We start from the raw sequence: 112535 nt of genomic DNA, 5'->3' as shown, positions 1-112535 counted from the left end.
GTCCCGGGGAGAGATACATGCTCACCACCATCGCGTACGTGCTCGCCGGACTGATCGGCGTGGGCATCACCGTCATCGGCGCGCGCTCCTTCTGGGCACCGCAGGCCGCCGCCGGCTTCGGCATCCCCGGCACGCCGACCGACGACCCCGCCTTCCGGGCCTGGCTGTCCGTCAAGGCCGTGCGCGACATCGCCGCCGGGGCGTTCATCCTCGTCCTGCTGGTCGGAGCGACGCCCCACCTGCTGGGCTGGTTCATGCTCGCCGCCACCGGTATCCCCGCCGGCGACGCGCTGATCGTGCTGCGCAGCAACGGGCCCAGGGCGACCGCGTACGGCGTCCACGGCGCCACCGCCGTGGTGATGCTGGTGATCAGCGCGCTGCTGCTCGCCGCATAGCGCGCACGCATCCACAACGGACGTCTCACACCCCTAAGGTGGCCGACCATGCTCAGCTTCGAGATCACCCCGATCGGTACGGTCCGGAACGACCGGACGGACGTCCAGCACACCGACAACTGGGGTGCCGTCCGCAGCACGATCACCGTCGACGAGCGCTTCGGCGAGGCGTGCCTCCAGGGATTGGAGGGCTTCTCCCACGTGGAGGTGCTCTTCGTCTTCGACCGGTTCCCGGAACCCGACGACCATCGTGAACCCCGCCCCTACCGAGGCCGAGCCGATCTTCCGCCGATGGGCGTGTTCGCCGACCGGGGCCCGCGCAGGCCGAACCGGATCGGGGTGACCTGCTGCGCCATCGAGTCCGTGCAGGGGCGGGAGCTGACGGTGGTGGGGCTCGACGCGGTGTCGGGCACCCCGGTGATCGACCTGAAGCCGGCCATGGTGGAGTTCCTCCCGCGCGACGTCCGGCAGCCGGAATGGGTCAGCCGCCTGATGTCGGAGTACTTCCAGCCGTGACCGCGCCTGCCCGTGTGCCGATCCCGGCTCGGCGGGGACTCATGAGCCGCCCCGGCCGGGAGGGCGTCGGCGAAGCACCACACCGAGTGCGGTGATCGCCGCGAGTGAGATGCTGCTGATCGCCGCGATCGCTGAGGGAGCGACCTGCCCGACCACGTGCACGCTGAGCACCACGATGCCGAACAGGGCGATGATCGACAACGCGGTCACGCCGAGCAGGCCAGCAATCAGGGCGATGTCGCCGGCTGCCGGCCATCGGTTCCGGTCGCTCCGTCGGCTGCTCGGTCCGGCGATGGCCACTGGCCCGGTTCCTCCCGTGATCCGTGCTCGGTCCCTTGTCGGGTGGGCCTCCCGTTGGTCTCTGGATACGAGCCCCGGCACAGATTGAACGATGCCATTGCTGGCACGCAACTCTCGTCTAGGTTCTCTCATGCGGGTGTGCACATGAGGTTGCTTGGCTCCGAAACTGACAGAGCCTCCCGGAAGCCGGCATCGGTTGGCGGCATGGACGGTGGTGGTCAGTGAGCACCGGCGGGTGCCGGCCGGCGCCCGGCACGGCGGCGTGCTGGGCAGGCAGGGGGTCAATGGTCCGTGCCAGAATCGGCCGATGCACAAGATCCCAGGCTATGAGGACGACCCACTGGTCGATGGGGCGCACCTGGCGGACGAGCCACTGTTCTGGGCCAGCCACTTGTTGCAGTGCACCAACGGCGTCGAAGAGCCGCTGTGTGCGGGATTCGGGGTCAGCGAGGCCGACCTGTTGCGGCTCTTCGACCGGTCAGCGATGAGCGCCGGTGGCCGGTGTTGTCGGTCCCGCTCCCGGCCGGCCATCTGCTCCACGTCGTGTACCGCAACCTTCCCGGCGAGGGAGGATACGACTACCTGCTGCACCACCCTGGGTGGACTGAGACGGTCCCCTTGGCGAGGGTTGACGGCCACTTCATGGGTCCCGGTCTGTGCTGGGCGGAGTTGCTCGCCGTCGCGGGTGAGGGCGCGCGCCTCGACCCGCACACCTTCCTTCTGTTGCTGCCGATCATGAGTGACGCGGACCTTCCCTCGAACGCGGCCGATGTCCTCGCCACGATGTTGACCGCCTGCGGCGCCACCGGCGAGATCGAGGAGCTGGCCCAGGTCCTCCTGGAAAAGCAGGGCTGCTGGGGCCCGCGGCACTGGACCCTGACCCCGGCCGGGCGAATCAGCGAGAGCAGGTACGCCCTGCGCAGCCCCGGACAGATGCCGGCAGACGTGTTGGCTCTGGTCACCTCGCTGCTGGGTTCAGGAGGCAGAGCCTGACGCCACGTCGCTTCGGTGGAATCCGTGGGCCCGCGAGCGCGGCGGTGGCCGAGCGCAGCGGTGGAAAATCCGGCGACGCCGATCCGTCGTTTCGGAATGCTACGAACCATGACCATCACCCGCTCCAACCCGGAAGGCGTGCACGCCACGCCGGGGTACCACCACGTCACGGTCGTTCCGTCCGGGCGCACCGCCTACCTTGCTGGCCAGTGCCCCTTGGATGTGGACGGAGTCCTGGTGGGGCCGAACGATGTCGACGCTCAGGTCGACCAGATCGCCAGGAACGCACTGATTGCCCTCCGATCGGTTGGCGCCGGCCCGGAGCATGTCGTCCGCACGGTGATCTACGTGGTCAGCGCCGATCAGACTGTGCTCGGCCAGGTCTGGCAACGCTTGCTGGCCTCGCCACTCGCGGCCGCGTTCACCAGCGCCAGCACTCTGCTCGGCGTGGCGCAGCTGGGCTTCACCGGTCAACTGGTCGAGTTGGACGTGACTGCCGCCCTCCCCGAGGCCCTACCGGGATGACCCGCCAACCCGGACACATCAGCCATCTCGGGCCAAGACCTTCGCCCGGCAACTACAGGGTTACTCCACGACGGGAGGTTGTGAGGTGACCGAGGCCGCTCGGATAACTCTGGTGTCAGGCAGCACCCGTGACGGCTCGACGAATACGGCGTTGCTGCGCACCATGAATGCCTACGCACCCCAGGGCGTGACGGCAGAGCTGTATGGCGGACTCGCCGACCTGCCCGCGTTCATTCCCGGCGGGGACGAGCAGCGGGACCACCCTGCGGTCGCCGCCCTGCGTGAGCAGCTGGCGGAGGCTGACGCGGTCGTCTTCTGCACCCCCGAGTACGCGGGGACGTTGCCGGGCAGCTTCAAGAACCTCTTGGACCTGACGGTCGGCACCGGTGAGTTGAACAGGAAGCCGGTCGCCTGGGTCACCGTGGCGCACCCGGGCCGCGGCGACGGCGCGCAGGCGACGCTCGCCACCGTGCTGCGATATGTCGACGCGGACGTCATCACATCGGCGTGCGTGCGGCTGCCGGTGTCGCGCGACACGGTCGGGCCGGACGGAGTGGTGGTCGACCCCGCCGTCATCGATGGCATCGCCGGGATATTCCGTCAGATCCTCGATCATCTCGACGCTCGCGCGGAATGCGGCTCCACCGAGTCGCTACACCACGTCAGAGGTCAGGTCGCGCGGCCCGCGCCGGATCGGTGATCGTCCCGCCCCCAGGATCGCGTCCATGACGCTGCCCGGAGGCTCACCCGCGTTAAGGTGCCCCGTGATCGTATGGCTCAACGGCACCCACGGCGCGGGCAAGACGACGACCAGCACGCTCGTGCAACAACTGATCCCGAATTCACGGGTACTCGACGCCGAGAAGGTCGGCGAGACACTCATGGACATCACGCCGGGGCTGCCCGAGACCGACAACTTCCAGCACTGGCCGCCGTGGCGGCAGCTGGTCGTCGATACCGCCCGCCGCGTGCTCGACTACACCGGCGGCACCCTGGTGGTGCCCATGACCGTCCTGGTGGAGCAGTATTGGCGCGAAATCAGCGGAGGCCTCGCCCGACACGCCATCCCGGTGAGGCACTTCGTCCTCCACGCCGACCCGGGCACCCTCCGCGGGCGTATCGAGGGAGAACATCCCGTCCCCTCCCCCTTCCGCCTCAGATACCTCGAGCCCTACGCCGAGGCGGCCCGCACGTGGCTGCATGCCGAGGCCGAGGTCGTTGACACCACGCATCTCACGCCCGCCGAGGCGGCCCAGCAGATCGTCCTCCGGCTGCCCGGCGGTAGCTCGCAGAGCCCTACCGGACGGCCGTAGGCATCCCCAGCGGCATGTCACGTGCCGAACGGCGCGGCGAATACACGCCGCCAGGAAGGCCTGCGGCGTGGACGCAACTGTTTGCAGGCGATCGCCGCGCCCTGATCGGTGCTCTCCCACCAGATTGCCTGGATCACCCGCCCGTTGGGGAGCGTGTGGTTCGGCGACCCGTCGATCATGGTGAAGCCCGACCGGGTCAGCCAATTTCGGCTGGCGTGGTTGGTCGCCTCGCAACCCGCGGTCAGCCGCGAAATGCCGAAGTGGCGATGCGCGATGACACGCACCGTCTGGAGCATCTCGGAGCCCAGCCCCTGTCCACGATGGTTACGCCCCATGACGCCGCCGATGTCGGCCCGGTCGGCTGAGCGGTCGATGGTAACAGCGCCGACCATGACATTGGTGAGGCGATGGACTCCGGCGAAGAGCAGATACGGCGCGTCGGGTGGAATCATCGGCTGTGGGGTCCAGATCGACCCGGCGAGCATGCTGGTGCGGGTGGACGGAAGGTCTTCCGGCCGCCATCCCAACCACTGTTGTGCCTGCGGTTCGGACGATAGTTGCTGGTACCGCAGCATGTCGGTGACGCGGTTCGTGACGATCCGCAGCCGGGACGTTTCCACGACGTGGAGACCATCCCGCCGGCACGAGACGGCGGCTTGGATATCCACGCCGCCCAAAGTAGCGGACAGGTGTGCGACCCACCCCCATCAGATCGGGCCGTACGTGTCGCCGAATGACGCCGCACAGTCCGCTCATCTCAGCTGTGAGGCCCACCTGCGCCGTAACTCGACGGCCTGGTCCCGGAGAACTCCGGCGGTGGACTCCTCGCGCAGTGAGCAAGCGGGGAGAACAGCTGGTGGGCCGGAGGTACCACCAGGCGAACCACGCCGCCACGATCGCCGGTGAGCCGTTGCCGCTGCGTTTGCGAAGTTCCCGTAGGGCGTTGGAAGCCCATGACGGAGCTACGAGTCCTCGAAGACGTCGTCGAGCACGAGTCTCGCCCGGCCCGGGATCTCCTCCTCCGGGAAGATTTCCGCGCACAGAGCGAGGACCTGCTCCGCGCTGGTCAGCCCGAGGTGGTCAACCAGGAAGTGGATGTCCTCGGCGTCCCGCCGTCGTGCGGCAAGCACCTTCATGGCCAGCAGGTGTTCCGGAGACGCCGCCGCCACCCGCAGGCCGGGGTGGTCGAAGACGCGCGGAGCCGTCGCGTCGCCTCCCGGAGCGACATAGGCGCTCGCCTGCTCGTTGAGCCACCAGTGCGGCAGGCCGAGCTCATCCGCTACCGCCCGAGCCTCGTCGAGCACAATGCCATGGGGTTGGAACACCGCGTCGATGTCCCGAGTAGCCCGGCGGGCGTCGTAGGCCAACGCCATGGCCGCTCCGCCGAAGATGTAGAGGTCGGCGACCACACCTCGCCTCGACAGTCGGTCCCCGAGTCGGCGGAAGGCATCCTCGATCGCCGCGCGGTCCAACAGTGGATCATCAAGGCTCATGCGACGTTCAACTCCTGCGCCGATACGTACACGCCCCGACGACGAAATGCTGCTGGCGCGTGTACCACCGCGTCGACCCGGGCGGCACGGGTGTTGAAGGGGAACCAGAACCGCCGGAGCGACCGCGTCTCGACCCACGGCGGCGCACCCCGCCCGTCCTTGGCCGCCAAGTGCTCCGCTAATGCCGCGAGGAATACGTCCCAGTGCTCGTCGCCGGTACCCGTTGGTTCCTGGTCCAGCAGATCGGCGCGCATCTCGGCTGGTTCCCATCGATACTCCTCAAGGAACTCCGCCACCAGCCGCCACCGTCGGGTCTCGTCGGATCCAACGAGCAGAGCACCCAGGCGTGCGACCGTCAGTGGCTCATACCTCGCAGCGCGGTCCCTCACTCCCTCGACGCTAGTACATTCGGCAACGGATTCCTGGCCAGCCGCAGTCCGCGTCGAGCAGCCGCCCAGAGCGTCGCGACGCGCGCGGGCCAGCTGGTTCGCACGAAGATCAACCTGGTGGGCCGGAGGTACCACCATGCGAACCACACCGCCACGATCGCCGGTGATCCCTTACCGCTGACTTTGCCCAGCTCACGGGCATCGGGCGGTGTCCGATGACTCCGACTCGGCCGGTCGAGTCGCCGGTGCGGTTCGCCGATGCAGAGGACATCAACCCGTTCAAGCTCCTGCTTGATCTTCACGACTATGCCGTCGCTCGGACGGCGGCATCCGGTCGCGGCGATGCGCTGACGGAACTGGCATTGTCCGCCGCAGTGGTGTCCTGGTGGACTCGCTGGCAGCCCTCGATGATGCACGCCGCCTTCCGAGGCGGGGCGGACTTGGCGGACATCGCCGACGCAACCGGCCTCGACGTCAACGAGGTGCTTCGGTGTTGGCGGCGTTGGACCGATGTCCAGACGCGGCTGAACATCGATGGACGTCCAGCGGTCGACCCCGGCGAGGTCCAGGCCATCGAGCACCGGCTCGGTCCGGAGATAAACCAATGACACCGACCCGAATCGCCCGGGACGTGAGTACGGTAGCTGTGGCCGGAATCGCCGCCTGGTCGTCCTGGAGCCATATGGTCGCCGTGGCGTTGAGGTTCGGTGAGCGTCCCGAGGTGGCGTTCGTGCTGCCGTTGTCGGTCGACGGGATGCTCGTTGTCGCCTCCGCGGCGATGATGGAGGACAAACGCGGCGGCCGGAAGGTGCGCTGGTCAGCCCGAGTGGCGTTCGCGGCGGGGGTGGCGGCCAGCGTGGCGGCGAACATCGCCGCCGCTCAGCCCAGCCTCGGCGCACGAACCGTGGCAGCGTGGCCGGCGGTAGCGCTGCTGCTAGTCGTCGAGATGCTCACCAAGTCCAACCCCGCCTCGGAGTCGATGACTCACCCGGATGCTCCATCCGGCGAGGCCGGCCATGCCACTGACCAACGAGTGGTCACCGAAGTCGGCAATGCGAAACCGCCACCACCAGAGACCAGCCAGCCGGAACCGAGCGAGCCGGATCTGGCCGCTAACGAGACCGCGCCCGGCCAGGCTGCGGCAAGACCAGCACGACGCACAGCCCGCCCGTCATTGGTCCGGCGGCGACTCACCGGCGAGCGGACGGTGGACATCGTGGCCCGGCTACGCGCCGAACGCCCCGACGCGAGCCTGATCGAAGTCGCCTCCGCTGCCGGCGTGTCACCACGTCACGTACGACGCCTCATCGCCACCGAACCCACGAACACCGACACCGACACCGACGACAACCTCGGAGGAGAACCATGATCAGCGACTGGCAGGAACACCACGAACGGCAGGTCGCCGCCCGCGCATCAGTAGTTGACGCGATCGACGACCGCCTGATCGAGATCCGCTCCGCCGACCAGCTCGCGAAGCTGGATGAGCTGGCTGCCCTCCGACACCTTGATCACCGTCGCCACTGACGTTACGGCAGCGGCACGACTACCCAGCCGCCGCTGCCCGCCCAACGGACCCGGATCTCGCTCACCTCCGGCAGTTGGTCTGCGGTGACCACCCAGAATCCAACCGACTGGCCCGGACTCAACCGCGACGCCTCCGACGTCTGATGCTCAGTCAGTCGAACCAGCCCGCCGTCGCCGTCAATCTCGACCGACGCAGCCGACTCCGTGCCCACGTTACGCAGCAGGTAGCTGTTCGGCCCGCCCTTGCGGGCCACGTGCCACACCACCGGCGGGGGCGGTGGAGGCAGCGCAGCCTCCGCCGCGGCGGCCTGCCGCTCGGCGGCCTCAGCTGAGCGCTCCGAAGCGTCAGCCGACCGCCGCGCCGCTTCCGCAGATACCTTCGCGTGCCGCACGCCCCACGCCGAGACACCGAGCGCTAGCACGGAGATTCCCACCGAGACCACATTCGTCCAGTCCATGGCAGGAACGTAGTGGTCCACCACCGATAGCGTCTCGCCCGAGACGCAGAGCGCGTCTTCACTGTGGACTTGACGCTAGATGCAACGATCGGTGGCCGTGCCTACCGATGATTCAACCTGGTTCGACTGGGCCGCCCTGGTACTCGATACGACCGCCACCCTGGCGGCCATCGCGGCCCTCGGCCTCGCAGTTTTCGCCATCAACCTGACGAGGCGACAGGGCGAGCGCGCCGACAGCGCACTAATCCGCGAACGGCGGGCTGCTTTCGAGCTACAGGTACACCGGGACCTGCTGGACAGCATCGCCACCGCCACGGGCAGCGACATGCGGATGTCCAAGCTTCGCCAGATCGCGCAGGTGCGCCTCGCGATGCTTCCCCCGAGCGAGCTGCCCGTCTGGAGGGCGTACGCACACAGTCGTATGCACGGGGACGGCAAGGATCGTCTGGCCATGGAGCTGGCAAAGGTCGGCGCTGTGAACGAGACGAAGACGGGGTACGACCCGCTGTTCTGGGGACTACTCGAAGATCTGCGCCTGGCGCTCGAACGTAGGGGCCAGCCGACCGCGGCGGTCCGCTGATCCCAGTACCGCAGAAGACCAACGGTACGTCCGAGGCACGATCTGACGTCGCTCCCTAACTCAGCGAGAGTTACGAGCCCGGATACCCTCGGACCATGCAGATCGACTTGGGCGACGTCCCTGCCTGGGCGGCGCTCCTAGTCTCAGCCGGAGCCGTTTGTGTCGCTATCCGAGCCAACCGGCACGCCAGGGACGCCGCTCACCGCTGGTGATGATGAGCTCACCCAGCTCTGGGTAGCCTGGGGCGGCCAGGACGAGTTGGTGGCGGTACCAGTCCCGTGACATCGCGAGATGGCACCAGTTGGGGAACAGCGGCCGAGATCGCCGCGAAACTCCTCGATTGGATCGCGCTTCGGCTCGCCCTATGGATGACCGCCAGCGTCCTCGTAGCCCTGACCTCCGTGGGCATCATCATGGTCACCCGCGAAGGTATCGGCCGGGACGACGCCCCCGCCTGGGCTGCGATCGGCACCTCATTGGTCAGCCTAGGCGTCGCCATCCATTCTGCGGCGTCCTCCAGGACCGCCGCGCGAGCCGCTCAGACCTCGGCTCAGGCCGGTGTGCGGCAAGCCGCCGCAGCGGAAGAGCAGGTTGCCATCGCGAGGAGAGCGCTGGAGTTGACCGAGCACCAGGCACACACGACCGGCATCTCGACCGAAGTTGATCGCATCCAGGAAGCCCTCAGCCAGGAAGCACCCTACGTCGCCTGGTGGATCGATCATCGATCGAAAAGCACCTACGTCCTTCGCAACATCGGCACCGGCACCGCCCGCGACCTGACGATTGATCAGACGCGGATCGAGTGCGTTGTCAGGGGCACGACAGAGGCCGCCGAGGTAGCGCCGGAAGCCTCGATCGAGATCATCCTCATCCCAATGTGGGGCGCTCCGAAGCCGAACGAACTGTGGGTTCGCTGGGATGGTTACCCCGACTGGAAGGCTGTACGACTTCCGTAGAGGTGTCTGCGCTGCCCGCCGCGGCCTCCGCCTCGGTGCCAACGGCCACTACTCCGCCACCGCCCGCTCCTCAACCCGGCCTGGCGCACCGGTGTGAGTCGGCGGTATAACGGCCTCATGCCGTTGCAGTTCACGAGGGTGCGCCTCGATGTGATCACTCCGCCAGGCAAGGACCACCGACTACGCGGACGGGACCGTCTCATCCTGGCCAGATCGCCGCAACGCTCATGGCGCAGTCTCGAGGTGATCGAAGGTCACCAGCGCTACTGGGCTGCCGCCGACGCGGGTGCCGATCAGGTCGAGGCGCTGGTCCGCGAACTACACGACGATCTGGAACTCCGACTCAAAGAGCACTACCTGATAGGAGGCCTCACTCCGGTGGAGGAGGCCGAGGCACTCGATGTCCTGGCTCACGAGTGGAGTGGCATCAACCAACGAGACCTCGCAAAGCGGCTGGGCGCCAAGCAACCTCACATCAGTAAACGCCTACGTCTGCTCGCGTTGCCACCAGGGATAAAGTCCCTCGTGCACGAGTACCGGATCACGATCCAAGACGCGCTCGCGATGGCGCGTCAGTAGCCAACTCGTCTTCACAACGAAGTCGCGGGCCGGCGCAAACGGCACTGCAGAAAGTCTCACCTTATTCGTCCTCCCACAGGGAGTCGACCACCTCCTGGTCGTGAGCGGCCTGCGCCTTCGTGACCGATTGCTCCTCTGGGAAGAGGGCGGTCAGTGCCTCCGCCAGGGCCGTGAACTCGGCCTCCTGCTCGGTCTCGCTGTACAAGTGGCTCTGGGGCGTGATGAGGCCCTGCGCATGTCGAGAGTTGTCGTCGTGAACGTCGAAGCCGTGCCGCTTGAAGATCGCCGCGAGGCTGTCGCACCGCCGGTACAGGAAGTTGAAGAGCGCCGAATGCAGGTCCCTGCTGGTGACCGGGGAGTACTTGGATGCCTGCGGCCACTTGATCTGCCCGGCCGCGCCTCGGACCTCCGTCGCCAGCTCAGTAGCCTGACCACGCAGCTCATCCCGCAGCTTCTTCAGGCCGTCCTTCCCCAGCGCCTTGGTGACCTCAGGCTGGGCGTGGGCGGTGCTTTTGGCCAGCTTCTCCACTCGAACGGGAAGGTCGCGGGCGATGGCGTCCAGGAACTCCCGCTTCCGATCCTCTACCTGAGCGGCCACCTGCGACGCCCGCACGCGGGCCTTCTTCAGACTTCGTTCCGTCTCGTCACTCATGACGAAGACGTTACGACAGGGCACCGACAGACCGCGTCTCGTGGCGCACCTCGTGCGAGTCCTGGTTCCTCCGGCCCCGGCCCTCCTGTCGAGGGGGTCGACACTGGAGCGGCCGGGGCTGTCCACGATGCGATGCCCGCCCGACGCCCGCCAGTTCAGCGTCGCGACCCCAGGCGCGGCCAGTCAACCGTCTCCTCGCGTCGGCTGATTGTTGAAGGCGGGAGGTGCTATCGCCGCCGGAACGACCGAGCCGTCACCAACTGCACGATCGTGATCCCGAGGGTCAATGCCGTTTCGGCTTCTTCCTGCGTCTGTGCGCGGAAGTCCGGGGACCCGGAATGCCGCGAGATGTGCCCTGAACACAGCAGGTCTACGAGGGCGATGATTCGCTCTGCCGATGTCGGCGGCGTCGGGTCTCCTGTTTTGCGCGGCTTCGGGTCCGGGACCGCCATCTCCCAGGCCGACGAGTCCTTCAGGAGCGTGTCGCGGCTCTTGAACAGGGTCGGTTGCGGGTTGGCCGGACTCACGAGCGGACAGATCACCTGCTCGACAGCCTTGACCACTAGCCCGTAGGTAGCGTCCGGCGATGGTGCGAGGCCATAGCATGCCTCCCACGCCTGCTGAAGAAGGGCGCTGGCGGTTAGGTCCGCATTCGTCACCGCCAGATCCTTGAGGGCTTGAGCGGAAGGATCCACGCGCCGCACGAGGCAGCGACCCTCGACGTCAACGCGGTACGCCGACCCGCCCCGGGTAAGGATCTGTTCCAACCCGGCAAGGTCGAAGCTGACCCGCCGATCCTTCGTGACCTTGAGGTACGCGTTGACCGCCCGAAGGACCTTCTCCTGGGGGGCGAATCTGACCCCGTAATGATACCGGCCCTTTTCATACCATTTGCCATGCGGAAGTAGTTCTGCCTCAAGGCAAACCAACTGCGCCGTGCGCTCGTCGAAGTTACCGTCGCCAGTCGTGAGCTGACGCGCTAGCCAATCCCTGAGGGGACCATCGATGTGGTCCGGCACGCCTTCTTGGAGGACTTCGGGGCGCCGAAGAGCGATAACCGGATCTTCCGCAGGGGGAGTCGCTGTCACGAATCGTTGAGCTTAGTCTGACGGCCGAGAACAGGTCGACTGCTATCTGCCGCTGGCGACGAGAATCGCGGAGGCTGTCTTCCAGTCCGCCGCGCCGCTACCTAGGTCCAGCCACGGCACCGCCTACACTGCGTCACCGAGTCGGCACATATCGTAGCTTCGGCGAGTGGTGATGCGAATGCGTGACGTCTTGCCTGCCACTGAACACGGAGGCGAGGTCCCGACGACCCTCGGATGTGCGGTGATCGTTGGCGTATCGTCTCGAGGTGCCTTCGACTCTGCACCTCGAGCAAGCTCGCTCCGCCGCCGAGCTCGCGCGCCTCGAGGACCGTTCCGCTTTCGGCGAGGTCTTCACTCGCCGCTGGATCGTGGACACGCTGCTAGATATGGTCGACTACACGGTCGATGCGGACCTTGCCGGGCTGACTGTCGTTGATCCATCCGTTGGGTCGGGAGCGTTTCTCACTGTTGCGGTTGAGCGACTTCTGGTGGCCCGGCGCCGGGTCGGCGCTGCCTATGATGACCTGGGTGGCTGCGTACGGGCTTTTGATGTGCAGTCCGAGCACGTCGCGCACTGCCGCCGTATGGTGGAGCAGGCCTTGGTCGAGGACGGGTGCTCTGCCACGGAGGCCGCCGAGCTGGCCATGATGTGGGTTGTGCGCGCGGACTATCTGCTGGACGAATGTGCTGGCACGCCGGCCGACGTCGTGATTGGCAACCCGCCCTACGTTCGCATCGAGGACCTGCCGGCGACGGTCAACGCGGCGTATCGACGTCGGTGGAGCACAATGACTGGGCGCGCGGACCTGTACGTCGGGTTCATTCAGCGAGGGCTGACTACGCTGCGGCCGGGCGGACGACTTGGGTTCATCTGCGCGGACCGGTGGATGCGCAATCAGTACGGGGCGGCGCTGCGCCGGTTCGTGACCGACGGCTACGCGGTTGAAGCGGTCTGGACCATGCACGACGTGGACGCCTTCGAAAGCCAGGTGTCGGCCTATCCCGCCATTAGCGTGCTGCGCCGAGGCGAGCAGGGCCGTGCGGTAGTTGCTGACACCGACTCCTCATTCGGTGCCACGTCGGCGGCAGAGCTGGTCAAGTGGTCCCAAGGGTCAGAGATTGACTCTGTTCAGGGCGTTGGATACGTCGCGCATCGACTGCCGCACTGGTTTCCCGGCGATGAGATGTGGCCTGCCGGTTCGCCGGCCCGGCTGGCGATGATCGAGTACTTGAAGGACAATTTTTCGCCGCTGCACGACCCGGACGGCGGCACCCGGGTTGGTATCGGTGTGGCCACCGGCGCGGATCAGGTCTTCGTCACCACTGACGAAAAGGCGGTCGAGCCCGACAGGCTGCTTCCCCTGTCGATGGTGCGTGACATTACCACCGGCGCCTTCACCTGGTCTGGACGTTATTTGGTCAACCCATGGGAGGCCGATGGGTCGCTGGTCGACCTGAACGCCTACCCGAGGCTGCGGTCCTACTTCGCCAAGCACGGCACCGCGCTGCGTGGCCGGTTCATAGCCAAGCAGCGGCCGGTCACGTGGTACCGGACGATTGACAAGGTCAACCACGAACTGACAGCGCGGCCGAAGTTGCTGCTGCAGGACATGAAGACGACCATCCATCCTGTGCTGGAGCAGGGCGGCTCCTACCCGCATCACAACCTGTACTTCGTCGTCTCCAACCTGTGGGACATGGAGGTGCTCGGCGGGTTGCTACTCTCCGGAGTCGCGCAGGCGTTCATCGAGGCGTACTGCGTGCGGATGCGCGGCGGCACACTACGATTCCAGGCCCAATACCTCAAGCAGATCCGCGTACCGGAGCCAGAAGCCATCGATGCCACGGTCGCCGAACAGCTGCGGCTGGCGTTCCGTCAGCGCGACCGGCAGGCCGCGACCCGTGCCGCCGTCGCCGCATATGGCCTCGACACATTCGACCTCGACTGACATATAGCGCCTTGGGGAGGGCAGCAGATGAATCGTGCGGCGATTCAGCACGCGGTGGAAGACTTCTGGCTCAAGCGCAGCGCGCAGGACGAAGCACTGGAAGACGGAGGTAAGGCCGGAGGCGGGGCGCGCGCCAACGGCCATATGGGCACCCTGACCAACATCGTCGCGCAGGAGTTCCACGAAGCGGGTCTGCCCAGCGCTGAAATCCATACCGGCAAGCCGTACCTGCCCGGCTACTACCGCGCCCGCAAGCAGTGGGACATCGTGGTCAAGTACCGAGGCATCCTCGTCGCCGCGATCGAGATGAAGTCACAGATCAAGAGCGTCCAGCGCAACATCAACAACCGCTTCGAGGAGGCGCTGGGCACTGCCACGGACACCCACGCCGCCCAAGCCAAGAACCAGGCGTTCGGCGAGGTCCCACCGTGGCTCGGATACGTGTTCATCCTGGCCGAGACCACAGAGACCGAGACCGTGCCGCGCGAACCGACGATGCTGTACCCCTGTGACCCGGCGTTCCATAAAGTCACGTACAACCAGCGCTACCAGGAGATGCTGCGCCGCTTCATCGGCGACAACATCTACCAGGCCGGATGGTTCATCACCTCGAAGATGACACCGGGATCGATCAGCTACACCGAACCCCTCGCCACCGCCACCGCCCTCGCTTTCCAGACCGCCATCCGTGGACGACTGGAGTTCGTCAAGGCCGTCGCCCAAGGCATGAGCACCGAGCGGACGACCCTGCTCTAAGGGGTCCAACAGAGCCGCATCAGGCGAGATCTGCCTGAGATCCCGTCCCGGTAGAGCGGGTGCGCCGATGTCTCCTTTGGGGCACCTTGGCCTGTTCTGCTCATCAGCCTTTCGGGTGAATCCTTCAAGATCACAAAATTGAGGCGTTCGCAGAATCTGACAGGAGCCGATTTGGGAGTGTAGGGAACCTCTGGTCAGCCGCGGCAGCGGCGCTCTCTGGGGCGACGGTGGTCAGCTTGACCGATCGCGGATCCTGGCAACGGCCGTAGCGAGGAGTGCGTTGTCCGGGTGCTGGCGGGCGGCGACGTCGAGGACGGCGATGGCTTCGGCGGGCCTGTCGGCGAGTGCTTCGGCGAGGGTCACGGCTGCGGTCACGAACTCGTGGGCTACCGCTTGCTGGTGCCGGGCGAGCCAGAGGTATCCGGTGTCGGCGGCGAGTGGCCCGTGGTAGGCGGCGACCGCGCGGCGCAAGGCGGCGACGCTGGCTGCGGGGTCGGCGCCGCGTTGCGCGGCGGCTATCGCCTCGCGCATGGCCCACAAGTCGACGTCGAAAGCGTCAATGTTCAGGGTGTAGTGGTGTCGCCGCAGCCGCAGGTAGGTGTCGTTCCCGCCAATAGAGCGGAAGATCTGGCGCAGGTTGTAGGTGTGGGTGTGCAGCCGCTGCGCCGCGAGGCGGTGCGGCGGCTCGGGCAGGAGATCGCCGAGGATCTCGTGCTGGTAGGCCGACCCTCCCCGCACAACCAGGTAGACGAGGAACTCCAAAGCTTGGGGGCGGACGTGCTGCTCCGCGGGGACGCCGAGGATAGCCGGCCGGCCGAGCACCCGGACACGAACCCGGTTCGCTCCGACATCTCCTCGCTGGCCGAGGGGGTCGCCGGTCGTACAAGCGCCGGGTGGGTCGGCGTTGACGCCAACCGCAGAGCTGATCACGGAAGGGTCCCTGGGTCGGGAGTCGTTCATGGCTGGGTGCCAGTTACCGCCCTCGGCGTCGCGTGTGAGGGCTCGTTGTTCATCATCGACACGGTACAGATCCTGTCGACCTGTCGTGAACCCGCCGAACTCGTGCCGACTGGTCAGCGGTCAGAGAGATGACCGACGGGAGCGCAACAGGATCTGAGCTTCCGCCTGGCCGTGCTGCCGTTGTTCTTCCACGGTGGAGGGCTCGATGTCGGCGTGTTCGTGTCCGCGGTCTGCGCAGTGCTGCCACATCTCGTGCAGGTGCTGAAGCATGCGGGCGGTTGCGGGGTGATGGGGGTGGGCGCGGAGGTGCGTGGTGATGGTGTCGGCGAGTAGGCGTAGGGCGGCGCCGCAGTGGCCGAGGTCGCGCAGGACGAGGGCGAGGGTGGCCTGGATGGCGAGGGTGGGGTGCGCGTCGGGTCCGGCGGTGGCGGTGAGTTGGTCGACGAGGTGCCGGTACACGCGGTAGGCGCGCTGGTGGTGTCCAGCCTGCCGGTGGGCGGTGGCGAGCGTGTGGACGGCGGCGAGGGTGGACCGGGCGGAGGGTCCGTGAAGGTGGGCGCGGCTGTGGTGAGCGGAGCCGGCCCAGCGGATAGCCGCTGCCGGGTTGCCGAGTCGGATCAGCAGCTCCGCGTAGAGCTGGGCGGCGTCGGCGTGTGTCGGGTCGGCGGTGGTCGGGTCGGCGGTGGCGAGGGCTTCGCGCAGTGTCTCTCGGGCGCGCTGCGGGTCGGTCGCGGCGAGGGAGCGGGCGGATCGCAGCCGTTCGGCGAGGGCAGGACCTGGCTGGCCGGGTGTGGGGGCGGGGGCGGCGCACCAGGTGAAACGCAGGTCGGTGGCGGTGGATCCGGCGGTTACGCGGGCGAGGATCCGGCCAGCGTGGACGGCGGCGAGGTTGGTGCTCTTGGGATGGCCGGGGGCGGTGACGATGGCGGGTACGTGGCGCAGGATCGCCCGACCGAGGGTGTCGGCGACGACGACGGCGTCGAGTCCGTGCCGCCGGCAGTTTTCTGGGCACTGGTAGACGAGCCGGCCGCCGTCACGAGTGTTGGTCATGGGGTGTTCGCAGATGCGGCAGTGCAGGAGTTCGGCTGACAGGAGAAGCGGTGCCGGGTCCTCGGCGGGCAGGGCTGGAGGCGGCGGTGCGGGTGGGGCCGGCGGCGTGGTGCTGGGGGTCTGGTCTTGCTGATCCATTCCTGCACGAGGCGCCGGTCGAGGTTGAGCTCGCGGGCGACGGCGGTGATCGGGCCGCGGTGTCCGCTGTCGCGTAGGGCGGTCACCTGTTGGATGGTGGCGTCGATGAAGTCGTGGGAGTACTTGCGGGGGTAGGCCATCGGCTGCTTGTTCCTCGAACAGATGCGTCAGGGGCGGGCGGGGATGCCGGGCGACCGCCTGGACAGCGCGGCGGGAGCCGGCCAGGTAGCGGCGGTCGCCCAACGCGACGACGACGCCGCAGGTCGCCGGGCGGGACTCTTGCGGGCACTTCCTGCTATCGGGACCGCATCGCCGGCCTGCTGCTGGCGGGTTGAGAGCCATCTGGCCGGGGTGCGGCAGGGCGGGCGAGGTTGCTGGGCCAGGTGTCGGGGCGCGGGCCGGGGTTGCGGCGCATGGGCTGCAGGGTCGGCCCGTCGGGCAAGTTGATCGTTGGTCGTGGGGTGTAGCCGTGGTGGGTGTACAGGGTGTGGGCGTCGGTGGTGGTGTTGGTCCAGGAGGGCAGGTCGATGCGGTCGAGTCGGCTGCGGTGGTGGGTGAGCATCGCGGTCGCCCGCCCTGTTCGTTGGGCGTCGGGGTGTACAGCGAGGAATGCCAGGTGGTAGTGCGGTTCGGTGGGCCGTGACGCGGACAGCAGGGTGTCGAGCTGGTCGAAGTGGTCGGCGTGCGGGCCGGCGGCGTCCGTGAGCCTGCTGCGGTAGTTGGCCGGTGGTGGGATGGGTCGGTAGCGGTGGAACCCGACGGTGGCGGCGGTGAGGTCGTCGGTGACGTGGCTGTCGCCGTAGAACATGGCGTGCTCCACCCAGATCGCGAGGACGTCGGTGAGCACCCGGCGTCGCGGTTGCGGGTCGGGGATGAGCCATGCGGCCAGCGGGGTGGGGTGCAGGGCGGCGGCGATCAGCGCGGCGACGGGGTCTTTGTCTGCCCAGCGGGCGGCGCGGATGCGCGTGTCGGCGTCCATCAGGTCGGCCTCCTTGTCCTTGAGTAGTTAGCGGTAGGCGGCGGTGGCGAGGTCACCGACGGCGGCGTCAACGGCCGTGGTGATGTCGCGTACCGGCCGGTGGTGCTGCTCGGCGATAGCCCGCAGCTGGGCGGTGAGAGCGGCGGTGTCCTCATCGAGGTAGAGGTGCTCTGTCAGGCCGAGGACGGCGACGAGGCCGGCGAGGGCGGCGGTGTGGTTGTCGGGGTGGTCCCGACCGGCGGCGAGGTAACGCAGCCGGGCCCGGGCGACGACCGCCCATTTGGTGTCGGTGGCGAGGTAGCGGTCGGCGCGGGCCAAGCCGCCGAGTCGGCGGTGGGTGGTGTGACGCAGAATGCCGCCGGCGTGCAGGCCGGCGCGGGTGCGTTCGTACAAGTCGTCGGCGAACCATGTCAGCCATCCCCGCAGCCTTGGGGAGGGGTTGGCGTAGCGGACAGAGGCGATGGCGGTGTCGGCGATCAGGTCGCCTACGGGCCGGTCCAGGTGCAGCCACACCCGCTGGTGCCCGCCCGGGCGACCGTCCTCGTCGAGGGCGATCCGCCCAGCCAGGAACAGGTCGGTCAGGACCGCGCCGGCCATCCCGAGAGCGAGGGCTTGGCGGTGAACGTGAGGTTGGCCGGTGTCGTCGTCATGGCCGAGCAGGAACAGCTCATCACGCAGCGGCAGTCGAGGAATCGACGCGGTCATCGCCGGCCCCTATCGCAATCCGGCGGCGTGCTGCCGCAGCCGGGCGTGCACCCCGTCGTAGGAGGGGCTCGGGGCCGGTAGCAGCGCCTTGTCGGCGGCGGCGAGAACGGTGTAGTTCGGGTCGCACACGTTGCCGATCGGCGCCCTGCCGGCCTGCGAGACGAGCTGGTAGGCGTCGAGCTCATCCAGGCCGGTAAGCGTGCTCGTCCAGCCGACCAGGTCGCGGTGGGCGATCCGGTAGGCGTCCTCCAAGGGCCTGGCACAGCCGATCGACATGATCTCCCGATCGGTCTCCACCCGGGGCCACACCGTCGCGGTTCCTTTGATGACCTCGATGATCAGGGTGGTGGTCGTGGCGATCTCCACCCCGACCCCGCAGGCCTCACCCTCACCCTGACGGGCGTGCCCGTCACCGAGGGCCAGCATCGCCCCATGAACGTTCACCCCCAGATAGAGCGTGGCACCGGCACGCAGCTCGGGAGTGTCAAGGTTCCCGCCATGGGCGGCCGGCACGATCGTCGAACGGGCCTCGAACCCACCGGGAGCGACACCGATCGTGCCGATCATCGGATCCAGGGGCAGGTCGACGCTGTGGTCGCTGCCCGTGGCCTGGAAGCGGGCCGTCCCGGCTTCCCGGTCGATGCCGTACACCCATACCCGCTCCTCCAACGCCGGCTGAAGGGTAGCGGTGTGGGAGGTGGAGGTCAGCGCCCCGAAGTGCGGGAAGGTCGATGACACACCCCAGTCACGGGCCGGCGTAATCGCGGCGAGGTGGATGGCGAGGGTGTCGCCAGGCTCGGCGTCCTCGACGAAGAACGGCCCTGACACCGGGTTCAGGTACGGCATGCGGCACACCTGCGACGGCAGGTCCGCCGGGCCGCGCACGAGGCCGCCGAAGCAATCCTCGGTGAAGACCCGCAGCACGTCTCCGGAGCGGACATGCGCCACCGCCATCCGCCCACCGAAGGTGTAGGCCAGCTCGTCGCGGGCGGGGCGGTAGGTGATCGTGTCCATGGCTGTCACACCCGCTCCACGTCGCGTGCTTGCGGCTGCGCGGGCGCCAGACCCGACAACACCGGCCGGCGGCCAGACAGGTACAGGCCGGCGAGCACCAAGACCCCGAGAGCGAGCCAGGCCAGGCCGAGGCGCTGCGCGGCGATGTTCGCGTTGACCACGACGAAGGCGAGGATCGCGAACCCGATCCCGGGCATGACCAGGTGTGCCCACCAGTTGCGACTGCGCCTGCGGATGAGGTGGTGCACGACCACGGAGACGTGCAGGACCAGGAAGGCGACCATCGCCCCGAAGTTGATCAGCGACGACAGAAGGGTGACCCCGTCGGCGCGGGTGGCCATGTAGAGGCCGAGGGCGAGGGACACGGCACCGGTGAGCAGGGTGGCGTTGATCGGCACATTGCGGCGGATCGACACCTTCGCCAGGAACGCGGGCAGTTGCCGATCGCGGGCCATCGCATACAGCAGCCGCGAGGTGGCGACCTGCGCGACCATCGAGTTCGGCAACCCCCAGGCGATGGCCGTCGCCACCGCGCACAGGGTCGCCAGCCAACTCCCGCCGGCCACGGCGGCGGCGTCGTAAAAGGCGGTGCCGTTCGGGTCACCGTTCGCCAGGAGACCGTCCGGGTCGGGCACGAGCATCGCGGCCAGCCACGTCTGGACGATGAACAGCACCCCGGCCAGGATCAGGACGGCGGCCATAGCGCGGCCGATCTGCCGCGAACCGCCCTTGGTCTCCTCGGCCAGCATGCTGATGCCGTCGAAGCCGAGGAACGACAGCACCGCGATCGACACCGCGCCCGCGACGAGCGACCAGGTGAAGGTGTCGGCGTTGTAGAACGCCTCCCAGCTGAACCGGCCCCTGCCCGAGGCGAGGGCCCAGCCGGCAATGGCCAAGAAGATCGCCAGGACGATCAACTCGCCGACGAGCATGACCCGAGTGACCACCGCGGTCAACCGGATCCCGACCGAGTTGACGACCGTGTTGACCGCCACGAACCCGAGCAGCCACAGCCACACCGGCACCGCCGGGACCGTGGCGTGCATCGCCATCGACGCCACCAGGTACAGCAGGCCAGGCACGAGCACGTAATCGAGGAGGACCACCCAGCCGGCCAGGAAACCCACCGGCGGGCTGATGCCCCGACCGGCGTAGTTGTAGACGCTGCCGCTCATGGGGAACGCCTTGACCATCTGCGCGTAGGAGAACGCGGTGAACACCAACGCCACCACGCCGATCGCGTACGCCAAGGCCACCATCCCACCGGAGCCGGCGTACACGCTGCCGAAGATCGCCATCGGCGCGATCGGCACCATATACACCAGCCCGTACGCGACCAAGTCCCGGAACCGAAGCCTCCGAGCCAACTCCTGACGGTAGCCGTAGCGCGTCAATTCATCCTGTAGCTGCATTGCACCCCTCCGAAAGGCTCGTGTCGGCTGCGGCGAAACGTCCAATGCTGGGCCGCATGTGAATTGCTTCACGCTCCGAATGGTCGCTCGATTCGAATGGCGTGGTCGATACCGGAAATGCGGACAAAGGATGTTGTCCGCATCGAATTTGTCGCTCCCGAACGTGAGCGGCCCGGCGGCAGTTCGAGCCGCGCCGTCCAGCAACAGGGACAAAGTGCTTGCGCGTAGAGTCGGCCGTGATTGAGGAGCACTCGCGCCGGCTCGGAGGCACGACAACTTCTGCTGCGCCGTCGCCAGCGCCCCGGAGGCCGGTCGACGAAGGCTCGCTGTCGTCCGGTCGCGCACGGAAGTTGTTCGAGGAGGACCCGTGAGGCTGGCGGACAGGATCGCTGCGATCTCGGCGGAGGACGCGGTTCGCGCCTCTGTGAGCTATGACCAGCTGCGTTCCGGGGATGGCGCGCTGTACTGGTTGGAGACCCGCCCCGAAGCCGGCGGGGTCGCGACGGTGACATGTTGGCGACCCGGCGAGGGTGCGCGAGACGTCAGTCCGGAGGGCTTCGACGTCACCAGCGGCCTTCACGCATACGGAGGCGGGGCGTTCGCTGTCACTGGCGGGACGTTGTGGTGCGTCGGCGGAGACGGTCTTTACCGGAGCCGTCTTCACGACGATGAACTCGAGTTGGTCAGTCTGGGATCCTTCGGCGACCTGACGATCGGCGACGGCGAGTTACTGGCTGTGCGGGAGTCAGAGCATGGTGACGACCTCACCGCGGTGTCGCTCACAGGCGTCCCGGACATACGGGCTCTCGCAGCATGCCGGGGATTTCTCGGCGCACCTCGGCCGGGTCCAGGCATGTTGGCCTGGACCACTTGGAGCGAGGCCGACATGCCCTGGGATAGGTGTGAGATATGGGTCGCCTCCTACTCGCCGCGTGGCCAGGTCGGGAACCCGGTAAAGCTCGCCGGCGGTTCGGAAGAGTCGGCGGTGGAGCCGAGGTGGGGTCCCGACGGGGCGTTGTACTTCGTGTCAGACCGCAGCGGCTGGTGGAACCTTTACCGGTGGGACGGTCACCAGGTGAAGCGGGTGGCACCGATCACGGGTGAGTGCGCGGCGGAGCCGTGGGAGCTGGGCTACGCGTCGTACGACTTCCTTGACGACGGCCGGATCGTCGTGGCGGTGCAGCACGGGCCGCGGCACCGCCTCGTCGTCATCGACCCTGACGGCACTGTTCGCCCGGTCGACCTTCCATATACGTCCATCAAGCCCTATCTGGCCGTTCAGGGAACGACGGTGGCAATGATCGGCTCGTCGCCGACCGCGGCCCCACAGGTCGCGCTCGTGCACCTCACGGCCGTCGACCCTCGGGTGGAGGTGCTTGCCCGGTCGGAGCACGCCAAACTCGACGGGGCGCAAGTGTCGACGCCGACGGAACTGCGGGTTCGTGTCGCGGGTGATCGAGAGGTAATTGCTCTGGTCTATCCGCCGACGGCCTCGGCGGCGGACTGGCGGGCACCGGTGATCGTGAGGGCGCATCCTGGGCCTACCGCCTCGTGCCTCCTGCGCTTGGACTGGCAGGCGCAGTTCTTCACCAGTCGGGGGTTCGCCGTCGTGGACGTCGACTATCTCGGCAGCACCGGGTACGGCCGGGTCTTCCGGGAAGCGCTGTACGGCCGGTGGGGCCTCGACGACGTTGATGACTGCGCGGCAGTGGCGGACCACTTGCTCGCAACAGGACGAGCCGTACCGGGTCAAGTCTTCATTCGCGGAGCCAGCGCCGGCGGATACACAGCCCTGCACGCGGTGGCGCAGAGCGGTCCGTTCGCTGCCGCCACGGCCGTGTCAGCGATCGTGGATCCCGACCGTTGGGCGGAAACCGTGCCCCGCTTCCAGCGCGCGCACGCCAGACGGCTGCGAGGCGGTGCCGGGCGGGTCAGTGCCGCAACCGTTCAGCGGCCGGTGCTGCTCGTCCACGGCACCGCCGATGACGTGGCGGTGGTCGAGGATGTGCGGGAACTCGCCGATCAACTGACGGCTCACGGCGTGCCCCACGACATGCTGCTTCTTGCCGACGTCGGCCACTACGTGGCGTCCTCGGCCCAGGCGGGCACGGCGCTGGAAGCGGAACTCGCGCACTACCGTTTCGTGATGGCGGCTGCGGCTGCCGATTAAGGGGACTACACCGCGGCCAGCGGTAACTGAGAACGCACATACTCGCCGAACTCACGGACCTCCGGCTCACACCGGTAGGGCTCAAGATCGGCTTGCACCTCAACGATGCGCTCTAAGCAGCGGTGCGAGGTGGTCCGCGCGGCGTGATCCACCGCCACTCGGCCGGCGGCGCAGGCTTCGTCGATGCGGCCAGCGGCAGCCAACGATGAGGCCAGGAGCGCGGTGTCGATGGCCAGTCGGCGGACATGTGTGGGACTCAGCGCGGCAAGGGCATCGCCCAGGTGCCGTTGGGTCTGCTGCGGTCGGCCCAGATCATGGAAACAGTGGGCAAGCTCGTCGGCGAGATAGGCCGGATCGAAGTACTGGATCCACAGCGGCTCGTCCTCAGTCCTGCTGCTGCGATTCAGTTGCCTCTCTGCGATATCGAGGTGGACCATGCAGTCGCTTTCGCGTCCGAGGCGGGCGTACGTCCGCGCCACCACGGCGTGTAGCGCGGCTTCCACGGCAGGCGTCGCCTGAGTCTCACCACCCCTCACCGCCGTGAGCGCCATCCGCAGCGCCGGCTCGGGATGGCCGCAGTGCAGCGCCAGGTGGCCGATGTTCACGGCGAGCAGGTAGCTGCCGTAGAGGCGGTCGTCGGCGGCCTGCGTCAGCCGCAGAGCACGCAAGTAGCGGCGTTGCGCAAGACCGTGGGCTCCGGTGTCGACTGCCTGATACCCGCACAGTTCGAAGAAGCCCGCCGCCAGCCTGTACAGGCGCCGACCGATAGCTTCCGAGGCGGGGGTGTTCGCCAGCAGTCGGTTTAGTTCGCCTTCGACGTACCGCTGCACCTGGGCGTGGACTCGTCCGGCGCCGTGGGTGTGGTCCAGCTGCCGGAACATCGCCAGAGCGGTCTCAGCGGAGCTGAGGTCCTCCTCGCGAACCTGATCAGGTGAGCCGGGCCGGCCGGCCGCAGACAGTCGGGGTCCCGCGGCAGCGTTCAGCCAGTCCAGAGCGGCGCGATCAAGGACACCTGGCTGGAACGGAACCCGGACGACCATGTCGGCCAACCCCGAGGTCTCCGCCGGCTGAGTGGAGAGCAGGGTGATGACGCCCGTCGGCGCCGCCGCTAGCTTGCCCGCGTTGACCCGATTTTTTTCGAGCAGCGGTAGCAGGCGCATCAAGGCGCCACCGGTCGTCAACGCCTTGTCGCATGCCTCGACGAAGTCCCGCGAGGGGAACCGGTCCGCCGTCTCGACTCGACGCACCAGGTCGGCACTGAATCGGATCATGGCACCCAGCCGCGCCTGCGAAAAGCCGGCGTGCTCCCGCAGCCGACGCAACTCAGCGCCGAAGAAGTGTCGCTCAGACATGGACGGTTGAAGCGCCCGCGGGGTCTGGCCCATGACACCGCCTTTCAGGCTGCCCATTTCCGGATCGCATTGAGCAGCGTAGTCATCGCGCACATAGGGTCACTCAGCGTCCAGCGCGGCGCAACCAGGAACGACGAAAGGGTGTCGATCCGAACCCGCTCCCAGGGCGAGCGCCATGCGGACAACCACTCCGTCCGCATGCTCGGTGTTCACGACTGCGGCTCGAAGGGCGAAGGTGTGGAGGACGGGGTGCCGACCACTCGTCAAATCCGCTTCGGATCTCGAGGAACCCTCGGAGGTGTTAATGGAGCACGAGACGAGGCCATCCTCCGTGGCCGTGACGGTGCTGGCATTGGGATAGAGCCCGCAGCTCGGGCATCAGGCGATGAGCCCAGTGCAACGCCCCTGCTGATGGATCACTTGGCTCTTCGTGACGTTCGGTCACCGGACCTAGACTCAAGGTCGTTTGCCCAGTGGTCGGCGGGCGCTGCTCATAACCGCATGCGGTTCCGTTGATACCTGTAGGCCTACGAGCTTCTGAAGTCAACGAATGAAGAGGGGTTTTCCCATGCCGGAGCGGGTCACCAAGGAAAAGGTTCTCTGCTACGTCGTACGTGACGGCAGACTGCTGGTCTTCCGGCACACCGATTACAGCTACGAGGAAGTCGGCATCCAGGTTCCGGCCGGCAGCGTCCGCGCCGGCGAGACGCCGGAGGCGGCGGCGCTGCGCGAGGCCCGCGAGGAGACCGGCCTGAAGGACTTCAAAGTCGTGCGGAAGCTCGGCGAGACCGAGTACGACATCAGCCCGTACCGGTTCGAGCTCCAGCGCCGCCACGTCTTCCACCTGGAACTGACCGAGCCGACGTCGGAGCGGTGGATGAGCCAGGAGGACCACGACGGGGAGCAGGAGCCGACGCACTTCGAATGCTTCTGGATTCCGCTGGAGGCCGCCCACATCCTCCAGTCCGGCCAGGGCGCCCTGCTGGGACGCCTGTACGACTGATCCCCGTCCGGTCACGGCCACCCCTGGGAGGCAGCCGATGTACGGCACCACCGATCAGCACGACCCGATGGCCCATCTGTACCGCGGCCTCGACGTCGAAGACGCCGACAGTGCCGTATCGGTGATCTTGAAGCTACGAGGTGAAACCTGCGACATCGACTGCCTGTACTGCTACGAGAAACGCAAGGAGGCCCCGGGGGGAGCCCGGATCGACGTAGGTCAAGTGCGTCGTCTCACCGAGCTCTTCTCGGGGCGTCCGCTCGCCGTGGAACTGCATGGCGGCGAGCCGCTGACGGCCGGACGCGACCATGTCGCCGAGGTCCTGCGCGAACTGGCATCCCAGCCCAGCGTCGTGCGGGTATCGATGCAAACCAACGGCATGTTGCTCGATGAGCAGTGGCTGGATCTGTTTGACGCCCTGTACCCGCGCCTCCAGATCGGCATCTCCCTCGACGGGGACGCGGCGGGCAACGCCTGGCGGGTTGGATACGACGGCCAGCCGGTCTACTCGCGCGTGGCCAACGCCCTGCGGCTACTGGCCGAGCGCGGCCGGAAGGTGGGCGTGATCGCCGCGGTCACGCCGACCGTGCTCGGCCGTGCCGAGGCCGTCCTGGACCACCTCGCCGGCTTCGAGGCGGTCAACGCCGTCAGCTTCGTACCCTGCTTCGATGCATCCGTCAAAGACACCACCGCTGCCCAAGGGCAGCGCCTTCCCGCGAGCCGGATCCTTCAGCGCGCGGCTCTGCGCGGCTCACAAGGGCCCGGGTGGGCGACCACCCCGGACCAGTACGCCGAATTTGTACTCGCCGCCACCGTTCGCTGGATCGGCGCTGGCCACTTCGCCCGGCTGAAGCTAGAACCGTCCGTATCCACCATCCGACGGTTGCGCGGGCTGGATACCGGCTTCTGTCACTTCTCCAACCTGAAGTGCGACCACGTCTTCACGCTCTATCCGGACGGACGGCTCGGCAGTTGTGACGAACTGCCCTGGCCACAGGCCCAGCTCACCCTCTTGGACCAACCTTCCGGGCAGAAGGCGGTCGTCGCGGCTCAGCGGCGGCTGCCGCTGCTGAACCAGGGCAAGGCACTCATGGAGCGGTGCACCACCTGCGCATACCGGTCCACCTGCGGCGGCGGCTGTGTGGCCACCCGTTGGCGTCAGGACCAGGCCGGTGACCAGGACGCCTACTGCGACTACCGGATGCGGATGATCGACGGCATCGCCGCACTCCTCGCCCAGCCCGCCCACCCGGCAGGGGCCTGGTGCCGCAAGGTGCGCTCGCACCCGCGTATGCCGAACAGCATGCGTGACGTCGCCTCATTCCTCGCCCACTGGGACCACCCCGAGGCGAACCGCCCACCTGTACGGCTGCGCACCAGCTCGCACGGCAACATCAACACCGTCGGCCTGCCCGGCGTGCACGAGGCCGATGACCTCGACCCGGCCCACCCCCAGTGGCGAGAGGCGATCGAGCCCGGCGCCCGCTCCCTGGTCGACGCCGTTACCCAGGACTGGCGCCTGATCACGTATGACAGCTGCCAGGGACATCTCTATCCAGGCCTCGATCTGCCGCCCGCCGAGCGCCGGGTCGGCATCCTGCCGCGTGACCGAACCGAGTACGCGCGAGCTGCTGCGGCCCTGTGCCGCGCGATCACCGCAGTGACCACCGGCCTACCCGCCGCAGTGCAGGTGGCCGTCGGGCGTGCGGAGCTGAGGTGCGAGACCACCGGACGTGCGAGCCCCGTACTCGACTTGGTGCTGCGCCGGGGCACCAGGCATGGCTGGCCGGCGTACTTCGATGCCGTTGACGCGGCCACCCGCGCCGTCACCGACGCGCTACGCGGCGAGCGGCCGACCGAGGACGGCTGTTATTGCCCAGCGCCTCAGAGCACTGCTTCGACCAGCGAGGAGGCGGCATGGGTAGCGTCACGGCCTCGCTGACGATCCATCAGTTGCTGGGGCGCATCGTGTACTTCCACGCCCTGTTCATCGAGCCCGCACTCCTTCCCAGCGCCGCGCGCCGGCCCGGTCCGGTGTGCTGCAACCATGGCCCGGACTCGGGCCGCAACACCGTCAGCGAGTTGTTGACGGACTCCGCCTGGGCGGCTCTCGTCGAGGTCGCCGCCACCCTCCCCGCCCATCATCATCCGTGCCCGATGGCCAACGACGCGTGCTGTGCCACCTGCCGCGTTGTGGTCGCAGCCGCAGCGGTCGGAGCTGGATGGGCGCAGACCGAACACCGCAGCTACCAGCGGGCTGAGCCTGCCGAAACGCTCCTGCGCTCCTGCCGGCTCGTGGCGGCGGCACGGCTGGGGCGGGCCTTCGCAACACAGCACGTCGCTTGGTGCCCGGCGTTGGACCACTCGACCGTGTGGGAGGCGCTGCCCGGCGCGGATGAGCTGCCGTTGACCGGCGAGCTGCTGGCCCTGTGGACCAACCCGACCGCCAACCCTCACCACCCTGTGGCCAGTTGGCTCAATCACTGCACCGGCCTGGACGACGTCCGCCGAGTGCTCGAGACGAGGAGGACTGACTCGTGATTCACATCGCCGAGACCGTCGCGGTCGGCAGCGTCGAGGGATTCGTCGACACCGAGGAGCGGGACCAGCTCGCAGCCATGATGAACGACTTCCTCAGCGATGAGGCCCGGCTCCGCTTCGGCGCGAGGCGGGCCACCTCCATCCATGAGATTCCCGGTCGCTCCAAGGAGCAGGCCATGGCCGTCTACGAGCCGGCCGGACGGATCGAGGTCCCAAGGATCCCGGACAGAGCCGAGGCCCTGCTTCAGCAGGCCTTCGACCGCGCCCGCCCCGCTCTGTCCCGCGTCATGCCGTCGATCACCGCTTGCCGGCCCTGGACCTACGTCGAGTACGGCCCCGGCCAGCACATCACCGGCCACCTCGACGGCATTGCCCCCGACCCGTTCGCTTGGCCGCGACAGATCGCCGGCATCAGCGTCGTGATCCGTGAGGCCGAGGCCGGCGGCGCGTTCTACGTCGAAAGCACGTCCAGCGACCGCCTGTGGAACACCCGGCTGGAGCACGACGCCCAGGAACAGGGATACGCGGGCGGTATGTGGCTGGCCCACGACGGCGCCGACCACTCCGCTGACTGGTATGCCGCCATGCCTCGAACCCGATGGAGCGTGAGCCCCGCCCCCGGCACCGCCCTGCTCTACGGCTCCCAGCTCACCCACGGCACCAAACCGGTCTCTCTCGGCCGCGTCGCGAAGTTCATCAGCTGGCTGATCGCCGAGAAGAACTAGGAGCGAGGCATGCTGCTGGCCTTGGAAGGAATCGCCGGAGCCGGGAAGAGCACGCTACGCGACCGGATCCTGGCCAACGCCGCCTGCGAGAATATCCGCCTCGGGCACATCGGCCAATTCTCCTGGCTGTCGCTGGAAGCGACCCGCTCCATCGTCAGTCTGCGGACCGGCCGTCCAGCAGCAGACGGCGTGCGGGCGGTGGCCGCGGTCCGCCGCGACCTGGAACTCCATGCCCGCCATAACCTCGCCCCCGCGCTGTCCCTCGGCCCGGTCATCGCCGACCGGCTCACCTTGTCGACCGCCTGCCTGATCGCCCTGCTGCACGACCGTCCTGTCGCCCACTACGTTCAGCAGCTCGCCGAGGTCACGGCCGCGCGGGCGGACCTGATCGTCCTGCTCACCACCGAGCCCGAGCTGTGCCATGCCCGGCTGTCCGAGCGGCCCACAACGCGTCGCTTCGGGGAGGACCGCCCGACCGCCGCTCGGTATGCCGACCTGTACGAGCAGGCAGTCAACGCGTGGACCGAGGCAACCGGCCTGCCCGTGCTGCGCCGCCCGTGCACCACCAAGCCCGACCTCGACCGGCTGGCCGCCGCCTGCCTGGAGCGGCTACGCCACACCGCACCGGATGCGGCGCGAACATGAGAAGGCAGCCCATGCACCTGCACCCGATGCACCCAGCCGCCTGGGTCCTTGACCAGCTTCGCTACGCCGGCTGGCACGTCCACGACCTCCTCTGCTTCACTCGCGCCAGCACGCTCGTGCTCGCCAGCCGCAACAGGACGCCTCCGGTGGTTCTCAAGGCCGGCTTCGGCAGCAACCACGTTCTGGCCGAACTCGACAAGGCCACCCGCAAGGCCGCCTACGGCTTCTACTGGTACGCGGAGATGACCGAGGCCGAAAGGGCCTTGACCCGTGAGGACTTCCGCCACGAGATCGCCGTCACCCGCGTCGCCCGGGGTGCCGAGCACGTCGTGCCGCTGCTGGAGCAGGGCAACACTGACCGGTTCGACTGGTACACGATGCCCCACTGCGTCGGCGGCAACTTCGGGCGGTACCTCACCACCGCCCTCAACCGAGACCAGGGGACGGCTGGGCTCAGTATCTTGGCCGACGTCGCCGAGGGTCTGCGCACCCTGCACGAACGCGGGATCGTGCACCGCGACGTCTACCAGGAGAACATCCTCATCCACGACGGCCACGGGCTGATCACCGACCTTGGCGCCGCGCGCCGCACAGAAACCTCGCGCGGCCCCGCCGCTCGGGGCCCGGAGGTGCACTGGCCGCCGGAGTACGCCACCTCCTACGACCGCGCCACCCCAGCGGCGGACACCTTCAGCCTCGGAGTCCTGACCTACCGCTACCTGTGCGCCGACATCCCCCGCTACGGCCCTTCCCTGCTGCACACCGCGCCCGCCGGACTCCGCCCGATCATCACCGCGGCGCTCGCCCAAGCACCCGAGGACCGGCCCGCCATGAGAGAGCTGCGCGACGCCCTGCGCCAGGCGGCCACTCCCGCCGCCACGCCGGCCCAGCGCAGCAGTTGACCCACCACCCATCGGAAGGAGACGCGGTGCCCACCGCCCGCTCGCCGCCACAGGAATCGGCTCCAGAAGGTGCACGACCTAAACCCCTTTTCGGAAAGGACGAGCGCACTCATGGACAACGACCGGATCAGCGACTTCCTCGCCGCCGTGGACGACCTTCGCGGCGACGACGAGACCGTCCGCAGCACCCGTCACACCTCCAGCGTCTCCGCCGAGGGCTGGCCGACCGCTGAGGCCCCGGCGAGCACCGCGGCACCCGAGGGCACCGACGTCTGAACGCCCCGCATCACACCGACGGCGCGCCGTCGTTGAGTACCTCCTGGGGCCGGACCCTCACAGGGCCGGCCCCAGGCCCAGCCCGTCGGAAGGACCCACCCCGTGGACGCGCCCGCCATTTCCTTCTCGTTCGCCCCCATTCAGGCCCACCACCGCGACCGCACTCGCCGGATACGCGCCGCCCTCAAGCCCGCCGCCCAGCCGACCGCCAACATCCCCGACTCTTCGGGGTCGGACGCCGCCGACTACTGCTTGGCCCACCACGTCCTCGAAGGTGCCGAGGCCGCCGCCCGCTCCCGCGAGACCGCCACCTTCAACTGGTACGGCGCCCACCCGGACGCGAACGCCTCAGCGCTATCGGCCCCCACCGCCGTCGGTCCGCGCATCGTCCTCGCCCCCGAGCTGGACCGCCTACCCCGCTCGGCGATCTCCGATACGCCCTACTACGTACTGGGCCCGGACACCACCGCTGCCCCGCCGGGCCTGCGGGACCTGGCCGCCACCGCATACGCCACCGGCGCGAAGAACGGTTTCGCCGACCTTCTCGCCGGCCACGCAGTCGTCGTCTGCCTGCTGCGCCACAAGAAGCTCGGCGACACCCTCGACAGCTGGACCCTCAGCCGGCTACCCGGCACCATCTACTGCGACCACGTCGACGAGCCCGTCGTCCTGGCTCGCGACCTGATTCACGAGGCGGGCCACAACTGGCTCAACGACGCCCTTGGCGCCACCGCCTGCGAGATCAGCGACGAAGTCAGGTTCTACTCCCCCTGGAAGAAGACGAACAGGCCCGCCTTCGGCTTCCTGCACGCCTGCTTCGCCTTCCCCCTCACCATGATCTACACCGCTCGTGTCCTGCCCGAAACCAGCGGCAACCTGTACCGATTCATGACCGCCTACTTGGAGCAGCAGCGCGGACTGCTTGCCACCACCGCCGCCGACCACGACCGAGCACTCGCCCTGATCACCGACCCCACATTGCGGGAACGCCTGCGCTCTGTCCACCGCGAAGCCCTCAGCCTGTGAACTCCACCGACACCTCGGTCCCCGCTACCGAGACCGCCCTCGCGGTCCGGCTGGGCGAGCCCGGCGTCATCCTGCGCGTCGGCCAGGCCGGCCATCCGACGGCGCAGGCGCACACTGGATTGGCCAGTCTCGAACTCGCCGCGCCCATCGGGGAGAACACCGCCTTCAACATCGGCTCCGTCGCCAAACAGATCACCGCGTACCTGTGCATCCGCGCCGCCCGCGACCGCCTTCTCACCCTGGACCGGCCCGTTGGCGACATCCTGCCCCGCTTCCATATCCCCGACGTCACCGTCGGCGACCTCATGCAGCACCGCAGCGGCATCCGGGACGCCGAGTCCCTGCTGTCCCTGGCCGGCTTCCGCGAACTCGACCACTACACCGCCGACGACCTGCTGCAACTCGCCTACCGTCAGCAGCACCGCGCCGTCGAGCCGAGCCGCTTCCTCTACAGCAACACCGGTTACCTCCTCCTCGCTGAAGCGCTCACGCACGCATACGGCGCCGGACTTCACGAGATCGCCAGCCAGCAGGTCTTCATCCCGCTCGGCATGGCCTCGGCCCGCTTCAAGACCGATCCACGTGAGGTGATCCCCGGTGCCGCCGCCAGCTACCAGGCCGTCGCCGGCGGATGGCAGCACCAGCAGCGCCCGGTCACCCTGCCCGGCCCCGGCTCCCTGTGGTGCGCCGCCGCGGACCTGGACCGCTGGCTCGCCCACCTCTGGCACGAATGGCACCCCTCGGTCGACGACGCGCTCCCGTTCGAACAGCACCTCAGCTACCAGCCCAGCGATCACGCGCCGTTCAAATACGGCGCTGGGCTGTACGCCGATCCGCGCCCCGGCCGCACCGCCGTCTTCCACTACGGCCACGAACAGGGGTTCTCCGCCGCCGCCCACCTCACCAACTCAGGGCTCCGCGCTATCTGCCTGTCAAACCACGCCGGAATCGCCGCCGACCAGGTGCTCGCCGCGGCCCTCGCCGACCCCACCCATGAATCCGGCGCTGATCCGGGCGAACTGCTGTCTCGCGCGTTGGCAAGCCTTCCTGCGCCCAAGACCACCACCTCCACGAGCAGCGCCGACACCGAAACGGCGCACACGTCGCTCGGAACCTTTGTCTGCGACGAGGTTCCTGGCGCCGTACGCCTGACCCGCAGTGCGGGCTCGCTGTACTTGTGGCGTCGGGGAACACTCGACCGTCTCACCTGCACCGGGTCCACGTACGCCGCAGACGGCTACACGCTCACACTCGACACCTCTTCGACGGCGAATGAGGTTATGTCGACGCCGAACGGCTTCGTTCTTGATCTCGACCGCGCACCGGGCCTGCACTATCAACGGCTGTCCGACTGACCCACGGCCACCCACCACATCGCCAGCTGGGGATGGGTCGAACTGCGGTTACAGGTTGTGACTATTTTCGCCACCAGGTGGCTCGTCCACGCATGCCGTGATGCCAGGTGTCCGCCTGGAGTCGGGCGTTGTCGATGGCCTGCTGGTCGCGCTCGGAGCGGTATTCGCGGTGGGGCTCGTGTGGGCTCCAGTCGCCGATAAAAGGCCGTAGGTCGCCGGGCTTGGGTTCGATGTCGAAGCCGATCCCGGCAAGAGCTCGATCTCCTTGAGTGGGGTCGAGACGGTCGGCGGCGTCTCGCGCCCACTCAATCCAACGGTTGCGGTTCTCCGACTCGGCCGGTTCTTCGGGCGCGGCCTGTCCGAGGGCGTCACAGAAGGCGCGGATCTCGTTGGCGGAGATCCAGGAATCGTAGGCCCGCTGGAACGCCTTCTTACGCAGGAGCTCTGCGGCCTGAGGGCGGGCCTCGTCGATGGCGGCCTGCCAGCGGCGACGCTCTTCCGCCCGCTTCCTTTCTTGCTCGGCGACGTATTCGTCATGGGCTCGCTGGGCGGCCAGTTTCGCTTCCTCGTCGGCGGCGATGCCGGCTTCGACGTCGCGGATGATGCGGGGAAGGCGTTTCTCCAGGGTGGTGCGCTTGTCGTCGGTCCAGGTGTCCTTCTTATCCCAGCCGGTGCGGGCGATCTCCATTCGCAGCCGGCCGGAGGCAACACGGTCGGTCTTGGGAAGCACCATCCACCGGTTACGCCGCAACTGTCGGGCCTCATCCTCGGTGGGGACGTGGGGGATGTCGTCGTACTCCTCGATCAGCCTGACCTTGCGACGGGTCTTGTCGACTTGAAGGTAGACCGACGGGGTCTTGGTTTTGGTGTTCACCCCGACCCGATGGCCTCGTCGTCGGGCTTCGGCTGCGAGGCCGCGGATCAGGTCCAGCGCCCGGGGGACGGATGCTTTCGTGACTTCCAGCCCGGCGGGATTCGTTTCCAAGGCGGCAAACACGAGGTCAGGGTCGGTGGTAACGCGGCGGGTGTTGAGTCGGATCCGGTTCCAGTCCGTCTCGTCCGGGTCGTCGTCGTTGGACAGGCGGATGATGAGGTCTCCGGCGGCGCGGCCGGTGTGCTTGAGGTGGAACCCGGCGGGTACGAGGCCGTGCTGCTTGGCGGCGTGGATGACCCGCCGATACCGGGCGCGTTCCTCGGGGTCGGGGCTGTCGACTCGCACGGTCCCGTCCTCGGCTTGAAGGCGTTCGACGAGTTGCCTGGCCTGTTCGATCGTCGCGGCGGATGTGGACCGCGTCGAGCCGGCCGCCGTGGTCGTCTCGCCGGCTCGCGGCTGGGTCGGGGCCGGTTTACCTTGCGTGGCGGTGACGGTGGTCCGGGCGCGCTGGCGGGGTGCCGCCCTCCCGGCCGAGAGGCGGTCCGGGTGGTCGGGGTGGATGCCGTTGTCGAGGTAGAAGCGGCCGGCGTCGGTGATCTGGGCCCGCCACACGCCGCCTCGGCGGCTGACGTCAACGAGCCGACGGGCCTGCAACGCCCGGGCCGAGAGACGCTGGTCAACCCCGTCGGGGCCACTCAGGTCGTCCCCGTCACCGATCCGCCGCAGCAACAGTAGTTGGTGTTCCTTCAGCGGATCCCATTTCTGCACGCTCTCGACCTTCGACGGCCACGAACTGATCCGCAAGCAGCGACACTCGTCTTCGCTTGGACGCAGGTGGAGTCAGACGCGCATGGCGACATCGGGCCGGCGGGTGAACCCCGGCGCAGACAAATCCACCCACCCTCGCGGCGCCGCTACACCGGTTCCATCTGACCTCTACAAATGCCCCTTCCTCACCTTGGAGTACACCCTGTTCACGCATCGATGTTCACCGCCGCCGCTGGCGGCTACCGCATCATCAACGTCTCCCGCTGACAGAGTCCGGCTTGACCTCCCGTTGCGGGTCCGGCCGACTCTCCCACTTGGCGTCCCGCTTCAACAGGACCCCCGAACGGACCCTTCGGTTCGGCTCACAGCCCAGGTCAGGGCCGCTGTCAGCAACGTCTGTCGTGATGCGACAGACCCTCCGACTGGGTCTCTCCCCCCTGGGGTGGTGATGGCGCATGCCTGATCAGCTGCTTCGTGTGCAGTCCCAGCTCACCGGCCGCGACCTCGTCCTGCTCGGTTGGCTGGCCGATCACGGTGTTCTCACCTCCTTCCAGATCGCCAATGCCCTTTTCCCCTCGGTCGATTACGCCCAGGAACGCCTGCGGGCCCTGATGCAGAAGTTGGGGGTAGTGGACCGGTTCCGGCCGCAGAAGCCCGACGGCGGCTCCTACCCCTACCACTACGTGCTGGCGCAACTCGGCGTCGAGGTCGTCGCCGCGCAGCGCGGCGACGACCTGCCGCGCAGGGACCAGGCCCGGCGGAAGCGTTGGCACCTGACGAGGCGGGCAAACCTGCCGCATCTGCTCGGGGTCAACGGCTTCTTCACCGCCCTGGCCGGTCACGCCCGCACCCATCCCGGCAGCGAGTTAACGCGCTGGTGGCCGGCTGGACGTTGCCAGCAGACGGGGGCCTTCGCCGAGCCCGACGACGATGTCGCGGCCCGCGCTTATACGCCGAGGTCGCGGCCGGATGGGCACGGCATCTGGGTCGAAGGCGACCGCAGGGTGCCGTTCTTCCTGGAGTACGACCTCGGCACCGAACGGCCGCTGTCCCGACTGGTCGACAAGATCGACGGCTACCGGGAACTCGCGCACGCCACCGGCCGGATCTGGCCGGTGTTGTTCTGGCTGCACTCCCCGGAGCGGGAGCGGCACCTGCATCAGGAACTCGCCGCCGCCGGGACCATTTACCCGGTGGCTACCGCCGTGCACGCCGAGGTCACTGGCATTACCCCGGCCGAGGCTATGTGGTGGCTGCACCGCTACCACGGGGCGTCGATGCGTTTGGCCGACCTCCCTGTCGGAGGCAGCCGCACCGAGCAGGCCGGCTGACCCACAGCGGCGGACCCATCCCCGGTGACCGGACACGCGCCCACACAGGCGGCGACAAGGGCCATCCCGCCGTTGACCAGGCGGCTCCGCGGCGCGCGTGCGAGCGGTAGCTGTCCGCGCCTTCTCCCGTCGAGGATGGGCGGAGGGTACCTCTGCTCTCGCCACGACAGCAAGCCCTCGAAACTGTCAGCCGCTCTCCGACCGCGCGTGAGTTGTCGTGAGTCGCTGACAGTCCGAATCGTCTGCCGGTGACAGCGCTGCGAGCTATCGTCCGCGCCCCTCACGCCAGGCAGCCGTGACCGCCGCCAGTGGGCTCTCCCGCATCAATCGGATCATCGCGCGCATTCGCATTCGCGCATTCGAGCAGGAAAGGAAACCGCATGAACGAAGGACTCCGACCCCAGCAGCGAGACACGCTTTTCGGAGGACCGTGGCCACCGCGCCCCATGACGACGAAAATGCCGTCCGGAGCTATCCTGACGACCCGTATTCCGGTACCGCCACCAATAACGGCGGTGCGAGAACCACCTCGACCGGCGGAAAGGAAACGACGATTCCGATGCGTATCGCACGCGTCGACACCATTCCCATGACCGCCGAAGACCTCGACAACGCCGCCGAAGCCCTCGCCGTCCTCCTCAACCAGTTCTGGCGCGAACACCCCGACCTCGCCGCCTGAAACCCTCGCCCGACACCGGGGCGGCCCACCCGCGCGTGGGCCGCCCGTCGGCCGAGCCACCCCAACCCCCGCGGAGGAACCACCCTCATGTCAGGTAAGCCCACCCCCACCAGCGCACCGAAGCGACGCGGCCGACGCGCCCCCACGAGCACCCAGCCCGACACGTCGACCGGCCCGTGCCGGGTGTGTATCTACATCCGGCGCTCCACCGACGACGAGCACCAGCCCTTCAGCCTGCTCGCCCAACGCACCGCCCTGCGTAAGTACGTCGAGAGCCACCCCGACTGGGTCATCGTCTGCGAATTCGAAGATGACGCCTCCGGCGCCACCACCGACCGCCCCGGCTTGAAAAAGGCACTCGACGCCGCGAAAGCCGGCATGTATGACGTCCTACTCGTTTACCGAGTAGACCGATTCAGTCGAAGCCTCGCTCACTTCATCGATCTCGCCGCCACCCTCGACGCCGCCAACGTACGATTCGCCTCCGCCACCGAACCCGTCGACACCGGCGGTGCGATCGGTCGCATGATGCTCCAATTCCTCGCCGTGTTCGCCGAATTCGAACGCAACATGATCATCGACCGAGTGAAGAGTGGCATGACCGCGAAAGCCAGCAAAGGCCAATGGGCCGGCGGCAACCGCCCCTACGGCTACCTCGTCGACCGCGACACCCAACGCCTGGTGCCCCACCCCGACGAGGCACCCATCCTGCGCGACATCTTCCGCCTCTACACGCGCGACCGTCTCGGCACCCGCGCCATCGCCACCGAGTTGAACTCCCGCGGCGTCCCCAACCGCACCGGCAAAAAGTGGTCCGGACACACCATCAACCGGATCCTGGACAACCCCGCCTACGTCGGGGACATCGCCTACCGCGACATCCTCGTCCCCGACGCCCACGACGCACTTATCGACCGGGACACCTTCCGACGAGCCCAGGACATCGCCAACGCCCGAGGCGACGTCCAAACCCAGCGGGCCATGTCCGACTCGGACTACTACCTCACCGGCCTGTTGACATGTCCGCAGTGCGGACAGCGCTACATCGGCACATCCGCCAAAGGCCGGACCCGCCGCTACCGCTACTACACCTGCTTCACCCGCACCCGCTACGGCAAACACGCCACCTGCACCGCACCCCGGCTCCCCGCCGACGACCTCGACCACATGATCCTGCAGGCCCTGCACGACTTCTACACCACCGCCGAACCCGTCCTGGCCGCCATGATCGAACGCGCCCACGCCCAACGCGACACCACCAGCGACGACCGGCGAGCCGAACTCTCCGCCATCACCAAGCAGATCACCAGCACCGAGGCGGCGATCGACCGCTACCACACGGCGTTCGAGAACGGCACCATGGACGACGCCACCGCCGGCCCCCGCATCCGCGAACTCCGCCAGCGACTGGCCCAACTCCAGGCCCGGCACACCGAACTCGACGCTGGCCTGACATCGCAGCCCGAGCCCTCGCCGCCCGGCACCGTCGCTCGCATCCGTGACCACCTGAGCGCCATCATGACCAGCGGCACCGCCACCGAACGCAAAGCCGCCATCGAGGTACTCGTCGCCGAAGTCCAACTCACCGACCAGGGAGTAGTCCCCGTGTTCAAGATCCCCACCGACACGACGATGCCCCCGCCCGAAGCGGACGGGGGCACTTCAGGAGTACCACCGGTTCGCACAATGGTGCGGTCGGTGGGGCGGGCGGGACTCGAACCCGCGACCGAGGGATTATGAGTCCCCTGCTCTAACCGGCTGAGCTACCGCCCCGTCACCGCGCCGGATCGTATCCCGCCCGGTCGATACCTGACCAGCGCCGGCAGGCCGGCCGCAACGCCGATCAACCGGCCCTCAGCGCCGTCGAAGACGCAGCACCAGCACGATCGGCACCGCGAGGATAACAGTGAGCAGCCAACCGAACGCGACGACGCCCCAGCGGCCTTCGGTGCCCGGCTCGTCCAGGTCGGACCGCTCAATCCGGCCGCCGCGCGGCTCTCACCCGGATGCCCGCTGGTCAGCCCGGCGCGCGCAGCTCCGCCAGCACCGCCCCGGCCGTCCGCCAGCCGCTGGCCAGCGCCCCCTGGATGGACGGGCTGTCCCGGTGGTCGCCGCAGACGAAGAGCCCGTCGCCGAGCGCCACCGGCTTGCACAGCCGGCCCTGCGGCGGCGGCGCGGCGGGCAGCGCCGCCGGCACGGAGACGGTGGTGAGGTGGTCCCAGTCCGCGGTGGACCGACCGTAGAGCCGGTCCAGCTCGCGCCGGATGGTCGGCTCGGGCGGCGGGGTCGGCCCGACCACCGAGGTGGCCACCAGGTGCCGGCCGGCCGGCGCGTACGTCGGCGCGGCCCGGCTGATCACCACCGTGTTGGCGACCAGCTCCCGGCGGTCCCCGTCGAGCAGCAGGATCGGCTCGTCCAGCGGGGCGGCGTCCGTACCGTGGTAGTAGGTGGTGTAGCCGTGCATGCGTACCCGGCCGAGGGCCGGCAGCAGGGTGCCCGCCGCGGGCGGGTCGACGGCGACCACGACGGCCCGGCAACCGATGTCGCCGGCCCGGGTGCGGACCCGGCCCGGCGCGACCTGCGCGACCGGAGTGTCCAGCTCGATCAGGTCGGCGGGCAGCGGGTCGGCGATGGCCGCGGGCAGCGCGGCCATCCCCTGGGCGGGCAGGCCGATCCGGCCCCGGGCGAACGACCGCAGGATCATCGCCAGCACGTGGCTGGAGGTCTCCAGCTCGCGGTCGAGCAGCACGCCGGAGAGGAACGGCCGGATCAGCTCCTCCACGATGGCATCGGAGAGCCCGGCCCGGCGCAGCGCCTCCTGGGTGGTGGTCTCGGCGGCGGCGAGCAGCCGGGACTTCGGCAGCGTGGCGCAGCCGGTGGCGAGCGCGGCGAAGCGCAGCCGGTCCAGCAGCGAGCCGACGCCGGCCAGCGCGGTGCCGGGCGCACCGGTGGGCTCGCGCACCGGGTTGACCAGCCGGTCCAGCCGGTCGCCGCGGCGCACCAGCACGCCGGAGGTGAACAAGCCCATGTCGAGGGTGGCCACGTCGAGCAGGGTGCCCAGCCTCGGGTACGCGGTGTTGAGCACCTGGAAGCCGCGGTCGAGCAGGTAGCCGTCGACCGCGTCGGTGGCGACCCGGCCGCCGAGCCGGTCGCCGGCCTCCAGCAGCCGCCAGGGCACGCCGGCGCGGTGCAGCCGCCGGGCCGCGGCCAGCCCGGCGAGGCCGCCGCCGACGATCACCACGTCCGTCTCAGCGGGCACGGTCGGCCTCCGTCCCGCTGCGGGCCGCGCGGGACAGCCGGCTGGGCCACCAGATCTTCGGCCCGATGTCGTACGCCAGGGCGGGCACCAGCAGCGAGCGGACCACGATGGTGTCCAGCAGTACGCCCACCGCGACCGCCACCCCGAGCTCGACGAGCACCACCAGCGGGAGCACCGCGAGCGCGGAGAAGGTGGCGGCGAGCACGATGCCGGCGGAGGTGATCACGCCGCCGGTGACGGCGAGGCCGGCCAGCACCCCGGCCCGGGTGCCCCGCTTGACCGACTCCTCCCGCACCCGGCTCATCAGGAAGATGTTGTAGTCGATGCCGAGGGCGACCAGGAAGACGAACGCGAACAGCGGGAAGGACTGGTCGACGCCGGGGAAGTCCAGCAGGTACCTGAAGATCAACGCGCACAGGCCCAGCGTGGCGAGGAACGACAGCACCACGGTGGCGATCAGCAGCAGCGGCGCGACCAGGGCGCGCAGCAGCAGGGCCAGGATCACCGCGATCACCGCCAGCACCACCGGGATGATCACGTTGCGGTCCCGGGCGGACGCGTCGGAGGTGTCCACGTTGATCGCGGTGAACCCGCCGACCACCGCGTCGGCGCCGGGCACCGCGTGCACCGCCTCGCGCAGGTTGCGTACGGCCTGCTCGGCGGCGTTGCTGTCCGGCGGGTCGGCGAGGGTGGCCTCCAGCTCGACCCGCCCGTCGACCACCTTGGGTGGCGCGTTCTCCTCGGGTGGGCCGGCCTGGCCGCCGGTGACCGGGCGGACGGCGGCGACGCCGGGCACCCCCTGGGCCACCTGGGCGACCTGTCGCGCGGTCTGCTCGGTGGTGTAGATGGTGGCCGGGCTGCCGGTGCCGGCCGGGAAGTGCCGGGCGATCGCCTCCTGCCCGGCCACCGAGTCGGTGCGGTTGGTGAACAGGTCGGTCTGGCCGAGGGTGGTGACGCCGAGCTGGGTGAGCCCGATGGTGAGCAGGGCCAGCGCCACGGCGGTGGCCGCCCAGACGATCCGGGCCCGGCGGGCGACGAAGCCGGCGATCCGGCTCCAGACGCCGTGCTCGGTCTGCGGGTCGGCCTGGTCCAGCCGGGGGCGGCGCGGCCAGAACGCCCACCGCCCGCCGAGCACCAGCAGCGCGGGCAGGAAGGTCAGCATCACCACCAGGGTGGCGCCGATCCCGACGGCGGCGACCGGGCCGAGCGCCCGGTTGGAGTTCAGGCTGGACAGCAGCAGGCAGAGCAGGCTGACGATGACCGTGACGCCGGAGGCGAAGATCGCCGGGGCGGCGCCGCGCCAGGCGGTCTTCATGGCGTCCCAGGGGCGCTCGTGCCGGTGCAGCTCCTCCCGGTAGCGGGCGATCAGCAGCAGCGCGTAGTCGGTGCCCGCGCCGAAGACCAGCACGGTGAGGATGCCCTGGGCCTGGCCGTTGAGCTTGATCACGTCGTTCTTGGCCAGGAAGTAGACGAAGACCGAGGCCAGCGAGTACGACATCCCGGCGGCCAGCAGCGGGGCGATCCAGAGCACCGGGCTGCGGTAGACGATCAGCAGGATGACCAGCACCACGACCAGGGTGACCAGCAGCAGCGGCCCGTCGATCGCGCCGAACACCTCGATCAGGTCGGCGAGCAGGCCGGCCGGCCCGGCCACGTCCACGGTCAGCCCGTCCCGGTCGCCGCCGGCGATGCCGCGCAGCTCGTCGACGACGGTGCCGATCCGCTCCCCCTCGGAGCCGTCGATCGGCACGACCACCTGCAACGCCTTGCCGTCCTGGCTGGCGATCGGCGGCGGCAGCGGGCCGACCACGCCGGGCACCTGGCCGAACCGCGCGACGTCCGCGGTGGCCCGCTGCCGGTCGGCCGGGGTGATGCCGGAGTCGCGCTCGTAGACCACCAGCGCCGGGGTGGTCTCCTTCTCCACGAAGCCGGCGGACAGGTCCTGGGCCCGGGTCGCCTCAGCGGCCGCGGGCAGGAAGGAGGCGTTGTCATTGGTCGCGACGTCGCCCAGCTTGCCGGAGTACGGCCCGGCGACGCCGCCGATCACCAGCCAGCCCAGGACGACCGCCACCGCGATCAGCGTGGCCGTCGCCCGACCCCGTCTTCCGGCCATCTCCACCCCTCGGATCGACGCACCAATCGACGCAGCGGGATTCTAAGTCGACATCGACCATCCTGCCGCCCAACCCCACCCCCCGTAACCAAAACCCCCCACCCCGCCCAGGACCACCCCGCCCCGACCACCCCGCCCGGCCACCCCGCCCGGCCACCCCGCCGACTCCTCCGTCGATCATGAGGTTGTTGCCGCGACACGACGCGACCGCCGACAACCTCATGATCAACCGGGTGGGGTGCGCGGTCGGGGGAAACGAAAACGCCCGCCGGCGGGGCCGGCGGGCGTTTCGCTGGAGCTCTGCTCCCCCGTTTGGACTCGAACCAAAAACCTGCCGGTTAACAGCCGGCTGCTCTGCCAATTGAGCTACGGGGGACCGCTTCGACGCCGCGTTCCGGATCTCTCCGGCGCTCGGCGACGGCACAAGAGTACAGGATTCCCGGGGGGTGCGGTCCAGGGGGTTACCGGATCGGGCGTCCCGGGGCGGCGGCAGATTTAACCGGGACAAATCGTCATCCCGGCACAACCAGGTATGAGCGGGGAGCAGGATGGGTAGTTAGCTGCCGACAGAGGACATGGGCGCGACAAGGTCGCTCCCCTGCGGGTGAATCCGCAGGGGGACGGCGGAGCGTCAGGTACGGAAGGAGCCGCCATGCGCGGAAAGGTCATGTTTCTCGGCGGGCTGGCTGCGGGCTTCGTCCTGGGCGCCCGTGCCGGCCGGGAGAAGTACGAGGAGCTCGTCGTCCGGGGCCGCAAGGTGCTCGACCACCCGACCGTCCAGGAGGCGGCCGGCGTCGCGCAGGCCCAGGCGAACCGGCTCTACAGCGAGGGCAAGGACAAGATCGGTCAGTCGAAGCTGGGCGAGAAGCTCAGCACCGGCGCCGACAAGCAGGAGCTGACCGCGGCGGACGACGCCTTCGCCGGCACGCCGGCCACGGTCGGCGCGAAGTCGGGCTCGGTGGGCACCGCCACCACCAGCACCCCGAAGCCCAAGGCGCCGGGCACCGGCGCCAACGGCAGCACGCTGTAGCGCGTTCCGCACATCGTCGGGCCGGCCGCCGCGAGGCGACCGGCCCGAAGTGCGTCTCAGTCCCGGGCGCTGCTGAACGCGGCGTCGAACGCCGCGCTCGGGGCGTCGAAGGCGAGCCGGCGGACGAACTCCAGCGCCTCCGGCGCGCCGACCAGCCGGTCCATCCCGGCGTCCTCCCACTCGATCGAGATCGGGCCGGCGTAGCCGATCGCGTTCAGCGCGCGGAAGCAGTCCTCCCACGGCACGTCTCCGTGCCCGGTGGAGACGAAGTCCCACCCGCGGCGCAGGTCCGCCCAGGGTAGGTGCGACGAGAGCCGGCCGCGCCGGCCGTCGCCGGTACGCACCTTCGCGTCCTTGCAGTCGACGTGGTAGATCCGGTCGGCGAAGTCGAAGATGAAGTTCACCGGGTCCAGCTCCTGCCAGACGAAGTGCGACGGGTCCCAGTTCAGCCCGAACGCCGGCCGGTGACCGATCGCCTCCAGGGTCCGCCTGGTGGTCCAGTAGTCGTACGCGATCTCGCTGGGGTGCACCTCGTGGGCGAACCGCACCCCGACGGAGTCGAACACGTCGAGGATCGGGTTCCACCGGTCGGCGAAGTCCTGGTAGCCGCGCTCGATCATGGCCGGCGGCACCGGCGGGAACATCGCCAGGGTGTGCCAGATCGACGAGCCGGTGAAGCCGACGACGGTGTCCACCCCCAGCTTCGCCGCCGCCCGGGCGGTGTCCTTCATCTCCTCGGCCGCTCGGCCGCGTACCCCCTCGGGTTCCCCGTCGCCCCAGATCCGGGCGGGCAGGATGTCCTGGTGGCGCTCGTCGATCGGGTGGTCGCAGACGGCCTGGCCGACCAGGTGGTTGGAGATGGTGAAGACCTTCAGGTTGTGCTTGGCGAGGGTCTCCCGCTTCCGGTCGACGTACGAGTCGTCGGCCAGTGCCTTGTCCACCTCGAAGTGGTCGCCCCAGCAGGCGATCTCCAACCCGTCGTAGCCCCACTGGGAGGCGAGCCGGCAGACCTCGTCGAACGGAAGATCGGCCCACTGGCCGGTGAAGAGCGTGATCGGTCGCGCCATGGTCTGTCTCCCCTGTCGTGATGGGGATTCCTGAGCGGGACCGGGGCGAGGGTGACCGGGCCGGGCCGGTGCGTGGCGGTCAGCGCGGAACACCGGTGGGTGCTCGGAGAGCACCTGGGCCCGACGGGTTGCGCCTCCCGTCGGGTCACCGGCCACCGCACGGGTCGCCGCCCCCAACTCTAGGGCCGCCGGCACCGCCACGGAAGGGGCCGAGCTCCCGGACGGCCCGGCCACCGCGGCGGGACCGGCGGCACGCGCCGGGACCGACGGGGGCTGTCTCCCGCCGGCCCCGGCCCGCCGGGTCAGGCGTCGCGCCGGCGCAGCAGTACGGCCGCGGCGCCGATCAGCACCACCAGCCAGCCCAGGAAGACGGCCAGCCCCGCGCCCGGAGACAGCAGATCCGGGTTTGCCGAGATCGACGTGAACGCCTGGCCGGCGTTCGACGGCAGGTACGGCGAGACGGCGTCCGACCAGCTGTCCGGCAGCAGTGAGCTGAGCCCGGGCAGCACCAGCAGCAGCGCCACCACGCTGGTCAGCGCCCCGGCGGTGGTGCGCAGCAGGGCGCCCAGCGCCAACCCGAGCACGCCCACCCCGGCCAGGTAGCCGGCGGTGCCCAGCACCGCGCGCAGCACCCCGTCGTCGGCCAGCGAGATGCCCCTGTCACCCAGGACGGCCTGCCCGCCGAGGAAGGTGAGCAGCACGGTCGGCACCAGCAGCGCCAGCGAGACGCCGGCCAGCACGGTGACCTTGCCGGCCAGCACCGGCCAGCGGCTCGGCACGGCGGCCAGCGAGGACCGGATCATGCCGGTGGAGTACTCGCCGGCCGTCAGCAGCACGCCGACCGTGCCGATCAGCAGTTGCGCGAGGTTGACCCCCCCGAGGCTGGCACCCAGCGGGTCCAGCGACGACGGCCCGCCGGGCGGGGCCGGGGCGCCGGGGTCCACGGTGGTGCCGGCGAGGAACGCCGAGAAGCCGAGGCCGAGGCCGGCGAAGACCAGCACCACCGCGGCCAGCATGATCAGCGACGAGCGCAGCGAACGGAACTTGATCCACTCCGCGCGGACCACCCGCCACCAGGTCACCCTGGCGTCGGCGGGCAAGGTGGCGGGGGTGAGCGTGGCGGCGCTCATCGGGCGCTCCTCTCGGCAGGACCGGCAGAACCGGCAGGACCGCCGGGGGCGGCGGGACCGGCGGGGACGGGCCGGGCGTCGCCGTGGTACTCGACGGCGTCCCGGGTCATGGTCATGAACGCCTCCTCGAGGGAGGCCTCGGTGGCGGTCAGCTCGTGCAGGGTGAGACCGGCCGCGGCGGCCCGGTCACCGATCGACTCCCGGGTCAGCCCGGTCACCTCCAGCAGGCCGGGCTCACCACTGGTGACCGTGGTGTCCGGGCCGACCAGCAGGTCGCGCAGCGCGGCGGCCTGCGGCGAGCGGACCCGGACGGCGGCCCGGGACGCCCGGCGGGTGAACTCGGCGAGCGGGACATCAGCGATCAGTCGACCCTTGCCCACCACGATCAGGTGCTCGGCGGTCTGCGCCATCTCGCTCATCAGGTGCGAGGAGACGAAGACCGTCCGCCCCTCGGCGGCCAGCCCGCGCAGCAGGCCCCGGATCCAGCGGATGCCATCCGGGTCCAGGCCGTTGACCGGCTCGTCGAGCATCAGCACCGCCGGGTCGCCGAGCAGCGCGGCGGCGATGCCGAGCCGCTGGCCCATGCCGAGGGAGAAGCCACCGGCCCGCTTGCCGGCCACCTCGCGCAGGCCGACCAGGTCGATCACCTCGTCGACCCGCCTACGGCCGATGCCGTGGGTGGCGGCCATCGCGAGCAGGTGGTCGCGGGCGGAGCGGCCGGGGTGCACGGCCTTCGCCTCCAGCAGCGCGCCGATCTCACGCAGCGGGGCGGGGTGGTCGGCGTACCGGCGGCCGTTGACGGTCACCGCGCCGGCGGTCGGGGCGTCCAGGCCGAGGATCATCCGCATGGTGGTTGACTTGCCGGCGCCGTTGGGGCCGAGGAAGCCGGTGACGACCCCCGGCCGCACCCGGAAGGTCAGGTCGTCGACGGCGAGCCGGTCACCGTAGCGCTTACTGAGCTGGGCCACATCGATCATGCGACCAACGATCGCCCGCGTACCCGGTCCGCCGCGTCGGCTGGGCGCGGACACCTCGGCGTACCGCGGGCGCGGTAGGCCCGGGCCGCGACTACCGCGCCGGGAGGGCCGCCTCAGGGCGCCGGCGGCTCCGGGGCCCGGACCAGCCCGCTCTGGTACGCGACCACGACGAGCTGCGCCCGGTCCCGCGCGCCGAGCTTCATCATGGCCCGGTTGACGTGGGTCTTCGCGGTCAGCGGGGAGACCACCAGCCGCTCGGCGATCTGCTCGTTGGACAGCCCGGCGGCGACCAGGGTGAGCACCTCCCGTTCCCGGTCGGTGAGCACCCGCAGCTGCTCCGGGGTGGCCCGCGGGTCCGGGTCGGGCTGGGCCAGGAACCGGGCGATCAGCCCCCGGGTGGCCTTCGGCGACAACAGCGCGTCACCCGCCGCCACGGTCCGGATCGCGTCGAGCAGCTCGGCCGGCTCGACCCCCTTGCCGAGGAAGCCGCTGGCCCCGGCGCGCAGCGCCCGGAACACGTACTCGTCCAGCTCGAAGGTGGTCAGGATCAGCACCCGTACGCCGGCCAGGTCCTCGTCGGCGGTGATCTCGGCGGTGGCGGCCAGCCCGTCCAGCACGGGCATCCGGATGTCCATCAGCACCACGTCGGCCCGGGTGCTGCGGGCCAGGTCGACGGCGTCCCGGCCGGTGGCCGCCTCGGCCACCACGGTCAGGTCGGGCGCCGAGTCGATCAGCACCCGGAAGCCGGCCCGCAGCAGCTTCTGGTCGTCGGCGAGCAACACCCGGATCGTCATGCCGCCTCCTCCTCCGGCGCGGGCAGCTCGGCCCGGACCAGCCAGCCGCCGTCGGGGCCCGGCCCGGCGGTGAACGTGCCGCCGACGGTCTCGGCCCGCTCCCGCATGCCGACCAGGCCGAGCCCGGCGCCGGCCCCGCCGGTGTCGCCGTCGGGGCGGGGCGCGCCGGCGTCGCGTACCTCGATGGTGACGCCCACGGGGTCGTAGCGCAGGCGCACCGCGACGGCCGCGCCCGGCGCGTGCCGGTGCGCGTTGGTCAGCGACTCCTGGATGATCCGGTACGCGGCGACGTCGACCGCGGTGGGCAGCGGGCGCGGCTGCCCGGCGACCGTCCAGCGCACCGGCTGGCCGGTGCTGAAGCCCTCCACCAGGGCGTCCAGCCGGTTCAGGCTGGGCGCCGGCTCGGTGGGGACGTCGTCCGCCCCGGTGCCGCGCAGCACCCCGAGCAGCGTGGACAGCTCCGCCAAAGTGGTCCGGCCGGCCGCCCGGACGTGCCCGAGCGCCTCCTCGGCGGCGTCCGGCTGCTCGCGCAGCAGGTGCCCGGCCACCCCGGCCTGCACGTTGATCAGGGCGATGTGGTGCGCCACCACGTCGTGCAGCTCGCGGGCGATGCGCAGCCGCTCCTCGGCGACCCGACGCAGCGCCTCCTCCTCCCGGGTCTGCTCGGCCCGGCGGGCGCGCTCCTCCAGCACCGCCACGTACGCCCGGCGGCTGCGGACCGCGTCGCCGCCGGCGACGGCCACCCCGAACCAGAGCAGCAGCACCACGATCTCCGGCCGGAGCACGGAGACCCCCAGCCGGATCGCCGCCGCCGAGGCGACCACACCGGCCGCGGCGGCGCCGGCCAGCCAGGCGGTCCGCCGGTCGGTGCGGGTGGCCACGGTGTACGCGGCGAACGCCACGATCAGCACGAACGGCCCGCGTACGACGTCGAGCAGCAGGGCGACCACCACCAGGCCGGTGACCACCGCGAGCACCGGCAGCGGGTAGCGGCGGCGCACGGTCAGGCTGGCGCAGCCGAGCACGGCGATCAGCACCGCGCCGGCGGTGAGCGGCGCCCGGGCGGGGCCGCCGGGCGGGTCCACCGGCAGCAGGCTGACCGCGAGGAACAGCCCGGCCAGCAGCGCGTCGGCGACCGCCGGGTGCGCCCGCGCGTCCCGACGCCACTGCCGGAGGCGTCCCATGCGGCCCAAGGTACGGCAGCCGCCCGGCGGCGGGCCGCGCGCGTCGCGGATCACGCCCGATGTCGTTCGCCGCCTGAAGCGCGACGCCGCGTGCCCGGCGCGGACGGTGCGGTGCCGCCGTTCGGCCGGCCGAAGGCTAGGGTCGACGCCGGAGCGAGCGTGATGCCGCTGAGGCATCACGCTCGCCAGGGGGATGCGTCCCGGCCGACCGCGCGGTCGATCAGTCGGTCACGGCAGGGTCCACTTCTGGTTGGCCGCGCCGGTGCAGGTCCACAGGTGCACGACCGTGCCGTCGGCGGAGTTGTTGCCGGCCACGTCCAGGCACTTGCCGGACTGCGGGTTGCGCAGCGTGCCGTCGGCCTGCCCGGACCAGTTCTGCGCGCCGGAGCCGTTGCAGGTCCAGAGCTGGATCTTCGTACCGTCGGCGGAGCCACCGCCGGAGACGTCCAGGCACTTGCCCAGCGCCTTGACCGTGGAGTTCGGCGTGACCGTCCAGCTCTGCGCGGTGGAGCCGTTGCAGGTGTAGAGCTGGATCTGGGTGCCGTCGGCAGTCGCCGCGCTGCGCACGTCCAGGCACTTGCCGGCCAGGCCCTTCACCGGGCCGGTGCCGCCGGTCCCGCTCCCGCCGCCGCGGACCAGGGTGAAGTCGTCCACGTCGAACAGGCCGGAGCCGCTGCCGGAGTAGGTGAGGTAGAGGTTCTGACTGCCCGTCGGCACCCCGCTGAGCGCGGCGCTGACGTCGGCGAAGGTGGTCCAGCCGCCGGTGTTCGGCACGTTCACCGTGCCGAGGACCGGTCCGGTGGTGGAGCCGGTCCGCAACTGGATGGTGCCGCCCGGGCCGCCGGAGACCACCCGGGCCCGCACCGAGGTCACCCCGGTCAGGTCCACCCCGTTGTACGCCGACCAGTCACCCGGGTCGATGTAGCCGAGGGTCTGGCCACCGTTGGCGCCGGCCTTGGTGAACGGGGTGACCCCGCTGGCGGAGCTGTACGCCTCGGCCTGCACGGTGGTGTTGCCGCTCGGCGGCGGGGTGGTGCCGCCCAGCTCCTTGATCCGGACGTTGCGGAACGCGACGTCGTCGCCGGTGCCGTGGTTCTGGATGCCGATGTGGCCGGCGAGCGAGCGGGCCGGGTCGGTGTTGGTGAAGTCGTTGATCTTCCGCCCGTTCAGGAAGACCTGCAGCCGCTCCCCCTCGACCAGCAGCTCGTAGGTGTTCCACTCCCCCGGCGGGTTCAGCGCGGCGTCCCGGGCGGCCAGGTCGGCGGACTTGAACGTGTAGACCGCGCCGGTGGTCCGGTCGGCGGTGTCGGTGGCGTCGATCTGCACCTCGTACCCGTTGTTCACCGCCGAGTTCGGGTCGGTCGACGGGGGGAAGCCGATGAAGACCCCGGAGTTGTCATCGCCGGCGAGCTTCCAGTCCAGCTTGAGCGAGTAGTTGGTGAACTGCTTCGCGCTGTACCAGAACAGGCCCATCCCGTCGTACGAGCTGAGCGTGGCGTCCGAGTTGGTGAAGCCGCCCGGCCCGGCCTGGGACCAGCCGGTGGTCGAGCCGTTGTAGAGGGTGGTGTAGCCGGTCTCCGGCCGGCAGTCGGCCTTCGTCCGGCCGGCCGCGTACCGGATGCCGCCGAGCAGGTGCGCGCGGAACGCCGGCTCGGCGTACGACGCCTGGGTGTGGCCGCCGCCGGTGTAGAAGGACCGGCCGCCGCTGACCGTCTTGCACCACACGTGCGGGTGGTCGGCGCCCATCCCGCCACCGGAGTACGACGACTCGTCCAGGCTGGCCAGCACGTGCGCGGTGGAGCGGGCGTTGGTGCGGTAGTTGTACCACTCGTCGGTGCGGGTCCAGGTCCGCGGCAGGTGCGCGGTGGCCGCGTGCGCCCGGTCCTCGACCGTGACGTTCGCCTGCTGGATGGCCGGGTGCGAGGCGAACCAGGCGCCGACCAGGTTGCCGTAGAACGGCCAGTCGTACTCGGTGTCGGCGGCGGAGTGCACGCCCACGAAGCCGCCGCCGCCGTTGATGTACGACTCGAATGCGGTCTGCTGGGTGGGGTCGAGCACGTCGCCGGTGGTGTTGAGGAAGACCACCGCCTCGTAGCGGGCGAGGTTCGCGGTGGTGAACGCGGTGGCGTCCTCGGTGGCGGTGACGGTGAAGTTGTTGGCCGCGCCCAGGTCGCGGATGGCCTGGGTGCCGACCGCGATGGAGTCGTGCCGGAAGCCGGCGGTCTTGGAGAAGACCAGCACGTCGTACGGGGCGTCGGCGGCGGCCGCCGGGCTGGCGGGGACGGTGCAGGCGACGGCGGCGAGGACGGCGGTGGCCGCGCCGAGGACGGGTCGCAGGAGGCTGCGCATGGCGGTGTTCCCCTCTCGGGTGTGCGGGGGCCCGGCCGGCGGGCCCCCGCACGCTCACTCGGTTACGGCAGGATCCACTTCTGGTTGGCGGCGCCGGTGCAGGTCCACAGGTGGACCGGGGTGCTGTCGGCGGAGTTGTTGCCGGACACGTCCAGGCACTTGCCGGACGCGGGGTTGCGCAGCGTGCCATCGGCCTGGCCGGACCAGTTCTGCGCCCCGGTGCCGTTGCAGGTCCAGAGCTGGATCTTCGTGCCGTCGGCGGTGGCGCCGCCGGAGACGTCCAGGCACTTGCCGTACGCCTTGACCGTCGAGTTCGGCGTCACCGTCCAGCTCTGTGCGGCGGTGCCGTTGCAGGTGTAGAGCTGGATCTGGGTGCCGTCGGCGGTGGCCGCGTTGCGCACGTCCAGGCACTTGCCGGCCAGCCCCTTCACCGGGCCGGTGCGCACGCTCGCGCCGGTGGTGAAGGTGAACGAGTCGACGTCGAACAGCGCCCCGGCGCCACCGGCGAAGGTCAGGTAGAGGGTGGTGGTACCGGCCGGCGCCCCGGAGATCGCGCCGCTGACCGTGGTGAAGGAGTCCCAGGCCCCGGTGACCGGGACCGTGGCGGAGCCGAGCACCGTGCCGGTGGCCGAGCCGGCGCGTACCTGGATGGTGCCGCCGGCCCCGGCCGAGGAGACCCGGGCGCTGAACGAGGTGACGTTGCCCAGCTGGTACGGGTTGAACGCGATCCAGTCCCCGTTGTTGATGTCACCGACGGTCTTGCCGCCCTCGGCGGGCGCCTTGTCGAAGGTGTTGATGCCGGACGAGGTCTTGAAGTGCTCGGCCTGCCGGTGCCGCGGTTGCAGGGTCTGCTGGGTGTGCGTGGTGAGGCCGCCGGAGTCGGTGTACTCGGCGTCGAAGATGGCGAAGATGTTCGCCGCGTCGTCGTGCTCCCCGTCGACCGGGATCGCGATCGAGCCGGAGCAGCCGTTCACCGAGGTGATCTGGTGGCCGTGCTGGTCGTGCCCGAGCACGTAGGTCATCTTCACCTTGGCGCAGTCGATCGTGCCGTCCTCCGGGTCGGTGACGGTGATCGAGAAGGGCACCGTGTCGCCGTACGAGAAGAGCTGGCCGTTGCCGGGGGTGTTCACGGTGACCGTCGGGGCGGTGTTGCCCACGGTGATCACCACGCTGGCGGTGCCGGTGGCGCCCTGCGGGTCGCGGACGGTGAGGGTGGCGGTGTAGCTGCCGTTCGCGGTGTAGGTGTGCGCCGGGTTCGCGGCCGTCGAGCTGGTGCCGTCGCCGAACGCCCACGAGTACGTCAGCGCCCCACTCTCCGGATCCGCCGACCCGGCCGAGGAGAAGTTCACCGCCAGCGGGGCGGTGCCGGAGGTGCGGTCGGCGGTGGCCCGGGCGACCGGCGCCCTGTTGCCGGAGCCGATGTAGTCGAAGCGGTACAGCGCCGAGTTGGCGTCGCCGTTGAAGTACCCGGTGCCGTAGTCGAGCACGTAGTACGAGCCGTCCGGGCCGAACGCCGAGTCCATCACCTGCTTGCCGGCCCAGGGAAAGGCGTCGATGGTACCCGGGGAGCCGTCGGCGTTGACGTGGATCGGCTTGATCCAGCCGCGGCCGAACTCGGTGGCGAAGAACTGCCCGTCGAACGACTGCGGGAACTTCGTGGTCGAGGTGGAGGCGGCGTCGTACCGGTAGACCGGGCCGCCCATCGGCGACTCGGAGCCGCCGCCGAACTCCGGCGGGGTGCCGGCGTCGCCGCCGTACCGGATCCAGGCCGGCTTGGCCGGCGGCAGGGTGGTCTGGCCGGTGTTGCGGAACGAGTTGTTGGTGGGGCCGCCCGCGCAGTTGAACTTGGCCCCGGCGGTGCCGGCGGCGAAGTCCCACTCGGCGTACGTCTCGGCGGCGGTGTTGGTGCCGGTGCAGTACGGCCAGCCGTAGTTGCCCGGGCCGGTGACCCGGTCGAACTCGACCTGGCCGGACGGCCCCCGGGCGGAGCTGCTGCCGGCGTCCGGCCCGTAGTCGCCGACGTAGACGATGCCGGTGGCCTTGTCGACGCTGATCCGGAACGGGTTGCGGAAGCCCATCGCGTAGATCTCCGGCCGGGTCTTCGCGGTGCCGACCGGGAAGAGGTTGCCGCCGGGGATGGCGTACGACCCGTCGGCGTTGACCTTGATCCGGAGGATCTTGCCGCGCAGGTCGTTGGTGTTGCCGGCGCTGCGCTGCGCGTCATACGCCGGGTTGCGGTCGGCGCGCTCGTCGATCGGCGCGTAGCCGGCGGAGTCGAACGGGTTCGTGTCGTCGCCGGTGGACAGGTAGAGGTTGCCGGCGGCGTCGAAGTCGATGTCCCCGCCGACATGGCAGCAGATGCCCCGGCTGGCGGGGACGTCGAGCACGTCGACCCTGCTGGCCTGGTTGACGGTGAAGTCGGCGTTCAGGGTGAACCGGGAGAGCCGGTTGACGCCCTGCCAGGCGGAGAAGTCGGTGCCGGTGGCGGGGGCGTCGCCGGCCGGGGTGGACAGCGGCGGGGCGTAGTAGAGGTAGATGTTGCGGTTGGTGGCGAAGTTGGGGTCCACGCCGACGCCCTGCAGGCCCTCCTCGTCGTGGGTGTAGACGGCGAGGGTGCCGATCACCGTGGTGGTGCCGGCGGCGTCGGTGCGGCGCAGCGTGCCGTTGCGGGCGGTGTGCAGGACCGAGCGGTCCGGCAGCACGGCCAGGGACATCGGCTCGCCGGTCTCGGCGACGCCGCGGGCCAGCTCGACCTGTTGGAAGTCGCTGGCGGTGATGGTGTGGGCGGCGGCCGGGGCGGGACCGCCGAGGGCGGTCGGGCCGGCCGCCAGGCTGACCGTGCCGGCCGCGGCGACCAGGAGCAGGGCCGAGGCGGAGGGGAACCATCGTCGGGGTCGGTGGGTGGGGGTGTGCATGGACATGTGGGCTGTCCCTTCCTGACGAGCGACTGCCAGGTGGGGCGCGCGCCGTCGCGCCGGTGCCGGTTACGGGGGGTACGGCTGGCCGCCGGGTGCCGGGCCGGTCGGCCGTGACCAGCAGGCGTGGCCGGGGGGCCACGGGCTGGTCACCAGTCGATGGGTTACCGCGCCGCCGGTTCACCTCGACGAAACATGTTCGTGATGGCAGGAACATTAAGGGGAATCGATTTCCCTGTCCATACCCTTCTGCCGAACCGATCTGAACTTTCGCTCATCCAGTCAAAAGTCACGCCCCCGCGCGGGCTGGCAGCGGTAAACCGCCCGCGGCCGGCGTATCGCGGGGATCCACCGTGGAGACCAACCCGCGGTCGGACGGTCCTGCACCGACGCCCGCTGGGCGGCGCCGCGCCGACCTCCGTCGGGCAGCGCCGCCTCGACGCCGGTGGGCGGCGCCGCGCCGATGCCCCAGCGGGCCGCTTCCACACCCGGCATGTCGCCGGGGGGGAGACGGACTTCGTGGAGAGCGGTATGACGCAGAGGCATGTTTATGCCTCTGCGTCATACCGCTTCTCACCGAACCGAGTTCCGGCGGAGAGCGACCCCGTTGACAGGCGGCCACGCGGTCGGGCGCTCAAGCCGGCAGACCCGGGCTGGACGGGTGTGCATGGGCAGGCACGGCGCTGGCGCAAGCGAGTGGGCGCAAACAACGCGGGCGCCCAAGCAACGCGGGCCGGCGGGCAGCGCGGGCGGGCACGACGGCATGGGCGGGCACGACGGCACGGGCAGGCACGACGGCCCGGGCGGGCACGACGACGGGAGCGGGCGGGCGGACGGGGGCGGGCGGATTCAGTGGCGGCGGTGGACGGCCTGGTCGGCGAGCGCGGCCAGCGCGGCGCTCGCCGGCGCGGCCAGCGGCACCTGGTCCAGCGCGGTCGCGGCGGCCTCGGCGCGGACCCGGATCAGCCGCTCGATCTCCTCCCGCGCCCCGGTCGACTCGATGATCGCCCGCAGCTCGGCCGCGCCCGCCGCGTCCAGCGTGGGATTGCCGTGCAGCTCGCGCAGCCGGGCGCCCTGTGCCCGGTCCGCCCCGGCCCGGGCCAGCGCCATCATCACCGTCGGCTTGCCCTCGCGCAGGTCGTCCAGGATGGACTTGCCGGTCACCGTCGGGTCGCCGAAGACGCCCAGCACGTCGTCGCGGAGCTGGAACGCGTCCCCCAGCGGGTCGCCGAACTCGGCCAGCGCCACCGCCAGCTCCGGCCCCGCGCCGGCCAGCGCCGCGCCGATCTGCAGCGGCCGGGTGACCGTGTACCGGGCCGCCTTCATCCTGATCACGGTCAGCGCGCTGGCCACCGAGCCGTCGCCCACCCCGGAGACCAGGTCCAGGTACTCCCCCGCGATCACCTCGGTGCGCATCCGGGCGAAGACCTCGTACCCCCGGCAGACCTGGGCGGTGTCCAGCCCGCACTCGTGGAACATCTGATCCGACCAGGCGGCGCAGAGGTCCCCGCAGAGCAGCGCGGTGTTCCTGCCGTACGCCTCGGGGTCGCCCCGCCACGACGAGCGGGCGTGCAGGTCGGCGAAGACCCGGTGCACCGACGGTTCGCCGCGGCGGCGGTCGCTGCCGTCCAGGATGTCGTCGTGGATCAGCGCGAAGGCGTGGAATAGCTCCAGCGCCGCCGCGGCCACCACGATCGGCCGCTCGTCCGCGCCCCCGGCGCCCCGCCAGCCCCAGTAGCAGAACAGCGGGCGCAGCCGCTTGCCGCCGGTCAGCACGAACCGGTGCAGCGCGGCGAAGACCCCGCGCGGCGCCCCGTCCGGCCAGTCCGGGCCCTGCCGGTCGAGGAAGGCCGCCAGCTCCGCGTCGAACCGCTCCCGCAGGCCGCTCGCGTCGGCGGGCGCGGCGGCCAGCGTCACCGCGCCGCCCCCGCGAGGCCGGCCAGCTCCAGCAGCAGCCCCTTGACCTCGGTGGCGGCGATCCGCTCCCGGGCGACGGACGGGTCCGAGCAGAGGAACACCGGCCCGTCCGCCGGGTCGGCGGGCAGTCGGCCGTGCGAGCCGCGCACCGCCCGCGCCCCGGCGTCCAGGCCGACCACGCTCATCAGGTAGCGCATGCCGAGCTTCTTGCGGGCCAGCGCGGTCGCCGCTCGCCGCTTCGCCGCGCCCGGGGCGGCCGGGTCGAAGAACAGCTCGGCCGGGTCGTACCCGGGCTTGCGGTGAATCTCCACCAGCCGGGCGAAGTCCGGCGCGCGGTCGTCGTCCAGCCAGTAGTAGTACGTGAACCAGGCGTCCGGCTCGGCCACCAGCACCAGCTCGCCGGCGCGTTCGTGGTCCAGCCCGGCGGCCGCCTTGCCGTCCGCGTCCAGCACCTCGGCCACCCCGGGCAGGCCGGCGCAGAGCTTCGCCACCGCCGGCACGTCGGCCGGATCCTTCACGTACACGTGGGCGACCTGGTGGTCGGCGACGGCGAACGCCCGCGACGTCCACGGGTCCAGATATTCCATGCCGGCCTGGGTGTAGACCCGCAGCAACCCCTCGGAGCGCAGCAGCCGGTTGACGTCCACCGGGCGGGAGACGTCGGTGATGCCGTACTCGGAGAGCGCGACCACCGTGACGCCGGCGGCCCGGGCGGCGTCCAGCAGCGGGGCGAGCACCGCGTCCAGCTCGGCCGCCGCGGCGGCGGCCCGGGGCGAGGACGGGCCGAAGCGTTGCAGGTCGTAGTCGAGGTGCGGGAGGTAGACCAGGGTCAGGTCGGGCGACTGCTCGGCCAGGATCCGCTGCGTGGCCCGGGCGATCCACCGGGACGACGCGATGCCCGCCCCGGGCCCCCAGTAGGTGAACAGCGGGAAGGTGCCCAGCTGCTCGGTGAGCGTGTCGTGCAGCTCGGGCGGGTCGGTCCAGCAGTCCGGCTCCTTGCGCCCGTCGGCGTGGTAGACCGGCCGCGGGGTGACCGTCCAGTTGACGTCCGCGCCCATCGCGTACCACCAGCAGACGTTCGCCACCGTGTAGTCCGGCTCGGCGCGGCGGGCGGCCTGCCAGAGCTTCTCCCCGCCGACCAGCGCGTGGTGCTGCCGCCACAGCAACACCTCACCGAGATCCCGGAAGTACCAGCCGTTGCCGACGATCCCGTGCCCGGTGGGCGGCTCCCCGGTCAGGAAGGTCGCCTGCGCCGAGCAGGTCACCGCCGGCAGCACGGTGCCCAGCTCGGCGGTAAACCCGCCCTCGGCGACCGCCCGCAGCCGGGGCATGTGCGCCAGCAACCGCGGCGTCAGCCCCACCACGTCCAGCACCATCATCCGCTTGCTCATGCCGCCACTCCGCTTCGCTCCGTGCCGCCATGAGGCACCTCCGCGCTGAGCCCGATGATTCGCTCGCTCCGCTTGCTCATGCCGCCACTCCGCTTCGCTCCGTGCCGCCATGAGGCACCTCCGCGCTGAGCCCGACGATTCGCTCGCTCCGCTTGCTCATGCCGCCACTCCCTCACGTTCGGTAAGACCCAGGGCGACGAGTTCGTCGCGGGCGAAGGCCAGCTCGGCGGCGATGCCCCGGGCCAGCTCCGCGTCGCCGTTCGGCCGCCGCGCGGCCGGCAGCACCCCCCAGGTGTACGTCTCGACGTCCAGGTGGTCGCAGCCGGCGGCCGGCCCGGAGAAGAGCACGGCCAGCGCGGCGCGCAGCACCGGCACGGTCGAGCCGAGCGGTTCCTCGGGCGGGGCGTGCAGCGGCACGTGGTAGTGCACCCGCCAGGCGCCGGGCAGCCGGGCGGCCAGTGCCGCGTCCAGGTCGTCGGCCGCGTACGCCGGATCGGCCGGGTCCGTCGCCGGCACTGTCGCGTCGGTGGCAGCAGAGCCTCTGCTGCCATCAGGGCCCGAGGTGGCAGCAGAGGCTCTGCTGCCTTCCGAGCCACCACCGGCGGCCGCGGCACGGGTCTGGTGCAGGAAGCGGGGCTCCACCCAGCGGCCCAGCGCCTCGGCGGCGGTCACCGGGTCGGCGGCCTCCAGCGCGGCGGAGACCTGCACCTTGACCACCGGCAGCCCGGCGACGCGCAGTCGTTCCAGGGCGGCGGGCGGCTCCTCCCAGGCGCAGGCCAGGTGGGCCAGGTCCAGGCAGATCCCGAGCCGGTCGGTGTCCACCCCGGACAGCAGGTCAACCGCCTGCGCGGTGTGCTCGACCACGCAGCCCGGCTCGGGTTCGAAGCCGACCCGGATCGGCCGGCCGGTGTCCCGCTCGATCGCGGCGAGGCCGGCGGCGAGCCGGTCCAGCCGGTGCCGGGCGGCGTCCGCGCGGTCGGCGTCCCACGGCTGGCGCCAGGCCAGCGGCAGGGTGGAGATCGAGCCGCGGGCCGCGTCGTCGGGGAGCAGGTCGGCCAGCACCCGGGCCAGGTCGAGGGTGTAGTCGAGCCGGGCGTCGGTGGTCCAGTCCGGGTGGTAGACCGCGCCCTTGACCACCGGCGCCTGGAACGCCGCGTACGGGAAGCCGTTGAGGGTGACCACCTCCAGCCCGCGTACGGTCAACGCGGCGCGCAGCCGGCGGCGGGCGTCCGGGTCGGCGGCCAGCTCGGCAGCGGCCGGCGCGGCCAGCCACAGGCCGAGCCCCAGCCGGTCGGCGCCGAGCGCCGCGCGCACCGGTACGGCGTGCGTGTCGAGCTGGGCGAGCACGCCGGCCAGGTCCTCGGCCGGGTGCACGTTGGTGCAGTAGCCGAGGTGCACGGTGCTGCCGTCGGCGTGCCGCAGCCGCATCAGGCACCACCGCGCAGGATCGAGTTGCCGGCGAAGGTGGCGGCGGTGTCGTCCAGGTCGGTCAGGTCGAGCCGGCCGGACTGCCCGTAGAACTCCACCGGGTTGCGCCACAGCACCCGGTCGACGTCGTCGTCGGTGAAGCCGGCGGCCAGCATCGCCTCGCCGGTGGCCCGGGTCAGCAGCGGGTCGGAGCGCCCCCAGTCGGCGGCCGAGTTGACCAGCACCCGCTCGGTCCCGTACGCCCGGAGCAGCTCGACCATCCGCGGCGGCGACATCTTGGTGTCGGGGTAGATCGAGAAGCCCAGCCAGCAGCCGGTGTCCCGGACCAGCTTGACGGTCACCTCGTTGAGGTGGTCGACCACCACCCGGCCGGCGTCGATGCCGGACTCGGCGACCACGGCCAGGGTGCGCTCCACGCCGCGGGCCTTGTCCCGGTGCGGGGTGTGCACGAGCGCCGGCAGGTCGTGCGCCACGGCCAGGGCGAGCTGGGCGGCGAAGACCTCGTCCTCCTCGGGGGTCATCGAGTCGTACCCGATCTCGCCGACCGCGACCACCGCGTCCTTCTCCAGGTAGCGCGGCAGCAGGTCGAGCACCGGCCGGCAGCGCGGGTCGTTGGCCTCCTTCGGGTTCAGCGCGATCGTGGCGTGGTGCCGGACGCCGAACTGCCCGGCCCGGAACGGCTCCCAGCCGACCAGCGAGTCGAAGTAGTCGGTGAACGAGGCGGCGCTGGTGCGCGGCTGGCCCAGCCAGAACGCCGGCTCCACCACCGCCCGGACCCCGGCCGCGGCCATCCGCTCGTAGTCGTCGGTGGTGCGGGACGTCATGTGGATGTGCGGGTCGAAGATGCGCATGGTCACGCCTCCCTCACGGTGAGCCGGTCGAGCAGGTCGGTGGCGTCGGCGGGCAGTTCCCGGCCGGCGGCGTGCCGTTCCGCGGCGAGCGCGCCGAGCATCGCGGCCAGCTCGGCGTCGGCGCGGGTGTCCAGGTCGGCCACGGCGGCCAGCGGCACGCCGGTGAAGACACACTTGAGCACCGCCTGCCGCCAGGCGGCCGGGTCGAGGTGCCGGGCGTACGGGCCCATGGCCGCGGCGACGAGTCGGGTGTCGTTGGTGCGGATCGCGTCGCGCAGCAGCGGCACCCCGGCGGCGTCGATCGGCAGCAGCGGCAACGCCTTCAGCACGGCCCGCTTCTCGGCGGCGTCGCCGTGCAGGTAGAGCTCGGTGGCGTGGGTCGCGTGGTCGGCCGGCAGCGCGGTGAGCAGCAGCGCGCGGGCCGCCTCGTCGGCGGTCCAGCCCGCGGCGTCGGGCAGCGCGCTCCGACCGCAGCGCCGACCGGCGGCCGGGAAGTACCGCGCGATCGTCGCGGGTTCAGCCGCGACGCGGCGCAGCGCCGTCGCCAGCCAGTCGGGATCGGGTACGCCCTCCAGCGCGGCCCGCAGTCGATCCGGTGTCATGACCGTCTCCTCCCTCGGTGCTGCTGCTCCCCGCGGCGCCTGGTTCCGCCGCGCGTGGTGATCTCATCGACCGCTCTGCTGCGCCGACCTCCATCCAGCCGGGCCGGCCTGCGCGGCGGCGGCGCGCAGGAAGTCGAGCGAGCGGGCGGCGACGGTCGGGGCGGCGTGCGAGTGCCGGGGCAGCTCCACCGCGACGAGCCCGCGGTAGCCGACCTCGGCCAGCGCCCGCAGCACCGGCGGGAAGTCGATCTCGCCGGCGCCGAACTCCAGGTGCTCGTGCACGCCCCGGCGCATGTCGTCGATCTGCACGTTGACCAGGTGCGCGGCCACCTCGCGGACGCAGTCGGCCACCGGCCGCGGCTCCAGGCAGCGGCAGTGTCCGATGTCGAGGGTGATGCCGAAGGCGGCCGGGGCGTCGAGCGCGGCGCGCAGCCGCCGCCAGTCGGCGATGTCCTCGACCAGCATGCCCGGCTCCGGCTCGAAGCCGAGCGGCACGCCGACCCGGTCGGCCTCGGCGACCACGGTCGCGCAGCCCGCCACCAGCCGGTCCCACGCGGTGTGCGGCGCGACGGCGGCCGGGCGTACGCCGGCCCAGCAGCTGACCGCCTCGGCGCCCAGGTCGGCACCGATCCGGACGGCCCGGCGGAGGAGTTCGACGCGTCGGGTGGGGTCGTCGTGCAGCAGCGTCGGGGCGTGCTTGTGCCACGGGTCGAGCAGGTAGCGGGCGCCGGTCTCGATCACCACGGCCAGGTCGAGCGCGGCCAGCCGGCGGGCCACGGCGGCCACCCGGCGGGCCAGCGCCGGCGCGAACGGGTCCAGGTGGTCGTGGTCCAGGGTGAGCGCCACCCCCTGGTAACCCAGGTCGGCCAGCACCGCGAGGGCGTCGTCCAGCCGATGGTTGGCGAACCCGTTGGTGCCGTAGCCGAAGCGCAGCGGGAGGAACTCACCGCCGGTCATGTCGGGGAAACCTTCCGGGCCAGCCGGGCGCCCAGCGGCGCGGCGGCGGCGACCGCCAGGCCGAGCAGCCCGGCGCCGGCCCGCGCGGTGAGCGCCCCCTGCAGGGCGGGCAGCCCGGTGATCCCCGCGCCGACCGCCGCCCGCACCCGGCCGGCGCTCGGCTCGGCCAGCACCCGGGCCTGCGCGCCGCCGTACCGGGCCGCGTACCACCCGGCCAGCGCCACCGGCAATGGTTCGGTGCGGGAGCCGGTCGGCGCGGCGGCGGCGAGCGCGACGGCGGCGGTGCCGGCGAGGGTACGCCGGGGCAGCGCCGCGTCGGCACCGGTCACCTCGCGGCGGGACAGCGCGGTCACCGTCCAGGTGTGCGCGGCAACGGTCAGCGCGGCCGGCAGCGCGCGGGCCGGCCGGCCGCCGGTCGCGCCGAGCAGCACGTCCAGCCCCCGGCAAGCGGCCATCACGGCGGGGCCGGCCGCGGTGTTCTTCGCCGCCAGGTCGTACCCCCAGATGGTGGCGGCGAGGCCGACCGCGACGGCGGTGGCGCGGCGGCCACCCGCGGCGGCGGCCAGGCCCAGGCCGGCGGCGGTGAGCCCGGCGGCGAGGCCGACCGCCGCGGCCGGGGTGACCCGGCCGCTGGGGATCGGCCGCTCCGGCCGCTCGACCGCGTCCAGCCGCCGGTCGGCCCAGTCGTTCGCGGCCATCCCGGCCCAGTAGAGCAGGGTCGACGCGCCGGCCAACCCGGCGGTACGCGGGCCGAGCGCCCCGGCCGCGGCGGCCCCGGCGACCACGTCCCCCGGTACGGAGAGCGCGGCCGGCGCCCGGACCAACTCGACCAGGTCGCCGACGGTACTCATGACGACCGCCCGTGCAGGCGGTCGGTGAAGGCGACCAGCCGCTGCCACTGCTCGGTGAGCGAGTGGGTGGGTGCGTCGAGCGGGTCTTTGAAGAAGAACGCCAGCTCGGTCAGCGGGCCCACCTCGCCGGCGGCGTGCGCGGCGGCGGTCAGCCGGGCCAGGTCGAGCACCAGCGGGGCGGCCAGCGCGGAGTCGCAGCCGTGCCAGGTGAACTCCATCCGCATCCCGGTGCCGAGGAAACCGGCGAAGGTGATCAGATCCCAGGCGGTCTTGAAGTCGCCCAGCTCCTCGACGTACTCGATCCGGGTGCCGCCCTGCGGGACGTAGCCGAGGGTCTCGCCGAGCACCCGAGTCTTGCTGCTGACCTTGGCGGCGTTGGCGGCCGGGTCGGCGAGCGTGGCGCCGTCGCCGCCGCCGAGCAGGTTCACCCCGGACCAGGAGCGCACGGCCAGGTGCCGCATCGCGAACATCGGCGCGAGCACCGACTTGACCAGGGTCTCCCCGGTCTTGCCGTCGTGCCCGGCGTACGGCAGGCCGGCGGCGCGGGCGAGCGCCTCCAGGGCCGGCAGCCGCAGCCCGGTGGACGGGGTGAAGTCGACGTACGGGCAGCCCGCCGTCACGGCCGCGTACGCGTAGAGCGAGCTGGGCGGCAGCACCTCGTCGGGGCCGCCGAGCGCGGCGGCCAGCGCCGCCGGGTCGGCGTGCCCGGGGTGCGGGTGGGCGGCCGGCTCGGTGGCGGAGACGTTGACCACCACCACCCGGTCGAGCCGGTGGCGCTCCCGGAAGGCGGTGAGGTCGGCGACGACGGTGGCGGCCCGGTCCGCCTGGCTGCCGCCGGCCGGCGCCGGGCGCAGGTCGTCCTCGACGGCGGCCAGGTCGGCGGCGAGCGCGGTGGCCAGCCGGCCGGGCAGCACGCCGGTGGCGGCGAGCGCCTCCGCGCGCTTGGTCAGCGGCGTGGTGGCCACGTCGTGGCCACCGAAGACCAGGTCGGCGAAGGCGGGCAGGGCGGGGCCGCGCAGCGCGGGCAGTTCGGTGACGCAGCCGGTCGGTTCGGTGAGTGCGGCCCGCAGGGCGAGCCCTCCGACGACGGCGGTGGTCGCGACGGAACCGCGCGCTCCCACCAGCCAGACACCCGTACGCATTGGTGCTCCTTTCGTCGGGAGCTGGTAATGCATTGAGTTACATGGATATCAGATGGTTGGCCGGAAAGATACCTTTCGTCGTGCGGGGGTCCCCGCCCGTCCGGTGGCCCGGAGCGACCCGGATCCGGTGCCGGCGTCGGCGGCGTCGACACCGGTCCGGTTCCCGGCCACGATGGACGGGCGGGGTTGGCAGGCAGGCCCGGTCGGCGTCGCGGCCCTGCCTCCCCCGCATCCGGCCGGCGGGGCGGCGGCGCGCCCCCCGACCGGACGTCGAGCCCCGGCGACCACGGGTCGGCCGGGTGGCTGACGGTCCTCCGGTGCGGCCGGGGAATCCCGGTCCGGCCGCACCGGACGACCTCGTACGCGTACGCCACCGGGCCACGCGGGCCCGGCCGTACGCCCTCCCGGGCGCCGACCCCGGCCCGACCGCGGGGCGCAACCGCGGCCGGTCCCTCGCCGGTCGGCGTTCGGGAGGTGGCTGGTTCAGACCGCGAGCGCGGCCAGTGCGGGCTCCACCTCGGTCCACCGGGAGTCGTCCCGAGCCGACCGGGTCACCGCGTCCAGCACGAGCTGGACGTGCAGCGCGTCGGCGAAGGACGGCGTCGGATCGGCGCCGGTGGCGACCGCCTCCAGGAAGTCCCGCATCTCATGGGTGAAGGAGTGCTCGTAGCCGATGATGTGCCCCGGCGGCCACCACGCCGACAGGTACGGGTGCTCCGGCTCGGTCACCAGAATCCGGGTGAAGCCCTGCTCGGCGGCGGGCAGCGTGGCGTCGTGGAACTCCAGCTCGTTCAGCCGTTCCAGGTCGAACACCACGCTGCCCCGCGAGCCGTTGATCTCCACCCGGAGGGCGTTCTTGCGGCCGGTGGCGAACCGGGTCGCCTCGTACGTGGCGAGCGTCCCCTCCCCCAGCCGGGCGACGAAGACGGCGGCGTCGTCCACCGTCACCGGGCCGGTCGCCGTGCCGTTGCCGTCGGCCTGGGCGGCCAGGCCGCTGGAGCCGGCCGGCAACGGCCGTTCCTTGACGAAGGTCTCGGTGACCGCGCTGACCCCGGTGATCCGCTGCCCGGTGACGAACTGCGTGAGGTCGATGATGTGCGCGCCGATGTCGCCCAGCGCCCCGGAGCCCGCCCTGTCCTTCTGCAGGCGCCAGACCAGCGGGAACTGCGGGTCGACGATCCAGTCCTGCAGGTACACCGCCCGGACGTGCCGGATCACGCCGAGCCGACCGTCGGCGACGAGCTGCCGCATCATGGTGACCGCGGGCACCCGGCGGTAGTTGAACCCGCACATCGAGCGGACCCCGGCCGACCGGGCGGTGGCCGCGGCGGCGGTCATCGCCCGCGCCTCCTCCACCGTGTTGGCCAGCGGCTTCTCGCAGATCACGTGCTTGCCCGCGGCCAGCGCGGCGAGCGCGATCTCGGCGTGACTGTCCCCCGGTGTGCAGATGTCGACCACGTCGATCTCGTCGGAGCCGACCAGGGCACGCCAGTCCGTGGTGGACGACTCCCAGCCGAGCCGGTCGGCCGCGTCGGCGACCTTTCCGGCGTCCCGACCACAGATCATCGCCATCCGGGCCCGGACCGGCAGGTCGTACACCCGGTTCACGGTGCGCCACGCCTGCGAGTGCGCGGCGCCCATGAACGCGTAGCCGACCATGCCGACCCGCAGTTCGCTTCGGTGAGTGGACAAGGTGGGTCTCCCCCCGTGAATCAGAACCCGAGCTTGAGGTAGGTGCTCGCGTTCTCCTTGGTGATCGTCTCCGAGGCGAGCACGATCTCCTTGGGCACCTGGAGTTCCACCAGGTCGGACATGCCCTTGCCCTGGCCGATCAGGCGGGCCAGGGAGACGGCCGAGGAGGCCATCGACGGGCTGTAGGTGACGGTCGCCTTGAGCACCGTGTTGTCGGCCTGGATGTCCTGCATGGCCTTCTTCGAGCCGGCGCCGCCGACCATGAAGAACTCCTTGCGGTTGGCCTGGTTCACCGCGGCGAGGACGCCGATGCCCTGGTCGTCGTCGTGGTTCCAGATCGCGTCGATCTTCGGCAGCGCCTGGAACAGGCCGGTGGCGGCCTGCTGGCCGGAGTCGGCGGTGAACTCCGCCGGCCGACGGTTGGCGACCTTCAGGCCGTTCGCCGCGAGGGTGTCGGCGAAGCCCTTCGACCGCTCCTGGGTCAGCTCCAGCGAGTCGATGCCGGGGATCTCGCCGATCACCGGGTTGCTGACGCCCTTGGCCTTGAGCTGCTCGAGAATGTAGGTGGCCGCGGCCACCCCCATGCCGTAGTTGTCGCCCTTGATCTGCAGCCGGTAGGCCTTGGGGTCGGGGAAGGCCCGGTCCAGGTTGACCACCGGGATGCCGGCCTTCATCGCCTCCAGGCCGAAGGCGTTGAGCTCCTTGCCGTCGTGCGGCAGCAGCACGATCACGTCCGGCTTCTGGGAGACCAGGGTGGACAGCGCCGCGCGCTGGGCCGCCGCGTCCGCACCGGCCTCGACCGCCTTGAACTCCACGTCGGAGTACGCCTGGGCCTGCGCCTTGGCGTTGTTGGTGATGGCGGCGATCCAGCCGTGGTCGGCGGCCGGGGCGGAGAAGCCGAGGACGACCTTCTTGCCCGGCTCGGCGTTGCCGCCGGCCGGGGCGGCCGCGTTGGTCTGGGCGGCGGTGGGGGCGGCCTCGTTGCTGGTGCAGCCGGCGAGGACCACGCCGGCGCCGACGGCTGCCCCGCCGAACAGCAACCGGCGGCGGGACAGGTCGCGGAACTGGGTCATGACGACCTCCTGTATTCGCGGTGGTGGGGCGGAAAAAGGGTGTGCGGGGCCAGGCCACCGTGCGGTGGCCCGATTCGCGGTGGGTCGGGTGTGGTGCGCGGCGCCGGCTGGAGACCCGGCGCCACCGGGGATCAGCTGGTGGTGGCCCGGTTGCGGCCGAGGAACTGGGTGAGGCTGCGGAACTGCACCTGCTGGATCAGGACGGCGCCGACGATGATGCCGCCCTTGACCATGTTCTGGGCCTCGGTGGAGAGGCCGTTGATGGCGAAGAGGTTGGTGATGGTGGAGAAGATCAGCACCCCGAGCAGGGAGCCGACGATGGTGCCCCGGCCGCCGCTGAGCAGCGTGCCGCCGATGATGGCCGCGGCGATCGCGTCCAGCTCGTACAGGTTGGCCATCGCGGCCTGGGCCGAGTTGGCCTGGGCGGTCAGCATGATCGCGGCGATGCCGCAGCACAGGCCGGAGAGCGCGTACAGCAGCAGGGTGTGCCGGCGGACGTTGATGCCGGCCAGCCGGGCCGCCTCCGGGTTGCCGCCGACGGCGACCGTGCGCCGGCCGAACGTGGTCCGGTTGAGCAGCACCCAGCCGGCGGCGACCACCGCGGCCAGGATGTAGACCAGCAGCGGGATGCCCAGCGGCGACGTGCTGGCGATGCCGTTGATGAACTGGTTGTCCGACACCTGGGTCTGCTTGTCGGAGATCTGCGCCGCCAGACCGCGGGCGGCCACCATCATGGCCAGCGTGGCGATGAACGGCACCAGCCGGCCGTACGAGATGAGCACGCCGTTGACCAGGCCGACCGCCAGCCCGACGGTGAGCGCGGTGAAGATCATGCCGCCCGCGCCGTAGCTCTGGGTGGCGAGGGTGGTGCACCAGACCCCGGCCAGGGCGACGATCGCGCCGACCGACAGGTCGATGCCGCCGCCGATGATCACGAAGGTCATGCCCACCGTGACCACGCCGACCACCGAGGCCAGCTTGAGGATGGTCAGCGTGTTGTCCCAGACCCAGTCCGGGTTGGAGTAGAGATCCGATCGGGTCGCGGCGCCGATGATGATCAGGACCACCAGCACCCCGACCAGGCCGAGGTTGCGCTTCGCCCCCTCGCCGCCCTCGCCGTTCCACCAGGACAGCCGCCCCGGCACGCTCTTCTCGGACGCCCGGGCCGACTCCCCCGGATCGACCGGCGGGGACTGGGCCGGCAGACCCGCCGCCCGGCCCGGCGTCGCCGTTTCAGTCTCGCTCATGCCGGTGCTCCTTCCATCAGGGACCCCGCCATGACGAGGTCGAGCACGGTGCTCTCGTCCAACTCGCCGGCGGGCGCCTCGCGCACCATCCGGCCCTCGCGCATGACCAGCACCCGGTCGGCCAGACCGAGCACCTCGGGCACCTCGCTGGAGACCAGCAGCACCCCGACGCCCCCGGCGGCCAGGTCCCGGATCACCCGGTACAGCTCCGCGCGGGCGCCCACGTCCACCCCCCGGGTCGGCTCGTCGAGCAGCAGCAGCCGGGTGTCGCCGAGCAGCCACCGCCCGACCACCACCTTCTGCTGGTTGCCGCCGGAGAGGGTGCGTACCGGCCGGCGCACGTCGCCGGGGGTCAGCTGAAGGCTGCCGGTGATCCGCTCCGCCTCGGCCCGCTCCTTCGCGGCGTCGGTGAACCCGAGCCGGGCGTACCGACCGAAGGTGGAGAGCGTGACGTTGCGGTGGATCGGCTCGCCGAGCAGCAGCGCCTGGCTCTTGCGCTCCTCGGGGGCCATGCCCATGCCGGCCCGTACCGCCGCGCCGACGCTGCCCGGGCGCAGTGCCCGGCCGGCCATCCGGATCGTGCCGGCCTCGGCCCGGCGGGCGCCGAAGATCGTCTCCAGCAGCTCGGAGCGGCCGGAGCCGACCAGCCCGGCGATGCCGACGATCTCGCCGGCCCGGACGCTGAGCGAGACGTCGGCGAACTCGCCGGTCCGGCTGAGCCCCTCGACCCGCAGCAGCTCGTCACCGGCGGTGGTGTCGGCCGGCCGGTCCGGGAAGACGTACTCGATGGAACGTCCGGTCATCTTCGCGACCAGCTCGCGGGTCGGGGTGTCGCGCGCCGGCAGGTTCGCCGCCGTGGTCCGGCCGTCCTTGAGTACGGTGACCCGGTCACCGATCTCGCGGATCTCCTCCATCCGGTGCGAGATGTAGATGACCGCGATGCCCTGCGCGGTGAGCTCCCGGATGATCCGGAACAGGTTGCCCACCTCGTCGTGGGCCAGCACCGCACTCGGCTCGTCCATGATGATCAGTCGGGCCTCGTGCGACAGCGCGCGGGCCATGCTGACCACCTGCTTGCCGGCCGCCGGCAGCGACCGCACCATCCGGTTCGGCGGGATCTCGCCGTGCCCGAGCCGGGCCAAGATCTCCCGGGTACGCCGGGCCATCAGCCCCCGCCGGACGAAGCCGGCCACCTTCGGCTCGTGCCCGAGGAACGCGTTCTCCGCCACCGACAGGTCCTCGACCAGGTCGAGCTCCTGGTAGATGGTGGCGATGCCGGCGCGCATGGCGGCCTGTGGGTTGGCGAACGCGGCCGGCTCGCCGCGCCACTCCACCTGCCCGGAATCCGGCCGGTGCACCCCGGCGAGCACCTTGATCAGGGTGGACTTGCCGGCGCCGTTCTGGCCGAGCAGGCAGTGCACCTCGCCGGCCCGAACCTCCAGCTGCACCCCGTCCAGCGCCCGTACGCCGGGGAAGGTCTTGACCACGTCGGTGAGCCGCAGCACCACCTCGCCGGCGACCGCGTCGGCGGGCGCCTCGACCAGCGGCCGCTCCGGCGCCGCGTGCCGCCCCCCGGCCTGCTCACCGCTGTCGGCTGCGCCCGCGGTGGCGGCGCCGCCCCGCGCCTCGTCGGGTCCGGTCGGGTCACTCACAGCGCCTCCCCCGTTCGCGACTGCGGGGCTCGCAGACCCGGCTCACTCCTCGCGCTCACGATGCCTCCCCCGTTCGCGACTGCGGGGCTCGCAGACCCGGCTCACTCCTCGCGCTCACGATGCCTCCCCCGTTCGCGACTGCGGGGCTCGCAAACCCGGCTCACTCCTCGCGCTCACGATGCCTCCCCGAAGGTGATGTCGGTGGCCAGCACGGCCGCGCCGGTGACGCCGGCGCGCGGGCCGAGCTCGGAGAGCACGACCGGCAGGTTGCCGGTGGCCAGCGGCAACGACCGGCGGTAGACGACGCTGCGGATCTCGGCGAGCAGGATGTGCCCGAGCTGGGCCAGCCCGCCGCCGATGACGATCATCGACGGGTTGGTGAAGCTGACCAGCCCGGCCAGCACCTGGCCGACCCGCCGGCCACCGTCGCGGATCAGCTGGATGCAGGTGACGTCCCCCTCGGCGGCACCGTCGGCGACGTCCCGCGCGGTCAGCACGCCGCGGGCCTCCAGCCGCTCGGCCAGGGCGGGCGCGGTGCCGGCGCGGGCGGCGGCGGTGGCGTCGCGGGCCAGGGCGGCGCCGCTGAACACCGCCTCCAGGCAGCCGGCGTTGCCGCAGGAGCAGACCGGGCCGTGCGGGTCGACCTGGATGTGCCCGATGTCGCCGGCACAACCGTCGGTGCCCCGGTAGACCTCGCCGGTGAGGTAGATCCCGCACCCGATGCCGGTGCCGATCTTGACGAACAGGAAGTCGTCGACCGAGTGCGCGACCCCGCCGTGCCGCTCGCCGATCGCCATGATGTTCACGTCGTTGTCCACCACCGCGGGGCAGCCGTGCTCCCGGGTGAGCAGCTCACGCACGGGGAACCGGTCCCAGCCGGGCATGATCGGGGGCGACACCGGCACCCCGTCCCGGAAGCTCACCGGCCCCGGCACCCCGACGCCGATCCCGTCGAGCTTCTCGTACGCCCCGTCGACCCGGGCCTTGTGCAGCAGCTCGGTGACCCGGTGCAGGATCGCCTTCGGGCCGGAGCGGATGTCGGCCGGCTCGGCGTACGCGGCGACCGGCTCCAGCCGCCCGTCGACCACCTCGACGTCGATGGAGCTGGCGCCCAGGTCGACCGCGGCGAAGCGGAGGCTCGGGTTCATCTCGACCAGGGTGGAGCGTCGTCCGCCGCGCGAGGCGGCGAAGCCCGCCTCGGCGACCAGCCCCAGCGCGACCAGGCGTTCCAGCTCGGCGAGCAGGCGCGGCCGGGGCATCTGCAGCCGGTCGCCGAGCACGGCCCGGGACGTGGGGCCCTCGTCGCGCAGCAGCCGCAACAGCTGCACGTGCAGGGGGTCTGCCGTCCGCACGGGACTCACCTCCGCATCGGTTCACATCGACGTGACGTCGATGTGTTGTGTCCGACACAGTAGGAGACTTCGATGCCGCGTGTCCATAGCTTCGGTCGATCCGACATCAACTTTTGTCCGATCGAGCAAAAGCCCTGTGCTCTGGGCCCCGGGCCGGCCTGGGCCGGCCCAGGAACCGGACAGCTGAGGCGGACGGCGCTCTACTCGGGCGCTACGAACTTGATGACGTAGACGAATCACCTCGTCGGAACCCCATGGCCGTCCGCGACGTCTGGCTCAGCCGTCCAACATCCTGTCGGATGCGGGCTAGGAGGTAACGGGCCGATGCGTCCACGTCATCAAGTTCGTAGGCCCCCCGGATGCTCCCCCGACCCGCACCCACCCGACCGGCGGCCCCGACCAGCTCGTTTCCCCTGTCGGATCAGCCGGAGGGCACAGGCAGAGCCGCCCCGACGCGCTTGGTGCGCGGCGGGGCGGCTCGGGGTACGGGGATGAAGGTCAGCCCTTGGCGGCGTTGCGCTTCTTGCGCAGCTTGCGGTCGTCGCGCAGCTCGACGTACGGCTCCTCGTCGGGCGAGTGGCCGGCCGAGATGGCCCGGCCGCGCTCCAGCTCCGCGTCGAACTCGGCGCCGAGCAGGATCGCGATGTTGCTCAGCCAAAGCCAGATCAGGAAGACGATCACGCCGGCCAGCGCGCCGTAGGTCTTGTTGTACGACCCGAAGTTGCTGACGTAGAGCGCGAACAGACCGGAGATCACCAACCAGAGCACCACCGCCAGGACCCCACCCGGGCTGACCCAGCGGAAGCCGCCGTGCCGGGCGTTCGGCGAGGCCCAGTAGAGGATGGCGAACATCAGGCTGACCAGGATCAGCAGCACCGGCCACTTGGCGATGTTCCACACCGTGACCGCGGTCGAGCCCAGCCCGACGGCGTTGCCCACCGCCTCGGCGAAGCCGCCGGTGAAGACCACGATCACCGCGCAGGCCAGCAGCAGCACGCCGACCAGGGCGGTCACCCCGAGCCGGATCGGCAGGGTCTTCCAGATCGGCCGGCCCTCGGGAACGTCGTAGATGCTGTTCGACGCCCGCATGAACGCGGCGATGTAGCCGGAGGCGGACCAGAAGGCGGCGAGCACACCGATGATCGCCGCGATGCTGGCCAGCCCGCCGGACTGCTGGGCTTGGTCGATCGCACCCTGGATGATCTTTTGGACGCTGTCGTTCGGCACGGCCTGGCCGACGGTGTCCTTGACCCCGTTGGTGGCCCGCTCGCCGAGCAGGCCGAGGATCGAGATCAGCACCAGCAGGCCGGGGAAGATGGAGAGCACGCCGTAGTAGGTGAGCGCGGCGGCCCAGTCGGTCAGGCTGTCCTCCTGGAACTCCCTGACCGTGCGCTTCAGCGCCGCCACCCACCCCGAGCCGGGCAGGTCGGTGGGGCTGTCCGGCCCGTCGTCGGGGCCCACCGGCCGGGTGCGAAGGTCTCCGCTCGTACGGTCACCGTCCCGGTCGCGCCGGGCCGCGGTCGCGGTGCCGGCGTCGTCCCGCCCGGCGGGCGTCTCGTCGGAGGCCATCGCCCCTCCTCGTGGTCAGCAAGTGTCACCCTCGACATGCCCCGGGGAGTGGGCGGCTAACCCCTCACTTGTAGAGCAGGCCCACCATCCGCCGGGACGCGGCCAGCAGCCCCACCGCGGTCAGGAGCAGCAGGTACGCCACGTCGAGCAGCCACCACCAGCCGGCCTCGCCGACGCTGATGCCGCGCACCAGGTGCACCGAGCGGTAGAGCGGGGTGACCTCGACCACCCAGCGCAGCAGCGCCGGGTAGGACTCGGCCGGCACGAACGTGCCGGAGAAGAGGAAGAGGGTGAACTGCGCGGACGCCATCAGGTCGAAGTCCTGCCAGCTGCGCATCAGGGTGGCGAGCGCCATTCCGGCCGCGCCGAAGGCGAAGCCCACCAGCACCGCGGCCGGAAAGGCGAGCAGCGCCCGCCCGACGGTGGTCAGGCCCATCGCCACCATCACCGCGAGGAACGCCGCAGAGTACGCCGAGCCGCGCACCATCGCCCAGCTCAGCTCGCCCAGCGCGATCTCGAACGGGCGCACCGGGGTGGCGATGATCCCGTCGTAGAGCTTGAGGTACTTCATCTTGCCGAAGAAGTTGAAGGTGGTCTCGGAGAGCGCGCCGCTCATCGCCGACGCGGCCAGCATGGCCGGGCCGACGAAGGCGGCGTAGCTCACCGCCCGACCGTCGGGCAGCGTGAAGCCGTCGATCAGCTTGCCCACCCCGACGCCGATCGAGAAGAGGTAGAGCAGCGGCTCGACGAAGCCGGATATCAGCAGCAGCCAGTAGACGGACTTGAGCGCCGCGACGTTCCGCTCGACCACCGACGCGGACCGGCGGGACGCGCCGGAGACGTCGAGCAACCGGGGCATGACCAGGGTGACCACGGCTGCCTCCTAGACCACGAGCCGGCGACGGAAGACGCGGACGGCCACCAGCCAACCGGCCAGCGCCCAGGCCGCGAGGTAGGCCAGGTGCCCGAGGACCGACCACTGCGGGGCGGTGCCGAGCGCCGCGGCCCGGCACAGGTCCACGGCGTGCCACAACGGCGTCGCGTACGCCAGCCAGCGCAGCGCCGTCGGCAGCGACTCGACCGGGAAGAAGATGCCGGCGAAGAGGCTCATCGGGATCACCGCGAAGCGGAACAGCATGGCCAGCCAACTGTCGCTGGACACCACCCCCGCGTACGCGAAGGTCGGCGCGCCGACCGCCAGCGTCAGCAGCGCCACGACCGGCAGGGCGGCCAGCACCCACCACGACCGCAGCGCCCCGAACAGGCCGGTCACCAACAGGAACGCCAGGCTCGTGGTGAGCACCCGGAAGAGCACGAAGGCCAGGTGGCCGCCGAGCACGTCACCGACCCGCAGCGGGGCGGCGCTCTGCGCGAAGTATGTCTTGATCCACTGGAAGTTGCTGAACACCGGCCAGGTCGCCTCGCCCACCGTGACCTGCAACGCGGTCGACGCGAGCAGCCCCGGCACGATCCACTGCAGGTAGGACACCCCGCCGACGCCCTGGTCGATGTAGGCCCCGACGCCCAGGCCGAAGCCGAGCACGGTCAGCAGCGGCAGCAGGAAGGACGAGAACACCCCCGCCCGCCAGGTGCGCCGGTAGCCGGTCAGGTAGTGCGCCAGCACCGCCAGCGCCGGCACCCTCGGCAACGCCGGCCGCTGCGCCACGCTCACCACACCCACCCCCGTGTCGCGTCCACGTCACCCTTCCTACCGCCCGGGTACGACAGGACCGCCGGCAACCCTACGACGGCACGCTCACCCGGGGCGACCGGATTGCGGGCGCCACCCGGCCGGCGGGTCCTCGCCGACCACGCCGTCCACCGCCTCGCGGAGCAGGTCGGCGTGCCCGGTGTGCCGGCCGTACTCCTCGATCAGGTCGCAGAGCAGTCGGCGCAGGCTGGCGTGGTTGCCGGCGGAGTCGGACAGGTGCACCGGCTGGTCCAGACCGCCCCCGGCCAGGGCCGCGTCCAGCCGGCGGCGGGAGCGTTCGACCGCGCCGTCCCACAACGCGTACAGCTGCTCCGGGGTGTCGTCGGCGGCGGACGTGAAGGCCCAGTCGCCGGGACCGGCCCCGCTCATCTCCTCCCACGGGGCACCGATCGGCTGGCCGGACAGTCTGCCGGTGAACAGGTGGTCCTCGACGAGGGCGAGGTGCTTGAGCAGGCCGCCGATGGTCAGCGCGGAGGCGCCCACCCGGGCGTTCAGCCCGGCCGCGTCGAGGTCGTCGGCCTTCCACCGGAAGGTGGTGCGGAGGCGGTCGAGGGCGCCGACGAGGTGCGCGGTCTCGGTGCCGGCGACCGGCGGCTCCCACGGAGTGTCGCTGTCGACCATGCCGACAACGTAGCCGCCGGCACCCGGACGTGCTGCCCGCCGACGGCGCGACGGTCGTGTACGTTAGTACAAGTACATCTGTACACGAGAGGGGCGCCGACCGTGCCGTACGTGATCCTGACGTTCGCCATCCTGGCGGAGGTGCTGGGCACCACCCTGTTGAAGATGACCGAGGGCTTCACCCGGCTGTGGCCGACGCTCGGCCTCGCCGCGTCCTATCTGACGGCGTTCTACCTGGTGGCGGTCGCGGTGCGGGACATTCCCGTCAGCATCGCGTACGCGATGTGGTCTGGGCTCGGCACCGCGGCCATCGTCGCCGTCGGTGCGGCCTTCCTCGGCGAGCCGCTGACCCTCACCAAACTGGTAGGCGTCGCCCTGGTGATCGGCGGCGTGGTGGTGCTCAACCTGGGCGGTGCCCACTGAACGCGGCGAGGCGACCGGCCCGGCCCCGCGACCCGGAGGGCCGCCGCCAGGCCCTGGCCGCCGCCGCGGCGCAGGTGGTGGCCGAGGTCGGCATCGGTCGGACGACCCACCGGGCCGTCGCCGAACGGGCCGACGTGCCGCTCGGCGCGACAACGTACTACTTTCCGCGCCTGGCCGATCTGGTTGCCGCCGGGCTCGCGTACGCCCACACCCTCGGGGAGGCCGTGCTCGCCGACTGGGCGGCGCGGATCGAGGGAGACTCGGACCTGCCCGGGGCCCTCACCCGGCTGGTCACCGACTACCTGGCCGACCGGCCGCGCGCCCTGATGGAGAGCGAGCTCTATCTGGCCGCCGCCCGCGACCCGGCGCTGCAGGAGCTCGCGGGGCGGTGGGTCGACCGGTTCCGGAATGTCCTCGCGGCGCGGACCTCCCCCGACGCCGCGTACGCGCTCGCCGCCCTCATCGACGGGGTGATCGCCCAACACCTGGCCACCGGCGCCGAGGTCGACCCGGCCCGCCTGAAGGCGGCCTTCACCGCCCTGTGCCCTCGCTGACGTCCGCCCGCGCCCGCGGGCTCAGGAGACCGGTCGCCGGGTGATCCGGCCGACGAACGCCCGCCAGGAATCGGGGGCGAAGGCCAGCACCGGCCCGGCAGGATCCTTCGAATCGCGTACGGCGACAGCACCAGGAAGGTTGTCCGCCACTTCGACACAAGCACCACCGCCGCCGTTGCTGCGAGTGCTCTTGTGCCACTTGGCACCACTCAGATCCATGTCTCCGCCACTTCCATCATCAAGTCGAGGGACTGCTGCTGCGACAGTGTCTCACCGCGGATCGACTCCCAGATCTCGACGATCTCGCGCAGATACTCGGTCCGGTCGATCACCTGCCCGTGACGCTGTCCCTCCAGATACACGACCTCCTCACCGGCGGGCGAGGTGGCGATGACGAAAGGGCCATCCAGGCCAGGGTATGCACCGGCCGAGAGCGGAACGACCTGAATTCTGACCCTGGGAAGGGTCGACCCGACCTTCACCAGATGCTGCAACTGCTCACGCATCACCTCGCTCCCGCCGATGCCGCGACGCAGCGTGTACTCGTCGATGACCGCAGTGAGCAGGGGCGGTCGACCGCGAGTCAGCAAGGCCTGGCGATCGAGACGGGTGGTCACCTGTTGCTCGATCTCATCCGCGCCGAAGAGCCCGGCACCGACCAGGACCGCCCGTGCGTATTCCTCGGTCTGAAGCAGGCCTGGCACGTAGAGGGGCTCGTACCAACGGAGTGCTGTCGCCTCCGCCTCGACTCCGGTCCAGTCGCGCACCCATGGCACCACGGTCTCCCGGCTGATCCGGCGTTGGATGCGCTCGAAGCGGCCGTCCGCGCCGAGCACCGCGTCGCAGCGGCGGGCGAAGTCGAGACTCGGCCGGCGCTCGCAGGTCTCCACCTTGGCGACCAGCGCGCCCGAGTAGCTCAGCGCCTCGGCCAGCGCCGCCTGGGACAGGCCGCCGGTGGACCGGGCCAGCCGCAGCTCCTCGGCGAAGTGGTCCAGCATGGACGAGCTCTCCACGGACAGCCTCCGTACTTCCGCGTACCGCGGTGGATCGGTCGGGATACGCGCTGGTCGTCGCCGCGCGAGACCTCCCACCGTAGTCGGGTCCTCAGCAGACTGTCACGCAGCGGAACCGCTCACGGGATCTCGACGGCGGGCGGAACCAGGCACGGGACGCCCGGGTGCCACCCGGGCGTCCCGATCGAGCTGCTCACGGAGGCGTACCCCATGCGAATCAGATTCTGGCGCTGCCCGCGACCGGCGCCGCTCCCCCGGCGTACCCCCGGAGAGCGACCGGCGTGGGCCACCGCGCCCACCGAGGCGTTCCCGGTCGACGGGCCGGGGCGGCCGGGGCGGTTGACCCGGGCGCAGGAGTGGCGGGCGAACGGCGGCCGGTGGGTGCCGGCGCCGCGGCGCGACGCGGAGGGCCCGCGCTGATGCCCCGCTACCGGCCGCACGTGGCGGCGCGGCCGTCCTGGCGCTGCCGGGTGTGCGGGGCGGCCTGGCCGTGCTCGCCGGCCCGGCTGGCGCTGCTCGGCGAGTACCGCGGCCAGCGGACGGCGCTGTTGATCTTCCTTGGCACGCTGCTGGCCGAGGCGACGGATGATCTCGCCGCGCTGCACGGCGGCACGGCGCCGCGCGGGCTGGCCGAACGCTTCGTCACCTGGGCCCGAGCCCGCTGACCTCGACGCGGTCAGGACGCCTGGCGGACGCCGAGGTCGGCCTGCCAGACGTCGGCCAGCTCGTCGAGCGGGACGTCGAGGGCGCGGCTGAGCCCGACCACCGTGCCGAAGGCCGGGGCCGGCAGCCGGCCCGCCTCGATCTTGCGCAGCGTCTCGGGTGAGATGCCGGCCGCCAGCGCCACCTCGACCAGGCTGCGGCCGGCCCGGGCGGCCCGCAGGGCGACCCCGAGGCGCCGGCCCGCGGCGATCTGTTCGGCGGTGAGTGGTTGGCGAACCATGCGAGCAGGATATCCCTAAGAGAGTGCCGCGACGGCCATGGTATAAAAATACCGCAGAGGAAGAGGGAGGCTGTCGTGATCGAGCTGAAGTCCGCCACGGAGATCGACCGGATGGCGGTGACCGGGCAGTTCGTCGGCGAGCTGCTCGCCGAGCTGGGCGCGGTGGCCGCGGTCGGGGTCAACCTGATGGAGATCGAGCACCACGCCCGCCGGCGGATCGCCGAGCGCGGCGCCGAGTCCTGCTACTGGGACTACGCCCCGTCGTTCGGCCGCGGCCCGTTCCGCAACGTGCTGTGCCTGTCGGTCAACGACGCGGTGCTGCACGGCCTGCCGCACGACTACGTGCTGCGCGACGGCGACCTGCTCAGCATCGACATGGCGGTCACCATCGACGGCTGGGCCGCCGACTCCGCGCTCTCGGTGATCGTCGGCACCCCCGACCCGGCGGACCTGAAGCTGATCGAGGCCACCGAGGCCGCCCTGGAGGCCGGCATCGCCGCCGCCCAGCCCGGCGGCAAGCTCGGCGACGTCTCCGCCGCGATCGGCGAGGTCGCCACCGCGTACGGCTACGGCGTCAACGGGGAGTTCGGCGGCCACGGCATCGGCCGCACGATGCACGAGGCGCCGCACGTGGCCAACAGCGGCCGGGCCCGCCGGGGGATCAAGCTTCAGCCCGGCCTCACCATCGCCATCGAGCCGTGGTTCTGCCGCAGCACCGACAAGATCCGGTTCGACGAGGACGGCTGGACGATCCGCTCGGCCGACGGCTCCCGCACCGCCCACTCGGAGCACACGGTCGCCGTGACCGAGGCCGGCCCCCGGGTGCTGACCCGCCGGCCGACCCGCGCCACCTCGGCCGCCCCCACCGAGCGCCCCGCCGCCGCCTCCTGACCGTTCCGCCGCCCGGCCGGGTCACCGGCCACCGGACGCCCCGGTTCGCCGGTGAGCGCCACGTCGGGACGGTCGCCCTTGATCGTCTACGCCTCAGCGGGTGAAGGCTCGGCGTGTCGAGTCGCTGCGGCGTAGACGATCATGAGTGACCCACCGGCACCGCACGGCGAGCACCGTGATTCGTTTACGTCATCAGCTCCAAAGCGTCCGCACAGCTACCCACGCGCCGGCGCCGACACCGCGATTCGTTCACGCCGTCAAGTTCGTAGCGTCCGAGGCAGGCACCCGCGCCCGGGAATCCGAGGCGTCAGGCCCGGGCGGCGCGAGTGAGGGCCAGCAGCCGGTCGCGCAGCACGGGCGCCAACGGTACGAAGTGGACACCGACCACGGCTTCCATCAGCACCGGCACGTGCTCGCCCCGGCCAGCGGCGCCCGCCGGTCAGTCGACCAGGGTGCGGCCGGTGAGGTGCAGGAAGACGTCCTCCAGACTGCTGCGCCGCACCAGCACGGCGGCCGGCGTCAGCCCGCGCGCCTCGACCTCGGCGACCGCCGTGTCGCCGTCGGTCACGTAGAGCAGGATCCGGTCGGGCAGCACCTCGACCCGCTCGCCCAGCCCGTCCAGCTTGCCGGCGAACGCCTCCTGCGACTCGGCGGCGAAGCGCAGCTCCACCACCTCGCGGGTGGAGTGCCGGGTGATCAGCTCGCGCGGGGAGCCCTCGGCGACGATCCGGCCGCCGTCCATCACCACCAGCCGGTCACAGAGCTGCTCGGCCTCATCCATGTAGTGGGTGGTCAACACCAGCGTGACGCCCTGCTGCTTGAGCCGGAACAACCGCTCCCAGACCAGGTGGCGGGCCTGCGGGTCGAGCCCGGTGGTCGGCTCGTCGAGCAGCACCAGCTCGGGCTCGTTGACCAGTGCCCGGGCGATGGTCAGCCGCCGCTTCATCCCGCCGGAGAGCGGCTCGACCTTGCTGTCGGCCCGCTCGGTGAGCTGGACGAAGTCGAGCAGCTCGGCGGCGCGCTCCCGGGCCACCCGACGCGGGATGCCGAAGTATCGGGCGTAGGTGAGCAGATTCTCCCGGACGGTCAGCTCCGGGTCGAGATTGTCCAGCTGGGGGCAGACGCCGAGCCGGGCCCGGATGGCGGTGCCCTCGCGCACCGGATCCATCCCGAGGATCCGCAGCTCGCCGTCGCTGGGAGGGGAGATGCAGCCGATCATCCGCATCGTGGAGGACTTGCCGGCGCCGTTCGGGCCGAGGAACCCGAACGCCTCGCCGGGCCGCACCTCGACGTCGATGCCGTCCACGGCGGTGAAGTCGCCGAACCGCTTCCTCAGCCCGCGCGCCCGGATCAGGGGCTCAACAATGGTCACCGGCCGACCCTAACCACCATGCCCGACAGCCTCGACCCCGTTTTCGCGGCCGGTCGGGCGCCGGCCGGCACGATGGCGGCCGTTGGTCAGACGTCCGCGGGCGCGGTGGCCGCGCGGGCCGCGGCGACCAGCCGGTCGGTCTCGGCGACCACCTGCTCGTCCTCGACCGGGGTGCCCGGGTCGTAGCGGACCGTCCAGGTCAGACCGTCGGCGCCGGCCACCCGCCGGGCCGCGATCCGGCCCGAGCCGCCGGGCACCGGGTGCGATTGCGTGTACGCCACCGAGCGGGTCACCCGGGCCCGCACCTGGTGCGGCAGCTCGCCCGGATCGACCAGCAGGTACGTCTCGGCGGGGCAGTCGGCCACCACCCGGTAACCGCTGCGCTCGGCGACCGCCTCGGCCGGGGTGACGGTCAGCTCCCGCCCCGACCAGACGGCCTTGAGGATGTCGTGCCAGCCGATCCGGTGCGGGCGGCCGGGCAGCCAGAGCCCGAGGTTGCTGGCCACCACCACCCCGTCGCCCTCGCCGTTGCCGGCGGCGGCCCAGGCCAACACCCGCTCGTCGGCGGCCAGCGGCGGCCGGGCCGCGGGCGGCAGCTTCGGCTTGCGGCCGAACAGTCCCATCACAGTCCTCCCGCGGCCTGCTCGCGCAGCGCCCGCGCGTGCTGCTCCAGCGAGAGCAGTTCCCCGAAGAGCGCGAAGTACTCATCCTTGTTGTTGACCGGGTTGATCCGCTGGATGCGGGACTTCAGGTCGCGGATCCGGGCGGTGACCGAGCCCCACTGCAACCGGGCCATGGTGATCGACACGTACCGCGGGTCGGGCTCACCGTCGATCCGCAGCGGCTCCACGGCCAGCTCGCCGACCAGCGCCTGGGCGGCGAGATCGGCGCAGGCGTCCCGGACTGCGGAGATCCACACCGCGCCGCCGGCCGCCGCCGCGGCCCCCCCGGCCGCCGCGACCGCCTCCCGCAGGACGACGTGTACGGGGTGCCGGTACTCCGCCGCCTCGACCGCGTCGAACATCGGGCCGGCCAGCACCGGCTCCTGGAGGGCGAGCTTCAGCGCCTCCCGCTCGACCATCGACTGCGGGCTGTCCACGGCCGGCCCCGCCGCCCGGGCCCGGCTCGCGGGAGGCGCATCCCGGCCGGTGGGCGGGGCGCCGGCGGCGAGCACAGCCCGCTGCACCGGCTCGATCTCCATGCCGAGGTCACCGGCGAGCTTGCGGACGTACTCCGGGCGCTTCTCCCGATCCTTGATCTTGGCTACCAGCGGGGCGGCCCGGCGCATCGCCTCCACCCGACCGTCGACGGTGTCCAGGTCGTACCGGTTGATCACGTGGCGCAGCGCGAAGTCGACCAGCGGCTCGCGGCGGGCGACCAGGTCCCGCACCGCCAGGTCGCCCTTGGCCAGCCGCAGGTCGCACGGGTCCATGTTGTCCGGGCTGACCGCGATGAAGGTACGACCCACGAAGCGCTGGTCGTCCTCGAAGGCGCGCAGCGCGGCCTTCTGCCCGGCGGCGTCGCCGTCAAAGGTGAAGATCACCTCGCCGGCCCGCTCGTCGCTGTCGAAGAGCACCCGGCGCAGCACCGAGATGTGGTCCGACCCGAAGGCCGTGCCGCAGGTGGCCACGGCGGTCGGCACGCCGGCCAGGTGGCAGGCCATCACGTCGGTGTACCCCTCGACCACCACCACCTTTCCCTGCTTGGCGATCTCCCGCTTGGCCAGGTCGATGCCGTAGAGCACGTGCGACTTCTTGTACAGCGGCGTCTCGGGGGTGTTCAGGTATTTCGGGCCGTCGTCGTCGTCGAAGAGCTTGCGCGCGCCGAAGCCGATCACGTCACCGGTGATGTCCCGGATCGGCCACATCAGCCGGCGGCGGAACCGGTCGATCAGCGACCCCGAGCGGGCCGGCCGGGACAGCCCGCCGGTGACCAGCTCGTCGTGGGTGAACCCCTGCTGGCGCAGGTGCTTGGTGAGCAGGTCCCAGCCGTCCGGGGCGAAGCCGCAGCCGTAGCGCTGGGCGGCGGCCCGGTCGAAGCCGCGCCGGGCCAGGAACTCCCGGGCCGGCCGGGCACCGGCGGTGCCGAGCTGGGCCTGGTAGAACTCGACGGCGGCCGCGTGCGCCGCCACCAGCCGCTGCTTCTGGCCCTGCTGCGGGCGGCTGGGGCGGGGGGCGGACGGGTCGTTCTCGACGTACCGCAGCTGGATGCCGGCGCGGTCGGCGAGCCGCTCGACGGACTCGACGAAGCTCAGGTGCTCGGCGTCCATCAGGAACTTGATCGCGTCGCCGCCCACCCCGCAGCCGAAGCAGTAGAAGACGTTACGGGCCGGCGAGACGTTGAACGACGGGCTCTTCTCGTCGTGGAACGGGCACAGCCCCTTGAGGTTGCCGCCGCCGGCCGACTTGAGGGTGACCGTGTCGGAGATGACCTCGGCGATCGAGGTGCGCTCCCGGACCAGCGCGATGTCCTCGTCCCGGATCCGCCCCGCCATGGCCCCACCCCCTCGGCCCTACATCCTGCCCTGCCGGGCCGACGTTCCGCCGCCGGGGGACGCCGGTGTGGCGCGGAACGCGGTCACCGCGGGCCGCGGTGCAGCCAGCGGGTGACCGGCGGCGGGTCCTCCTCCTCGTACGACCGGGCGGCGCGCACGGCGGCGGCCAGGCCGTAGCGGCGGCGCGCGGCGAGGTGCGGGTTGACCGCGGGGTCGCGGGACATGTCCCGCCAGAGCGCCGCGGCCAGCCCGAGCATCACCACCACGAACGGCAGCGCCACCAGAATGGTGGCCTGTTGCAGCGCCTCCAGGCCGCCGGCCAGCAGCAGCGCCGCGGCGACCGCGCCGATCAGCACCCCCCAGAGCACCACCAGCACCCGGTGCGGGCGCAGCGAGCCGTTGGAGGTGAGCGAGCCGAGCACCAGCGAGGCCGAGTCGGCGCTGGTGACGAAGTACAGCGCGATCAGGATCATGGCGAGCACGCTGGTCAGGGTGGCCAGCGGCAGCGCGTCGAGCAGGCCGAACAGCGCCTGCTCGCTGCCCTTGCCGACGTCCGCCACCAGGTCCCGGGCGCCGGTGGACTGGGCCCGCAGCGCGCTACCGCCCATGATCGCGAACCAGACCGCGCTGGCGCCGCTGGGCACCAGCAGCACCCCGACCAGGAACTCTCGCACCGTACGCCCCCGGGAGATCCGGGCGATGAAGGTGCCGACGAACGGCGCCCAGGAGATCCACCAGGCCCAGTAGAAGATCGTCCACGAGCCGAGCCAGGCCGCGTCCGAGAAGGCGCCGGTACGGGTGGACATGAAGACCAGGTTGCTCAGGTAGTCGCCCACCGAGGCGGGCAGCACCTCCAGCGTGTAGATCGTCGGGCCGACCACGAAGACGAAGAGCATCAGCAGCACCGCCAGCACCACGTTCGTGGTGGACAGCCACTTGACGCCCTTGTGCAGCCCGGAGAAGGCGGACAGCACGAAGGCCAGGGTCAGCGCGCCGATCACCACCAGCTCCACGCCCTTGGTGTCCCGGATGCCGGTGACCAGGTGCAGCCCGGCGGCGACCTGCAGCGCGCCCAGCCCGAGGCTGGTGGCCGAGCCGAAGACCGTGGCGAAGACCGCCAGCAGGTCGACCGCCCGGCCGGCCGCGCCGTCGGCCCGGGCGCCGAGCAGTGGGTGGAACGCCGCCGAGATCCGGTTGTCGCGCCCCTTGCGGAAGGTCGAGTACGCCAGCGCCAGCGCGGCGATCGCGTAGATCCCCCACGGGTGCAGGGTCCAGTGGAAGAGCGTGTACTGCATGGCCGCGGCGCCCGCCGCCGGGGTCTGCGCCTCGATGCCGGTCGCCGGGGGCGGGGTGGCGTAGTGCTGGATCGGCTCGGCGACGGCGAAGAACACCAGGCCGATCCCCATCCCGGCGCTGAACATCATGGCGATCCAGGCGAGCGTGCTGAACTCCGGCTCGTCATCGTCGGCGCCGAGCCGGATCCGCCCGAAGCGGGACGCCGCGATCACCACCGCGAGCACCAGGAACGCGTCCGCCGCGACCACGAAGAACCAGCCGAAGGTGCCGATCACCCAGGCCAGCCCGGACGTGCCGAAGCCGGCCAGCGAACCGCGGGCGAACACGCCCCACGCCACCACCGCCAGCACCCCGCCGACGCTGAGCGCGAGCACCACCGGGTCCGGTCCGCGTACCCGCTCGGGGCGCGCCCGTTCCGCCTGCTCAGCCATGGTCACATGGTGCGGTTCCGGGTCTGCCGGCCGGGCGTTTTCGGCCGACTGTCACCGCGCCGGGCCGTGGCGTCAGCGGGCCGGCGCGGCCTCCTCGGCCTCGACCTGGCGGTTCCAGTCCGCCTTGGTGGAGCGCCAGCCCTCGTCGTCCATGCCGCGCCGCCAGTAGCCGGAGATGGACAGCGCCGCCCGCGGCACCCCGCGCTCGACCCGCAGCAGCCGGCGCAGCTCCTTGACGAAGGTCGCCTCGCCGTGCACGAAGGCGTGCACCCGCCCGGGCGGGAACTCCAGCGCCCGGACGGCGGCCACCAGCGCCTCGCCGACCGGCCGGTCACCGCGGTGCAGCCAGGTCACCGGGCCGGCCAGCGGCTGCTCGTCCGCCGGGCCGGCCACCTCGACCAGGGTCACCGCGTGCGCCGTGGCGGGCAGCCGCTCCAGGGCGGCGGCGATCGCCGGCAGCGCGCTCTCGTCGCCGGCCAGCAGGTGCCAGTCGGCGGTCGGGTCCGGCGCGTACGCCCCGCCGGGGCCGGTGAACCGCACCTCGTCGCCGGGGCGCAGCCGGGCCGCCCACGGCCCGGCCAACCCCTCGTCGCCGTGGTGCACCACGTCGATGGTCAGCTCGCCGGCCGCCGCGTCCCAGGCCCGCACCGTGTACGCCCGCAGCCGCGGCCACTGCTCGGCGGGGAGCTCCCGCTTGATGGTGGCCAGGTCGACCGGGTGCGGGTAGGTCACCCCGTCGGGCGGGAAGATCAGCTTGACGTAGTGGTCGGTGTACTCCCCCACCGGCAGGCCGGCCAGCTCCTCCCCGCCGAGCACGAGTCGGATCAGGTGCGGGGTGGGTCGCGAGGTACGCAGGACCCGGGCGGCGGTGATTGTCCTGGGGCGGTCGGTCATGCTGGTTAGGTTACCCTAATTCGCCCGGTCGGCCGCGGGCCCACCGCCGACCAGCCGGTCGTGCCAGGCCACCGCCGCCGGGTCGGTGAGCGAGGCGACCTGGTCGACCACCACCCGCAGCCGGGCCGCGTCGTCCGGGGCGGTCCGCCACAGCGGCGCGAAGACCGGGTCCAGCGAGTCCGCCCCGCGCTCGGTCAACGTGGCGACCAACTCGGTGAGGATCTCCCGCTGCCGCTCGTACCGGCCGCGGGCGCCGGGCCGGCTCATCACGTACCGCCAGGCGATGCCCTTCAGCAGCGCGCACTGCGCCCGGATCCGGCGCGGCACCACCAGGTCGGCGGCGTACCGGCGGTGCGGGCCGGGGCCGTGCCGTTCCCGGGTGGCGGCCACCGCGGTCTGCACGAACCGGCCGGTCAGCACGCTGGTGGTGGCCTTCAGCGCGGCCTGCGACCGGTGACTGCCGTCGTACCGGGCCAGCGGGGCGAGCACCGGCTCGGCCAGCAGCTCGACCAGCACCTCACCCAGATCGGCCGGGGTCTCGCCGGAGTAGACGGCGGCCACGTCGGCGCAGAGCCCGGCCCGCTCGTCCGGGTCGTCCAGCAGCGGGGGCAGCGAGACGTAGCCGCCGTGGATGCCGTCCTCGACGTCGTGCACCGAGTACGCCACGTCGTCGGCCCAGTCCATCACCTGCGCCTCCAGGCAGCGCCGGGCATCCTCGGGCCCGGCGGCGCCGGAGCCGGTCGGGGCAGGGCTGGTCGGGGCAGGGCTGGTCGGGGCACCCCCGCGCAGCCAGTCGAAGACCGGGCGGTCGTCGTCGTACACCCCGAACTTGCGTCTGCCGGGCCGGCGCGGCCAGGGGTACTTGGCGACCGCGTCGAGCGAGGCCCGGGTCAGGTTGAGCCCGGCCGAGGCGCCGTCCGGGGCGAGCACCTTCGCCTCCAGCCGGGTGAGCACCCGCAGCGTCTGCGCGTTGCCCTCGAACCCGCCGCAGGGCGCGGCGAGCGCGTCCAGGGCGTCCTCGCCGTTGTGCCCGAACGGCGGGTGCCCGAGGTCGTGGGCCAGCCCGGCGGTGTCCACCACGTCCGGGTCGCAGCCCAGCCGGGCGCCCATCTCGCGGGCGATCTGCGCCACCTCCAGCGAGTGGGTCAGCCGGGTACGCAGGAAGTCGTCGGTGCCGGCCACGTGCACCTGGGTCTTGGTGGCGAGCCGGCGGAACGCCGCGGAGTGCAGCACCCGCGCCCGGTCCCGCTCGTACGGCGACCGCCCGTAACCGGTGTCTTTCGCCGGCTCCTCGACCCGCCGGCGCGCGTCCGCCGGATCGTCCCGCGCCGTCACCCGGGTGGCCGGAGCCGGCGCCGGCCGAGGGGCTCGCACGACCGGCTCACTCCTCGCGCGCCTGGAGCACGCAGAACTCGTTGCCCTCCGGGTCGGCCAGCACCGTCCAGTCGGCATCACCCTGGCCGACGTCGACGTGCCGGGCGCCCATGTCGACCAGCCGCTCGACCTCGGCCTCCCGGTCGTGTGGGCGCAGGTCGAGGTGCAGCCGGTTCTTGACCGTCTTGCCCGCCGCGACCGGCACGAAGACCATGCCGGGCAGCCGCTCGGCGGACTGGCGGATCTCCACCTCGTCCGGCTTCTCGGTGACCACCCGGTAGCCCAGCACCTCGGCCCACCAGGCGGCCAGCCGGGCCGGGTCCCGGGCGTCGACCGTCACGCTCTCCCAGACACTGGCCATCCGTCACCCTCCCACGCTCGCGAAGCTCAGGTTACGCGCCCGAGCGTCGCGGGGCCGGACGGCAGCGGCGACGGACCCGGGCGAACCGGGACCGCCGCCGCGCCGCCGGTACGGGTCAGCGACTGTCGGAGCCGGTCGTCTCGATGGCGGCCCGGCCGGCCTCCAGCCGGGCCACCGGCACCCGGAACGGCGAGCAGGAGACGTAGTCCAGGCCCACCTCGTGGAAGAAGTGCACCGAGTCCGGGTCGCCGCCGTGCTCGCCGCAGACCCCGAGCTTCAGCCCCGGCCGCGCGGCCCGGCCCTCCTCGGCGGCGATCCGGATCAGCCGGCCGACGCCGTCGCGGTCGATCGACTCGAACGGCGAGATGCCGAAGATGCCCAGCTCCAGGTAGCGCCAGAAGAAGGCCCCCTCCACGTCGTCGCGGGAGAAGCCCCAGCCCATCTGGGTCAGGTCGTTGGTGCCGAAGGAGAAGAACTGCGCCGCCTCGGCGATCTGGCCGGCGGTCAGCGCCGCCCGGGGCACTTCGATCATGGTGCCGATCAGCACCTCGACGCCGCTGTCCCCGACCACCTCCGCGATGATCTTCTCGGCCTCGGCGCGTACCGTCTCCAGCTCCTGGACCGCGCCGACCAGCGGGACCATGATCTCCGGGCAGGCCGACCGGCCCTCCCGGGTGACCGCCACCGCGGCCTCCGCGATCGCCCGGACCTGCATCGCGAACAGGCCGGGGATGACCAGGCCCAGGCGTACGCCGCGCAGGCCCAGCATCGGGTTCTCCTCGTGCATCCGCCGGACGGCGGCGAGCAGCGCCTCCTCCTTGGCGACGTCCTCGCCGCGCTCCTGGGCGACCGCCACGTTGACCGCGAGCTGCTCCAGCGGGGGCAGGAACTCGTGCAGCGGCGGGTCGATCAGCCGGACGGTGACCGGCAGCCCGTCCATCTCGCGGAAGATCTGCACGAAGTCGTCCCGCTGCAGCGGCAGCAGCGCGTCCAGCGACGCCGCCCGCTCGTCGCCGGTGCGCGCCAGGATCAGCCGCTCCACCAGCTCCCGGCGGTCACCGAGGAACATGTGCTCGGTCCGGCACAGGCCGATGCCCTGGGCGCCGAACCGCCGGGCCCGGGCCGCGTCCGCGCCGGTGTCGGCGTTCGTCCGGACGGCCAGCCGCCGCGTGGCGTCGGCGTGCGTCATGATCCGGTGTACGGCCCGGACCAGCGCGTTGTCGATGTGCTCCGGGTCGAGGCTGCCCTCGAAGTACTGCACCACCTCGGACGGCATGACCGGCACCTCGCCGAGGTAGACCTTGCCGGTGGTGCCGTCGATGGAGACGACGTCGCCCTCGACAACCGTCCGCCCGGCCACGGTGAACCGCTTGGCCGGCACGTTGACCTCGATCGCGTCGGCGCCGGAGACGCAGGTCTTGCCCATGCCGCGGGCCACCACGGCGGCGTGGCTGGTCTTGCCGCCGCGCGAGGTGAGGATGCCCTTGGCGGCGATCATGCCGGTCAGGTCGTCCGGGTTGGTCTCCCGGCGGACCAGGATCACCGCCTCACCCTCGGCTGCCAGCTCGACCGCCCGCGCCGAGGTGAAGACCACCTTGCCGGAGGCGGCGCCCGGGGAGGCGCCGATGCCCGTGGCCACCGGCTCGAACTCGTGGTCGAGCTGGAAGCGCGGGAACATCAGCTGGGCCAGCTGGGCGCCGTTGACCCGGTGCAGCGCCTCGTCCAGGTCGATCAGCCCCTCGTCGACGAGCTGACCGGCGATGACGAACGCCGCCGCCGCGGTGCGCTTGCCGACCCGGGTCTGCAGCATCCACAGCTTGCCGCGCTCGATGGTGAACTCGATGTCGCACAGGTCCTTGTAGTGCTCCTCGAGCCGGGCCATGATCCCGAGCAGCTCGTCGTACGACTTCTTGTCCAGCTGCTCCAGCTCCTGCAGCGGGACGGTGTTGCGGATGCCGGCGACCACGTCCTCGCCCTGCGCGTTGGCCAGGTAGTCGCCGTAGATGCCCTGCGCGCCGCTGCCCGGGTCGCGGGTGAAGGCGACGCCGGTGCCGGAGTCCTGGCCGAGGTTGCCGAAGACCATGGCCACCACGTTGACCGCGGTGCCGAGGTCGGCCGGGATACGCTCCTGGCGGCGGTAGAGGATGGCGCGCTCGGCGTTCCACGACTCGAAGACCGCGCGGATGGCCAGGTCGAGCTGCTCGCGCGGCTCCTGCGGGAACTCCCGCCCGGTGTGCTTCACGAAGATCTTCTTGTACGCGTCGACCAGCCCCCGCAGGTCGTCCGCGTCCAGGTCGAGGTCGTTGTGGGTGCCCTTGGCGCGCTTGGCCTCGTCGAGCGCGTGCTCGAACTCCTCGCCCGGCACCTCGCAGACCGTCTTGCCGAACATCTGGATCAGCCGGCGGTAGGAGTCCCAGGCGAACCGGTCGGCCCCGCCGCCGGAGGCGGCCGATCCGGCCCCGCTACCCGCCTGTCGTGCGAGTCCTTCCACGCTGCGGTCGTTGAGGCCGACGTTGAGGACGGTCTCCATCATGCCGGGCATGGAGAACTTCGCGCCCGAGCGGACCGAGACCAGCAGCGGGTCGTCCGGGTCGCCGAGCCTGCGGCCCATCCCGCGCTCCAGGGACTCCAGGTGGGCCTCGATCTGGCCGTGCAGCCCGTCCGGCTCCCGGCCGGTGGCGAGGTACGCCTGGCACGCCTCGGTGGTGATGGTGAAGCCGGGCGGGACCGGCAGGCCGAGGTTGGTCATCTCGGCCAGGTTGGCGCCCTTGCCACCGAGCAGGTCCTTGAGATCCTTGTTGCCTTCGGCGAAGTCGTAGACGTACTTCTGCTCGACCGTCTCCTGCGCTGCCACCAGAGCCTCCCACGCGCGTCCGCATTGACACTTAACGAAGGTTCAGTTGCTCATACCCCGGGGCCACGCACCGCTAATCCCGGTGTCGTCGGCGCTCGGTGGGCGAAGGCTAAGCGAACATCGCGTGGCCTGGGACCGTTCGGTGACAATCGGCACAACCATCACCACTATCCGCGTACGTACCGGTTTCTGGGAACGCTTCCACGCGCACGATCACGCAACCCCGGCTCCCCTCGTACCCTTGACGACACCGCCAACCGGTGAACCTGACTTTTGCCATATCCCACGCGAATACACACCCAGGAGTAGCGGCCCGTGATCACCCCGCCCCGCCCCCGCGTCGCCGGACCGGAGTCCACCGACCGGGCCGCGCTGCCCGGCCACCAGCCGACCGCGGCCGAGCTGGCCCGGGTCGCCGCCCGGACGGCCGGCGAGCGGCTGGCCGGGCCGGCCCCGGTGCGGCTCGGTGACGTGGTGCCCGCCCCGGAACAGGTCACCCCGGACCCGGCCGCCGACTTCACCCTCACCGCCGACACCGTCGTCCGGGTCAGCCCCGACCCGGCCGCCCGCGACGTCGCCGAGCAGCTCGCCGAGCTGCTGCGCCCCGCCACCGGGTTCCCCCTCCCGGTCACCGAGGCGACCGACCCCGACCAGTTGACGATCACCCTGGCCGAGGGCGCCGGTGTCCCGGCTGTGGCGGCGGCCGGCGACGGGCTGGGGCCGGAGGGGTACCGACTGTCGGTGCGGGCCGACGCGGTGGCGCTCACCGCCGGCACCGCCGCCGGGCTGTTGCACGCCGTGCAGACGCTGCGCCAGCTGCTGCCCGCCGAGATCGAGAGCGCCACGCCGGTGGCCGCCCGCTGGGTGGTGCCCGGCGGGTCGATCGTCGACCGCCCCCGCTTCGCGTACCGGGGCGCGATGCTCGACGTGTCCCGGCACTTCTTCGGCGTCCCGGACGTGTTCCGGGTGATCGACCACCTGGCCCGCTACAAGCTCAACCACCTGCACCTGCACCTCACCGACGACCAGGGCTGGCGGATCGCGATCGACGGCTGGCCCCGGCTCACCACGGTCGGCGGGACGACCGAGGTCGGCGGCGGCCCCGGCGGCTGGTACACCGCCGCCGACTACCGCCGGATCGTCCGGTACGCCGCCCGCCGGCACGTCACCGTCGTACCGGAGATCGACCTGCCGGGGCACACCAACGCGGCGCTGGTCGCGTACCCCGAGCTGGCGCCGGGCAAGATCGCGCCGCCGCCGTACACCGGCACCGAGGTCGGCTTCAGCTACCTCGACCCCGGCGACGAGCGGACGTACGACTTCGTCGCCGACGTCCTCGGTGAGGTCGCCGCGCTCACCCCCGGGCCGTGGCTGCACATCGGCGGCGACGAGGCGTTCAAGGTAAAGGGGACGACGTACACCGGTTTCGTGGAGCGGGTGCAGCGGATCGTGGCCGGCCTCGGCAAGACCGTGGTCGGCTGGCACCAGATCGCCCGGGCCGGGCACGCCGAGGGGCGGGTGCTGCAGTGGTGGGGCACCAACGGAGACGACCCGGAGACGGCCGACGCCGTTCGTCGCGGCGCCCGGGTGATCCTCTCCCCCGGCAACCGCGCCTACCTGGACATGAAGTACGCCGCGGACACCCCGATCGGGCACGACTGGGCGGGGCTGATCGACGTGCGGCGCGCGTACGACTGGGATCCCGGCAGCCATCTGACCGGGGTGCCGGAGGCGGCCGTGCTGGGCGTCGGGGCGCCGCTGTGGACCGAGTCGGTGACCTCGCCGGCGGATATCGAGTTCATGGTGTTTCCCCGATTGCCCGCCCTCGCCGAGCTGGGCTGGTCGGCGCGCGCCACGCACGACTGGGCCGGCTTCCGGAAGCGGCTGGCCGGCCACGGCCCGCGCTGGGAGACCGCCGGCATCACCTTCCACCGCGCACCGGAGATCCCCTGGCCGGTCCACGCCGCCCATCCCGGGGGCGGCACGGCGGTCGGTCCGGCCGGTGGGGAGCGGGGAACACCACCGGGGATCCCCACCCAGAGCCGAGGTGCCGCCCCCGGCAGCGGGACCGTCGACGCCGCCGTTCCGCAGGCCATCGAGGCAGGTGCCGCCCCCTCCGTGACGGCCGACTCCGAGGGTGCCCCGCCGCCGGGCAGGTAGCCCGGGGACGCCTTTGGACCTGATGACGTTAACGATTCACGACGCGAGCGTCCGTCCAGGGCCGCGGAGAACGGACCGCTCGGGACGAACCTCAACGCCCGGGCGTCCGCCTACATCGGCCGCTCCGGGTGGAACTCGCTACCGAAGGCGCCCACAACGGAGCGGAGGAGCCAGCGACGAGGTGGGCGGGGTGAGTAGCGAGCGGGCGAGTATGCCGGATGCGGGGGCGAATGGGCCGAACCGCCGGTCACCTGGGGCAGCCGCGAGCGCCGGGTGGCCGCACAAGGCCGGGTGGGTACGCGAGCGCCGGGTGGCCGCACAAGGCCGGGTGGGTACGCGAGCGCCGGGTGGCCGCACAAGGCCGGGTGGGTACGCGAGCGCCGGGTGGCCGCACAAGGCCGGGTGGGTACGCGAGCGCCGAATGGGCGGCCAGGCGAGCGATGCGAGCGCCGTTGGGGCGCGCCCGCCGAAAACGTCCCTTGATCGGCTACGGCTGAGCAACGCGACACGCCGCGGCTTGCGCCGCTGAGGCGTAGACGATCAAGCAGCTCCCCCGCGGGACGCGTGAGTCGTTTACGACATCAGGTCCAAAGCGTCCGACCAGGGCACCCCGAGCCCGGCGCGACGTCCTCGGCCCGCGCGCCGGATGTCCGGATCACAGCCGTCACGATGCGTCAGATGTGTGGTCTGACCTGCGGGATCCCGTGGCCGGTGCCACCCCCACCACGGAATCCGCCCGGGGGCCGAGGCGTTGTACATGGCACACCGCGCCGAACCCCAGCGCGACCCCCGGCACCCCGCGGCCCGGGCCCGCCCCCACCGGGAATGACCCACCGCCCGAGCCGGTTACACCCCCGGAGCCCGCGAGCAGGCCACGCCGCCGGGCAGCACCCACCGGGAATGGCCCGCGAGCCGGGCCGGTTACCCACCCCGAACCCGCGAGCAGGGCACCGAGCCGCCGGGTCCAACCCGGGGAATGACCGACCGGCCCCACCGGTTACACCACCCCGGACCGCCCGAGCAGGCCACGCCGCCGGGCAGCATCCCCCAAGACTTTCTCGCCCTGCACCCCACCCCCGGGGTGCCACGGGCAACCCCCGACCAGAGGAGCACGCCATCATGCGTACCGATCTGATCCGCAAGACCGTCCTCACCGCCGCCGGCATCGCCGCCACCACCACCGGCATCGCCGGCCCCGCCATCGCCGCCCACGCCGCCCCCGCCGACAAGACCCCCACCACGGTCACCACCGACCGCAAGGGCAACGGCGAACGCGAGCTCAAGGTCGACTACCAGGCCCAGCCGAACTTCTACTACTGCGGCCCCGCCGCCACCCGCAACGCCCTGTCCGTCCAGGGCAAGAACATCGACGTCGACGCCATGGCCAAGGAAATGGGCACCACCGAGAACGGCACCAACAGCATCAACGACATCACCCCCGTCCTGAACAAGGAGACCGGCAAGAAGGACGCCTACCACTCCGTCGAGATCCGCACCCCCAAGGCCGACGACAAGCAGACCGACACCCTGCGCGCCGACATCGTCCGCACCGTCGACAACGGCCGCGCCGTGGTCGCCAACATCGCCGGCACCACCACCGACACCAACGGCGGCACCCACTCCTTCGAAGGCGGCCACTACATCAGCGTCGTCGGCTACCGGGACGGCGGCAAGATCGTCACCATCGCCGACTCCGCCAACCCGAACACCGCCTCCTACCAGATCACCGTCGACAACCTCGCCGACTGGATCGCCACCCGCGGCTACTCCACCAGCTGACCACCACCCCGCACCACACGAAGGGCCGGCCCACACGGGCCGGCCCTTCGTCGTGCGCGTGGTCTGGTCAGCCGCCGGAGTCGGCCAGCTCGGCGCCCTCCGGCACCGTGTCGTCGTCCCGGCTGGCCAGCCAGCCCTCGGGCAGGAAGACCTTGCCGGGCGAGTTGGTCCGGCCGCGCGGCTGGCCCAGCGCCTCCACCGGGAACGGCACGGTCGGGTCGAGCTTGCCGAGCAGGTCGTCCAGCCGGTCCAGGCTCTCGATCATCGCCAGCTCGCGGCGCAACTCGCCGCCCACCGGGAAGCCCTTGAGGTACCAGGCGACGTGCTTGCGGAAGTCGGTGCAGCCGTCCCGCTCACCGCGCGCCGGGTTGCGGGCGCCCGCGGTGAACTGGTCGACCAGCAGCTCCGCGTGCCGGCGCATGGTCGTCGCCACCTCGCCGAGGTTGGGCAGCCGCCGCTCAGGGCGCCCCTCGAACGCGGCCTGCAGGTCGGCGAAGAGCCACGGCCGGCCCAGGCAACCCCGGCCGACCACCACCCCGTCCACGCCGGTGTGCGCGACCATCCGCAGCGCGTCGTCGGCCTCCCAGATGTCGCCGTTGCCGAGCACCGGCACGTCCAGCGCCTGCTTGAGGGTGGCGATCGCGTCCCAGTCGGCGGTGCCGGAGTACCGCTGCGAGGCCGTACGCCCGTGCAGGGCGACCGCCGCCACCCCGGCCTCCTGGGCGGCGAGGCCCGCCTCGACGTACGTCAGGTGGTCGTCGTCGATGCCCTTGCGCATCTTCACGGTGACCGGCACCCCGGCGGGTGACGCGGCGTCCACCGCGGCCTTGACCAGCCGGGCGAAGAGCCGGCGTCGCCAGGGCAGGGCCGCGCCGCCACCCCGGCGGGTCACCTTGGGCACCGGGCAGCCGAAGTTCAGGTCGATGTGGTCGGCAAGGTCGCGCTCGACCACGATCCGCACCGCGGCCGCGGTGACCTCGGGGTCGGTGCCGTAGAGCTGGAGGCTGCGCGGCTTCTCGTCGGCGCCGAAGGCGATCATGCGCAGCGTCTTCGGGTTCCGCTCGACCAGCGCGACCGTGGTGATCATCTCGCAGACGTAGATGCCACCGCCCTGCTCCCGGCAGAGCTGCCGGAAACCGACATTGGTGATGCCGGCCATCGGGGCGAGCACCACCGGCGGCCACACCTGGTGCGGGCCGATGGTGAGCGGACGGAGCGTCGTGGCGGGACTGGTCACGTACCCAAGAATCCCACGCCGGTGGCCGCCCGGCGGAACCCGGGCGACGGTCGCCGCCGCGATGGTGAGCGAACTCGCACCGCGGCGGCGACCGACGGTCAGTAGCCGCGCCCGGGGCGGGACAGGATCAGGCCGGAGACGTCCACGATCACCGAGGTGGCGGCGTTGACGTGGATGGCGAGCGAGAACGGGTCGCTGCCGTAGGTGCCCAGCGGCACCTCCACCAGGTTGGAGAGGATCTGGTTCGGCCCCCACCAGTTCAGCGACGAGGTACTCGGCTTGGTGATGCCCGCGCGGTAGGCGGTGAGCACCCCGGCGGACACCGTGTTCGCCACCGTGATGTTGACGTACGCGGCGACCGCCTGGCCGGCCGACACCGAGGCGACCCGACTCACCGTCAGCTGGAGGATCTTGCCCGCCTGCAGCTTGCCCGACACGACGCCACTGGCACCGGCCAGCACGTTGGCCGAGTAGGTGGACATCGCACGGGTGTCCAGCAGGCGGACCGGCGGGATGGCGACCGTGCGGTTGGCCCAGCGCGAGGTGTTGACGTACGCCCTCCGGCCGGCCTTGCCGCCGATCACCAGGTCGGTGCTCGACGTGACCGCGAGCGAGCCGGTGGGGAGCTCCGTCGGGATGGTCTCGGTGAGGGAGTCGGGCACCAACCGCAGCATCGGGCTCGTACCAGACAGCGACAGGGTCGGATTGGCCGACGAGCCGCCGACCAGCACCGTCTCCGCCGTACCGGCGTCGTTGGTCTGACCGGCGATCACCGGGGCGCCGGCGGCGGCGCTGGCCGGGCTGGCCACCACGGCTGCCGCGCCCAGGCCGGCACCGGCGGCCACGCCGGTGCGGATGATCGCGCGGCGGGTGGTCGAGGAGGTCTCGTCGGTGGTCATGCCGCTCTCCTGGGTTCCGTGGTCACGCATCGGTCCGCACCGCCCGGTTGCCGCTCTCGGCGGCCCGCTTGATCGCCTGGGCCCGGGCCGCCCGGCCGCCGGAGTCGGCGGCGAGCCGCGCGCCCGAGGCCGCCTTCGGGTTGTTGATCACGGCCGACTCGGGGTGGAACACCAGCAGCCCGGTGACGTCGAGGATCACCGCCGTAGCGCTCTTCTGCACGTAGATGGCGACCGTGTCCGGGTAGTAGTCACCACCGACGGTGCTGTAGTCGCCGAGCTGGGTGATCACGCCGTTGGACAGCAACTGACCGGTCGTCCACCAGTTGATGGTGGACGAGGTGGGCAGGTCACCGGTGCCCCAGACGGTGGCGAACCCGGCCCGCTCGGTGTCCGCCACGGTGATGTTGCCCAGCATCCCGTCGCCGTACTCGACGATGTCCGCCAGGTGCACGACCAGCATCGTCTCGGCCAGCACCCGGCCGCGCGCGTCGATCCGGGCGCCGCCCTCCAGCAGCCGGGCCCGGCCGGCGGCGCTGCGGCTGTCCAGGATCCGGGTCGGCGGGACCGGCACCAGCATGGTGGCGTTCGCGGTGCTGAACACCGAGTTCGCCCCGTTGCCGTTGTTGACGAACAGTCCCGACGGGCTCACCCCGATGCAGCCCCGCGGGTTCTGCAGCTGCCAGCTGTTGCTGTCGGTCAGTTGCAGCGTCGCGCCGGTGTCGTTCCGCAGCGCCAGGGTGGCGGCGCCGTCCGGGGCGGCGCTGGTGATGGTGGTCGGGGTCACGCCGGCGTTGGACAGGCCGATGGTGACCGGGTCGCCCGCGGCCGCCGAGGCCGGAGCGGCGTCGACCGCGGTCGCGGCGGTGGCGGCGACCGCGGCGCCGCCGGTGACCGCGGCCCGCCGCAGCACGGTGCGCCGCGAGGCGGCGCGGTCGGATTCGGACGAAGTCATGCTCGTTCCCCCGTGGGTGGAAGGGTGGCGGCCGCGGGTCAGCCGCGCGGCGCGAGGACCTGGCTCGGGTGGCCGACCAGCAGGCTGGTCAGGTCGACGATCACGTGGGTCGGCGAATTCACCTGCAGCGTCAGCACGCTGCGGTACGACCCGACGGCACCCAGCTCGGTGAAGAGGAAGTTCGACAGGATCTGCCCCTTGGCGGACCAGTTCACCGTGGAGGCGGTCGGCTTGGCGCCGCTGCCCCACGCGGTCAGGAAGCCCGCGCCCGTCATCCCGACCACGGTCACGTTGCCCTTGATCGCGTAGCCGTCCCGGACGTAGCTGTCCAGGCTCAGCACGATCGGGACGCCCGGCTGGAGCCGCCCGAGCGAGTCCAGGCTGCCGGAGACGATGGTGCGGCGCAGGTTCGGGTCGCGGGTGTCCAGCACCCGGGTCGGCTGCACCGCCACCGAGGTGGTCGCCCACTCGCTCGTCCACGCCCAACTGTTGACCTCGGCGCCCTTCGGGCCGGCCTGGATGAAGAGGTCACCCATGTCGTCCACCGCCATCGTGCCGACCGGAGCGTCGAGCACCTGCGGGTAGATCGTCGCGCCGGGCACCAGGCGCAGCGGCACCCCGGCGGTGTTCTTCAGCGTCAGCGCCGGGGTGTCACTGAGCAGGGTGGTGGTCGCCGGACCGGCGTCGTTGGTCGTACCCATGATGAGGTTGTCGCCCGGGGCGGCCTGGGCCGTGCCGGGCAGCCCGACGGCCGCGGCGGCGCCGGCGCCGGCCGTGGTGGCGGCGACCGTGGCGGCGCGCCGCAGCAGGCGGCGGCGCCGCGGGTCGTGGTCGGGCTGGGACTCGTTCGTCATGCACACTCCCCCGTGGCGAGATTCAACGCGGGGAATGCTCGCACGAGATCACCCGCGACTCAACCACCGGCCGGCCAGAACTACCTCGGTACGCCGACGGCCCCGCCCCCACCAGCGGGGACGGGGCCGTCGAGGGTCGGTCAGCAGCCGGGCAGGCGCTCGATCAGGTAGCGCTCGACCTGGTCCAGGGAGACCCGCTCCTGGCCCATGGTGTCCCGGTTCCGGACGGTCACCGCGTCGTCGTCGAGGGTCTCGAAGTCGACCGTGACGCAGAACGGGGTGCCGATCTCGTCCTGCCGGCGGTAGCGGCGGCCGATCGCCTGCGAGTCGTCGAACTCCACCACCCAGCGCTTGCGCAGCCGGGCCGCGAGGTCCTTGGCCTTAGGCGAGAGCGCCTCGTTGCGGGACAGCGGCAGCACCGCCACCTTGACCGGGGACAGCCGCGGGTCGAAGCGCATCACGGTGCGCTCCTCCATCTTGCCCTTGGCGTTCGGCGCCTCGTCGACGTCGTACGCCTCGAGCAGGAAGGCGAGCACCGCGCGGGTCAGGCCGGCGGCCGGCTCGATCACGTACGGCGTCCAGCGCTCGTTCTTCGTCTGGTCGAAGTAGGACAGGTCCACGCCGGAGTGCTTGCTGTGCGTGGACAGGTCGAAGTCGGTGCGGTTGGCGATGCCCTCCAGCTCGGCGAACTCGCTGCCGCCGAACTGGAACCGGTACTCGATGTCGACCGTGCGCTTCGAGTAGTGGGAGAGCTTCTCCTTGGGGTGCTCGTAGAAGCGCAGGTTCGCCTCGGACAGGCCCAGGTCGAGGTACCAGTTCCAGCGCTCCTGGAGCCAGTACTCGTGCCACTGCTCGTCCGAGCCCGGCTCGACGAAGAACTCCATCTCCATCTGCTCGAACTCCCGGGTCCGGAAGATGAAGTTGCCCGGGGTGATCTCGTTGCGGAACGACTTGCCGGTCTGCGCGATGCCGAACGGCGGCTTCTTGCGCGCGGCCGTCGCCACGTTGTTGTAGTTGACGAAGATGCCCTGGGCGGTCTCCGGGCGCAGGTAGTGCAGGCCCTCGTCGCTCTCCACCGGGCCCAGGTAGGTCTTCATCAGGCCGTTGAACATCTTCGGCTCGGTGAAGGTGCCCTTGTTACCGCAGTTGGGGCAGTTCAGCTCCTGCAGCGAGGTGAGCGGCTTGCCGTGCTTCTCGGCGTACGCCTCCTCGAGGTGGTCGGCGCGGAACCGCTTGTGGCAGTGCTGGCACTCGGTCAGCGGGTCGACGAACTCGGCGATGTGGCCGGACGCCTCCCAGACCTTGCGGGCCAGGATCACCGCGGAGTCCAGGCCGACCACGTCGTCCCGCTGTTGGACCATGGTCTTCCACCACTGCCGGCGGACGTTCTCCTTCAGCTCCACGCCGAGCGGACCGTAGTCCCACGCCGACCGGGTGCCCCCGTAGATCTCGCTGGAGGGGAAGACGAAGCCTCGGCGCTTGGCGAGGCTGACAACGGCGTCGATACGGTCGGCTGGCATGTTTCCTCCTACGCCGGCTGGCGGTCGGCGGGGACGTGAGGTGGACGGAACGAACAGTTCGGGACAACGGTACGACCAGCGGCAGCCCGAGCCCAGCAGAATACCCGCGCCGGGTCAGCTGACCCCGCAGACCTCCATGCCGTTGGTCTGCGGATCGGCGGCCAGGGTCACCCGCTGGGTCTCCCGGGCGCCGCCGCTGAGGGTGACGTCGACCGGCACGGTCAGCGCGTTCGGGTCGACCCGGCCGACCCGGTAGGCCGCCACCGCCGGCTCCTCGGAGACCCGCTGCGCGAACTCCGCCCGGGACTCCCGCTTCTGGGCGTCGTCGCAGAGCTTGTCGTACGCCTTGCCGTACTCTCGCTCGACCAGCGCCCGGTAGTAGCCGTCGGTGACCGACGTGCCCTGCTCCTCGACGGCCTGGTAGTTGCTCACCACCAGCCCGACGGCGGCCGCCCCGCCCCCGCCGCAGCAGATCAGCAGGGCCAGCCCGCCCACGCCGAGGCCCAGCCAGAGCCGCCGGCGGCCACCCTCGGTGGGCGGCGCGGCGAACGGCGGAGCCGCCCCGGGCCCCGGCGGCGGCGCGGGCACCCCGGCATCGACCGGTGGGGCCGGCTGACCGGCGGGAACCCCCGGCGAGGCCGGGTGACCGGCGGGCGAGGCCGGGTGACCGGGCGGCGAGGTGGGCGCCCCGGGGTCGGCCGGCGGGTTGCCGTCCCGGCCGGGATTCGAGGGGTACGGCGGTGGGGCTGCCGGGCCGGGATCGCTCATAGGAGCAGGGTAGTGCCCGCCGGTTCAGCGGTGCGGGCTCGTGGCCCGATCACTGCCGGTCACCACCACCTCGCCGGCCGGCGCGGCGCCGGCCAACGTCTCGTACGCGGACGGCTCGTCGATCGACTCGGCCAGCAGCGGCACCGCGGCGATCCGGACGTCGAAGCCGCCCAGCGCCCGCCGGTACGCGCCGACCGACTCCCACTCGGTGAGCAGGCACCAGTGCCGCGGGTCGTCCAGCGCCCGCAGCAGCTCGCCGCGCAGGTAGCCGGGGCGGGCGGCGAGCGCGGCCAGGGCGGCGTGCGCCCGGGGCACGAAGTCGTCCGCGACATCGACGTCGACCACGAACCGGTTGGTCACCAGCACCGGCGTCCTCCTCGTAGAGTCTGTGGGATGCAGCGTACGTCTGGCCCCCTGCTGGTCCGGCTGGCCCGGTTGAACCCGACCACGGTGTTCCTCGCCACCCTGGCGCTGGTGGTGGTGGCCCTCCTCGCGCCCGGCCCGGTCGGCGGGGTGCTGCTGCTGGCGCTGGCCGCGGCGCTGGTCTGGCTGCTGGCCACCACCTGGCCGGTGCAGACGCCGCCGACCCGGGCGGTGCGGCTGATCATGCTGACCCTGCTGATCGCGGTGGCCCTGGTCAAGCTGCTCTGACATGCACGCATGCGTTTTTGACAATCATTATCGTTCCGGCGGACAGTGGGTGGCATGACCACCCGCCCCGTCACCCGCGCGCTGGCCGCCGCCACCGCCCTGCTCGCCCTGGGCGGCGCCGCCGCCTGCTCGGCCGAGGGAGCGGGCGCCGACCCGAACCGGGTCGACGTGGTGGCCGCCTTCTACCCGCTGCAGTTCGTCGCCGAGCGGGTCGGCGGGGACGCGGTCACCGTCAGCAACCTCACCAAGCCGGGCGCCGAGCCGCACGACCTGGAGCTCAACCCGCGCCAGGTCGGCGAGGTGAGCCGGGCCGAGGTGGTGATCTACCTGAGCGGCTTCCAACCGGCGGTGGACGAGGCGGTCGCGCAGAACGGCGGCGACCGCGCCTTCGACGTGACCGCCGTGCAGCCGCTGCGCGACGCCGCGGCCGGCGGCCCCGACCACGGGGGTGAGCCCGGTCACCGGGACGGCGGGGGCAAGGATCCGCACCTGTGGCTCGACCCGACCCGGCTGGCCGGCGTCGCCGACCGGTTCGCCGAGCGACTCGGCCGGGTCGACCCGGCCCGGGCCGCCGACTACACCGAGCGGGCCAGGGCGCTGCACGGCGAGCTCGACCGGCTGGACGCCGAGTTCGCCGCCGGGCTGCGCGACTGCCAGCGGCGGGAGCTGGTGACCGGGCACACCGCCTTCGGCTACCTCGCCGAGCGCTACCGGCTGGAGCAGGTCGGCATCACCGGCATCGGCCCGGACACCGAGGCCCCGCCGCAGCGGCTGGCGCAGGTCGCCCGGGAGGCCCGCGACCACGGCGCCACCACCATCTTCTTCGAGACGCTGGCCAGCCCGAAGGTGGCCCGGACGATCGCCGACGAGGTCGGCGCGCGGGTCGCCGTGCTCGACCCGCTGGAAGGACTCTCGGCCGACGCGGACGGGGACTACCTTTCGGTGATGCGGACCAACCTGCGGACCCTGCGCACCGGGCTGGGCTGCTCGTGACCGCGCCGGTGATCGACCTGCGGCACGGGGTGGTCGGCTACGACGGCCGCCCGGTGCTGCGCGACATCTCGCTGACCGTCACCGCCGGCGAGGTGGTCGCCGTGCTCGGCGCCAACGGCTCCGGCAAGTCGACCCTGATCCGGGCCGCGCTCGGGCTGGTCCCGCTGGGCGCCGGCACGGTCGAGCTGTTCGGCACCCCGCTGCGCCGGTTCCGGCAGTGGCGGCGGATCGGGTACGTGCCGCAGCGGCTGGGCGCCGGCGGCGGCGTACCGGCCACCGTCGGTGAGGTGGTCGCCTCCGGGCGGCTGGCCCGGCGGGGCGTGCTGCGGCCGGCCGGTCGCGCCGACCGGGCGGCGGTCGACGCGGCGCTGCGCGCGGTCGGGCTGGCCGACCGGGCGGGCGACCCGGTCTCCACCCTCTCCGGCGGCCAGCAGCAGCGCACCCTGATCGCCCGGGCCCTGGCCGGCCGGCCCGAGCTGCTGGTCCTCGACGAGCCCACCGCCGGGGTCGACGCGAGCAGCCAGGAGGCGTTCGCCGGGGCGCTGCGCGACTTCGTCACCGGCGGCGGGACGGTGCTGCTGGTGGCCCACGAGCTGGGCCCGCTGCGCCCGCTGATCAGCCGGGCGGTGGTGGTGCACCAGGGCGGCATCTGCCACGACGGCCCGGTGCCGGAGCCGGCCGGCCACCACGCGGAGCCCGACCACGACCACGTGCACCCGCACGGTCCCGAGGAGCCCGCCGGGCTGTGGAGCAGCTGAGCATGGAACTCTTCCAGTATCCGTACATGCAGCGCGCGCTGATCGGCGCGCTGGTCATCGGCCTGGCCGCGCCGGCGCTCGGCATCTACCTGGTGCAGCGGCGGCTGGCCCTGATCGGCGACGGGGTGGGGCACGTCGCGCTGACCGGCGTCGGCGCCGGCCTGCTGCTCAACCGCTCCCCGGTGCTGGTGGCGGTGATCGCCGCCACGCTGGGCGCGATCGCCATCGAGCTGGTCCGGGCCCGGGGCCGCACCTCCGGCGACCTGGCCCTCGCGCTGCTGTTCTACGGCGGCATCGCCGGCGGCGTGACGCTGGTCGGCCTCTCCGACGCCAGCAGCGCCAACCTCAACGCGTACCTGTTCGGTTCGCTGACCACCATCTCCCGGCAGGACCTCGCCACCATCGCGGTGCTCGGCGCCGTCATCCTGGTCACCATGCTGGTGCTGCGGCCGGCGCTGTTCGCGGTGTGCCACGACGAGGAGTACGCGCGGGTCTCCGGCCTGCCGGTGCGGGCGTTGAACCTGCTGCTAGCGGTGGCCACCGCGGTCACCGTCACGATCGCCATGCGGGCCGTCGGCGTGCTGCTGATCAGCGCCCTGATGGTGGTGCCGGTGGCCACCGCGCAGCAGGTCACCCGGGGTTTCCGCAGCACGATGGCGGCCGCGATGGCGCTCGGCCTGTTCGCCGCCGGCGCCGGGGTGTGGGTGGCCGCCAACGCGAACACCGCGCCGGGCGCGTCGGTGGTGCTGCTGGCCATCGCCTCGTTCCTGGCCGTGGCGCTCGGCGCGGCCGGCTGGCGGCTGCTGCGCCGCCGTACCCACCCGGCCGCGGTCGCCGAGCACGAACCGCACGAAGTGGTGCTGCGGTGACGCGGTCGGGCGACCTGTCGGTGGCATTGGTTACCGTGACGCGATGACCGGCGGCAACGGCTATGACGCCTTCGAGGAGGCGGGTGAGCTGCTGCGCGCCCTGTCCGCGCCGATCCGACTGGCGATCGTGAGCGAGCTGGCGCAGGGTGAGAGGTGCGTGCACGAGCTGGTGGAGAAGCTCGGCGCCGCCCAGCCGCTGGTCTCCCAGCACCTGCGGGTGCTCCGCGGCGCCGGGGTGGTGCGGGGCTCCCGCCGCGGCCGCGAGATCGCGTACGCGCTGGTCGACGAGCACGTCGCGCACATCGTCGCGGACGCGGTCAGCCACGCCGGCGAGGGCCCGTGAGCACCGAGGCGGCGCACACGAGCGGCCGGAGGGGAGGCGAGGTCATGACCGAGGGCGGCGCCGCGCTGCGCAACACCCGGCAGCGCTCCGCGGTGAGCGCGCTGCTGGCCGAGGTCGAGGGCTTCCACAGCGCACAGGATCTGCACGCGATGCTGCGCGCCCGGGGCGAGCGGGTCGGGCTGACCACCGTCTACCGCACCCTCCAGGGGCTGGCGGACGCCGGCGACATCGACGTGATGCGCCCACCCGGCGGCGAGCACCTCTACCGCCGGTGCAGCGAGGGGCACCACCACCACCTGGTCTGCCGGGCCTGCGGGCGCACCGTCGAGGTGGCCGGGCCGACCGTGGAGACCTGGGCCGAGCGGGTGGCCGCCCAGCACGGCTTCGCCGACGTCAGCCACACCCTGGAGATCTTCGGCACCTGCCCGGAGTGCCGCACCGGCTGACCGGTGGCGACGGGCGACGGCCCGCGTGGGGTTACCCCCGGGGACGCACCGTGGCACGCTGTCCGGCGTGAAGATCTACGCCGACCGGTTTCCGGTCGCCCTCCGTCAGCTCCTCACCGATCTGCTGGTCGTCGTCTGGGTCTACGCGGCGATCCGCTTCTCATTCTGGCTGCACGACCTGGTGGAGAAGCTCGCCGTACCGGGGCAGAAGCTGGAGGGGGCCGGCAGCGGGCTGGCCGACAACCTGGCCGACGCCGGCGGCAAGGTCGGCCGCGTCCCGCTGGTCGGCGACGAGCTGACCAGCCCGTTCACCAAGGCCGCCGAGGCCGCCCGCGGCATGGCGGAGGCCGGCCGCGACCAGCAGGAACTGGTCGGTCAGCTGGCCCTGGCGCTCAGCCTCGCGGTGCTGGTCCTCCCGCTCGGCCTGGTGCTGTTCGGCTGGCTGCCGCTGCGGCTGCGCTGGATGCGCCGGGCCGCGTCGGCCAAGGCGCTGGCCGGCGCCCCCGCCGGACGGGACCTGCTGGCCCTGCGGGCGCTGGCCGGCCAGCCGCTGCGCCGGCTGACGAAGATCGATCCGGACGTGGCCCAGGCGTGGCGGCGCGGCGACGACGCCACGGTCGACGCGCTCGCCGCGCTGGAGCTGCGCCGGCTCGGCCTGCGCGGCGGCCGCTAGGCTGTGCCGGTGCTGTGGTTCCTGATCGTCGTCGCCGCGCTGCTGCTCGGCTACGCCGCCGTCCTGGTGAGCTTCGTCCGCCGAGGCCGCAAGATCCCTCCGGCGGCGTACCTGGTGCTGGCCGCCCTGAACGGCCTGATCCTGGCCGGGGTGCTGGCCTGGGCCATCGCCCGCTGAGCCGTGGGCGGGCGTCGGGCGCTCAGCTGCGTGGGGGGACGCGGCGGCGGACGTCGGGGGTGGTGGAGGGGCCGGGGTTCCAGCGGGCCACCCAGGGCGCGTCCGCCGGCGGGGTGATCACGCCCCCCTCCAGGGCGGCGTACCGGCCGGCGAGGATCCGCTTCGCGGCGGCCACGTCGACGGAGTCGGTGTTGTCCCAGAGCGCGGCGAACAGCTGCTCCACCCGGATCCGGGCCTGCCGGCAGAACAGGTCGGCCAGCTCGACGTTCTCCGGGTGGGCGTCCCGCTCGGCGGTGGCCCGGACGCAGACCGCGCTCATCGCGAACAGCTCGGCGCCGATGTCCACCACCCGGCCGAGGAACGCCTGCTTGCGCTCCATCTTGCCCTGCCAGCGGGACATCGCGTAGAAGGTCGACCGGGCCAGCTTGCGGGACGACCGCTCCACCAACCGCAGGTGACCGGCGAGCGGCCCGAACTCGGCGTACGCCCCGGGGCTCTGCCCCCGGCCGACCGCGAGCGTCGGCAGCCACCTCGCGTAGAAGGCGCCGGCCCGGGCGCCCGCCCTCGCCTTGCGGGCCAGCCCGGCGTCCGGGTCGATGATGTCGCCGGCGACCGAGAGGTGGGCGTCGACCGCCTCGCGGGCGATCAGGAGGTGCATGATCTCGGTGGAGCCCTCGAAGATCCGGTTGATCCGCAGGTCCCGCAGGATCTGCTCGACGTTGGCCGGGCGCTCGCCCCGGGCGGCCAGCGAGTCGGCCGTCTCGTAGCCGCGACCGCCGCGGATCTGCACCAGCTCGTCGGCGATCTTCCAGGCCATCTCGCTGGCGTAGAGCTTGACCAGCGCCGCCTCGATCCGGATGTCGTTGCGGTCGTCGTCGGCGAGCAGGCAGCACAGGTCGAGCATGGTCTCCATGCCGTACGTGGTGGCGGCGATGAAGGACAGCTTCTGCGCGACGGCCTCGTGCTCCCCCACCGGCCGGCCCCACTGCACCCGGTCGGCGGCCCACTCGCGGGCCACGTTGAGCGACCACTTGCCGGCGCCGACGCACATCGCCGGCAGCGACAGCCGGCCGGTGTTCAGCGTGGTCAGCGCGATCTTCAGGCCCTTGCCCTCGCCGCCGATCACGTTCTGGATGGGCACGAAGACGTCGTGGAACCGGGTGAGGCTGTTCTCCAGGCCGCGCAGGCCGACGAAGGCGTTGCGCCGCTCGACCGTGATGCCCTCGCTGTCGCCGTCGACCACGAAGGCGGTGATGCCACCGCGCCGGCCCTCGGCGGCCGGCACCCGGGCCATCACCACCAGCAGGGTGGCGACGGTGCCGTTGGTGGCCCAGAGCTTCACCCCGTTGAGCCGGTAGCCGGTGCCGTCGGCGGTCGGCTCGGCGGTGGTGGCCAGCCGGGCCGGGTCCGAGCCGACGTCCGGCTCGGTGAGCAGGAACGCGGACACCTCGCCAGCGGCCAGCCGGGGCAGGAACGCCTGCTTCTGCTCGGCGGTGCCGAACATCTTCAACGGCTGCGGCACCCCGATGGACTGGTGGGCGGAGAGCAGCGCGCCGATGGCCGGGCTGACCGAGCCGGCCAGCATCAGGGCGCGGCAGTAGTGCAGGTTGCTGAGCCCGAGGCCGCCGTACCTCCGGTCGATCTTCATGCCGAAGGCGCCCAGCCGGGCCAGGCCGTGGAACACCTCGTCCGGAATGGACGCGTCCCGCTCGATCGCCGCGCCGTCCACCTCCTCCCGCAGGTACGCCCCCAGCTCGGCGAGGAACGCCTCGGCGCGCTCGACGTCGGCCGGGTCGGAGACCGGCCACGGGTCGATCAGGTCCAGCCGGAACCGGCCGAGAAAGAGCTCCTTGCCGAAGCTGGGCCGGTCCCAGGCGGATTCCCGGGCCGCCTCGGCGACCTGGCGGGCCTCCTTCTCCGAGACCTGTCCCGCCTCGCCGGGCAGTGGTCCGACACCGTCCTGGGTGGATGGATCGTTCTGCGTCGTGGTCACGGCTGCCCCCTCGAACCTCGGCCCGGCTGCGGAAACGTGCTCGATGTAAACCACGCTACCCCCGGGTGTTACCCAGGGGTAGCGCTGCGTGCACGTCGAATTCTCCGCGCCCGGCGGGCGTGGCCGGAGGCTCAGTCGCGGGTCACCAGCACCGTCTCGTCATCGTCGTCGTCGATGTCGTCGTCGCCCCAGTTGCGCCGGGCCATCGGCAGGATGATCCAGAAGGTCAGGAACCACAGCCCGGTGAGGGCGCTGAGCACGAAGGCGAGCGGCCGGTCGAGCACGAAGTCGGTCACCAGCAGCACCGCGCTGACCATGGACACCAGCATGAACCCGAGCCCGGCGCTGGCCATCCGGTGGGCGAAGCGCACCAGCTCCGGCTTGCGGCCCTGGCGGAACAGCGCGCGGTGGAACGCGACCGGTGAGATGATCATCGCGGCGGACGCGGCGGCGGCGAGCAGCGCGACGACGTACACGTCCTTCTGGAACTCACTGGTGCGGCTGAACCCGTTGCTGAACGGGAGGGTCAGCAGGAAGGCGAAGAGGATCTGCACGCCGGTCTGGGCGACCCGCAGCTCCTGCAGCAGGTCGGCGAAGTTGCGCTGCCAGCGCTGCTTCTCGGATTCCTTGGACACGCACTACCTCCGGTGAGACGGTACTGCCCACGGAATTCATCCGTGGGCCACCGCTCATTTCCCCGGTGGACACCCGCGCGAAACGGATTTCATGATCCCCGGCGGATCCGGCCCGCGTACCGGGCCTCCAGGTCGGCGTTGTGCGCGTCGCCGCCGTCGATGTTGGCCGACAGGTAGACCGGCGGCCGCTCCTCCGCGGCCAGCAGCCGAGCCACCGTCTCGGCCACCACCTGCTGCGCCAGCAGCGCCGCGGTGATCGAGGAGACCGCGCCGACCGCGCCGCCGCCCGGCAGCGGCAGGGTGGCGTCGCCGTACGGGGCGCCGTTGTCCAGTACCACGTCGGCCAGGTCGGCCAGCTTGCGCCCGGACGGGTGGCGGGACGTCATCCGGGCCGAGTGCTCCGCCGAGGTGATGGCGATCAGCCGGTGGCCGCGCTCGCGGACGATCGAGGCGAACTCCACCATGGCCCCGTTGACGCCGGAGTTCGAGGCGAGCACGAAGATGTCCGGCGGGCTGACCGGGGCCAACTCGTACAGTCGGTGCGCCACCGCGGGGTCGCGCTCCAGGTGCGGCCCGAGCACGCTCGGCGGCTCGCCGCCGAACAGCACCAGGTCGCGCAGCGCGATCCGGTTGGTGGGCACCAGCCCGCCGGCCCGGCCGGCGATCTCCATGGCCAGCGCCTCGGAGTGGCCGGTGCCGAACGCGTGGATCACCCCGTCGGCGCGCAGCGCCTCGGCGAGCAGGTCGGCCGCCCGGCCCACCGCCGTACGCTGGCTCGCCGCCACCCGATCGATGGCGGCGGTCACCACCGCCAGGTAGCCCTCGGCGCTCACGCTCATGGTTTCTCCGTCCGTCGGTTGCGGCCCAGCCAGTCCACCGCGAAGTCGACGGCCGCCCGCTGTCGCATCAGCCGGCCGACTCCCGACCCGACCGGTCCGGACCGGACGGCGCCGGTCGCTTCGAGATCCGTCCCCAGCCGGGGGAAGTCGCTCGCGTCGATCGCCACGTCGTCCCACCAGACCCACTCCCGGCCGCCGCCGCAGCTGCGCACCGCGGCGCCGAGCCGTTCCCGCGACGGCGCCGGCCGGCGGTACTCGGCCAGGTGCAGGGAGGTGTTCGCGCCGTGGTCGACGCCGAGTAGCAGCACCTCGCCGTCCAGGTCGTTGACGCGGCCCAGCGGGGAGCGCTCGCCGAGCATGTCCGCCCGGGAGTGCCCGGCGACGATCCGCTCGGCTTGCGGACCCAGGGCGGCGAAGGAGACGTGCGGGTGGTCGCTGCGCCGCGCGCCGGGCCAGCACCGCACCGTCTCGGCGAGCGCGCCCATGAACCGGCTGGGGGTGACCGCCGGGTCGAAGCCGGGCATCTCCCGCTGGATCACCGGCCACCAGTCGACCGGCACCGGCGGGTTGCGCCAACCGGCGGGGTCGCTGTTCTCCGGGGTGTGGGTGGGCACCACCAGGGTGCCGTCCGGGCCGAGCGCGTCGCGCAGGGCGAGCACCAGCGCCTGCGGGCCACCGCAGAGAAACCCGAGGGTACGCAGCCCGGCGTGCACCAGCAGCGTGCCGCCGGGGCGTACGCCCAGGGCGGTGAGCTGCGCGGCGAGCGACGCGCGGGTGTGCGGCCCGCCCGACGGCTGGCCGGCCCGGCCGGTGGGCGGGTCAGCCGACACCGTGGATCCGGGCCAGGATCGCCTCGGCCAGCGGGGCGGGCGCCTCGTCGGGGATCCAGTGGCTCACCCCGGCCAGCTCGACGAAGCGGTACTCCCCCGTCACGTGGCCGGCGCAGGCCTCGGCTGCGGTGCGGCCGACCGCGATGTCCTTGTCGCTCCACAGGTACGTGGTGGGCACCGGCACCGGGCCGACCGCCTTCATGTCGGCGCCGGACATCGCCCGGTACCAGTTCAGCGCGCCGGTCAGCGCCCCCGGCTCGCGCATCGGCTCGGCGTACCGGGCCACCGCCGCGGCGTCGCCCACTCCGGACAGCAGCTTGCGCAGCGCGGCGGCCTTGAGCGCCAGCAGCACCTTCTCCGCCTTGCCCGGCTGCCGGAACAGCACCATGTACGACGAGCGCGCCTTCTGCTGCGGGTCGTTCGCCAGGGCGTACCCGAAGGCGGCCGGATGGGGCACGGAGACCGCGGTCAGCGTGCGGACCCGGTCGGGGTGCGCCGCCGCCACCGCCCAGGCGACGATCGAGCCCCAGTCGTGCCCGACCAGGTGCGCCGCGTCCACGCCCAACGCGTCGAGCAGCGCCACCGCGTCGGCGACCAGCTCGGGCAGCCGGTACGCGTCCACCTCGGCCGGCCGCGCGCCCGGCGCGTAGCCCCGCTGGTCCGGCGCGTACGTGCGCAGCCCGGCGGCGTGCAGGGCGGGCACCACCGCGTCCCACTCCCCGCCGTGCTGGGGGAAGCCGTGCAGCAGCAGGACCGGGTCACCGCCCTCCGGGCCGCCGGTGCGTACCTCGAACGTCAGTCCTCGCGCGTCGACCCGCATGATCCGGAGCCTAGCCCGCCCGCGACGGTCGCACCGGCCGGCGGCATCCGATCCGACGGCGTCGGCCGGCGTGGGTGCTAGTCTGCCGAGACAACTTCACATCCGACAGGGGAGCGCACAGCGCTGAGAGTGCGGGCCGGTGCCCGCAGACCCTCGAACCTGATCTGGGTAATGCCAGCGCAGGGAGTTCGGTCGACCTCCAGCCGCGCCGCCGTCCGGTTTTCCGGGCGCGGCGTGCGTCTTGCCTGGTTCGCGTACAAGCTGAACTGGGAGCACATCATGAACCACACCGACAGCAACCGGTGGCGGACCATCGACATCGTGGTCGCCTCCGTGATCGCGGTCGCCTTCGGCGTCGTCTTCTGGGCCTGGAACCTGCTCTGGAGCGCCACCGCGGGCGCCTTCGCCTTCTTCCCGCCGGCCCAGGCGCTGATCTACGGCGTCTGGCTGGTCCCCGCGGTGCTCGGCGGGCTGGTCATCCGCAAGCCGGGCGCGGCGCTCTACTGCGAGACGGTGGCGGCGATCATCTCCGCGCTGCTGGGCAGCCAGTGGGCGAGCATCGTGATCCTCCAGGGCGTGATGCAGGGCCTCGGCGCCGAGCTGGCGTTCGCCGCGTTCCGCTACCGCTCGTACCGCCTGCCGACCGCGCTGCTGGCCGGCGCGCTGACCGGATTGGGTGCGGCGATCTTCGACTTCGTCTACTGGAACGCCGCCTACGACCTCACCGACTACCGCATCCCGTACGCGCTGCTCACCATCGTCAGCGCCACGGTGGTGGCCGGCGCGGGCTCCTGGTTCCTCACCCGCGCGCTGGCCGACACCGGCGTCCTCGACCGCTTCCCCGCCGGCCGCACCCGCACCCCCGTCTGACCCCTCCCCACCCCGCCGCCCGCCGCGTCGATCATGAGGTTGCCGACGATGTGGATCTCCATTGGTGCCGCCAACCTCATGATCAACGGGTTCGGGCGGGGCAGGGTGAGGGGGACGGGGGACGGGAGGAAGGGAGGGGGTGGGGTGGTGAGTGCGGTGCAGGTGCGGGGGTTCGGGTGGCGGCACGCTGGGCGGCGGCGGTGGGCCGTACGGGGCGTCGACCTGCGGGTGGAGGCCGGGGAGCGGGTGTTGCTGCTGGGGGCGTCCGGGGCGGGTAAGAGCACGCTGCTGGCGGCGCTGGCCGGGCTGCTGCCCGAGGACTCCGGCGAGCAGGAGGGCACCGTCGAGATCGACGGGCTGGACCCGCGCAAGGGCCGCGAGCGGGTCGGCGTCGTCTTCCAGGACCCGGAGACCCAGCTGGTGATGGCCCGCTGCGGCGACGACGTCGCGTTCGGGCTGGAGAACCGGGGCGTACCGGCCGAGGAGATCTGGCCCCGGGTGGACGAGGCGCTGCGCCGGGTCGGCTTCCCGTACCACCGGGACCGGCCAACCGCGGCGCTCTCCGGCGGCGAGCAGCAGCGGCTCGCCCTGGCCGGGGCGCTCGCCCTGCGGCCCGGGCTGCTGCTGCTCGACGAGCCGACCGCCAACCTCGACCCGGCCGGCGCCGAGCTGGTCCGCCGGGCCGTCGCCGGCGCGCTCGACGACGACACCACGCTGATCCTGGTCGAGCACCGGGTCGCCGACGTGCTGCCGCTGGTCGACCGGGTGGTGGTGCTGGAGCCCGGCGGCGGCGTCCGGGCCGACGGCCCACCCGCCGCGGTCTTCGCCGCGCACGGCGACGCGCTCGCCGCCGAGGGCGTCTGGGTGCCCGGCCACGGAACCGCGCCCCGGCCCGCCGCCGCGCCGCCCGGGGAGCGGTTGCTCACCGCCGAGCGGCTCGGCCTGCCACCCCGGCTGGCCCCCACCGACCTTCGGGTACGCGCCGGCGAGGCGCTCGCCGTGCTCGGCCCGAACGGCGCCGGCAAGTCCACCCTCGCGCTGCTGCTCGGCGGGCTGCTGCGCCCCGGCGCCGGGCGGCTGGCCGCCACCACCGAGCTGGCCGGCGCGGACGCCCGCACCCCGCCGCACCGCTGGCGCGCGCCCGCGCTGGCCGCCCGGATCGGCTCGGTCTTCCAGGATCCGGAGCACCAGTTCGTCACCGGCACGGTCTTCGACGAGCTGGCCCTCGGCCCGCGCCGGACCGGCCGCCCCGAACCGGAGGTACGGGCCACCGTGGACGCGCTGCTGGACCGGCTGCGGCTGACCGCGCTGGCCGGCGCGAACCCGTACACCCTCTCCGGCGGGGAGGCGCGGCGGCTGAGCGTGGCGACCGCCCTGGCCACCGCGCCCCGGCTGCTGATCTGCGACGAACCGACCTTCGGGCAGGACCGGCGCACCTGGCGGGAGCTGCTCGACCTGCTCGCCGACCTGCGGGACGCCGGGCACGGCGTGGTCACGGTCACCCACGACGCCGACTTCGTGGCCGCGCTCGCCGACCGCACGGTCACCCTGACCCGCCCGCCCGCGCCGGACGGCACCGGCGGCCCGGGCAATCGCGCAGGCGGCGCGGCGTGATCGCCGTCGAGTCGGTGGCCACGCCCGGCGCCCCGCTGGCCCGCCGCAACCCGGTGGCGAAGCTGGCCGCCGCGATGGTGTTCGCGGTCGTGCTGGCCGCCACCCTGGACCCGGTCGCGCCGGCCATCGCGGTCGCGGTCGAGCTGGCGGTGCTGCCGCTGTTCGGCATCCGCTACCGGGTGCTGGCCCGCCGGGCGCTGCCGCTGCTGGTGGCCGGCGCCGGCATCCTGGTCACCCTGGTGCTCTTCGCCGCCGACCGGTCCGGCCGGGTGCTGCTGGACGCCGGCCCACTGCTGGTCACCTCCGGAGTGCTGGTGACCGCGCTCGGGCTGGTGCTGCGCACCTTCGCCGTCGCCCTGCCCGGGGTGATCGTGGTGGCCACCACCGACCCGACCGACCTGGCCGACGCCCTGATCCAGAACGCGAAGGCGCCGGCCCGGTTCGCGATCGGAGCGCTGGCCGCGTTCCGGCTGGTCCCGCTGCTCGGCCAGGAGTGGCAGATGATCACCATGGCCCGCCGGGCGCGCGGGGTGGACGCCGGCCGCAACCCGGTGGCCCGGCTGCGGCTGTTCGCCTCCACCGCGTTCGCGCTGCTGGTCGGGGCGATCCGCCGGGGCACCCGGCTGGCCGTGGCGATGGACGCCCGCGGCTTCGACGCCGGCACCCCCCGTACGGTGGCCCGGCGGCAGCGCTTCACGCGGGCGGACGGGCTGCTGGTCGCCGGGGCGGCGGCGCTGGCCGGGGCGGCGCTGACGGTCAGCGTGCTGCTGGGCACGTTCCGCCCACTGATCGGGTGAGCTGGACGCAGGCACATATTCGCATCCCTGCCGCGACCGGGACACCCGTCGTTCCCCTGACGGCAGCAGATTGGCCGGTGACGTCTCCCGCAGCAGCGACTGGAGCAGCACATGGGCCACGGACATGCACACCGCCATGATCACGAGCGGGCCGCCACCACCGACGTACCCCCGGCGCTGGACCTCTCCGTCCCGGACGCCGAGCTCTCCCCCGGTGACCTGAGCCGGCGCGGCTTCCTGCGCAGCGCCGGCATGACCGCCCGGTGATCGTCGGGCTGAGCCTGGGCCACCGCACGGTACGGGAGGCCGAGCACTGGCTGGCCGGGCACGTCGGGCCGCTCGACCCGCCCGACCTGGTGGCCTGCACCCACCTGGTCTGGGCGCCGTACCCGCACGTGGCGCTGAGCCTGGCCGCCGACACCGGGCTCGCCGAGCTGCCGGCGACCCCGCCCGAGCTGACGGAGGCCGCCGACCACGCGGCCGCCGAGCACGCCGATCGTCGGTCCGGCCGGGCGGTGCGCTACCCCGGGGTGGACCGGCTGGTCGGGACGCTGACGGTCGGCGAGCTGCTGGCCGCCAGCGCCATCCAGCGGGTGATCGTGCTCGGCGGTCCGCCGGCCGGGCGGGAGACCCTGGTGCACACCCGGGGCTTCGTCCGGCCGCAGTGGCAGGCCGGCGAGCTGATGCTGATGGCCACGCCGTACCGGGCCGCCGGCGTCGCGCCGTTCGAGGTGCCGGACCCGACCCCCTGCTGCGCGGACCACTCCTGACCGGGCGGGGGGGGGGGGGGGCCCCCCCCCCCCCCCCCCCCCCGCCCGGGGGCGGGGCGCCCCGGCGGCGCCCCGCCCCCCCCCCGCCCCCCCCCCCCCCCCCCCCCCCCCCCCCCCCCCCCCCCCCCCCCCCCCCCCCC

Annotated in this window: 111 protein-coding genes, 2 tRNA genes, 1 pseudogene and 1 riboswitch; of the genes and pseudogenes, 48 read left to right on the top strand and 66 right to left on the bottom strand. The window is 71.8% G+C overall.

The genetic code is table 11. From position 1 onward, the window contains the following. Positions 1-17: 17 nt before the first annotated feature. Together ACFY3U_RS03925 and ACFY3U_RS03920 are read left to right on the top strand one after the other, a co-directional pair. Complete coding sequence (locus ACFY3U_RS03925; protein WP_387194447.1) at positions 18-395, top strand: DUF4267 domain-containing protein; 378 nt, start codon at positions 18-20, stop codon at positions 393-395. Between the two features lie 48 nt (positions 396-443). Then, positions 444-911: an SAM-dependent methyltransferase gene (locus ACFY3U_RS03920; RefSeq protein ID WP_387194445.1), complete on the top strand. Its 468-nt coding sequence runs from the start codon at positions 444-446 to the stop codon at positions 909-911. A gap of 39 nt (positions 912-950) precedes the next feature. Here the strand turns inward: ACFY3U_RS03920 and ACFY3U_RS03915 are convergent, their stop codons facing one another. Next, on the bottom strand, positions 951-1121 hold the full coding sequence (locus tag ACFY3U_RS03915) for a hypothetical protein (RefSeq protein WP_387194443.1): 171 nt from the start codon (positions 1119-1121) through the stop codon (positions 951-953). Positions 1122-1754: 633 nt separating this feature from the next. Here ACFY3U_RS03915 and ACFY3U_RS03910 point away from each other — a divergent pair. From ACFY3U_RS03910 to ACFY3U_RS03895, 4 genes are all read left to right on the top strand, one after another. Continuing rightward, on the top strand, positions 1755-2204 hold the full coding sequence (locus ACFY3U_RS03910) for a hypothetical protein (RefSeq protein ID WP_387194440.1): 450 nt from the start codon (positions 1755-1757) through the stop codon (positions 2202-2204). 108 nt (positions 2205-2312) lie between these two features. Further along, positions 2313-2729 carry a RidA family protein gene (locus ACFY3U_RS03905; protein WP_387194438.1) on the top strand — a complete coding sequence of 139 codons (417 nt, stop codon included), beginning with the start codon at positions 2313-2315 and terminating at the stop codon, positions 2727-2729. Between the two features lie 85 nt (positions 2730-2814). Further along, positions 2815-3429 carry an NADPH-dependent FMN reductase gene (locus ACFY3U_RS03900; RefSeq protein WP_387194435.1) on the top strand — a complete coding sequence of 205 codons (615 nt, stop codon included), beginning with the start codon at positions 2815-2817 and terminating at the stop codon, positions 3427-3429. A gap of 64 nt (positions 3430-3493) precedes the next feature. Then, positions 3494-4042: an AAA family ATPase gene (locus tag ACFY3U_RS03895; RefSeq protein WP_387194432.1), complete on the top strand. Its 549-nt coding sequence runs from the start codon at positions 3494-3496 to the stop codon at positions 4040-4042. 17 nt (positions 4043-4059) lie between these two features. Here ACFY3U_RS03895 and ACFY3U_RS03890 read toward each other — a convergent pair whose 3' ends face one another. The 3 genes from ACFY3U_RS03890 to ACFY3U_RS03880 form a co-directional block, all read right to left on the bottom strand. Next, on the bottom strand, positions 4060-4710 hold the full coding sequence (locus ACFY3U_RS03890) for a GNAT family N-acetyltransferase (protein ID WP_387194430.1): 651 nt from the start codon (positions 4708-4710) through the stop codon (positions 4060-4062). 294 nt (positions 4711-5004) lie between these two features. After that, positions 5005-5535 carry a DUF6036 family nucleotidyltransferase gene (locus ACFY3U_RS03885; protein ID WP_387194427.1) on the bottom strand — a complete coding sequence of 177 codons (531 nt, stop codon included), beginning with the start codon at positions 5533-5535 and terminating at the stop codon, positions 5005-5007. Next, complete coding sequence (locus tag ACFY3U_RS03880) at positions 5532-5831, bottom strand: hypothetical protein (RefSeq protein ID WP_387194424.1); 300 nt, start codon at positions 5829-5831, stop codon at positions 5532-5534. Before ACFY3U_RS03880 ends, ACFY3U_RS03885 begins: the two co-directional genes overlap by 4 nt. A 308-nt stretch (positions 5832-6139) precedes the next feature. Between ACFY3U_RS03880 and ACFY3U_RS03875 the strand changes: the two genes are divergently transcribed. Genes ACFY3U_RS03875 through ACFY3U_RS03865 form a run of 3 tightly spaced genes read left to right on the top strand, consistent with a single transcriptional unit; the run spans position 6140 to position 7451 of the window. Continuing rightward, a complete protein-coding gene (locus ACFY3U_RS03875; protein ID WP_387194421.1) occupies positions 6140-6532 on the top strand; it encodes a hypothetical protein in 393 nt (130 codons plus the stop codon). Then, positions 6529-7293 carry a DUF2637 domain-containing protein gene (locus tag ACFY3U_RS03870; RefSeq protein ID WP_387194418.1) on the top strand — a complete coding sequence of 255 codons (765 nt, stop codon included), beginning with the start codon at positions 6529-6531 and terminating at the stop codon, positions 7291-7293. Before ACFY3U_RS03875 ends, ACFY3U_RS03870 begins: the two co-directional genes overlap by 4 nt. Next, entirely contained in the window at positions 7290-7451 is a 162-nt protein-coding gene (locus ACFY3U_RS03865) for a hypothetical protein (RefSeq protein ID WP_387194415.1), read from the top strand. The genes ACFY3U_RS03870 and ACFY3U_RS03865 overlap by 4 nt, the downstream gene beginning before the upstream one ends. 2 nt (positions 7452-7453) lie before the next feature. Here the strand turns inward: ACFY3U_RS03865 and ACFY3U_RS03860 are convergent, their stop codons facing one another. Next, positions 7454-7909 carry a hypothetical protein gene (locus ACFY3U_RS03860; RefSeq protein WP_387194413.1) on the bottom strand — a complete coding sequence of 152 codons (456 nt, stop codon included), beginning with the start codon at positions 7907-7909 and terminating at the stop codon, positions 7454-7456. Between the two features lie 97 nt (positions 7910-8006). On the opposite strand from ACFY3U_RS03860, the gene ACFY3U_RS03855 reads away from it, so the two are divergent. From ACFY3U_RS03855 to ACFY3U_RS03845, 3 genes are all read left to right on the top strand, one after another. Next, on the top strand, positions 8007-8489 hold the full coding sequence (locus ACFY3U_RS03855; protein ID WP_387194410.1) for a hypothetical protein: 483 nt from the start codon (positions 8007-8009) through the stop codon (positions 8487-8489). Between the two features lie 401 nt (positions 8490-8890). After that, a complete protein-coding gene (locus ACFY3U_RS03850) occupies positions 8891-9445 on the top strand; it encodes a hypothetical protein (RefSeq protein ID WP_387194407.1) in 555 nt (184 codons plus the stop codon). 117 nt (positions 9446-9562) lie between these two features. Further along, a complete protein-coding gene (locus ACFY3U_RS03845; RefSeq protein ID WP_387194404.1) occupies positions 9563-10024 on the top strand; it encodes a ParB/RepB/Spo0J family partition protein in 462 nt (153 codons plus the stop codon). Positions 10025-10085: 61 nt separating this feature from the next. Here ACFY3U_RS03845 and ACFY3U_RS03840 read toward each other — a convergent pair whose 3' ends face one another. Together ACFY3U_RS03840 and ACFY3U_RS03835 are read right to left on the bottom strand one after the other, a co-directional pair. Beyond that, on the bottom strand, positions 10086-10676 hold the full coding sequence (locus ACFY3U_RS03840; RefSeq protein WP_387194401.1) for a hypothetical protein: 591 nt from the start codon (positions 10674-10676) through the stop codon (positions 10086-10088). A gap of 227 nt (positions 10677-10903) precedes the next feature. Then, positions 10904-11764 carry a hypothetical protein gene (locus ACFY3U_RS03835; RefSeq protein ID WP_387194398.1) on the bottom strand — a complete coding sequence of 287 codons (861 nt, stop codon included), beginning with the start codon at positions 11762-11764 and terminating at the stop codon, positions 10904-10906. A gap of 266 nt (positions 11765-12030) precedes the next feature. Here ACFY3U_RS03835 and ACFY3U_RS03830 point away from each other — a divergent pair, with 266 nt between their 5' ends. Continuing rightward, positions 12031-13713 carry a class I SAM-dependent DNA methyltransferase gene (locus ACFY3U_RS03830; protein WP_387194395.1) on the top strand — a complete coding sequence of 561 codons (1683 nt, stop codon included), beginning with the start codon at positions 12031-12033 and terminating at the stop codon, positions 13711-13713. Between the two features lie 27 nt (positions 13714-13740). After that, positions 13741-14469 (top strand): PaeR7I family type II restriction endonuclease, encoded by a 729-nt coding sequence (locus ACFY3U_RS03825; protein ID WP_387194392.1) that lies wholly within the window; start codon positions 13741-13743, stop codon positions 14467-14469. A 231-nt stretch (positions 14470-14700) separates the two neighbouring features. Here the strand turns inward: ACFY3U_RS03825 and ACFY3U_RS03820 are convergent, their stop codons facing one another. From ACFY3U_RS03820 to ACFY3U_RS03795, 6 genes are all read right to left on the bottom strand, one after another. After that, positions 14701-15399, bottom strand: coding sequence for a hypothetical protein (locus tag ACFY3U_RS03820; protein ID WP_387194389.1), 699 nt, complete (start codon positions 15397-15399; stop codon positions 14701-14703). A 150-nt stretch (positions 15400-15549) separates the two neighbouring features. Beyond that, on the bottom strand, positions 15550-16479 hold the full coding sequence (locus ACFY3U_RS03815) for a tetratricopeptide repeat protein (RefSeq protein ID WP_387194386.1): 930 nt from the start codon (positions 16477-16479) through the stop codon (positions 15550-15552). Positions 16480-16912: 433 nt separating this feature from the next. Next, the gene (locus tag ACFY3U_RS03810) at positions 16913-17596 is read right to left on the bottom strand and encodes a GNAT family N-acetyltransferase (protein ID WP_387194383.1); all 684 of its coding nucleotides are present in this window, start codon (positions 17594-17596) and stop codon (positions 16913-16915) included. Positions 17597-17623: 27 nt separating this feature from the next. Continuing rightward, positions 17624-18301 carry a GPP34 family phosphoprotein gene (locus ACFY3U_RS03805; RefSeq protein WP_387194380.1) on the bottom strand — a complete coding sequence of 226 codons (678 nt, stop codon included), beginning with the start codon at positions 18299-18301 and terminating at the stop codon, positions 17624-17626. Between the two features lie 9 nt (positions 18302-18310). Continuing rightward, a complete protein-coding gene (locus tag ACFY3U_RS03800; RefSeq protein ID WP_387194377.1) occupies positions 18311-19324 on the bottom strand; it encodes an acetamidase/formamidase family protein in 1014 nt (337 codons plus the stop codon). Further along, the gene (locus tag ACFY3U_RS03795; protein ID WP_387195932.1) at positions 19321-20727 is read right to left on the bottom strand and encodes an APC family permease; all 1407 of its coding nucleotides are present in this window, start codon (positions 20725-20727) and stop codon (positions 19321-19323) included. The genes ACFY3U_RS03800 and ACFY3U_RS03795 overlap by 4 nt, the downstream gene beginning before the upstream one ends. Before the next feature lie 367 nt (positions 20728-21094). Between ACFY3U_RS03795 and ACFY3U_RS03790 the strand changes: the two genes are divergently transcribed. Further along, on the top strand, positions 21095-22897 hold the full coding sequence (locus tag ACFY3U_RS03790) for a S9 family peptidase (protein WP_387194374.1): 1803 nt from the start codon (positions 21095-21097) through the stop codon (positions 22895-22897). A gap of 5 nt (positions 22898-22902) precedes the next feature. Here the strand turns inward: ACFY3U_RS03790 and ACFY3U_RS03785 are convergent, their stop codons facing one another. Further along, the gene (locus ACFY3U_RS03785; RefSeq protein ID WP_387195929.1) at positions 22903-24282 is read right to left on the bottom strand and encodes a helix-turn-helix domain-containing protein; all 1380 of its coding nucleotides are present in this window, start codon (positions 24280-24282) and stop codon (positions 22903-22905) included. A 535-nt stretch (positions 24283-24817) separates the two neighbouring features. Between ACFY3U_RS03785 and ACFY3U_RS03780 the strand changes: the two genes are divergently transcribed. The 9 genes from ACFY3U_RS03780 (at position 24818) to ACFY3U_RS03740 (ending at position 32722) form a co-directional block, all read left to right on the top strand. Next, positions 24818-25252, top strand: a complete 435-nt coding sequence (locus ACFY3U_RS03780; protein WP_387194371.1) for an NUDIX domain-containing protein — start codon at positions 24818-24820, stop codon at positions 25250-25252. A gap of 37 nt (positions 25253-25289) precedes the next feature. Next, on the top strand, positions 25290-27194 hold the full coding sequence (locus ACFY3U_RS03775) for a radical SAM protein (RefSeq protein ID WP_387194368.1): 1905 nt from the start codon (positions 25290-25292) through the stop codon (positions 27192-27194). Further along, positions 27170-27793, top strand: a complete 624-nt coding sequence (locus tag ACFY3U_RS03770) for a hypothetical protein (protein ID WP_387194365.1) — start codon at positions 27170-27172, stop codon at positions 27791-27793. Before ACFY3U_RS03775 ends, ACFY3U_RS03770 begins: the two co-directional genes overlap by 25 nt. Further along, positions 27790-28518, top strand: coding sequence for a hypothetical protein (locus ACFY3U_RS03765; RefSeq protein ID WP_387194362.1), 729 nt, complete (start codon positions 27790-27792; stop codon positions 28516-28518). The genes ACFY3U_RS03770 and ACFY3U_RS03765 overlap by 4 nt, the downstream gene beginning before the upstream one ends. A gap of 9 nt (positions 28519-28527) precedes the next feature. Further along, positions 28528-29163: a hypothetical protein gene (locus tag ACFY3U_RS03760; protein WP_387194359.1), complete on the top strand. Its 636-nt coding sequence runs from the start codon at positions 28528-28530 to the stop codon at positions 29161-29163. An 11-nt stretch (positions 29164-29174) separates the two neighbouring features. After that, complete coding sequence (locus tag ACFY3U_RS03755) at positions 29175-30065, top strand: protein kinase (protein WP_387194357.1); 891 nt, start codon at positions 29175-29177, stop codon at positions 30063-30065. Positions 30066-30176: 111 nt separating this feature from the next. Further along, on the top strand, positions 30177-30341 hold the full coding sequence (locus ACFY3U_RS03750; protein WP_357186169.1) for a hypothetical protein: 165 nt from the start codon (positions 30177-30179) through the stop codon (positions 30339-30341). 102 nt (positions 30342-30443) lie between these two features. Beyond that, complete coding sequence (locus tag ACFY3U_RS03745; RefSeq protein WP_387194354.1) at positions 30444-31367, top strand: aKG-HExxH-type peptide beta-hydroxylase; 924 nt, start codon at positions 30444-30446, stop codon at positions 31365-31367. Then, entirely contained in the window at positions 31364-32722 is a 1359-nt protein-coding gene (locus ACFY3U_RS03740; protein ID WP_387194352.1) for a serine hydrolase domain-containing protein, read from the top strand. The genes ACFY3U_RS03745 and ACFY3U_RS03740 overlap by 4 nt, the downstream gene beginning before the upstream one ends. A 61-nt stretch (positions 32723-32783) precedes the next feature. On the opposite strand, the gene ACFY3U_RS03735 is transcribed toward ACFY3U_RS03740, so the two are convergent. Then, a complete protein-coding gene (locus ACFY3U_RS03735) occupies positions 32784-34364 on the bottom strand; it encodes a hypothetical protein (RefSeq protein WP_387194349.1) in 1581 nt (526 codons plus the stop codon). Between the two features lie 455 nt (positions 34365-34819). Here ACFY3U_RS03735 and ACFY3U_RS03730 point away from each other — a divergent pair, with 455 nt between their 5' ends. From ACFY3U_RS03730 to ACFY3U_RS03720, 3 genes are all read left to right on the top strand, one after another. Next, a complete protein-coding gene (locus ACFY3U_RS03730) occupies positions 34820-35695 on the top strand; it encodes a replication-relaxation family protein (protein WP_387194346.1) in 876 nt (291 codons plus the stop codon). 430 nt (positions 35696-36125) lie between these two features. Beyond that, on the top strand, positions 36126-36374 hold the full coding sequence (locus ACFY3U_RS03725) for a hypothetical protein (RefSeq protein WP_387194344.1): 249 nt from the start codon (positions 36126-36128) through the stop codon (positions 36372-36374). Positions 36375-36461: 87 nt separating this feature from the next. Next, the gene (locus ACFY3U_RS03720) at positions 36462-38114 is read left to right on the top strand and encodes a recombinase family protein (RefSeq protein ID WP_387195926.1); all 1653 of its coding nucleotides are present in this window, start codon (positions 36462-36464) and stop codon (positions 38112-38114) included. Here the strand turns inward: ACFY3U_RS03720 and ACFY3U_RS03715 are convergent. The 4 genes from ACFY3U_RS03715 to ACFY3U_RS03700 all read right to left on the bottom strand — a co-directional run bounded on the left by ACFY3U_RS03715 (position 38074) and on the right by ACFY3U_RS03700 (position 42122). Beyond that, positions 38074-38147, bottom strand: a tRNA-Ile gene (locus ACFY3U_RS03715). The genes ACFY3U_RS03720 and ACFY3U_RS03715 overlap by 41 nt on opposite strands. A 244-nt stretch (positions 38148-38391) precedes the next feature. After that, on the bottom strand, positions 38392-39633 hold the full coding sequence (locus ACFY3U_RS03710; protein WP_387194341.1) for an NAD(P)/FAD-dependent oxidoreductase: 1242 nt from the start codon (positions 39631-39633) through the stop codon (positions 38392-38394). Further along, positions 39623-41746 (bottom strand): MMPL family transporter, encoded by a 2124-nt coding sequence (locus ACFY3U_RS03705; RefSeq protein ID WP_387194338.1) that lies wholly within the window; start codon positions 41744-41746, stop codon positions 39623-39625. The genes ACFY3U_RS03710 and ACFY3U_RS03705 overlap by 11 nt, the downstream gene beginning before the upstream one ends. A gap of 303 nt (positions 41747-42049) precedes the next feature. Further along, positions 42050-42122: transfer RNA gene (locus ACFY3U_RS03700), tRNA-Asn, on the bottom strand. Positions 42123-42398: 276 nt separating this feature from the next. On the opposite strand from ACFY3U_RS03700, the gene ACFY3U_RS03695 reads away from it, so the two are divergent. Next, entirely contained in the window at positions 42399-42776 is a 378-nt protein-coding gene (locus ACFY3U_RS03695; protein WP_387194335.1) for a hypothetical protein, read from the top strand. A gap of 56 nt (positions 42777-42832) precedes the next feature. Here ACFY3U_RS03695 and ACFY3U_RS03690 read toward each other — a convergent pair whose 3' ends face one another. The 24 genes from ACFY3U_RS03690 to ACFY3U_RS03575 all read right to left on the bottom strand — a co-directional run bounded on the left by ACFY3U_RS03690 (position 42833) and on the right by ACFY3U_RS03575 (position 73248). Continuing rightward, on the bottom strand, positions 42833-43843 hold the full coding sequence (locus tag ACFY3U_RS03690; RefSeq protein ID WP_387194332.1) for a sugar phosphate isomerase/epimerase family protein: 1011 nt from the start codon (positions 43841-43843) through the stop codon (positions 42833-42835). A 302-nt stretch (positions 43844-44145) separates the two neighbouring features. Continuing rightward, on the bottom strand, positions 44146-44973 hold the full coding sequence (locus ACFY3U_RS03685) for an ABC transporter permease subunit (RefSeq protein WP_387194329.1): 828 nt from the start codon (positions 44971-44973) through the stop codon (positions 44146-44148). After that, complete coding sequence (locus tag ACFY3U_RS03680) at positions 44970-45950, bottom strand: ABC transporter ATP-binding protein (RefSeq protein ID WP_387194326.1); 981 nt, start codon at positions 45948-45950, stop codon at positions 44970-44972. Before ACFY3U_RS03680 ends, ACFY3U_RS03685 begins: the two co-directional genes overlap by 4 nt. Positions 45951-46063: 113 nt before the next feature. Next, on the bottom strand, positions 46064-46744 hold the full coding sequence (locus ACFY3U_RS03675) for a response regulator (RefSeq protein ID WP_387194323.1): 681 nt from the start codon (positions 46742-46744) through the stop codon (positions 46064-46066). Beyond that, positions 46741-47928, bottom strand: coding sequence for a sensor histidine kinase (locus tag ACFY3U_RS03670; protein WP_387194320.1), 1188 nt, complete (start codon positions 47926-47928; stop codon positions 46741-46743). The genes ACFY3U_RS03675 and ACFY3U_RS03670 overlap by 4 nt, the downstream gene beginning before the upstream one ends. A 228-nt stretch (positions 47929-48156) precedes the next feature. Beyond that, on the bottom strand, positions 48157-50277 hold the full coding sequence (locus ACFY3U_RS03665; RefSeq protein WP_387194317.1) for a ThuA domain-containing protein: 2121 nt from the start codon (positions 50275-50277) through the stop codon (positions 48157-48159). A gap of 62 nt (positions 50278-50339) precedes the next feature. Further along, on the bottom strand, positions 50340-53192 hold the full coding sequence (locus ACFY3U_RS03660; protein ID WP_387195922.1) for an RICIN domain-containing protein: 2853 nt from the start codon (positions 53190-53192) through the stop codon (positions 50340-50342). 849 nt (positions 53193-54041) lie between these two features. Continuing rightward, on the bottom strand, positions 54042-55109 hold the full coding sequence (locus tag ACFY3U_RS03655) for a polyprenyl synthetase family protein (RefSeq protein ID WP_387194314.1): 1068 nt from the start codon (positions 55107-55109) through the stop codon (positions 54042-54044). Then, on the bottom strand, positions 55106-56500 hold the full coding sequence (locus ACFY3U_RS03650) for an alkaline phosphatase family protein (RefSeq protein WP_387194312.1): 1395 nt from the start codon (positions 56498-56500) through the stop codon (positions 55106-55108). Before ACFY3U_RS03650 ends, ACFY3U_RS03655 begins: the two co-directional genes overlap by 4 nt. A 156-nt stretch (positions 56501-56656) precedes the next feature. After that, positions 56657-57928, bottom strand: coding sequence for a metabolite traffic protein EboE (eboE, locus tag ACFY3U_RS03645; protein ID WP_387194309.1), 1272 nt, complete (start codon positions 57926-57928; stop codon positions 56657-56659). Continuing rightward, positions 57928-58779 (bottom strand): TatD family hydrolase, encoded by an 852-nt coding sequence (locus tag ACFY3U_RS03640; protein WP_387195919.1) that lies wholly within the window; start codon positions 58777-58779, stop codon positions 57928-57930. The genes eboE and ACFY3U_RS03640 overlap by 1 nt, the downstream gene beginning before the upstream one ends. A 2-nt stretch (positions 58780-58781) precedes the next feature. Beyond that, complete coding sequence (locus tag ACFY3U_RS03635; protein ID WP_387194306.1) at positions 58782-59381, bottom strand: EboA domain-containing protein; 600 nt, start codon at positions 59379-59381, stop codon at positions 58782-58784. A 63-nt stretch (positions 59382-59444) separates the two neighbouring features. Next, positions 59445-60338 carry a sugar phosphate isomerase/epimerase family protein gene (locus tag ACFY3U_RS03630; protein WP_387194303.1) on the bottom strand — a complete coding sequence of 298 codons (894 nt, stop codon included), beginning with the start codon at positions 60336-60338 and terminating at the stop codon, positions 59445-59447. Next, entirely contained in the window at positions 60335-61189 is an 855-nt protein-coding gene (locus ACFY3U_RS03625) for an SCO3242 family prenyltransferase (protein WP_387194300.1), read from the bottom strand. Before ACFY3U_RS03625 ends, ACFY3U_RS03630 begins: the two co-directional genes overlap by 4 nt. Continuing rightward, positions 61186-62331, bottom strand: coding sequence for an inositol-3-phosphate synthase (locus tag ACFY3U_RS03620; protein WP_387194296.1), 1146 nt, complete (start codon positions 62329-62331; stop codon positions 61186-61188). Before ACFY3U_RS03620 ends, ACFY3U_RS03625 begins: the two co-directional genes overlap by 4 nt. 483 nt (positions 62332-62814) lie before the next feature. Next, entirely contained in the window at positions 62815-64023 is a 1209-nt protein-coding gene (locus ACFY3U_RS03615) for a Gfo/Idh/MocA family protein (RefSeq protein ID WP_387194293.1), read from the bottom strand. Between the two features lie 20 nt (positions 64024-64043). Beyond that, positions 64044-65096, bottom strand: coding sequence for a substrate-binding domain-containing protein (locus ACFY3U_RS03610; RefSeq protein WP_387194290.1), 1053 nt, complete (start codon positions 65094-65096; stop codon positions 64044-64046). A 131-nt stretch (positions 65097-65227) separates the two neighbouring features. Further along, positions 65228-66343: an ABC transporter permease gene (locus ACFY3U_RS03605; protein ID WP_387194287.1), complete on the bottom strand. Its 1116-nt coding sequence runs from the start codon at positions 66341-66343 to the stop codon at positions 65228-65230. Then, positions 66340-67851: a sugar ABC transporter ATP-binding protein gene (locus ACFY3U_RS03600; protein WP_387195916.1), complete on the bottom strand. Its 1512-nt coding sequence runs from the start codon at positions 67849-67851 to the stop codon at positions 66340-66342. The genes ACFY3U_RS03605 and ACFY3U_RS03600 overlap by 4 nt, the downstream gene beginning before the upstream one ends. A 317-nt stretch (positions 67852-68168) precedes the next feature. Next, complete coding sequence (locus ACFY3U_RS03595; protein ID WP_387194284.1) at positions 68169-69347, bottom strand: ROK family transcriptional regulator; 1179 nt, start codon at positions 69345-69347, stop codon at positions 68169-68171. Between the two features lie 498 nt (positions 69348-69845). Continuing rightward, positions 69846-70916: a YihY/virulence factor BrkB family protein gene (locus ACFY3U_RS03590; RefSeq protein WP_387194281.1), complete on the bottom strand. Its 1071-nt coding sequence runs from the start codon at positions 70914-70916 to the stop codon at positions 69846-69848. 64 nt (positions 70917-70980) lie between these two features. Further along, positions 70981-71790, bottom strand: coding sequence for an ABC transporter permease (locus ACFY3U_RS03585; RefSeq protein WP_387194278.1), 810 nt, complete (start codon positions 71788-71790; stop codon positions 70981-70983). 9 nt (positions 71791-71799) lie between these two features. Continuing rightward, entirely contained in the window at positions 71800-72597 is a 798-nt protein-coding gene (locus ACFY3U_RS03580) for an ABC transporter permease (RefSeq protein WP_387194275.1), read from the bottom strand. A gap of 75 nt (positions 72598-72672) precedes the next feature. Continuing rightward, a complete protein-coding gene (locus ACFY3U_RS03575) occupies positions 72673-73248 on the bottom strand; it encodes a DUF664 domain-containing protein (RefSeq protein WP_387194272.1) in 576 nt (191 codons plus the stop codon). A 111-nt stretch (positions 73249-73359) separates the two neighbouring features. Here ACFY3U_RS03575 and ACFY3U_RS03570 point away from each other — a divergent pair, with 111 nt between their 5' ends. Further along, positions 73360-73671 carry a DMT family transporter gene (locus ACFY3U_RS03570; protein ID WP_387194269.1) on the top strand — a complete coding sequence of 104 codons (312 nt, stop codon included), beginning with the start codon at positions 73360-73362 and terminating at the stop codon, positions 73669-73671. Positions 73672-73748: 77 nt separating this feature from the next. Next, positions 73749-74225, top strand: coding sequence for a TetR/AcrR family transcriptional regulator (locus ACFY3U_RS03565; RefSeq protein ID WP_387194266.1), 477 nt, complete (start codon positions 73749-73751; stop codon positions 74223-74225). Positions 74226-74246: 21 nt separating this feature from the next. On the opposite strand, the gene ACFY3U_RS03560 is transcribed toward ACFY3U_RS03565, so the two are convergent. Both ACFY3U_RS03560 and ACFY3U_RS03555 read right to left on the bottom strand, forming a co-directional pair. Further along, complete coding sequence (locus ACFY3U_RS03560; RefSeq protein ID WP_387194263.1) at positions 74247-74444, bottom strand: DUF397 domain-containing protein; 198 nt, start codon at positions 74442-74444, stop codon at positions 74247-74249. Then, on the bottom strand, positions 74435-75238 hold the full coding sequence (locus ACFY3U_RS03555) for a Scr1 family TA system antitoxin-like transcriptional regulator (protein WP_387194260.1): 804 nt from the start codon (positions 75236-75238) through the stop codon (positions 74435-74437). The genes ACFY3U_RS03560 and ACFY3U_RS03555 overlap by 10 nt, the downstream gene beginning before the upstream one ends. Before the next feature lie 210 nt (positions 75239-75448). On the opposite strand from ACFY3U_RS03555, the gene ACFY3U_RS03550 reads away from it, so the two are divergent. Together ACFY3U_RS03550 and ACFY3U_RS03545 are read left to right on the top strand one after the other, a co-directional pair. Beyond that, positions 75449-75658, top strand: a complete 210-nt coding sequence (locus ACFY3U_RS03550) for a hypothetical protein (RefSeq protein WP_387194257.1) — start codon at positions 75449-75451, stop codon at positions 75656-75658. Continuing rightward, complete coding sequence (locus tag ACFY3U_RS03545; RefSeq protein ID WP_387194254.1) at positions 75658-75903, top strand: flavin reductase; 246 nt, start codon at positions 75658-75660, stop codon at positions 75901-75903. The genes ACFY3U_RS03550 and ACFY3U_RS03545 overlap by 1 nt, the downstream gene beginning before the upstream one ends. 11 nt (positions 75904-75914) lie before the next feature. Here the strand turns inward: ACFY3U_RS03545 and ACFY3U_RS03540 are convergent, their stop codons facing one another. Continuing rightward, on the bottom strand, positions 75915-76181 hold the full coding sequence (locus ACFY3U_RS03540; RefSeq protein ID WP_387194251.1) for a helix-turn-helix domain-containing protein: 267 nt from the start codon (positions 76179-76181) through the stop codon (positions 75915-75917). 75 nt (positions 76182-76256) lie between these two features. On the opposite strand from ACFY3U_RS03540, the gene map reads away from it, so the two are divergent. Then, positions 76257-77072, top strand: coding sequence for a type I methionyl aminopeptidase (map, locus tag ACFY3U_RS03535; RefSeq protein ID WP_387194249.1), 816 nt, complete (start codon positions 76257-76259; stop codon positions 77070-77072). 439 nt (positions 77073-77511) lie between these two features. Here the strand turns inward: map and ACFY3U_RS03530 are convergent, their stop codons facing one another. From ACFY3U_RS03530 to ppdK, 8 genes are all read right to left on the bottom strand, one after another. Further along, positions 77512-78444: an ABC transporter ATP-binding protein gene (locus tag ACFY3U_RS03530; protein ID WP_387194246.1), complete on the bottom strand. Its 933-nt coding sequence runs from the start codon at positions 78442-78444 to the stop codon at positions 77512-77514. A gap of 86 nt (positions 78445-78530) precedes the next feature. Then, a complete protein-coding gene (locus ACFY3U_RS03525) occupies positions 78531-79067 on the bottom strand; it encodes a hypothetical protein (protein WP_387194243.1) in 537 nt (178 codons plus the stop codon). Next, positions 79067-80938: a DNA primase gene (gene dnaG, locus ACFY3U_RS03520; RefSeq protein WP_387194240.1), complete on the bottom strand. Its 1872-nt coding sequence runs from the start codon at positions 80936-80938 to the stop codon at positions 79067-79069. Before dnaG ends, ACFY3U_RS03525 begins: the two co-directional genes overlap by 1 nt. Positions 80939-81021: 83 nt before the next feature. Beyond that, on the bottom strand, positions 81022-82665 hold the full coding sequence (locus tag ACFY3U_RS03515) for a BCCT family transporter (protein ID WP_387194237.1): 1644 nt from the start codon (positions 82663-82665) through the stop codon (positions 81022-81024). A gap of 72 nt (positions 82666-82737) precedes the next feature. Then, positions 82738-83559 (bottom strand): siderophore-interacting protein, encoded by an 822-nt coding sequence (locus tag ACFY3U_RS03510; RefSeq protein ID WP_387194234.1) that lies wholly within the window; start codon positions 83557-83559, stop codon positions 82738-82740. A 15-nt stretch (positions 83560-83574) separates the two neighbouring features. After that, positions 83575-84894, bottom strand: coding sequence for a deoxyguanosinetriphosphate triphosphohydrolase family protein (locus ACFY3U_RS03505; RefSeq protein ID WP_387195913.1), 1320 nt, complete (start codon positions 84892-84894; stop codon positions 83575-83577). 46 nt (positions 84895-84940) lie between these two features. Then, positions 84941-85294 (bottom strand): VOC family protein, encoded by a 354-nt coding sequence (locus ACFY3U_RS03500; RefSeq protein WP_387194231.1) that lies wholly within the window; start codon positions 85292-85294, stop codon positions 84941-84943. A gap of 115 nt (positions 85295-85409) precedes the next feature. Beyond that, positions 85410-88148, bottom strand: a complete 2739-nt coding sequence (gene ppdK / locus ACFY3U_RS03495) for a pyruvate, phosphate dikinase (RefSeq protein WP_387194228.1) — start codon at positions 88146-88148, stop codon at positions 85410-85412. 372 nt (positions 88149-88520) lie between these two features. On the opposite strand from ppdK, the pseudogene ACFY3U_RS03490 reads away from it, so the two are divergent. Further along, positions 88521-90108 (top strand): annotated as a pseudogene (locus tag ACFY3U_RS03490) (beta-N-acetylhexosaminidase); the annotation flags it as partial. A 1319-nt stretch (positions 90109-91427) separates the two neighbouring features. Beyond that, a complete protein-coding gene (locus ACFY3U_RS03485) occupies positions 91428-92087 on the top strand; it encodes a C39 family peptidase (RefSeq protein ID WP_387194225.1) in 660 nt (219 codons plus the stop codon). Between the two features lie 67 nt (positions 92088-92154). Here ACFY3U_RS03485 and dusB read toward each other — a convergent pair whose 3' ends face one another. From dusB to ACFY3U_RS03450, 7 genes are all read right to left on the bottom strand, one after another. Beyond that, complete coding sequence (dusB, locus tag ACFY3U_RS03480) at positions 92155-93324, bottom strand: tRNA dihydrouridine synthase DusB (RefSeq protein WP_387194222.1); 1170 nt, start codon at positions 93322-93324, stop codon at positions 92155-92157. A 98-nt stretch (positions 93325-93422) separates the two neighbouring features. Continuing rightward, positions 93423-94223 carry a hypothetical protein gene (locus tag ACFY3U_RS03475; RefSeq protein ID WP_387194219.1) on the bottom strand — a complete coding sequence of 267 codons (801 nt, stop codon included), beginning with the start codon at positions 94221-94223 and terminating at the stop codon, positions 93423-93425. A gap of 22 nt (positions 94224-94245) precedes the next feature. After that, complete coding sequence (locus tag ACFY3U_RS03470) at positions 94246-95175, bottom strand: hypothetical protein (RefSeq protein ID WP_387194216.1); 930 nt, start codon at positions 95173-95175, stop codon at positions 94246-94248. A gap of 38 nt (positions 95176-95213) precedes the next feature. Then, positions 95214-96029 (bottom strand): hypothetical protein, encoded by an 816-nt coding sequence (locus ACFY3U_RS03465; protein ID WP_387194213.1) that lies wholly within the window; start codon positions 96027-96029, stop codon positions 95214-95216. 140 nt (positions 96030-96169) lie between these two features. After that, positions 96170-97549, bottom strand: a complete 1380-nt coding sequence (locus ACFY3U_RS03460; protein ID WP_387194210.1) for a glycine--tRNA ligase — start codon at positions 97547-97549, stop codon at positions 96170-96172. A 114-nt stretch (positions 97550-97663) separates the two neighbouring features. Further along, a complete protein-coding gene (locus tag ACFY3U_RS03455) occupies positions 97664-98137 on the bottom strand; it encodes a hypothetical protein (protein WP_387195910.1) in 474 nt (157 codons plus the stop codon). 204 nt (positions 98138-98341) lie between these two features. Beyond that, a complete protein-coding gene (locus tag ACFY3U_RS03450) occupies positions 98342-98683 on the bottom strand; it encodes an antibiotic biosynthesis monooxygenase family protein (RefSeq protein WP_387194207.1) in 342 nt (113 codons plus the stop codon). A gap of 27 nt (positions 98684-98710) precedes the next feature. On the opposite strand from ACFY3U_RS03450, the gene ACFY3U_RS03445 reads away from it, so the two are divergent. From ACFY3U_RS03445 to ACFY3U_RS03410, 8 genes are all read left to right on the top strand, one after another. Next, entirely contained in the window at positions 98711-98968 is a 258-nt protein-coding gene (locus ACFY3U_RS03445; RefSeq protein ID WP_387194204.1) for a DUF6703 family protein, read from the top strand. 54 nt (positions 98969-99022) lie between these two features. Next, positions 99023-99961 carry a metal ABC transporter substrate-binding protein gene (locus ACFY3U_RS03440; RefSeq protein ID WP_387194202.1) on the top strand — a complete coding sequence of 313 codons (939 nt, stop codon included), beginning with the start codon at positions 99023-99025 and terminating at the stop codon, positions 99959-99961. Further along, positions 99958-100719, top strand: coding sequence for a metal ABC transporter ATP-binding protein (locus tag ACFY3U_RS03435; RefSeq protein WP_387194199.1), 762 nt, complete (start codon positions 99958-99960; stop codon positions 100717-100719). The genes ACFY3U_RS03440 and ACFY3U_RS03435 overlap by 4 nt, the downstream gene beginning before the upstream one ends. Positions 100720-100721: 2 nt before the next feature. Then, positions 100722-101588, top strand: a complete 867-nt coding sequence (locus ACFY3U_RS03430; RefSeq protein WP_387194196.1) for a metal ABC transporter permease — start codon at positions 100722-100724, stop codon at positions 101586-101588. 43 nt (positions 101589-101631) lie between these two features. After that, positions 101632-101931, top strand: a complete 300-nt coding sequence (locus tag ACFY3U_RS03425; RefSeq protein ID WP_387194193.1) for an ArsR/SmtB family transcription factor — start codon at positions 101632-101634, stop codon at positions 101929-101931. A gap of 44 nt (positions 101932-101975) precedes the next feature. Then, a complete protein-coding gene (locus tag ACFY3U_RS03420; RefSeq protein WP_387194190.1) occupies positions 101976-102377 on the top strand; it encodes a Fur family transcriptional regulator in 402 nt (133 codons plus the stop codon). Positions 102378-102444: 67 nt separating this feature from the next. Continuing rightward, positions 102445-103050, top strand: a complete 606-nt coding sequence (locus ACFY3U_RS03415) for a hypothetical protein (RefSeq protein WP_387194187.1) — start codon at positions 102445-102447, stop codon at positions 103048-103050. A gap of 9 nt (positions 103051-103059) precedes the next feature. Then, positions 103060-103227, top strand: a complete 168-nt coding sequence (locus ACFY3U_RS03410) for a hypothetical protein (RefSeq protein ID WP_387194184.1) — start codon at positions 103060-103062, stop codon at positions 103225-103227. A gap of 22 nt (positions 103228-103249) precedes the next feature. On the opposite strand, the gene ACFY3U_RS03405 is transcribed toward ACFY3U_RS03410, so the two are convergent. The 5 genes from ACFY3U_RS03405 to ACFY3U_RS03385 form a co-directional block, all read right to left on the bottom strand. Next, positions 103250-105220: an acyl-CoA dehydrogenase family protein gene (locus ACFY3U_RS03405; protein WP_387194181.1), complete on the bottom strand. Its 1971-nt coding sequence runs from the start codon at positions 105218-105220 to the stop codon at positions 103250-103252. A gap of 131 nt (positions 105221-105351) precedes the next feature. Next, a complete protein-coding gene (locus ACFY3U_RS03400) occupies positions 105352-105855 on the bottom strand; it encodes a DUF6328 family protein (protein ID WP_387194178.1) in 504 nt (167 codons plus the stop codon). 89 nt (positions 105856-105944) lie between these two features. Next, positions 105945-106694 (bottom strand): sugar isomerase domain-containing protein, encoded by a 750-nt coding sequence (locus tag ACFY3U_RS03395; protein ID WP_387194175.1) that lies wholly within the window; start codon positions 106692-106694, stop codon positions 105945-105947. Continuing rightward, positions 106691-107524, bottom strand: a complete 834-nt coding sequence (locus ACFY3U_RS03390; RefSeq protein WP_387194172.1) for an aminoglycoside N(3)-acetyltransferase — start codon at positions 107522-107524, stop codon at positions 106691-106693. Before ACFY3U_RS03390 ends, ACFY3U_RS03395 begins: the two co-directional genes overlap by 4 nt. Further along, positions 107514-108344, bottom strand: a complete 831-nt coding sequence (locus ACFY3U_RS03385; protein ID WP_387194169.1) for an alpha/beta fold hydrolase — start codon at positions 108342-108344, stop codon at positions 107514-107516. The genes ACFY3U_RS03390 and ACFY3U_RS03385 overlap by 11 nt, the downstream gene beginning before the upstream one ends. A 97-nt stretch (positions 108345-108441) precedes the next feature. Beyond that, positions 108442-108548, top strand: a riboswitch (TPP riboswitch). A gap of 75 nt (positions 108549-108623) precedes the next feature. On the opposite strand from ACFY3U_RS03385, the gene ACFY3U_RS03380 reads away from it, so the two are divergent. The 5 genes from ACFY3U_RS03380 to ACFY3U_RS03360 all read left to right on the top strand — a co-directional run bounded on the left by ACFY3U_RS03380 (position 108624) and on the right by ACFY3U_RS03360 (position 112395). Then, positions 108624-109214, top strand: coding sequence for an ECF transporter S component (locus ACFY3U_RS03380; protein WP_387195907.1), 591 nt, complete (start codon positions 108624-108626; stop codon positions 109212-109214). 147 nt (positions 109215-109361) lie between these two features. Further along, a complete protein-coding gene (locus ACFY3U_RS03375) occupies positions 109362-110828 on the top strand; it encodes an ABC transporter ATP-binding protein (RefSeq protein WP_387194167.1) in 1467 nt (488 codons plus the stop codon). Further along, a complete protein-coding gene (locus ACFY3U_RS03370; RefSeq protein WP_387194164.1) occupies positions 110825-111625 on the top strand; it encodes an energy-coupling factor transporter transmembrane component T family protein in 801 nt (266 codons plus the stop codon). The genes ACFY3U_RS03375 and ACFY3U_RS03370 overlap by 4 nt, the downstream gene beginning before the upstream one ends. Positions 111626-111736: 111 nt before the next feature. Beyond that, positions 111737-111892, top strand: coding sequence for a hypothetical protein (locus tag ACFY3U_RS03365; RefSeq protein ID WP_387194162.1), 156 nt, complete (start codon positions 111737-111739; stop codon positions 111890-111892). Continuing rightward, positions 111889-112395 carry a hypothetical protein gene (locus tag ACFY3U_RS03360; RefSeq protein WP_387194159.1) on the top strand — a complete coding sequence of 169 codons (507 nt, stop codon included), beginning with the start codon at positions 111889-111891 and terminating at the stop codon, positions 112393-112395. Before ACFY3U_RS03365 ends, ACFY3U_RS03360 begins: the two co-directional genes overlap by 4 nt. The last annotated feature ends 140 nt before the right edge of the window (positions 112396-112535 follow it).

The sequence above is a fragment of the Micromonospora sp. NPDC000089 genome, assembly GCF_042899365.1.
Classification (GTDB): Bacteria; Actinomycetota; Actinomycetes; order Mycobacteriales; family Micromonosporaceae; genus Micromonospora.
The sequence above is the reverse complement of the archived record's forward strand: the minus strand, read 5'-3'. Positions and strand labels throughout refer to the sequence as shown.

Bases quoted from the DNA above. Each gene is read 5' to 3' on its own strand.
- ACFY3U_RS03925 (WP_387194447.1), top strand. From the start codon at position 18: ATGCTCACCACCATCGCGTACGTGCTCGCCGGACTGATCGGCGTGGGC.
- ACFY3U_RS03920 (WP_387194445.1), top strand. From the start codon at position 444: ATGCTCAGCTTCGAGATCACCCCGATCGGTACGGTCCGGAACGACCGG.
- ACFY3U_RS03905 (WP_387194438.1), top strand. From the start codon at position 2,313: ATGACCATCACCCGCTCCAACCCGGAAGGCGTGCACGCCACGCCGGGG.
- ACFY3U_RS03885 (WP_387194427.1), bottom strand. From the start codon at position 5,535: ATGAGCCTTGATGATCCACTGTTGGACCGCGCGGCGATCGAGGATGCC.
- ACFY3U_RS03875 (WP_387194421.1), top strand. From the start codon at position 6,140: ATGACTCCGACTCGGCCGGTCGAGTCGCCGGTGCGGTTCGCCGATGCA.
- ACFY3U_RS03870 (WP_387194418.1), top strand. From the start codon at position 6,529: ATGACACCGACCCGAATCGCCCGGGACGTGAGTACGGTAGCTGTGGCC.
- ACFY3U_RS03865 (WP_387194415.1), top strand. From the start codon at position 7,290: ATGATCAGCGACTGGCAGGAACACCACGAACGGCAGGTCGCCGCCCGC.
- ACFY3U_RS03860 (WP_387194413.1), bottom strand. From the start codon at position 7,909: ATGGACTGGACGAATGTGGTCTCGGTGGGAATCTCCGTGCTAGCGCTC.
- ACFY3U_RS03845 (WP_387194404.1), top strand. From the start codon at position 9,563: ATGCCGTTGCAGTTCACGAGGGTGCGCCTCGATGTGATCACTCCGCCA.
- ACFY3U_RS03840 (WP_387194401.1), bottom strand. From the start codon at position 10,676: ATGAGTGACGAGACGGAACGAAGTCTGAAGAAGGCCCGCGTGCGGGCG.
- ACFY3U_RS03825 (WP_387194392.1), top strand. From the start codon at position 13,741: ATGAATCGTGCGGCGATTCAGCACGCGGTGGAAGACTTCTGGCTCAAG.
- ACFY3U_RS03815 (WP_387194386.1), bottom strand. From the start codon at position 16,479: ATGACCAACACTCGTGACGGCGGCCGGCTCGTCTACCAGTGCCCAGAA.
- ACFY3U_RS03810 (WP_387194383.1), bottom strand. From the start codon at position 17,596: ATGGACGCCGACACGCGCATCCGCGCCGCCCGCTGGGCAGACAAAGAC.
- ACFY3U_RS03805 (WP_387194380.1), bottom strand. From the start codon at position 18,301: ATGACCGCGTCGATTCCTCGACTGCCGCTGCGTGATGAGCTGTTCCTG.
- ACFY3U_RS03795 (WP_387195932.1), bottom strand. From the start codon at position 20,727: ATGCAGCTACAGGATGAATTGACGCGCTACGGCTACCGTCAGGAGTTG.
- ACFY3U_RS03785 (WP_387195929.1), bottom strand. From the start codon at position 24,282: ATGGGCCAGACCCCGCGGGCGCTTCAACCGTCCATGTCTGAGCGACAC.
- ACFY3U_RS03780 (WP_387194371.1), top strand. From the start codon at position 24,818: ATGCCGGAGCGGGTCACCAAGGAAAAGGTTCTCTGCTACGTCGTACGT.
- ACFY3U_RS03775 (WP_387194368.1), top strand. From the start codon at position 25,290: ATGTACGGCACCACCGATCAGCACGACCCGATGGCCCATCTGTACCGC.
- ACFY3U_RS03770 (WP_387194365.1), top strand. From the start codon at position 27,170: ATGGGTAGCGTCACGGCCTCGCTGACGATCCATCAGTTGCTGGGGCGC.
- ACFY3U_RS03760 (WP_387194359.1), top strand. From the start codon at position 28,528: ATGCTGCTGGCCTTGGAAGGAATCGCCGGAGCCGGGAAGAGCACGCTA.
- ACFY3U_RS03755 (WP_387194357.1), top strand. From the start codon at position 29,175: ATGCACCTGCACCCGATGCACCCAGCCGCCTGGGTCCTTGACCAGCTT.
- ACFY3U_RS03750 (WP_357186169.1), top strand. From the start codon at position 30,177: ATGGACAACGACCGGATCAGCGACTTCCTCGCCGCCGTGGACGACCTT.
- ACFY3U_RS03730 (WP_387194346.1), top strand. From the start codon at position 34,820: ATGCCTGATCAGCTGCTTCGTGTGCAGTCCCAGCTCACCGGCCGCGAC.
- ACFY3U_RS03720 (WP_387195926.1), top strand. From the start codon at position 36,462: ATGTCAGGTAAGCCCACCCCCACCAGCGCACCGAAGCGACGCGGCCGA.
- ACFY3U_RS03705 (WP_387194338.1), bottom strand. From the start codon at position 41,746: ATGGCCGGAAGACGGGGTCGGGCGACGGCCACGCTGATCGCGGTGGCG.
- ACFY3U_RS03695 (WP_387194335.1), top strand. From the start codon at position 42,399: ATGCGCGGAAAGGTCATGTTTCTCGGCGGGCTGGCTGCGGGCTTCGTC.
- ACFY3U_RS03690 (WP_387194332.1), bottom strand. From the start codon at position 43,843: ATGGCGCGACCGATCACGCTCTTCACCGGCCAGTGGGCCGATCTTCCG.
- ACFY3U_RS03685 (WP_387194329.1), bottom strand. From the start codon at position 44,973: ATGAGCGCCGCCACGCTCACCCCCGCCACCTTGCCCGCCGACGCCAGG.
- ACFY3U_RS03680 (WP_387194326.1), bottom strand. From the start codon at position 45,950: ATGATCGATGTGGCCCAGCTCAGTAAGCGCTACGGTGACCGGCTCGCC.
- ACFY3U_RS03675 (WP_387194323.1), bottom strand. From the start codon at position 46,744: ATGACGATCCGGGTGTTGCTCGCCGACGACCAGAAGCTGCTGCGGGCC.
- ACFY3U_RS03670 (WP_387194320.1), bottom strand. From the start codon at position 47,928: ATGGGACGCCTCCGGCAGTGGCGTCGGGACGCGCGGGCGCACCCGGCG.
- ACFY3U_RS03665 (WP_387194317.1), bottom strand. From the start codon at position 50,277: ATGCGCAGCCTCCTGCGACCCGTCCTCGGCGCGGCCACCGCCGTCCTC.
- ACFY3U_RS03660 (WP_387195922.1), bottom strand. From the start codon at position 53,192: ATGCACACCCCCACCCACCGACCCCGACGATGGTTCCCCTCCGCCTCG.
- ACFY3U_RS03650 (WP_387194312.1), bottom strand. From the start codon at position 56,500: ATGAGCAAGCGGATGATGGTGCTGGACGTGGTGGGGCTGACGCCGCGG.
- eboE (WP_387194309.1), bottom strand. From the start codon at position 57,928: ATGCGGCTGCGGCACGCCGACGGCAGCACCGTGCACCTCGGCTACTGC.
- ACFY3U_RS03640 (WP_387195919.1), bottom strand. From the start codon at position 58,779: ATGCGCATCTTCGACCCGCACATCCACATGACGTCCCGCACCACCGAC.
- ACFY3U_RS03635 (WP_387194306.1), bottom strand. From the start codon at position 59,381: ATGACACCGGATCGACTGCGGGCCGCGCTGGAGGGCGTACCCGATCCC.
- ACFY3U_RS03630 (WP_387194303.1), bottom strand. From the start codon at position 60,338: ATGACCGGCGGTGAGTTCCTCCCGCTGCGCTTCGGCTACGGCACCAAC.
- ACFY3U_RS03625 (WP_387194300.1), bottom strand. From the start codon at position 61,189: ATGAGTACCGTCGGCGACCTGGTCGAGTTGGTCCGGGCGCCGGCCGCG.
- ACFY3U_RS03620 (WP_387194296.1), bottom strand. From the start codon at position 62,331: ATGCGTACGGGTGTCTGGCTGGTGGGAGCGCGCGGTTCCGTCGCGACC.
- ACFY3U_RS03610 (WP_387194290.1), bottom strand. From the start codon at position 65,096: ATGACCCAGTTCCGCGACCTGTCCCGCCGCCGGTTGCTGTTCGGCGGG.
- ACFY3U_RS03605 (WP_387194287.1), bottom strand. From the start codon at position 66,343: ATGAGCGAGACTGAAACGGCGACGCCGGGCCGGGCGGCGGGTCTGCCG.
- ACFY3U_RS03590 (WP_387194281.1), bottom strand. From the start codon at position 70,916: ATGGCCTCCGACGAGACGCCCGCCGGGCGGGACGACGCCGGCACCGCG.
- ACFY3U_RS03575 (WP_387194272.1), bottom strand. From the start codon at position 73,248: ATGGTCGACAGCGACACTCCGTGGGAGCCGCCGGTCGCCGGCACCGAG.
- ACFY3U_RS03560 (WP_387194263.1), bottom strand. From the start codon at position 74,444: ATGGATCTGAGTGGTGCCAAGTGGCACAAGAGCACTCGCAGCAACGGC.
- ACFY3U_RS03550 (WP_387194257.1), top strand. From the start codon at position 75,449: ATGCGAATCAGATTCTGGCGCTGCCCGCGACCGGCGCCGCTCCCCCGG.
- ACFY3U_RS03545 (WP_387194254.1), top strand. From the start codon at position 75,658: ATGCCCCGCTACCGGCCGCACGTGGCGGCGCGGCCGTCCTGGCGCTGC.
- ACFY3U_RS03540 (WP_387194251.1), bottom strand. From the start codon at position 76,181: ATGGTTCGCCAACCACTCACCGCCGAACAGATCGCCGCGGGCCGGCGC.
- ACFY3U_RS03525 (WP_387194243.1), bottom strand. From the start codon at position 79,067: ATGGGACTGTTCGGCCGCAAGCCGAAGCTGCCGCCCGCGGCCCGGCCG.
- dnaG (WP_387194240.1), bottom strand. From the start codon at position 80,938: ATGGCGGGGCGGATCCGGGACGAGGACATCGCGCTGGTCCGGGAGCGC.
- ACFY3U_RS03515 (WP_387194237.1), bottom strand. From the start codon at position 82,665: ATGGCTGAGCAGGCGGAACGGGCGCGCCCCGAGCGGGTACGCGGACCG.
- ACFY3U_RS03510 (WP_387194234.1), bottom strand. From the start codon at position 83,559: ATGACCGACCGCCCCAGGACAATCACCGCCGCCCGGGTCCTGCGTACC.
- ACFY3U_RS03500 (WP_387194231.1), bottom strand. From the start codon at position 85,294: ATGGCCAGTGTCTGGGAGAGCGTGACGGTCGACGCCCGGGACCCGGCC.
- ACFY3U_RS03485 (WP_387194225.1), top strand. From the start codon at position 91,428: ATGCGTACCGATCTGATCCGCAAGACCGTCCTCACCGCCGCCGGCATC.
- ACFY3U_RS03475 (WP_387194219.1), bottom strand. From the start codon at position 94,223: ATGACCACCGACGAGACCTCCTCGACCACCCGCCGCGCGATCATCCGC.
- ACFY3U_RS03470 (WP_387194216.1), bottom strand. From the start codon at position 95,175: ATGACTTCGTCCGAATCCGACCGCGCCGCCTCGCGGCGCACCGTGCTG.
- ACFY3U_RS03465 (WP_387194213.1), bottom strand. From the start codon at position 96,029: ATGACGAACGAGTCCCAGCCCGACCACGACCCGCGGCGCCGCCGCCTG.
- ACFY3U_RS03460 (WP_387194210.1), bottom strand. From the start codon at position 97,549: ATGCCAGCCGACCGTATCGACGCCGTTGTCAGCCTCGCCAAGCGCCGA.
- ACFY3U_RS03445 (WP_387194204.1), top strand. From the start codon at position 98,711: ATGCAGCGTACGTCTGGCCCCCTGCTGGTCCGGCTGGCCCGGTTGAAC.
- ACFY3U_RS03440 (WP_387194202.1), top strand. From the start codon at position 99,023: ATGACCACCCGCCCCGTCACCCGCGCGCTGGCCGCCGCCACCGCCCTG.
- ACFY3U_RS03430 (WP_387194196.1), top strand. From the start codon at position 100,722: ATGGAACTCTTCCAGTATCCGTACATGCAGCGCGCGCTGATCGGCGCG.
- ACFY3U_RS03425 (WP_387194193.1), top strand. From the start codon at position 101,632: ATGACCGGCGGCAACGGCTATGACGCCTTCGAGGAGGCGGGTGAGCTG.
- ACFY3U_RS03420 (WP_387194190.1), top strand. From the start codon at position 101,976: ATGACCGAGGGCGGCGCCGCGCTGCGCAACACCCGGCAGCGCTCCGCG.
- ACFY3U_RS03395 (WP_387194175.1), bottom strand. From the start codon at position 106,694: ATGAGCGTGAGCGCCGAGGGCTACCTGGCGGTGGTGACCGCCGCCATC.
- ACFY3U_RS03385 (WP_387194169.1), bottom strand. From the start codon at position 108,344: ATGCGGGTCGACGCGCGAGGACTGACGTTCGAGGTACGCACCGGCGGC.
- ACFY3U_RS03380 (WP_387195907.1), top strand. From the start codon at position 108,624: ATGAACCACACCGACAGCAACCGGTGGCGGACCATCGACATCGTGGTC.
- ACFY3U_RS03365 (WP_387194162.1), top strand. From the start codon at position 111,737: ATGGGCCACGGACATGCACACCGCCATGATCACGAGCGGGCCGCCACC.